Below are 114446 nucleotides of genomic sequence, written 5' to 3'. Positions count from 1 at the left end.
TGGAGCGTCGGCGGCAGAGCCTCACCGCCGGGCTGGCCACCCTCGGCGACGCCGTGGCCAAGGCCGGCAGTGGGGACCCTCGCGCGCTGTGCGCCGTGGCCACCTCGGCGGTGCCGGGCAGCACCGAGGACGACGTGGCCGTGCTGGCGGTCGAGCACGCACTCAAGCCGAGCCGCTCGGCGAGCATGGAGGTGCCCGCCGAACCCACCGCACCCAGCCGGGTTCGGCACTGGATGACCGGGCAGCTCACCGAATGGCAGGTGGCCGAGTCGGTGATCGGGGCGGCGGTGCTGTGCACCAGCGAGTTGACCACCAACGCGTTGCTGCATGCCGGCACCGCCGCCCGGGTGGAGATCGATCTCAGCCCCGAACGACTCCTCGTCTCGGTCGCCGATTCCGGCACCCGGGGCACCGTGACCCGGACCCGCACCGACACGTTGAGCAGTCGTGGGCGCGGCCTCGGCCTGATCGAGGAGCTCAGCGACGCCTGGGGCACCGACCCGTCGGTCCGCGGCTCCACGGTCTGGTTCGAGATTCTCACGCCACCGGCCGCGCATCCCTGAGACGCCCGAGGGGTAGGAGGACGCCCATGCGTACCGACGAGCCCGCCGGAGTCCTCTTCGACGTCGATGGCACCCTGGTCGACACCACCTACCTGCACACGGTGAGCTGGTGGGAGGCGCTGCGCCAGACCGACCAGCCGGTACCCATGGCGACGGTGCACCGGTCGATCGGGATGGGTTCGGACAAGCTCCTCGACCATCTGCTCGGCCCCGAGCGGGACCGGGACGCCGATCCGAAGCTGCGCGACGCGCACGACACCCTGTACGCCGAGTACTGGGAACGCCTCACGCCGCTGCCCCGGGCAGCCGACCTGCTGCGCGCCTGCGCCGAGCGGGGGTTGCGGGTGGTGCTCGCCACCTCCGCCTCCGGCCCGGAGGTGGACGCGCTGCGCCGGGCGCTGGCCGCCGACGACGTGATCGACACGGTCACCTCCTCGGAGGACGCCCAGCAGAGCAAGCCGGCACCGGACATCCTGCTCGCCGCGTTGGAGCAGTCCGGGTTGGCCGCCGAGCGGGTGGTCTTCGTCGGCGACTCGGTGTGGGACGTCGTGGCGGCCGGCAAGCTGGGCATCCCGTGCGTGGGCCTCACCTGTGGCGGCACCAGTCGCGGCGAGCTCGCCGGCGCGGGCGCCGTGGCGGTGTACGACGACCCGGCCGCACTGCTGGGCGAGTTGTCCGACTCACCGCTGACCCGACCCAGATGAGGTTCACTCCGGTTCACCGGCCCCCGCGCGCATAGCCGGGGCCTCGCCGGGGCATGGTCTGTCACCACCTGCCCCGCGCCCCGCGGGTGCGGCGGAAAGGTGGTGCCGTGGAGCCGGTAGACGTGGCGTTCGCGCTGGTGGGCCTGGGCGCTCTGCTCGCGGGCATCCTGCCCCGGGTGTTGGAGCAGCGCCCGCTGTCCATGCCGATCGCCTTCCTCGCCCTCGGCATGCTGGTGTTCCTGCTGCCGGTCGGGCTGCCGACACCCGACCCGCTGGCCCACCCGGAGCTGACCACCCACCTCACCGAGATCGGCGTCATCGTCGCGCTGATGGGCGCCGGGCTCAAGATCGACCGACCGCTGAGTTGGCGGCGGTGGTCGTCCACCTGGCGGCTGCTGGCGATCGCCATGCCGCTGTGCATCGCGGCGGTGGCCCTGCTCGGCTGGTGGTGGGCGGGGCTGGTGCCGGCCGCCGCACTCTTGTTGGGCGCCGCGCTGGCCCCGACCGATCCGGTGCTCGCCGCCGACGTGCAGGTCGGCGAGCCGACCGACGTGGAGGACTCCGAGGACGAGGTCCGCTTCGCGTTGACCTCGGAAGCCGGCCTCAACGACGGGCTGGCGTTCCCGTTCGTCTACGCCGCCATCGCCATCGCCTCGACAAGCCTCGCCCCGGGCGACTGGCTGGCCGAGTGGTTCACCGTGGACGTGCTCTGGAAGGTGGGCGTCGGGGTCGGCGGCGGGCTGCTGATCGGCTGGTTACTCGGCAAGCTGTTCTTCCGCGCGCCCAGTGAGCTGCGGCTGGCCCGGCACGCCGAGGGCTTCCTGGCACTGGCCGCCACGTTCCTGGCGTACGGGTTGGTGGAGGTGGTCGGCGGGTACGGCTTCCTGGCGGTGTTCGTGGCCGCGCGGGCCATCCGGGCCGCCGAGCGGACCCACGAGTTCCACTCGGTGCTGCACGACTTCGCCGAACAGGTCGAACGGTTACTCACCCTGGTGCTGTTGCTGCTGCTCGGCGGCGCGATCGTGGGTGGCCTGCTGGCCCCGCTGACCTGGCCAGCGGTCGCCGTCGGGATGGCCCTGGTGTTCCTGATCCGGCCGCTGTTCGGCTGGTTGTCGCTGCGGGGCGCACCCGGCCGTCCGGCCGAGCACTGGGTCATCTCGTTGTTCGGCATCCGCGGTGTCGGCTCGTTCTACTACCTCGCGTACGCCAGCACGAAGGCCGACTTCCCGCAGGCCGAGTTGCTCTGGGCGACCGTCGGGCTGGTGGTGCTCGTGTCCGTGGTGGTGCACGGCATCACGGCGACGCCGGTCATGCAACTGCTCGACCGGGAGGGCGAACGCACCTCCGACCCGGCCGAACGGGACACCGACGCCCGGCCGGTAGCCGCAGCCGGCCACGCCTGAACGCCCAGCTCGGCAGCCACCTGAACGCACGACCCCGCCGAGAGCGCACAGGCCAGCAAGGCCGCCCGACCCACGGGCACGGCAGACAGCCCGAACACCAGGCCCGGCAGGCCGCCCAACCGCACCGCCCCGGCAGGCCGGCCGACCACACCACGCCGCACCGCGCCGCGCCGGACAGGCCGGCCAACCGCACCGGCTCGGCCCTGCCCTGCGCGCGGTCAGACCACGCGGGCGGCGATGGCACGGCCCAGGTCCCGACCGGAACGCCAGGCGCTCTGCACCCGGGGTTTGCCGAACGCGTCGCCGGCCAGGCCGATCCCGTCGGCATCCAGGTGGTGGGTGTCACCGGTGGGGCCGCCGGTCGGCTTCGCGTACGTCCAGCGGTGCACGCGCACGTCGACGGCCGGCTCCGGCAACCCCAGCAGGTCCCGGACGGCCTGCTCGACCGCCGGGCCAGCACCACTGGGCTGGGCCAGGTGCCCGGCGGCGAATTCCGGCACGGTGTGCGCGACGAGCACCGGAGCGCCGTCACCGCGCCGGTCGCCGTCGTCGCAGACGAGACTGACGACCGGGTGGTCGTTGACGAAGGCGCCACGGAAGTCCGGCCACCGCCGCGTCGGGAAGCGCAGCACCACGGCCAGGGACGGTGACCAGCGTTGTGCCTGCACGGCCCGGGTGGCATCGGTCAGCGCCGGGTCGAGCAGCAGGGCGGCCTGCGGGCCGGGCATGGCCAGCGCGACCGCCGCACACGCTTCGCCGTCCACGGCCGGTCCGGGCTCCACGCCGAGCACCAGCCGGTCGACGGTCACCGGCACCGCACCGGCCAGGTGTTCGACAAGCGAGCGCAGCCCGCGCGGGGCGGCGAAGCGCATCGGGCCGGGCACCTCACGCCGCCCGTTCTCGTCGTACGCCTGGAAGGTGTCGGTCCATTCCCGGACCAGACCGGCGGCGCGCCACCGCTCGACGACGGCGACGAAGTCCGGGTCGGTGGCGGTGAAGTACGCGGCACCGATGTCCGCGGGCCGACCGTCGAAGCGTTTGCTGGCCATCCGGCCGCCGCAGACGTGCCCGCGCTCCCGGACCCGCACCGGCACCCCGGCACGCATCAACTCCACCGCACAGGCCACCCCGGCGATGCCGGCCCCGACCACCACCACCCTCGACCGGTCCACGTCCATCCGGTGATCGTAGGTGGCGGTGGGCGGACAGGTGTGAACGGTGGGGATCAGGGTACTGGCACACCTGTTCGAAGAAAGGATGACGGCGATGACTGACCGCGCCAACGAGCAGGCCGACCAGAGTGCCGCGATCAAGGACCCGGACGAGTGGGTCACCGGCGACGAACCGCCCACCGCGGCTCAGGAGTCCTATCTGGGCACCCTGGCCCGGGAGGCCAACGCGGAGCTGCCCAGCAACCTGACCAAGGCCGAGGCGTCCAAGCGCATCGACGAGCTGCAAGCCGAAACCGGCCGAGGCCAGTAACCCCCTCCCACCCCACCCCACCCCGCCCTCGCCCCGCGATCTTGCACTTTCTGCCGCGACATAAGCATGGATAAGCCGCACAACAAAGACAGAAAGTGCAAGATCGCGGGGGCCAGGCCGGGCCAGGCCGGAGCGCGCGGGCCGAGCCGCGGCGCGCGGGCAGGGCTAGGGGCGGGGTAGGCGGTGGAGCGTGACGTTGGTCAGGCGGCCCGTGTCGATCTCGGCGGTCAGGTAGGTGGCGTGCGGCTGGGAGCGGCGGTCGGTGGGTGAGCCCGGGTTGAGCAGGCGTAACCCACCGGGCGCCTCGGTGTCCCAGGGGATGTGCGAGTGCCCGAAGACGAGCAGGTCGACGTCGGGAAAACGGGCCGCGCACCGCTGCTCCCGACCGGTCCGTGGGCCGGTCTCGTGCACCATCGCGACCCGCAGGCCGTCGAGGTCCACCCGGGCCACCTCCGGCAGCCGGGCGCGCAGCGCCGGGCCGTCGTTGTTGCCGTACACGCCGACGAGCCGGCGCGAGCGCGCGGTCATCGCGTCGAGCAGCGACTCGTCGACCCAGTCGCCGGCGTGCACCACCACGTCCGACTCCTCGATGGCCGCCCAGAGCTGCCCGGGCAGGTCGCGGGCCCGTTTGGGCACGTGGGTGTCCGCCGTGAGCAGCAACCGCATCCCGCCATTCTCCCCGCCCGCGGCTGCCCCCCGCGGGCGGCCCGCCGCCGCTACCGGACCGGGGAGAAGTACGACGGCGGCATGCCCTGACCGCGCAGTGTCGGGTCCCGCTCCACGTCGGTGAGCACACCGGCGGCGTTGATCAGACCGATGTGGGAGAACGCCTGCGGAAAGTTGCCCAGCTGTTCCCCGGTCAGCGGGTCGATCTGCTCGGCGAACAGGCCGAGGTCGTTGACCCGCTCCGACAACCCCCGGAACAGCTCGTGCGCCCGGTCCCGCTCACCGGCCAGCGCCAGGCAACACACGAGCCAGAACGAGCAGATCAGGAACCCCGCCGGGTCGCCGTCCCAGCGCCGCAGCAGGCCGTCGTGCGACAGCCGCTTCTCCACGGCGCGGATCGTCGACCGCATCCGCGGGTCGTCGGCCGGGAGGAACCCCACGAGCGGCATCACCAGCACCGACGCGTCCAGGTCGTCGGATTCGAAACTCCCGGTGTACGACTGGAGCCGGTCGCTCCACCCCCGTTCGAGCACCTGCGCGCGCACCTTGTCGCGGACAGCCGCCCAGCGTGCCACGTCCTGCGGCTCGCCGAGCCGGTCGCCGAAGCGGACCGCCCGGTCCAGGGCGACCCAGCACTGCACCTTCGAGGACACGTGGTGGTGTTCGACGCCGCGTTCCTCCCACATCCCCGCGTCGGGCAGCTCCCAGTCGCGCGCGGCCTGGTCGGCGAGCAACCGGAGGACGTGGCGCACCTCCTGGTCCATCGGTTCCAGTTTGTCGCGCATCAACCAGGCGGCGTCCAGTGTCTCGCCGAAGATGTCGGTCTGCCGCTGCTGCCAGGCGTCGTTGCCGATCACCACCGGCGGGTTGTCGCGGTAACCGCCGAGCTGTTCCAGGCGGTGCTCGGTGAGATCCCGCTCCCCCAGCACCCCGTACATGATGGGCACCGGCTTGTTGTCGACCCGGCCCATCGCCCGTCCCAACCAGGCGAACTGCCGCTGTACCTCGTCGAAGCACGCCGTGCGCCACAGCGCCCGCAGGGTGAGACTGAAATCCCGCACCCAGACGTAGCGGTAGTCGTAGTTGCGGTCGCCGCCGAGTTTCTCCGGCAGGGACGTGGTCACCGAAGCCACCACCGCGCCGCTCGGTCGGTACGTCATGCCCTGCACCACCAGCCGGCTGCGCCGCACCTGCTCCGCGTAGAGCCCGTCGTATCCGTGCTCGTCCGACCAGGACCGCCAGCCGGCGACGGTGTCGGCGATGGTCTGGTCGGCGTCCGGCACCTCCGGCAGCGGGGCGTCGTAGGTCGGGGCGTACCCGAGGGTGAAGTTGTGTTTCGTGCCGGCGCGGGCGGTGAACGTCCCGGTGGCCTCGCCGTCGCCGGCGGTCAACCGCTCGCTGCTCCGCAGGGTGAGTCGGGCGGCCCCCGCGATGGCCTCCAGCATGTCCTCCCGCTCGATCAGGTACGCGATGGTGCGGCCGTACTCGAAGCGCGGCCGGTAGTGCACCCGCATCGGCACCGCACCGGACAGCCCCTCCACCGAGCGGACCAGCACCTGCGGCGAGTGCAGGCCGATGTCGTGACCACGGGAGCCGGGCTCGAAGGCGAGCGCGTCGGTCAGCGCGACCTCTCCCTGGGCGGTGCGGAAGACCGTCCGCAGCACCAGGGTGTCCTCGATGTAGCAGCGTTCGATGCGGTAGTCGCCCTCGGGCTGGATCGACCAGTGCCCGGCGCTGTCGTCGAGGAGCCGCCCGAAGACCGACGGGGCGTCGAACCGGCCCGGGCACCACCAGTTCACCGAGCCCGTGGCGTCCACCAGCGCCGCGCTGCGCCCGTCGGCGAGGAAACCGTAGTCGCTGATCTGTCCGCTCTCCACCTGCCTGCCTACCCGGGCAGTCCGCGCTCATTCCCTCCGTACCCCCGGCGGGCACCGCGTTACCGGTCGGCCTGGACGGGAACGCGGTGAGCTGACGAGGGAGGATGCTCATGACGTCAGCTTCGGGGCCGACCGCCGCGTGGCGGCCCGGCACACAGGATGGCGGCCTGCTTCCATCCGGGCCGGCCGGCCGCCTGTCGACGGCGGGTGGTGACGGCCACGGGCCGCAGACCGGCTCGCCGACCGTGACGATCGGTTCGTACCCGGACTATCCGGCCGCCCAGCGGGTCGTCGACTATCTGGCCGACAATCGCTTCCCCGTGGAGCACACCGCCATCGTCGGCACCAACCTCACACTTGTGGAGACGGTGCTCGGGCGGATGACCACGGGTCGTGCCGGGCTGCTCGGCGCCGGTACCGGCGCCTGGTTCGGGCTCTTCATCGGCCTGTTGTTCGGCATCTTCACCGTCGGCAACTGGCTGGCGGTGATCCTGGTCGGGCTGGTCATCGGTGCGATCTGGGGCGCCGTGTTCGGTGCGGTCGCGCACGCCATGACCGGCGGGCAGCGGGACTTCACCTCGGCCAGCTCACTACGCGCCGGCCAGTACGCGGTGACGGTGGACGCGCAGCTCGCCGACCAGGCGCGGCAACTGATGGGTCGGATGCAGATGTCCGGCCCCGCCACCAACGCCCGCTGAGCGACGATCGAACGACCGCCGTCCGTCCCGGCAACACGCCGGGGCGGGCGGCCGTTCAGTCGTGGTACGTCAGCTCGCCGGCGCGGATGTCGACCTCGACCCGGTTCTCCGGCGGCGCCAGGGGGCACGCCCAACGGTCGTCGTACGCGCAGCTCGCGTTGTAGAGGTAGTTGCCGTCCAGCCGGACCCGGTCGCCGGGCAGCAGCTCGACGCCCCGGCCGAAGGTGCCCTTCACCGTGTCGGTGAGGTACCGGCCTCCCCCGTACGTCTCCCGCCCACTGGTGCCGTCGCGGACCGGCACGAACAGCCCGCCGCCGTACGCCTCGATCCACCACAGGGTCAGCGGCCCCCACGGCGTCTCGGCCACCGCCACCCGCCGGTACGCGACGACCCCGTCCGGACCGCCGGTGTCGATGCGCAGCTCACCGCTGGCCGGCCGGAGTGGCGCCTCGACCACGGCATCGGGGTTGGCCGGGAAGTAGCGCACCCCGGTGAAGTCGGAGCGCTCCGCCGGGGGGATCGGGCTCTGCGGGTGGGTGGCGAAGAGTTCGTCGCGGCCGGCACGGAACCCGGTCAGGTCGACGTCGGACAGGTACAGCCGGGCGACCCGCTCCCGCCAGTCGGCCAGCTCAAGATCAGTCAGCATGCGGAGGACTCCTGGTCGAAGGACAGCTCTCCGGACCGGACGGGCCTGCCACACGCCTGGCAGCGCACCTCGGCGACGAAGACCTGGCCGCAGACGTCGTGGATGAAGGTGACCCTGGGCACGTCGTCCTCACTGTAGGTGTCACCCCAGCGCTTGAGCACGAGGATGACCTGCCCGAGGTCCTTGCCCTTCTGGGTGAGTTCGTACCCCGCGACCTTGCCGTTTTCGGCCGGACGGGCCTGGAGGATGCCGGATTCGCCGAGTTTTCGCAGTCGGGCGGCGAGGACGTCCCTGGGCGCACCGACGGCTCGGAGGATCTCGGTGTACCGCGATGCGCCGAATGCGAGCGCACGCACGATGTGCAGCGACCACCGGTCGTTGACTGCGTCGAGCGCCACAGCGAGAGAGTCCCGCTCTGGTTTGGTTTTCAAACCGTCGGTGCTACGGTTCGTCTGGTTGGACATTCAAACCACACTACCCGAGGACGCACCCATGACGTCGCCATCCGATCCACCCACCGACGGAGCGTCGCCCGTCGTCACCCAGCGCCGAGCCTGGACAACACTCGTGATCACCGGGCTGGTCATCGGTACCGCGTTCATCGCGCTCTATGTCGGACTGCAACGCAGTCCCCAGCCGAGCCAGCTGCCGATCGCCGTGGTCAGCCAGCAACTGGCGAACACCGCACAGGCCGGGTTCGGCAACACCGTGGCCGTCACCGAGGTCGCGAGCGTCGCGGACGGCGAGGCCCTGGTGCGACACGGCGACGCCGTCGCCGTGCTCGGCGCGACCTCCCCCACCACGCTGACACTCGATTACGCCGGCGCGAGCGGGTTCAGCGAGAGCGGCGCCGCGCGTCAGCTCGCGGCAGGTCTCGCCAACAGGGCTGGGGCGACCGTCCAGGAGAACGACATCGTGCCGTTGGCCACCTACGACAGTCGCGGGCTGTCCGCCTTCTACGTGGTGTTCGGCGTCACCCTCTCGTCGTTCGTCCTCGCGCAGGGGCTCACCGCAGCCACCGCGAAGGTGCGCCTCCGCCACCGCCTCTACGCGATGGGCGGATTCGCCGTCCTGATCGGGGTGATCGCGGCGACCGTCGCAGGTCCGGTCTACGGATCACTGACGGCCCCGTTCCCACTTCTCGCGCTCTCGCTCATCCTTCTCTCCGCCGCCAGCGCCTTCACCACGAAGGCTCTCGGCGCATGGCTCGGCCCGGCCGGTATCGCTCTCGCCGTCCTCGCCCTCACGACCGTCGGCAACGCGACGAGCGGGGCGACGATCGGTGTCGACCTGCTACCGGAATGGGCGCAGGCGGTCTCGGCGAAACTCCCGCCCGGCGCGGCAGTGCGGGCGGTCAACAACTTCGGCTACTTCGACGGCGCACACACCGTGACACCCCTCGTCATCCTCGCCACCTGGTTCCTGGCGGGCCTCGGCTTCGTCCTGCTTCGGCAGCGGACCGCGCAGCGCCGCCCACTCACCGCCGAGGTGGGACGGTGACCGCCCGGGTGAGCCCGTACCTCAGCTTCACCGGCAACGCCCGACAGGCGATGCGGTTCTACCAGTCGGTGTTCGGGGGCAATCTGGAGATCACCACCTTCGGCGACCTCCGGGTGTCGACGGATACGGCGCAGGACGAGCTGATCGCGCACGCGACGCTCCGGGGCACGACCGGGGTCGTGCTGATGGCCTCCGATCGGACGCCGGGCGACGACGGGGCCGGGGGCGGTTCGTCGATCACTCTCGGCGGCGACGAGGCGGAACTCGCCACGTACTGGAAGCGGTTGTCCTCGCAGGGGACGGTGACGGTGCCCTTCGCCAGATCGCCGTGGGGCGCGCTCTACGGCAGGTGCACCGACAGGTTCGGAACCGACTGGCTGGTGAACGTCACCGCGTCGGCGGCGCCCTGATCCGCGCGCCTCCCTGAGCGCCGGCCGGGTGGGCAGACGCGTGCTGCCCGCTCGGCCGTCAGCGCGACGGCCAGTTGCTGAGGACGGCGTCGAGGGCGTCCAGGGTGCGCGACCAGGAGTCGTCGGTGGGGCGCGGGGTGTGCCGGAAGCCGCCGGTCCGCTCCAGGCTCACGAACCCGTGGAAGGTGCTGTGCATCATCCGCACCGCGTCGGTCTGGTCGGGCTCGGAGAGCCGGTAGCCGCGCAGGATGGCCCGGGTCATCTCGGCGTGCCGGACGCCGGCGCTCGTGGCGGCGGTCTCCGGGTCCAGGTCGATCTGCATGGCGTCGTAGCGGCCCGGGTGTTCGCGCGCGTAGTCGCGGTACGCGTTGGCGAAGGCCACAAGCGCGTCCTTGCCGGCCCGGCCGGCGAGCGCGGCGGCGACCCGGTCGGCCAGCTCCGCCATGGCCAGCAGGGCGATCCGGACCCGCAGGTCCTGCGCGTTCCTGAGGTGGAAGTACAGGCTCGCGTCCTTCACCCCGAATTGGCGCGCGAGCGCGGCGACCGTGACCTTCTGCATGCCCACCTGGTCGGCCAGCTCGGCCGCGGCCAACGTCAGGCGTTCGACCGTCACTCCTGCACGTGCCATCCACCACACCCCAAAACTAGCCGCGCTAATCGTTTGCCTAGACGAGCTAGGCTACTCCCTATGTTAGTCCTGACCGAATCCGTCATCCGCGCCTCCTTCGTCAACTGCAGCCGGGGCGAGGCGAAGCGGCTGACCGTACCCAATGATCTTGCGATGCGTCCGTGGGACGACCTCGACTTCCTCGGCTGGCGGGACCCCTCCGCGCCGCAGCGGGCCTACCTGGTCGCCGAGACCGACGGCGGACCGGCCGGGGTGGTGCTGCGGGCCGCGACGCACCAGACGGGGCGCGTGCGGCACAGCATGTGCTCGTTCTGCCTGACCACGCACCTCGGCGGCGGCGTCTCGCTGATGACCGCCCCCAAGGCCGGTCCGAGCGGACGGCAGGGCGACTCCGTGGGCACGTACCTGTGCACCGACCTCGCCTGCTCGCTCTATCTGCGAGGAAAGAAGCACGCCGGGCCTCCCGCGCCCGAGCCGCTGCCCCTGCCGGAGCGGATCGAGCGCCTCAGCACCGCCCTCGCGACCTTCCTGCGCAAGGTCACCGAGTGACGGTTCGACGCGGCCGGGGCCGAAGTCCGTTCGAACCCCGGTCCGCCCCCGACTAACCGTCGGTCGACAGACGGGCGTGCAGGTGCTCGTCGTAGCGGCGGCCGTCGCCGTACCGGTACGACTCGCGCAGCGTCCCCTCGGCGCGGTAGCCGGCCCGGTCGGCGACCCGACAGGAGGCCGGGTTGGCCACCGCGTGGCACAGCTCCACCCGGTGCAGCCGCAGGTCGGTGAACGCCCAGTCGGTGAGCCGGACGACGGCCCGCACCGCCACCCGACGCCCCCGGGCCGCCGGCGCCGTCCAGTAACCGATGGACGCGTCGCCGTTGTGGATGTGGTGCAGCGACACCGAACCCAGCAGTTTCCCGTCGGCCGCCGAGGCCACCGCCATGGAGACGTGGTCACCGGCGGACCAGTCGGACCGGCGACGGACCCAGAGCAGCGCGGCCGCGTCGTCGATCGGGCCGCCACCCTGCGGGTTCCACTGGGCGATGGCCGGATCGAGCAGGGCGTCGCGCACCGCCGGGGCGTCCTCGTCCCGCCAGGGGCGCAGCAGCAGGTCGGCGGTGGTGAGTTCCAGGTGTTCCACGAGGCCGGAGTCTGGCACACCGCAGCGCCGTCGCACGCCTCCACTTCCTTCAAAATTGCAGAGCCGGTTGATCGATGACTGAGAACGTGACTCAGGCAACGCTCGATGATGGTAGTTAAATTTTGAAGTAGTGCTATCGTCGTGGTCATGACCGAGAGCCTGGACCGCACCCGAGAGGCCGCCTGGCGCGCCTACATCGAGGCCAGCCAGCTTCTCTACACACAGCTGGAAGAGGACCTGCGCGCCGACTGCGCGCTCAGCTTCGCCGACTACCACGTGCTGGTCCTGCTCTCCGAGGCACCGGGGCAGCGGTTGCGGATGGGCGAGTTGGCCAACCGGCTCATCTTCTCGCCCAGCCGACTGACGTACCAGATCTCCTCCATGCAGCGCCGCGGCCTGGTCAGCAAGGAGCCCTGCCCGGACGACCGGCGCGGCAGCGAGGCGGTGCTCACCGCCGCCGGGCTGCTCGCCCTGTCCGAAGCCGCACCGCACCACCTGGCGTCGGTACGTGCCCACCTCATGGACGACCTCGACGACGCCGAGGTCGCCTGCCTCACCCGGGTCTTCGACCGGCTCGGCCGCCGCCTGCGAGCGGCCCGGACCGCCTCGTCCACCCACGCCACCCGCTAGGAGCCCCAGATGCCCGCGATCACCGTCGACAACGTCGTTGTCCTGCCGCGCCTCCCGCACCTCGGCGAGAGCACCGCATTCCGCAAGATCCGCAAGGTGACCACCGCGCCCAGCGGCTTCGAGGGGGAGGGCTTCCCGGTCCGTCGCGCCTTCGCCGGGGTGTCGACCACCGACCTGGACCCGTTCATCCACCTCGACCAGATGGGCGAGGTCGACTACCCGCCGGGCGAGCCGAAGGGCACCCCGTGGCATCCGCACCGCGGCTTCGAAACCGTCACGTACATCATCGACGGCGTCTTCGACCACCAGGACTCCAACGGCGGTGGCGGCACCATCACCGACGGCGACACGCAGTGGATGACGGCGGGCAGCGGCCTGCTGCACATCGAGGCGCCGCCGGAGCACCTGGTGGTCAGCGGCGGTCTCTTCCACGGCACCCAGCTCTGGGTCAACCTCCCGCGCTCGGCCAAGATGAACCCACCCCGCTACCAGGACATCCGAGGTGGGGAGTCGGCCCTGCTCACCACGCCCGACGGCGGTGCGCTGATCCGGGTCATCGCCGGCGAGGTCGCTGGGCACCGCGGCCCGGGCTCGACCTTCACGCCGATCACCATCACCCACGTCACGGTGCAGCCGGGCGCGCAGGTCGACCTGCCCTGGCAGCCCGACTTCAACGCCCTGGTGTACGTGCTCGGCGGTCGTGGCACGGTCGGCACCGAGCGGCGGCCGGTCCGCACCGGCCAGCTCGCGGTGCACGGTCCGGGTGACGCGTTGCGCTTCGCCGCCGACACCGCGCAGGACAGCAACACCCCGGCGCTGGACCTCTACATCATGGGTGGCAAGCCGATCCGGGAGCCGGTGGCACAGTACGGCCCGTTCGTGATGAACACCCGCGACGAGCTGCTCCAGGCGTTCGACGACTTCAAGGCCGGTCGACTCGGCGTGATCCCCACCGAGCGGCTGCCGCACACCGGCGGCCAGGGTACCCGGCCCTGACCCCTCGTCGGCACTGAGATCGGCGCCGGCGCCCCCGGTTCACCACGGGCGCGCCGGCGCCACCTCAGGAGACCGCAAAAATCCCAGCGACACCAAGAATGACCATCACCAACACCGCTACCAGCGCACCCCGTTCGCTCTCCACCGCCGGCTCGCGGTACTCGGTCACGGGATTCGTTGTGTCGCGGGGCATGGTGTGGCCTCCTCGGGTGTTGTCGCGTCGCTTCGATGGCGTTGGCCAGGTCACCGGTCTGCCGGGCTGGCGTGCGGACCCCCGTCCGGGGTCCTACCGTGAGGACGTTGCCGACCTCCAGGGGGGCTGGACGTTGCCGTCGCAGGACTGGTTCCTCACCGCGCAGGAACGCGCCAACCCGGTGTCTGGGTTACCCGTCTGGACCACGGGAAACCTGGCCGAGCCGTTGATTCACGGTGCCGCGTACTTCGACCGGCTGGTCGACGAGGTGCAGGCGCTCAAGGCCGGTGACCACCTGTTCTTCACCGACTGGCGTGGCGACCCGGACCAGCGGCTGCGCCCCGACGGCCCCACCGTCGCCCAGCTCTTCGCCCAGGCCGCCCAGCGCGGCGTGGTGGTCAAGGGACTGATCTGGCGCTCACACCTCGACGTGCTCGCCTACAGCGAGGCGGAGAATCGCGACCTCAGCGAGACGATCTCCGCGGCCGGCGGCGAGGTGCTGCTCGACCAGCGGGTCCGGCGCGGCGGCTCGCACCACCAGAAGCTCGTGGTGCTGCGCCACCCGGGCGCACCCGACCGGGACGTCGCGTTCGCCGGCGGGATCGACCTGTGCCACAGCCGGCGCGACGACGCCGCTCACCACGGCGATCCGCAGCCGGTGCAGATGTCGCCCCGGTACGGGCCCAACCCGCCCTGGCACGACGTGCAACTCGCGGTGCGCGGTCCGGTGGTCGGCGCGTTGGACACCCTGTTCCGGGAACGCTGGACCGACCCGATGCCCCTGGACTCGGAAAACCCGGTGGCCTACCTGCGGGACCGGTTGCGCGGAGCGGACCTACGGCCCGACCCGCTGCCCGAGCAGCCCGCCGACCCGCCCGAGTGTGGTCCGCACCAGATCCAGGTGCTGCGCACCTACCCCGCCGTCCGCCCGCGTTACTCGTTCGCACCCGACGGCGAGCGGACCGTGGCCCGGGGCTACACCAAGGCGGTACGCCGTGCCCGCCGACTCATCTACCTGGAGGACCAGTACCTGTGGTCGGCCGAGGTGGCGGACCTCTTCGCGCACGCGCTGCGCGACAACCCGGAGCTGCACCTGATCGCCGTGGTGCCCCGGCACCCGGACGTGGACGGCAAACTGGCGTTGCCACCGAACATGGTCGGCCGCGAGCAGGCGCTGTCGCTGTGCGAGCGGGCCGCACCGGACCGGGTGCACGTGTTCGACGTGGAGAACCACACCGGCAACCCGGTCTACGTGCACGCGAAGGTGTGCGTGGTCGACGACGTCTGGGCCAGCGTGGGCAGCGACAACTTCAACCGCCGGTCCTGGACGCACGACAGCGAGTTGTCCTGCGCGGTGCTCGACGACACCCGCGACACGCGGGAGCCCACCGACCCGGCCGGCCAGGGCGACGGTGCGCGGACCTTCGCCCGGGACCTGCGGCTTCGCCTCTGGCGCGAGCACCTGGACCGCGATCCGGACGGCGCGGACGACGCCGACCTGCTGGACCCGGCGGACGCCGTCGCGGCCGTCACGGCCGCCGCCGACGCGCTCCAACAGTGGTACGACGACGGCCAGGTGGGCGAACGGCCGCCCGGCCGGCTGCGCCCGCACCGCCCCGAGCGGCTGCCGTGGTACACGCGTGCCTGGGCGTTGCCGGTGTACCGGCTGGTCTACGACCCGGATGGCAGGCCGCTGCGGGCGAGGCTGGCCGGCACCTGGTGAGCCGGCCGGGTCGACTCCGCCGTGGCGGCGACCGGGTGCACGCTCAGCCCTCCGGGGTACGCGAACGACGAGCGCGGTGAGTAGTAGCCGAAGCCGATGGTCAGCGGGTTGGCCGGGCGGAGCGCGTACAGCGGATGCCCGGGTTGGAGGAACTCCACCCACTCGATCTCGAACGGGGCGACCGGCTCGGCGACGAACGGGTAGACGGAGCTGAGCAGTTGCCCGTCGCGGCGGGTGAAGTAGCGGTGGTGCCCGCTGCTGATCGCGTGGCCGGTCTCCCCCACCCGGCACCGGGCCCGGATCAGTGTCGTCCCCTCGATCTCCGTCTCGGAGAGCAGCGCCTCGCCACTCACCTCGATGCGGGTCCGGCCGGTGCACACCGGGGCGCCGCGAGCGGCGGCGTAGTCGCGGACCCGCCCGCTCGACGACACGTAGGTGGTCCACCAGCCGCCCGGGTTGAGGCCGCCGGGCGCGTCGACGCCGTGCAGCGAGATGCCGAGGTAGGTGAGCGAGTACGCGCCGAAGCCGGAGGTCTGCGTCTCGTCCTCGACGACGTACTGGTTGAGGAACACCTGGTGGTCGGGGCGGGGGCACAGGCCGGGCGGGACCAGTGCGGCGACCGCGTCCGGGTCGGCCGGAACCCAGCTGAAGTAGAGCGTGCGGCTGTTCACGACAAGCTGAGGAGCGGCTGGATCGAGCACGGTGCCTCCGAACCGGGTGTGTACACGCGACGCTACGGCCGGTCCCACCAGCGGGACAACGACGGATAGTCGACACTCCTGGCCACATGTCGGATCTCATATTGACCAATTGGTAGACCCGGAGGGGCTGACCGGACAGCCGGTGGGCGGGCGGCGACGAATGTGGTCCAGAAGCGGGTAAGGGTGATCACAACCCGGCCAACCTGCGCCCGTATTGCACCTTTCATACCTCGACACACCTTAAGTACATCAACCTTTCGGCTAGATTTCTGGGAGACGATCAGGTTAAGGTGAGTCCCGAACGGCCCATTGAAAGCTAAACCAAAGTGCCACACCTTTTTGTCCGCGGACGAGGTGCAGGGAGGACCACCCATGACCGCGCCAACGATCACCGAGCAGCCGAGCACCACTGCCAAGGCCACCACCAAGCTCGACCCGCGCGCTCTCACCGACAGCGCCGCCGATCTGCTCAACGCCATGGCCGCGCTGCCCGCCAACCACCCGTCGCGGGCCGCCCTGCGTGACCGCGCGATCGAGGCCTGGCTGCCGCTGGCCAACCACCTGGCCCACCGCTACAGCGGGCGCGGCGAGCCGACCGACGACCTGGCCCAGACCGCGGCGGTCGGCCTGATCAAGGCCATCGACAAGTTCGACCCGTCCCGCGGTGTCGACTTCGCCGGGTACGCGATCCCCACCATCATCGGCGAGCTCAAGCGGCACTTCCGGGACCGCACCTGGGACATCCGGGTGCCCCGCCGGCTCCAGGAGCTGCGGCTGGCCATCTCCGACGCCAACAGCTCGCTCCTGCAGACCCTCGGCCGCTCGCCGACGGTCGCCGACATCGCCGCCCACCTCAAGCTCACCGAGGAAGAGGTGCTGGAGGGCCTGGAGGGCGCCCGCGCCTACAACGCGGTGTCGCTGTCCACCCCGACCGGTGACGGCGAGCGCGCCACCGAGCTGGGCGACATGCTCGGCGGTGAGGACAACGAGTTCGAGTTGGCGGAGTTGCGGGTCGCCCTCGGCCCGGCGCTGGCCACCCTCGACGAGCGCGAGCAGAAGATCCTGACGCTGCGCTTCTACGGCAACCTGACCCAGTCGCAGATCGCCGACCAGATCGGTGTCTCGCAGATGCACGTCTCGCGGCTGTTGACCCGGGCGCTGACCAAGCTGCGCGGGCAGCTCGACGGCACCTACTGAGCCAGTCACGACAGAGGGCCGGGTCGAAGGACCCGGCCCTCTGTCGTACCCCCGTTGTCACGCTCGCGTGACACGTGCGGAGGTCCCTTCCGCACGTCGGTGGTGGGGTCAGCGGTCGGCCGGCTGCCGCCACATCGGCCAGAACGGTGTGCCGTCGGGCACCCGGAACGGCTCGCCGGCCAGGTAGCCGTGCTTCGCGTACAGGTCCCGGCTGCGCGGGCTGCTCGCCTCGACGTACGCCGGCATCCCGTTGGCGTCCAGCCAGGCGTGGTGGTGCCGCATCAGCGCGCTGCCCAGCCCCTGCCCCTGCCGGCCCGGCTGGGTCGCGAGGAAGGCCAGGTGGTGGTGGTCCGGGTGCGGGTGGTTGGCCGCGAACAACTCGTCGAGATGCTGGAACCGGTCTGTCCACTCGCCGCAGGCGGCGGCCAGTCGGCTGTCGTAGTCCTCCGGCGGCGGAGCCGGCTCGCCGACCGACGGAAACCACACCGCGACCGAGGCACGGTCCGCGGTGGCGTGGACCATGCCGTGCCGCATCGCGTGCCCGACCAGGATCTCGAAGTTCCCGGCCAGCACGGCCTCCCGCTTGCTCGCGTCGGGCACCAGCCAGTACGTCACCCTGAGAGCGGTGAACGCCTCGGCGATCCGGTTGGCCACCAGGGTGGTCTCCTCCGGCCCGAGTCGCTCGATGGTCACGCTCATCGGGTCACCCCCACCGTGGCCGACGTCTCCGGCCGGACGGCGGCGCTCGCCGCGCCGAGGCCGATCCGGGCGTAGGTGTCCGGTCGATTGCCGCGCAACACCAGCGCCCAGCCGATGCCCAGAAGCGCCGCCACCGGGTAGACGGCGGGCAGTGCCCAGCGCAGGGTGGAGTCCGGTGCGACACCGAGCAGGTTGGCGAAGTTCGACACGGCCAACCAGATGATCACGAAGAGCGCGATGGTGGCCAGGCCGGGAGCGACGGCCCGCCGCCAGAGGTTCTCGCCGCCGCCGGAGCGGGCGAAGTAGACGATCACCGCCACCGACGTGGTGGCGATCAACAGCAGGACGCCGAACCCGCCGGTGGTGCCGCCCCAGAAGAACAGCTGGACCACCGGGTCCCAGCCGTTGAGCGCGTACAGCAGGATGACCGCGAGACCGAGAACGCTCTGCGCCAGCGAGGCGGCCCGTGGCGCCCCGCTGCGGGCCGAGGTCTGCCCGAACGCCGCCGGCAGCACCCGCTCCCGACCGAGCGCGAAGGCGTAGCGGGCAGTGGTGTTGTGGAACGAGATCATCGCGGCGAGCACGGAGGTCAGGAAGAGCACCTGCCCGATGGTGACGGCGGTGTCGCCGAGGTGCGCGGCGGCCAGGTTGAAGATCAGCCCGACGCTCTGCTCGCCGGCCTCGGCGACGATCTGGTCCGGCCCGACGGCGACCGTCATGGTCCACGACGACAGCGCGTAGAGCCCGGCGATGATCACCACCGAGAGGTACGTCGCGATCGGCACCGTCCGCTTCGGGTCCTTGCTCTCCTCGCTGAAGACCACCGCCGACTCGAAGCCGACGAAGCCGAGGATGGCCAGCACCAGCACCGCTCCGACGCCCGGCACGAAGAGGTTGTCCGGCGAGAACGTGGCGAAGCTGACCTGATCGCCGGCCGGGTTGCCGAGCTGTCCCAGGTCGAAGACGAGGATCACGACGATCTCGGCGACCAGCAGCGCGGCCAGGACCATCCCGTTGATGTCCACCCGGAGCAGGCCGAGCAGGCCGACCAGCGCCCACGCCACCAGGGCCACGACGGCCCAGTGCGGGTGCCCGCCGAAGATCCGGTCGAGCACCGGCTCGGCCGCCACACCGATGGTGCCGTACAGACCGACCTGCAACGCGTTGTACGCGACAAGCGCGACCCAGGCGGCGCCGACGCCGGCCGGTCGGCCCAGTCCGCGGGAGATGTAGGCGTAGAAGGCCCCGGCGTTCTCCACCCGCCGCGACATCGCCACGTAACCCACCGAGAACAGGGCGAGCACCGCGGCCACCAGCAGGAAGGCAAGGGGGATGCCGGTCACCCCGATGACGCCGTAGCCGGTGGTGACGACGCCGGCCACCACGGTCAGCGGCGCGGCGGCGGAGAGCACGAAGAAGATCACCGAGGGGATGCCGAGGCGGCCTCGGGCCAGCGCCTCGGAGACGTTGCTGGGTCGGTCGACTGTCGATGTCGATGTCGGGGGCATGCGACTACTCCGGTTGTCGAGGGGAGGGTAGGGGTTACCGGGGGTCAGGGAATGCCGCGCAGCACGGCGGCGCCGACTGCCGCTTCGGTGTGTCCGACGAGTTCCTTCAGGGGTGCCGGCAGCGCGGGGATGAGGACGTTCAGCCGGTGGTGCGCGCGAGGGCCGGCGCTCCACAGCACCTCGCGGGTCAGCCCGGCGGCCACGACCAGGCCGAGCAACAGCGCGTCCGGCACGCTCGGCGGGTCCGGCCGGTCCAGCAGGGCCCGCAGCCGGGTGGCCGGCCAGGCCACCGCGTTCAGGTCGATCGGCAGGTAGTTGACCGAGGTGCGCAGCAGCCGGCGGCTCTCCTGGCGGCGCAGCACCCCGGCGCGGGCCAGCCGCTCCCCCACCGAGGCCGTCGCGGTCTGCGCCAGGAAGCTCAGCCAGGTACGCAGTTCCTGGTGTTGGGACTCGCCGATGAGCTGGTCCAGCACGGTGTGCGCGAGGGCGTCGGCCGGCGGACGCCTGTCGATGACGGTGACCCGTCCGGCCGCGACGTGGATGTGTCCGTAGATGAGCAGCTCGCCGAGCAGCCCGCCGGCCAGTCCGAGGCCGGTCGCCGCCGGATGCAGTTTGGCTTTGCCCCGACTGTCGTTGTGTGCGATCAGAAAGAACTCGTCGGCGATGAGCAACGGCCCTCCCGCACAGGTGTGTCCACAGTGATCGCGACCGGGAAAGGATGCACCGACAGCTACTGCAACGCAACTCCCAGATTTGAAAGTTGCACTGAGTGCTGGTGCGACCTGCGGATCTTGTCGTGGCAGACTCGGACGGTGACCGCCACCCCCACCACCGGGCCCACCGCCAGCCCGACCGTGCGCCGTCGACGCATCGCCCGGGAGCTCCGCCAGCTACGGGAACGCGCGGGCATGACCCTCGATGTGGCAGCCCGCCAGCTCGACATGTCCAAGAGCAACCTCTCCCGGATCGAGACCGCGCAGATCGGCATCAAGCCACGTGACGTCCGGGCGGCGCTCGCGCTGTACCAGGTGACCGGATCGGACGCCGAGGCGCTTATCGAGATCGCCCGAGGGGCCCAACAGCGCGGCTGGTGGCAGAGCTACAGCGACGTGCTGCCCGAGTGGTTCGAGTTCTACGTCGGGCTGGAGGCCGAGGCCGCGGCGTTGCGCACGTACGAGGCCGAGTCGGTGCCCGGGCTGTTGCAGACCGAGGCGTACGCGCGGGAGATCTTCCGGCGCACCGCCGGCGAGGACGGTCTGGAGCGCAAGGTCGCCGCCCGACTGCGCCGCCAGGAGGTGCTGCGCCGCGACGACCCGGTCCACCTGTCGGTGGTGCTGAACGAGGCGGTGCTGCTGCGACCGGTCGGCGGCACCGCGGTGATGGCCGACCAGTTGGTCCACATGAGTCGCATCGCGCAGTTACCCAACGTAATAGTTCAGGTACTTCCCTTCGCGGCCGGAGGGCATCCGGCGATGAGCACCCCGTACGTGCTCCTCAACTTCGCCGACACCGCCGACGCGTCCGTGGTTTACCTGGATAACCTATCGATGGGACTGGCGCTGGAGGATGTCGAAGAGGTGCTCCGGTATAGCCTTCTCCACGAGGAGCTGTGCCGTCTGGCGCTCGATCCGGCGGCATCGTTGATCCGCCTGGAGGAGGCTTCTCGTTACTTTGCGTGACCGCTTCGGCGGCATGCCGACGCAGACGAGGGGTACCGCTGATGACGGCGCACGACCTGACCGGGCTGGAGTGGCGCACCAGCACGCGCAGCAGCGGCAACGGCAACTGCGTGGAGGTCGCGACGGCCGGCGGCCGGGTCGCCGTCCGGGACAGCAAGGACCGCTCCGGTCCCGCGCTCGCCTTCGGCCCGACGGCCTGGCGGGCCTTCGTGCGCGGTGTCGGCGAGGTCCGTCGCCCCTGAGGCGCCCGCGCCGGTGCGAGACTGGGCCGTGCTCTCCGACGTAACCCTGGACCTGCCGGTACGCCCGGTGCTGCCGGCGCTGGTCGCGGCACTCGACGCGGCCGGGGCCGGCGTCCTGGTCGCCCCACCGGGCATCGGCAAGACCACCCTCGCGCCGCTGGCCGTGGCCGACCGGGTGAGCGGTCGGGTGGTGATCGCGCAGCCCCGCCGGGTCGCCGCGCGCGCCGCCGCCCGCCGGATGGCCGAGTTGCTCGGCGAGCGCGTCGGCGACCGCGTCGGCTACGCGGTGCGCGGCGAGCGCCGGGTCGGCCCGGCCACGCGGGTGGAGGTGGTCACCACCGGCCTGCTGGTCCGCCGGCTGCACCACGACCCGGAGCTGCCCGGCACGGGCGCGGTGCTGCTGGACGAGTGCCACGAGCGCCAACTCGACGCCGACCTGGCGCTGGCCTTCACCGTGGAGGCGCGGGCCACCCTTCGCCCGGACCTGTGGCTGCTGGCGATGTCCGCGACCCCGGACACGGACCGCTTCGCCGCGCTGCTCGGCGGGTCCACCCCGGCGCCGGTGGTCCGGGCCGACTCGGCGCTGCACCCGGTCGAGCGGATCTGGGCGCCGCCGGCCCGCCCGATCGCCCCGTCCGGAGCCGGGCCGGTGGATCGGGCCCTGCTCGACCACGTGGCCGCCGTCGTCCGGCGGGCGCTGCGTGAACGTGCCGGTGACGTGCTGGTCTTCCTGCCCGGGGCCGGTGAGATCGCGGCGGTCAGCGGCCGGCTGGCCGACCTGCGGGACACCGTCGCGCTGCTGCCGCTGCACGGACGGCAACGCGGCACCGAGCAGGACGCGGCCCTGCGCCCCGCCGATCGCCGCCGGGTCGTGCTGGCCACCGCGCTGGCCGAGACCAGCCTGACCGTGCCGGGCGTACGGGTGGTGGTGGACGCCGGGCTGTCCCGGGTGCCCCGCATCGACCTCGCCCGGGGGCTGGGCGCGCTCGTCACCGTGCCGGTCTCCCGAGCCGCCGCCACCCAGCGGGCGGGTCGGGCCGGCCGGGAGGCCCCCGGGTACGCCTACCGCTGCTGGTCGGCCGCGACCCACGAGCGGCTGCCCGCCCGAGCGGAGCCGGAGATCGCCACCGCCGACCTGACCGGCTTCGCACTGGAGCTGGCCGCCTGGGGCTCGCCGGACGGCGTCGGGCTCGCGCTGCCCGACGCGCCACCGGCTGCCGCGCTGACGGTGGCCCGGGACACCCTACGAACCCTGGGCGCCGTCGACGTCGACGGTCGGATCACCACGCGCGGGCGGGCGATCGCCGCCGCCGGCGCGCACCCACGGCTGGCCCGGGCACTGCTCGACGGCGCCGGCCGAGTCGGCGCCGACCGGGCGGCCGAGGTGGTCGCCCTGCTCGCCGAGGAGAGCGCGGCCGGCCCCGGTGACGACCTGGTCGCCGGCTGGCGTCGGCTGCGCGCCGGCGTCGACGCGGGCGCGACGGCCCGCTGGCGCACCGAGGTCCGCCGGCTGCGCGCCGCGTTGCCCTCCCCAACCGCCACCCCCGGCACGGGTGGCCTGAGTGACGATCTGGCCGCCGGGTTGCTCGTCGGTCTGGCGTACCCGGAGCGGCTGGCCCGGGTGCGGCGGCCGGGCGGCTCGGCGTACCTGATGACCGGCGGGACCGCCGCGGAGCTGGCGGCCGGGTCGGGGCTGGCCGGGTCCGACTGGCTGGCGGTGGCCGTCGCGGACCGCACCCCCGGCGCGCCGTCGGCCCGGATCCGCCGGGCCTCGCCGGTGGACGAGGCGACGGCCCGGGAGGCGGCCGGCCCGCTGCTGCGCACGAGCCGTGAGGTCGGCTGGTCCGACGGCGACGTGGTGGCCCGGGAGGTGACCCGACTGGGCGCGATCGAGCTGCTCCAGCGGCGGCTGGACCGGCCGGAGCGGGCGGAGGTGGCGGCGGCGGTGCTGACCGGTCTGCGCCAGGAGGGGTTGGGGCTGCTGACCTGGACGCCGGCGGCGCGGGCACTGCGCGAGCGTCTCGGGTTCCTCCGGCACCACCTGGGCGCGCCGTGGCCGGAGGTCACCGACGAGGCGTTGCTCGACGCCGCGCCGACCTGGCTGGGCCCGGAGCTGACCGGGGCCCGGCGGCGGGCCGACCTGGCCCGGGTGGACGTGACCTCGGCGCTGCGCCGGCTGTTGCCCTGGGCGCAGGCCGCCCGCCTGGACGAGCTCGCCCCGGAGCGGATCGAGGTGCCGAGCGGTTCCCGGGTGCGGGTGGACTACACCGACCCGGCCGCACCGGTGCTCGCGGTGAAGCTACAGGAGACCTTCGGGTGGTCGACGGCCCCCCGTGTCGGTGGCGGGCGGACGCCGGTGCTGCTGCACCTGCTCTCCCCCGCGGGCCGGCCGGTGGCGGTCACCGCCGACCTGGAGTCGTTCTGGCGCACCGGCTACCCGCAGGTGCGCGGCGAGTTGCGCGGGCGCTATCCCCGGCACCCGTGGCCGGAGGACCCGCGAACGGCGACGCCCACCCGACGTGTCACGCCCCGCCGACGGTGAGCGCGGGCCCTACTCCTCCAGGACGTCGGCCACCACGACACTCACGTTGTCCGGTGCGCCGGCGTGCAGTGCCAGATCGATGAGCTTGGCCGTGCAGGCCGTCCGGTCGGGATAGTCCCGGAGCACCTCGGCGAGGGTGTCCGGGCGGACGACGTTGGAGAGCCCGTCGCTGCACAGCAGCCACCGGTCGCCGACGCGGGGCACCATGGTCGAGTAGGACGGGGTGACCTCGTCACCCTGGAGTGCCTGGGTGACGACGGCCCGGCGCGGATGGCTGCTGGCCTGGTCCGCGGTGATCACGCCCTGGTCCACAAGCATCTGGACGAACGTGTCGTCCCGGGTGACCTGCTTGAGCACGCCCTCGCGGAACAGGTAGGCCCGGGAGTCGCCGACGTGCGCGAGGGCCAGGCAACTGCCGGTGCGGGCGAAGAGCAGGGCGGTCAGTGTGGTGCCCATGCCCTGGCGCTCGGGATCCTCGGCGACCGCCTGCCGGATCCGCGAAGTGGCCAGCGCGATGCCACCTTCGAGTGCGGCCACCAGGGCGTCCTCGGGGGTCTCCACGTCCAGCGGGGCCACCGCGTCGATGGTGAGGGCGCTGGCCAGGTCGCCGGCGGCCATCCCACCCATGCCGTCGGCGACGGCGACGAGCCAGTCGCCGGCGTGCAGGGCGTCCTGGTTTCCGCTGCGGATCAGCCCACGGTCGCTCGTTCCCACGGAACGCAGCTTCAGGGTCATGGGAGGCAGCCTGCCAGGCGAAGGGCGCAGTTGTCTCTAGGAGATCAGGACGACGGCGCGTGGCGCGGTGAATCTCACGTCCGCACGCCGGTGTCCCGGGGTGCGGCGGCCACGGCGGTCGCCCTCGTCACGCGCCAGAAACCATCCAGTCAGATCAATTGACACGACGTGCCGCCGCTGGAAACATCGAGCCGATACCTGGGAGCGCTCCCAGGAATCGGCCACCACCACCGTCCCCCACCCGTCCGGAAGGACTCCCCGTGACGAGATCCCGACGCCGCCTCCTGTTGGCCGCGGCGACCACCCTGGCCCTCACTGGCGCGGGCGCCGGCGCGGCCCACGCCGAGCCACCACCGGATGCCCCCGAGCAGATCGACAACGGCGACTTCAGCGAGGGAGTGAGCCCCTGGTTCTCCTTCGGCACCGGGGCGCTCGCGGTCACCGACGGCCAGCTCTGCACGACCGTGGCGGGCGGGCTGGCCAACCCCTGGGACGCCGGCATCGGCCAGGACGGGGTGCCGCTGATCGCGGGCGCCGAATACACCCTCGGCTTCGACGTCTCCGCCTCCCCCGGCGCCGCCCTCAAGGCCGTGTTGCAGCTCGGCAGCGCCCCGTACACCACGTACGCGGCGGTGGACGCCACCGCGACCGGCACCCTCCAGCGCGTCGAGCAGACCTTCACCGTCCCGGAGAACAACCCCGGCGCCCAGCTGATCTTCCAGGTCGGCGGCTCCGCCCAGACGCAGACCATCTGCCTCGACGACGTCTCGCTGCGCGGCGGCGAGCCGCCCGAGCCGTACGTGCCGGACACCGGGCCGCGGGTCCGCGTCAACCAGGTCGGTTACCTGCCCGGCGGCCCGAAGAACGCCACGGTCGTGACCGAGTCCACCGATCCGCTGCCCTGGCAGCTGCGCAGCGGTGCCGGTGCCGTCGTGGCCAGTGGCACCACCACCGCGCGTGGTGTCGACGCCGCCTCCGGGCAGAACGTGCAGACCGTCGACTTCTCCAGCTACCGCACCCCCGGCACCGGCCTGACGCTCACCGTCGACGGCGAGACCAGCCACCCGTTCGACATCTCCGGCACCCTCTACGACCAACTGCGCTCCGACTCGTTGCAGTTCTTCTACGCCCAGCGCAGCGGCATCGCCATCGACGGGGACCTGATCGGCGACGAGTACGCCCGCCCCGCCGGTCACCTCGACGTGGCCCCCAACAAGGGCGACACCAACGTGCCCTGCCAGCCGGGTGTCTGCGACTACTCCCTCGACGTGCGCGGCGGGTGGTACGACGCCGGCGACCACGGCAAGTACGTCGTCAACGGCGGCATCGCCACCTACCAACTGCTGAACACCTTCGAGCGCACCAAGACCGCCGCGACCGCCGACGGCGGCGCCGCACTCGCCGACAGCACGCTGCGGGTGCCCGAGCGGAACAACGGCGTGCCGGACATCCTCGACGAGGCCCGCTGGGAGCTGGAGTTCCTGCTGCGCATGCAGGTGCCGGCCGGCAAGCCGCTCGCCGGCATGGTCCACCACAAGATCCACGACCAGAACTGGACCGGGCTGCCGCTCGCCCCGCAGGACGACCCGCAGCCGCGTGAGCTGCACCCGCCGTCGACCGCGGCCACCCTCAACCTGGCCGCCACCGCCGCCCAGTGCGCGCGGCTCTTCGCCCCCTACGACGCGGCGTTCGCGACCCGCTGCGGCACCGCCGCGAAGACGGCCTACGCCGCCGCCAAGGCCCACCCCGCGGTGTACGCCAGCCCGACCGACGGCACCGGTGGCGGCGCGTACGACGACAGCAACGTCACCGACGAGTTCTACTGGGCGGCGGCCGAGCTGTACCTGAGCACCGGTGCGCAGACCTACCTGGCCGACCTGACCGCGTCGCCGCACCACACCGGTGACGTGTTCGACCCGCGCGGCTTCGGCTGGCAGAGCACGGCGGCGCTGGGCCGCCTCGACCTGGCCACCGTGCCGAGCGGGCTGCCCACCGCCGACCTCACCCGGGTCCGCGCCTCGGTCACCACCGCCGCCGACGCGTACCTCACCGAGCTGCGCCGGCAGGCGTACGGGCTGCCGATGCCCGGAGACCCCAACAGCTACTTCTGGGGCGGCAACAGCAGCATCATCAACAACGCGATCGTGCTGGGCACCGCCTTCGACCTGACCCGCAACCCGGTCTACCGCGACGGCGCGACGCAGGCGATGGACTACGTGCTCGGCCGCAACGCCCTGAACATCTCCTACGTCACCGGGTGGGGCGAGCACGCGGCACAGAACCAGCACAGCCGCATCTTCGGCCACCAGCTCGACCCGAACCTGCCCCGCCCGCCCGCCGGCTCCCTCGCCGGTGGCGCGAACGCCGCCCTCCAGGACCCGTTCGTGGCCAAGCTGCTCGCCGGCTGCGCACCGCAGTTCTGCTACGTCGACGACATCAACTCGTACTCGACGAACGAGGTGGCGATCAACTGGAACTCGGCGCTGACCTGGATCGCCTCGTTCCTGGCCGACCAGGGTGACGCCGGCGCGGTGCCGGCCACCACCTGCTCGGTGGCCTACAGCAACTACGGCACCTGGCAGGGCGGCACCGGGTTCACCGCACAGCTGACCATCCGCAACACCGGTGCCACGGCCGTCAACGGCTGGAACGTGAGCTTCGCGTTCACCGGCGACCAGCGCGTACGCGAGGCGTGGTTGGCGAAGGTCACTCAGTCGGGTGCGATGGTGACCGCGAAGAACGAGTCACACAACGCCAAGATCAATCCTGGCGGCACTGTGACGTTCGGCTTCAACGCCACGACCTCCGGCGGTGCCAACCCGAACCCGGGCCTGGTCACCGTCAACGGCAGCCCCTGCTCGCTCTCCTGAGCACGCCCGGCTGGTGGCCGCCCTCCCCCCTCGGGCGGCCACCAGCTCGGCTGGATCCGCATACCTACCATCGCGAGCATGGATGGACGAGCGTGGATCCTGGTCGGGGCGGTTGTCCTGCTGCTCACCGCACTGCTGGTCTTCGCAGGGCGGCGTCGTGCCCCGGCCGGAGCCGACGAGACGATGCGCCGGGCGCGCCAGGCTATCCGGCAGAGCGGGCACCGTCAGCGCCGCCAACGCCGGGGCACCATGCGCGGCAAGGGGTACGGCGGAGACGACAACCAGGCCTACAACAGTGGCATCTCCAGCGACTCCGGAGGAGGGCCCTGACCCCGATCCCGCGCGCTGATCCGGGGCCCGTCACCGCTTGTCGCCCTCACCGACGCGTGCAGGCGGGTGCGCGGCGGCCGCTGGTCGACGACCGACTCCGCACGGAGAGCGGCGTCGCCGGCCGTGCTCGCCCTCCGATTCGCGACAGCCTCGGGAGCCCAACGTCGCCTAACCTTCTGCGGCCGCTCCCTTATGAGGCCGGGCGGCGGATCGGACCCGGGTGGAACGCTCCGGCGCGACCAGACGACAGAAGACTGTCGTACGGCTGTTCTAATCTATCGGTGTGATTGAAGCGTTGGAGCAGGCCGAGGCTGCCGTGGCGGCCTGCTTCGACACGGCGGCCTGGGCCGCCTCCGAGCGTGATCTCGTGGCGGCGCTGGATGCCACGCACCGCATCGAGCAGCGCCTGGCCGCGGTCAAGTTGACCCTCGTGCGTGAGCTGGACGGTCGGGGCACCGCGACCGCGCAGGGCGCGTCCTCGACGGCGGTGTGGCTCCGTGACCGCTTGCGGCTCGGGGTCGGCGCGGCCCGCCGCCTGGTCGAACTGGCCGCGACGCTCGACACCGCCCCGGCCGGCGTGCGGGACGCATTGGCCGGTGGGGCGGTCGACGTGGAGCAGGTGCGGGTCATCGCCGGCACGGTCGAGACCGTCCACACCAGCGCCGGCGCGGAGGCGGCCGACAAGGCCGTCGGCGTCCTCGTCGAGTGGGCGGCGCAGTTCGATGCCGCCCTGCTGCGCAAGCTCGGCACCCGCATTCTCGACCACGTCGCCCCGGACGTCGCCGACGCCGCCGCCGAGGCCGCGCTGCGGGCGCAGGAGTCCCGGGCCAGCCGGGACCGGCACGTCACCATCAGCGAGCAGCCCGACGGTCGGCTACGCCTCACCGGCATCCTCGACACCGAAACCGCCGCCGCCCTGCGCGCCGCCATCGACCCGCTGACCGCGCCCAGCGGCCCCGACGACACCCGCACCCCGGGGCAACGCCGTCACGACGCCCTCACCGACGTGTGCCGGCTGGCCCTGCGCACCGGCGAGCTGCCCGACAACGGCGGAGACGTCGCCCAGGTCGTCGTCACCACCAGCTACGACGGGTTGACCCAGCAGTTGGGCAGCGGCGCTCTCGACATCGGCGCACACCTCACCCCCGAGGCCGTGCGCCGGCTCGCCTGCGACGCGAGCATCCTGCCCGCCGTGCTCGGCGGCGGCGGCCAGATCCTCGACGTCGGTCGGCAGCGCCGCCTCATCACCGGCCCGCTACGCCGCGCCCTGGTGCTACGGGACCGGGGCTGCGCCTTCCCCGGCTGCGACCGCCCGCCGCGCTGGTGCGACGGCCACCACATCCGACACTGGGCCGACGGCGGCGACACCAGCCTCGACAACGCCGTCCTGCTCTGCGGCCACCACCACCGCCACCTTCACCACGGCGACTGGGTCGTGCGGCTCGGCGGCGACGGCCACCCCGAATTCATCCCACCCGCCTGGCTCGACCCCGACCAGATCCCCCGCCGCAACCACTACCACCGAAGAACGTGACCTCCGCCCACCGACCCGAATCCGACGAACGCACGGGGGTCGACCCTCCGCCGAGGTTGGCTGACACGCTCGTGCCGATGGACACGCCGAGCCCAATGGCCGGCTGGGAGCGATGGGCACGTCGGAGGCGCTGGGGCAACGAACGCGCCGTAGGCGGGCTGTGACGGGTGCCGCAGCGCTCGGGGCATCGGTGACGCGTACGTCGGTCCTAGGGTCGGTGTGTGGGCACCCGGGCGCGGATTCACGGCCGCTGGCGGTCTCTGTCGCCGCTGCCGCCGGGTCGGCTGCGTACCCTGTCGCTGGCCACGCTCGCCAACACCGTCGGGACCGGGCTGTGGGTGACCGGTTCGGTGCTCTATCTGACGCGCGTCGTCGGGTTGAGTCCGACGCGGGTCGGGCTGGGGCTCACGCTCGCCGGCCTGGTCGGGCTCACCGCCAGCGTGCCGCTCGGTGGGCTCGCCGACCGGCGTGATCCGCGGAACCTCCGGGCGGTCCTGCAGTTGGCGCAGGCCGCCGTCGCCGTCGCGTACCTGTTTGTCGGTTCGTTTCCGGTCTTCCTGCTGGTGGCCACACTGGACGCGCTGCTGATCTCGGGCAACCTGGCGGTCCGCGCTGCGCTCGTCGCCGCGGTCGGCGGGCCGGAGGGCCGGGTGCACGCCTTCGCCACCCTACGGGCGGTGGCCAACCTGGGTGTGGCGCTCGGCGCGGGACTGGCCGGGTTCGCGCTGGCGGCGGACACCGGGTGGGCGTACCGACTGCTCGTGGTCGGCAACGCCGCGACCTATCTGGTCTCGGCGGCGCTGATCCTGCGACTGCCGGGGTATCCGCCGCTCCGGCGGCTCCGCCGGAGCGGCCCCGGCCGGGCGTTGCGCGACGGACGGTTCCTCACGGTCGCCGGGGCATCGGCGGTGCTCTCCCTGCACTCGGTGGCGCTGACCGTGCTGCTGCCCCTGTGGGTGATGACCCGCACCGACGCCCCGCCGGTGCTGGTCGCCGCCATGCTGCTGGTCAACACGCTGCTCACCGTGCTGCTCGCGGTACGCCTGAGCGGTGGCGCCCGGCACGCGCTGGCGGCGGCGACGACGATGCGCCGGGCCGGACTGGTGCTCGCGGCCGGGATGCTGCTCTGGGCCGCGACCGGCTTCGTCTCCGGCACGCCGGCGATCGGCCTGCTGCTGGGCGCGACAGTGGTCTACACCCTCGGCGACCTGTGGCACGCCGGGGCCGGGGCGGCACTGGCCTACGACCTCGCCGCCCCGGACGCCATCGGCGCCTACCAGGGGGTCGACACACTGCTCGCCGGGCTGGCCCGCGCGGCCGGGCCGGCGTTGCTGATCTGGCTGGTCCTCGGCGGTGGCCCGATCGGCTGGCTGGCCCTGGCCGGGCTTCTCGCCGGCACCGGCCTGGCCGGGCCACCGCTGACCCGGCGGGCCCTGGCGAACCGCGCCGAGCCGTTGCCGGCCAGCGATCAGCCGATCTCCTCGTCGACGTAGCACCAGCGCCAGGTCTCGCCCGGCTGCACCGACCGAATCACCGGGTGGCTGGTGGACTCGAAGTGCTTCGTCGCGTGCTGGTACGGCGACGAGTCGCAGCAACCGACATGCCCGCAGCTCAGGCAGCCCCGCAGGTGCACCCAGTCGGCGTTGCCGATGGCGACGCAGTCGGGGCACTCCTCGGTGGTGCGCGGCTCGACCGCACCCGCCTCGGCCAGATGCTGACAGCTCACTTCTCGACCTCCCGCAGCAACGACTCTTCCAGGTCCAGGTCACGATAGGCCCGCACCAACACCTCCTCAGGAATCCGACCGGAGTCCCGGGCAGCCCGGAACACGTCCCGCTCGGCGTCGATCATCTCCTGTCGTAGCCGACCGTACGCCTGCGACGGCGTTTCCCGCTCGGTGCCGCCGAGTCGTTCCCAGGCCAGGTTGTTGCGATCTTCCAGCGCACGACGCAGCCGGTCCACCACCGCCTCCGGGGCGCTGTCGGCCAGCTTGTCGAGGCGGTCCCGGGCGGCACTGCTGGCCTGCTGCTGCACACCGGCCGCGGACAACGCGTCCTGGACCGGGTCGTCCTGGGGCAGCTTCAGCCGGCGGGCGACCACCGGCAGCGTGGCCCCCTGACCGACCAGGGTGACCACGATCACCGCGAAGGCGAGCCAGATGAACAGGGCCCGGGGGTACGGCTCGTCGCCGGCCAGGGTCAGGGGCAGGGCCAGCGCGGCGGCCAGTGTCACCACTCCCCGCATCCCGGCCCAGCCGATGATGATCGGGAACCTGGGTGACGGGGCCGGGTCCCGGCGACGGATCCGGGGCACCAGCCGGGCCAGGTAGGTGGCCGGGAAGAGCCAGATGAAGCGGGTCAGGAAGACGGTGGCGAGCACCGCGACGGTGATGAGCACGAGCGAGCCGGTCGGCTCGTCGAGGTCGCGCAGCACCTCCCGCAGTTGCAGCCCGACCAGTAGGAAGACCAACCCCTCCAGCAGGAACCGGGCCAGCCGCCAGAACGCGCCGATCTGCAACCGGGAGGCCGCCGAGAGCAGCTGGGACAGCTTGTGGCCGAGCGCCAGCCCGGTGACCACCACCGCGACCACGCCGGAGGAGTGCACCGCCTCGGCGGCGAACACCACGGCGAACGGGATGATCAACGACAGGGCGTTGTCCAGCAGCGGGTCGGTGATCCGCCGGTGCAGGAAGCCGAAGACCACCGCGCCGATCGCGCCGATCAGGATGCCGCCGCCGGTGGCCCGCAGCACCTCGATGGCGATCTTGTCGGCGCCGACCGCCGAGCCGGCGGTGGCCATGGTCGCGACGCGCAGCAGCACCAGCGCGGTGGCGTCGTTGACCAAGCTCTCCCCCTCCAGGATGGTGACCACCCGGCGGGGCAGCCCGACCCGGCGCGCGACAGCGGTGGCGGCCACCGCGTCCGGCGGCGCGACCACCGCGCCGAGGGCCAGGCAGATCGCGAACGGCACCTGCGGCAGCAGCAGGTGCAGCACGAAGCCGACAACGAACGCGGTGAACAGCACCAGGCCGACCGCGAGCAGCAGGATCGGCCGGATGTTGTTCTTGAACGCCGGCACCGACGTCTCCAGCGCGGCGACGTAGAGCAGCGGCGGCAGAATGCCGACAAGCACCAACTCGGGGTCGAGCTCGACGTGCGGCACGCCTGGCACGAAGGAGAGCGCCAGGCCGAGCACGACGAGCACGATCGGCGCGAGCAGGCCGAGCCGGCGGGCCAACGCGGCACCGAGGGTGGCGATCGCCAGGAACACGACGACCGGAAATAGGCTTTCCATGGGGTACGAGCCTAGGGGTGCGGCGGACCAGACCCTGATCAGCCGGTCGGCCGTAGCTTCGGCAGCACCTCGGCGCCGAACGCGTCGATGAAGTCGCGCTGCTCCTGCCCGACGTGGTGCAGGGCGATCTGGTCGAAGCCCAACTCCACGTACTCCTCCAGCCAGCCGACGTGCCGGCCCAGGTCGGCCGAGATGTTCACCACGTCGGCGACCCGCTGGGCGGGCAGGTCGGCGGAGACCACGTCGAAGTGCTCGACCGTCTCCAGGTCCCAGCAGACCGGCGGGGCGAAGACGTTGCTGCGCCACTGGTCGTACGCGAGGGCCTCGGCCTGCGCCTGCTCCTTCGCCCAGGAGACGTGCACCTGCAGGTGCAGCGGGCCGCGCCCGCCGGCGTCCCGGTACGCGTCGATCATCTCGCGCAGGTGGGCCACCGGGGCGTTCACGGTGATCAGGCCGTCCGCCCACTCGGCGCACCAGCGGGCGGTGGCCACGCTGACGGCGGCGCCGACGAGCGCGGGCGGCTGCTCGGGACGGGTCCACAGCCGGGCCCGGTCCACCCGGACCAGGCCGTCGTGGCTGACCTCCTCGCCGGCCAGCAGCGCCCGGATCACGTCCACGCACTCCCGCAGGCGGGCGGCGCGGACGTCCTTGCGCGGCCACGGGTCGCCGGTGATGTGCTCGTTGCTGGCCTCACCGGTGCCCAGCGCCGCCCAGAACCGGCCCGGGTACATCGCGCCCAGGGTGCCGATGGCCTGCGCGATGATCGCCGGGTGGTACCGCTGACCGGGCGCGTTGACCACGCCGAACGGCATGCCGGTGGCCTGCAACGCCGCGCCGAGCCAGGACCAGGCGAAACCGGACTCGCCCTGCCGGGCACTCCACGGGGAGAAGTGGTCCGAGCACATGGCGGCGTCGAAGCCGGCCCGCTCGGCGTGCGTCACCGCCTCCAACAGGGCGCGCGGACCGATCTGCTCATGCGAGGCGTGGAACCCGAACGACGTCATGGGCGCACTTCCTACCCACGACGGCCCCGGCTGATGCGTGCCGTGCCGGGAACTACTCGGCGTGCGCGCCGTGCCGGAAACTACTCGGCGTGCGCGCCGGCACCGGCCGAGGCGGCACCCTCGCCCACCCAGACCGTCTTGGTGTTGCAGAACTCCCGCATGCCCAGCGCCGACAGCTCCCGACCGTAACCGGAGTTCTTCACACCGCCGAACGGCAACTCCGGGTAGGAGGTGGTCATCCCGTTGATGAAGACGTTGCCCGCGTCCAGGTCGGTGGCGAAGCGCTCCTGCTCGGCCGGGTCCCGGGTCCAGGCGTTCGAGCCGAGCCCGAAGCTGGTGCCGTTGGCGACCTCGATCGCCTCAGCGTACGACGACACCCGGAACAGGCCGGCGACCGGGCCGAAGACCTCCTCGGACCACATCCGCATCGTCGGGGTGAGGTCGGTGACCACTGTCGGCGGGTAGAACCAGCCGTCGCCGGCTGGCTGCTCGCCGCCGCAGAGCACCGTCGCGCCGTTGTCCACCGCGTCGCGGACCTGAGCGTGCACCTCGTCGCGGCCGCGCTCGCTGGCCAGCGGCCCCACGTCGGTGTTCGGGTCCATCGGGTCGCCGACCCGCAGCGCGGCCATGTTCGCGGCGAACGTCTCGGCGAAGGCGTCGAACACGTCGGTGTGCACGATGAACCGCTTCGCGGCGATGCAGGACTGGCCGTTGTTCTGGCAGCGGGCGGTGGTGGCCACCTCGGCGGCCCGGTCCACGTCGGCTGAGGGCATCACCACGAACGGGTCGCTGCCGCCGAGTTCGAGGACTGTCTTCTTCAGCTCCCGGCCGGCGATCTGGGCGATGGACCGGCCGGCGGGCTCACTGCCGGTGAGTGTGGCGGCGCGGACCCGCGGGTCGGCGAGGATCGTCTCGACCGCGTTCGAGCCGACCAGCACCGTGGTGAAGGCGCCTTCGGGGAAGCCGGCCCGGCGGAACACGTCCTCCAGCAACAACGCGGTCTGCGGCACGTTCGAGGCGTGCTTGAGCAGACCGGTGTTGCCGGCCATCAGCGCCGGTGCGGCGAAGCGCATCACCTGCCAGAGCGGGAAGTTCCACGGCATCACCGCGAGCACCACGCCGATCGGCTGGTAGCGGATGTACGCCCGGGTCGCCTTCACGGCGGGCGCGTCGGCCGGCTCGTCGGCGAGGAACCCGGGGGCCCGGTCGGCGTAGAAGCGGGCGGCCGTGGCGCACTTGGTCACCTCGGCCTGCGCCGAGGCGTACGTCTTGCCCATCTCGGTGGTCATGATCCGGGCGATCTCGTCCCGTTCGGCGTCCAGCAGGTCGGCTGCGGCGTTCATCCACCGGGCGCGCTTGTCGACGGTGGTCTCCCGCAGTTGCCGGTACGCGAGGTCGGTGCGCTCGATGGCGGCGTCGAGTTGCTCGCTGGACATCGCCTCATAGGTCTTGAGCACCTGTCCGGTGGCGGGGTTGGTGGTGGCGATGTGGGGCATCTCGTCCTCCTGTCACTCGAACAACGAGTGTCGTACGCCCGGCTCCTCGCGGTGGCGAGCGGCGCGGCGGCGCTGGATCACGACCAGGTCGACCACGGCGACCACGGCGAAGATCGCGCAGACCACGCCGAGCCAGGCGATGCCGGCCCCGAACGCCAGCACCGCGAAGAGCACCATGATCACCAGCCCGAAGCCGGCGAGGGTGAGCCGGAGATTGAGGGCGCTGTTCGCGTGGCCGACCGTGCCACGGGCGCGCCGGGGCTGCGATCTCGTCATACCCCCGACCTACCCCCGATCGGACGGGTTAACCGGCGCCGGGCGCCCGCACCACCGGGGCGGGCCGGTGTGCTCCGGCACATCCGATCGCGCCGCGGGCCCGCGACCCGCACGATGGGCGCATGTCATTGACCCTCGCCGTGCCGGTGACCGTCGCCATCGCCCGCCGTGTCGATCCGTCCCGGGCCAGCGAGATGGTGGCCTGGATGCGGGCCGGCACGGCGTTGGCCGAGGCGTTCCCGGGTTTCCTCGGCGCCGGTTGGGTGCAGAGCGGCCCCGGTTCGCCGGACTGGCACATGCTCTATCGCTTCGCCGACGCCGAGACGCTGCACCGGTGGGAGGAGTCGCCGCAGCGGCGCTGGTGGCTCAGCTCGGCCCAGGGCATCGTCGAGCACACCCGCGTCGAGCGGCGGACCGGCATCGAGGGCTGGTTCGACCCGCCGCTGGAGCACTCGGTGGACCCGGTCGAGCCGGTCGCGCCGGTGTCGCCGCCGAGGTGGAAGCAGGCGGTGACCATCTGGTTGGCGTTCTTTCCGCTGAGCCTCAGCGCCACCCTGCTGACCAGTCACTTCCTTGCCGCCGTGCCGTTGGCGGCCCGGGTGCTGCTGATGACGCTCTGCCTGACCCCGCTGATGACCTATCTGGTGCTGCCCCGGATCACCCGGGCCCTGCACCGGTGGCTGCACGCCCAGCCGGCACGGCGGCGGGATTAAAGCACCTCCGAACGCTGTCGCCGAGGCTCTGCCGCATACCCGACAGCAACTTCCCGGCACGCCACGTCTGGCGCATAGAGTTACCGCGCTGTCGCTCTGTGCTGCGGAACGGGGGATGTCATGCCTCGACGGTGGGTCGCCGCGCTGGCCTGTCTCGCAGCGCTTGTCGCGTTGGCCTGCGAGGGCGGCACCTCCGCGTCACCCCGCCCCACCAGGAGCGGCCCGTCGAGCGGACCGGGCGGCATCGCCGCGCTCGGCGACTCGATCACCACCGGCTTCGCCTCCTGCCTGGTGCTCACCTCCTGCGAGCGCAACTCCTGGTCCACCGGCGACGGGCTGCGGGTGCAGAGCCACTACCGGCGGCTGCTCGACCAGAATTCGGCGATCCGCGACCGGACGTACAACCACGCCCGCGCCGGGGCCCGCGCCGACGCCCTGGAAGGTCAGGCCCAGGCAGCGGTACGCGACCGCCCCGACTACGTCACAGTGCTCATCGGCGCCAACGACGCCTGCCGGGGCGGGGTGGACGCGATGACGCCGGTGGCGCAGTTCCGGGCCGACGTGGACCGGGGGCTACGGGTGCTGCGGACCGGCCGCCCGAAGGCCCGGGTGCTGGTGGTGAGCATCCCCGACCTGTACCGGCTCTGGGAGGTCGGGCACGACGACCCACGGGCGGTCCGCGCGTGGCGGCGGGGGGTCTGCCCGGCCCTGCTGGCCGAGGCGACCTCGACGGCGCCCGCCGACCGGGAGCGCCGGGCCGCCGTGCGGGACCGGATCGACGCGTACAACGCCGAGCTGGTCGCGGCCTGCCGGGCGTACGGCTCTCGCTGTCGCCACGACGGCGGCGCGGCGCACCGGGTCCGCTTCACCCTGGATCTGCTCAACCCGCTGGACTGGTTCCACCCCAACGCCACCGGGCAGAGCCGGCTCGCCGAGGTGACCTGGCGACCCTCCGGTATGGCCGGTTGACCGTCCCGGAGGGGGACCGTCAGGGGTGGCGGGGCCCCGGGAGTGCGGTGCCCCGAGGGCGGTAGAGGGCCCGGGAACGCTGTGCGAGGTCCTTCGTGGCCGACGAGTTGGCCCAGGTGCCGAGCACGATGGCCGCACCTGGGACGATCTTGGCGACGATCCGCTTGGCAGCCCGGACTCCGGCCATCTGCGCCAGCCGGACACCGAGTTGCAGCATCACCCGACCGAGCGGGCGCTGGCCGCCCAGACCGAAGAGCGCGTCGGCGCGTTCCCGGCCGGCGGCCACGCCGAGCGCCAGCCGGGCGCTCTCGGCGACCTTGTGCACGCGTTGCAGCACCAGCAGATCGGTGGCCCGGTCGCTGTGCATGGGGTCGACGTCGTACGCGGCGGCGATGTGCAACACCATGCGTGCCTGGGTCCAGGCCAGAACGCCCACGTCGATCACGGCACCGGGCAGCCCGGCCGCACCGGAGACCGCACCGGACAGCCGGGCCAGGTTGACGAACTTGCGGGCCGCCTGGTCGGCCAGGGCGTCGGCCGAGACCCCGGGCTGTTCGGCCCGGGCCCGGTCGGCCCACTGCTCGGCTTCCGGCCCGAGTCGGCGCACCGCCTCCAGGGCAAGGTGCTCCGGAGCGTACTGGGGGTCGTCGCGCATCCGGTCCCACAGACGGGCCGGCGGACCCTCGGGGGCGTCCGCCGACCCGGCCGGCGGATCGACGGACGGTTGGGGAGTGGGGGCGGCGGGCTGGCCGCCGACGGGCGGGGTGTCGGTCACCGGGTCTCCCGTGGGATGGGAATGGCGGACAGGGCGGCCGATGGAGCGGTCAGCGGCGGCGGTTGGACAGCTTGGCCGCCAGGCCCTTGAGCTTCTGCTGGTTGGCGGGCTTGGCCATCTCTCGACGACCTCGCTCGACCATCTGCTGCCCCTTGGGCGATCTCAGGAACGTGGTGATCCGCTGCATCAGTGACATGGCGTCCTCCTGTCGATGGTCCCTCAGTCATGTGTACCCCGAACCTGCAACACATGTACCCGGGATCCGACAGCCTCAACCCCTGACCGTCCATAGTGGGCGGTAGACTACCGCCCCGCCGGCACGATGGCGTCGACGACCCGGGTGGCCCGCCACTCGTGCTGCTGGTAGTACTCGGGGTACGCGGAGACCTGCACGGCCTGGGCGGCGTCGGTGAGCCGCATCCGCTCCCAGCCGGGCACCTGCTCCAGCGCGGCGAGGAACTGCCGCGTCGCGAACTCCGGGTCCATCAGCCGACCCACCGGGCCCCAGCCACTGCTGGAACGCTGCTGGAACAACCCGACCGAGTCGTGGTCCCAGCCGACGCCCTGGTGCGGGTAGTCCTGCGACTCGGGCAGCACACCGCTGGCCACGTTGTAGAGGTTGCTCTCCTGCATGGCGGTGGCGACCGCGATCACCAGCCCTCGGCGGGGCACCCCCATCTTGCGGCCGGCGCGCACGATCGCCTCGGCGTTCTCCATCTGGTCCTGGTCCAGCCCGGCGACGGGCGCCGGCCTGGTCGGGCGGGCCGGGGCGGCCTTGCGAGCCGGCGCGGTGGTGTCCGGGTCGGCGGGAGTCGCCGTGGCGGACGCGGCGGGAGTCGTCGGGGCGGCGGTGCGGTCGAGGCCACGGGAGGCGCGCTGCTGCTCGGCACGCTGCGCCAGTTCCGCGCCGGAGATCGCGTCGCGGCGGGTGGCGGCATCCGCGGTCTCGTCCCGAACCTGCGCGACGGCGGCCAGGCCGAGGCAGCAGACCACGCCGGTCGCCAGCGCCACCTGCGCCCGGCGTCGACCGGCCAGGTCCCGGGTGTACGCCCGGAGGCGACTCGCGGCGGTTGTCCGTTCGGTTGAGGTGCCATCCTCCGTATCGGCAGTAGGACTGCTCGGGGCGTACGGGTCGTCGAGGGTGCCGTCGTCACGCATCAGCCGAGGCTAGGCAGAGAGAGACCCCGATTACGCACGGTGATCACGTGGCGATCACCACAGATCGGGGCCGTACTGGTGGACGACCCGGGCGGGTCGGCCCGGCCGGGGAACGTTCCTCGCGTACCGGATGAAGCCGGCGCCACACGCAGGCCGGCACGGGCGGTGTGAGGGCCGGACATCCGGCCCACGGGCCTGACATGATCGACAAACTCGGCCTTTCGGCCGAACCGCGCCTCGGCCGATCGGCCCCCCGCACCCCCACCCGGCGGCATAATCGGGTGATTAGTCCGGTCACGCCCGACCACCGGGCGACGGATCGCCCGGCGCAGGAATGCACCAGGATGGCGGGTACGTTGCCCGAACGGGTGCCCTCCGTCGCGTGGGCACCCCGCAGGCACATTTCAGGGAGGTCCGCACCGGTGCTCGACCCACATGAGCTCTACCAGCTCACCGACGATCTGCCCGACCTCGGGCAACCGGTCCTGATCCAGGCCCTCACCGGGTTCGTGGACGCCGGCAACGCCAGCCGGCTGGCGCGCGAGCAGCTGCTCACCTCGCTGGAAGGCCGGCCCATCGCCACGTTCGACGTCGACCAGCTCTTCGACTACCGGTCGCGACGACCGGTGATGACCTTCGTCGAGGACCACTGGGAGAGCGTCGACGCGCCCAAGCTGGAGCTGCACCTGCTGCACGACGACGACGAAACCCCGTTCCTGCTGCTCACCGGCCCCGAGCCGGACCTGCAGTGGGAGCGGTTCGTCGCCGCCGTGGCCGGGCTGGCCGCCCGCCTGGACGTCCGGCTCACCGTGGGGCTCAACTCGATCCCGATGGCCGTGCCGCACACCCGACCGACCGGGGTGACCGCGCACGCCACCCGCCCCGAGCTGATCGCCGGGTACGAGCCCTGGCTGCAACGCGTCCAGGTGCCCGGCAGCGTCGGGCACCTGCTGGAGTTCCGCCTCGGCGAGCAGGGCCGCGACGCGCTGGGCTTCGCCGCCCACGTGCCGCACTACGTGGCGCAGACCGAGTACCCGGCCGCCGCCGAGGTGCTGCTCACCTCCGTGTCGCGCAGCACCGGGCTGCTGCTGCCCGGCGACGGGCTGCGCTCGGCCGCCGAGGTGGTCCGGGTGGAGATCGACCGCCAGGTCGCGCAGACCGAGGACGCCGCCGCCCTGGTCCAGGCCCTGGAGGAGCAGTACGACGCGTTCGCCCGGGGCCGGGGCGAGAAGAACCTCCTCGCCCCGGACGCCGGGCCGCTGCCCACGGCCGACGAACTCGGCGCGGAACTGGAACGGTTCCTGGCCGAACAGACCCGTCCCGGCGACACCCCGGGCAGCTGAGCCGGCGCGCCGGGGGCGGATGCGGCAGGCTGGGGGCATGCGCCTGGCGACCTGGAACGTCAACTCGGTGAAGGCCCGCCTCCCCCGGCTGCTGCAGTGGCTGGCCGACACCGGGCCGGACGTCGTCTGCCTACAGGAGACCAAGTGCCCGGACGGCGCCTTCCCGGTGACCGAGGTGGGCGCGCTTGGCTACACCGTGGCCAGCCACAGCGACGGCCGGTGGAACGGGGTCGCCATCCTGTCCCGGGTCGGGCTGGACGACGTCCGGGTCGGGTTCGCCGGTGAGCCCGGCTTTCCCGCCCCGGAGGCCCGCGCCATCTCCGCCACCTGCGACGGGGTCCGGGTCTGGTCGGTGTACGTGCCGAACGGCCGGACGCCCGACGACCCGCACTACGCGTACAAGCTGGCCTGGTTCGCGGCGCTGCGCGACGCGGTGGAGGCCGAGCTGTCCGGTGGGCTCCCGCTTGCCGTCTGCGGCGACTTCAACGTCGCCCCGACCGACGCCGACGTCTGGGACCCGGCGGTGTTCACCCATTCCACCCACGTCACCCCGGCGGAGCGGGCGGCGCTCGCGGCCCTGCGCGACCTGGGCCTCGTCGACGTGGTGCCGACCCCGATGAAGGGGCCGCACCCCTTCACCTACTGGGACTACCGGGCCGGGATGTTCCACCAGAACAAGGGCATGAGAATCGACCTGGTGTACGCGTCCGCGCCGTTCGCCCGCGCGGTCGCTGCGGCCTACGTGGATCGGGAGGCCCGCAAGGGCAAGGGCCCCTCCGACCACGCCCCGATCGTGGTCGACGCGGAGCTGGTGCCCGCGGTCGAGGCGTTCTGAGCGGGGCCTCCGTTCCGCGCGCAGCACGGTGGCGCACTCCCGCGCGCAGCGCGGTGGCGCACTCACACGCGCAGCGCGGTGGCTAGGGTGGGCAGATGGCAGTCGTGAAGATCAACGCAATCGAGGTTCCGCCCGGCGGTGGCGCGGAGTTGGAGAAGCGGTTCGCCGCCCGAGCCGGCGCGGTGGAGAACTCCCCCGGCTTCCTCGGCTTCGAGCTGCTCCGGCCGGTGACCGGGGAGACCCGCTACTTCGTCTACACGAGGTGGGAGACCGAGGAGGCGTACCAGGCCTGGGCCGCCGGCCCGTCGCGGGCCGCGCACGCCGCCACCCCCGGTGAGAAGCCGCGCCCCCCGGTCGCCACGGGCGCCAGCCTGCTGGAGTTCGAGGTGGCCCTGCACGTCTCCCAGCCCTGACCGCCCGCCCGGCCCAACCCTGCTGGAGTTCGAGGTGGCCCTGCACATCCCCCAGCCCTGACCGCCCGCCCGGCCCAGCCCAGCCTGCCCGCCCAGCCCAGCCCAGCCTGCCCGCCCAGCCTGACCGGCCGCTTAGGGGTGATCCACTCCGGCTTGCGGAAACCGGGGTGTCCCCGGCGGTGGGATGCCGCGGTTTCCGGAAGCCCGAGTGGATCAGACTCCGCGGATCCTCCGCCCGCGTGAACCCGGGGCAAAGGGGCGGTTTGCGCTGTTAGCGTCGTAGTGCGTCGACCGGGTAGCTCCGGCCGCCCGGGCAGCCCGACAGCGTCGACCGTCAGTCGCGCTGCCCGCGGCAAGCCGTCGGCACCGGCAAATCCAGACAGTCACGGGGGATCGCGGCCATGTTCGACGGGTTCGAAGAGTTCGACGTCGCCACGTCCGGAGCGACGATCCACGGCCTCCGGGGTGGGAGCGGGCCGCCGGTCCTGCTCCTGCACGGCATTCCCGAGACGCACCTCATGTGGCACCGGGTCGCGCCGCGGCTCGCCGAGACGTACACCGTCGTCGCCACCGACCTGCGGGGCTGGGGCGACAGCGGCAAACCGCCGAGCACCGCGGATCACGAGCCGTACGGCATGCGCGCCATCGCCCGCGACCAGGTCGAGGTGATGCGGAGCCTGGGGTACGAGCGGTTCCGGCTCGTCGGCCACGATCGCGGAGCCCGGTGCGCGTACCGTCTCGCGCTGGACGAACCGGACGCCGTCACCCGGCTCGCCGTCCTGGACGTCGTGCCCATCGGCGACGTCTACAACCGCGCCGACCGGACGTTCAGCCTCTCCTACTGGGTCTGGTCCTTCCTGGCCGCGCCGTTCCCGGTGCCGGAACGCCTCATCGACGCGGCGCCGGCCGTGCTCGTCGACTTCATGCTCGACACCTGGCCCGAGGTGAAGGACGCCTTCCCACCCGAGGTACGCGCGGCGTACGTCAGGCAGTTCAGCGATCCCGCCACGGTCCACGCCATCTGCGAGGAGTTCCGCGCGGCCGCGACGCTGGACTACCAGCAGGACGAGGCGGACCGCGGCACCCGCAAGATCGCCTGCCCGGTCCTGTTCCTGTGGAGCCAACGTGGTCAGGTCGCGAAGCTCTACGACGACCCGCTCGCGATCTGGCGGGAGTGGGCCGACGACGTACGCGGCGAGCCGGTCGGAGTCGGGCACTTCATCCCGGAAGAGGCCCCGGACGAGACGACCCGCCAACTCCTCGCCTTCCTGAGCTGACGCCGGGCCGACCTGCCCGCGCCGTCCCGGTTGATCCACTCGGGTTCATGAAAAGCGGGCTGTCCGGGTCTGGCTGACACCCCGACTTTCATGAACCCGAGTCGATCAAGCCGTAGCGGGCGGCCAGGCGCGCGGGTCAGGGCTTGCGGGACGACTGGAGGGTGGCGAAGGCGATCACGTTGTCGGCGTAACCGGTGCGGCCTCCGATGAACTGGCCGCCGCAGGTGATCAACCGCAGCCCGGCGGGGCCGTCGTCGCCGTAGATGCGCTCGGCGGGCAGCCGATCCTTCGGGAAGTGCTCCACGGTGTCGACCTTGAAGATCACCGTCGACCGATCCGCCCGGGCCACCTCGATGAGGTCGCCCGGCTTCAGCTTGCCCAGATCGTAGAAGACCGACGGTCCGCTCTTGGTGTCCACGTGCCCGACGATCACCGCCGGGCCGGGCTCGCCGGGCGTGGGCCCACGGTCGTACCAGCCGGTCTCGTTGTGCCGCTCCAGCGGCGGTACGGCGATCGAGCCGTCCCGGGCCTGCCCGACGGGCGCCACCGGCGCGGCCACCTTGATGGCGGGCACGGTGAGGCGCACCGGGCGGCTGGCCGACAACCCGACCGACTCGCTGCGCGCGGGTCGGTCCCCGCCGGCCGGAGCCCAGTCGAGCGGGCCGACCGAACGGCCCAGCCCCGCCCCGGTGGCGAAGACCCCCGCCAGCACCAGCACCACGGCCAACGGCACCGACCAGGGGCTGCGGCCGGTCGGCCGGCTCCGCCGAGGCGCCACGGCGGTCGGCGGGCGAGCGGCGACCACCGGTCGGTCGGAGCCCACCGCTCGATCATCCATCGGCCGACGGGCGACGACCTCCCGCCGGTCCGAGGCCAGCCCACGATCATCCACCGTCGGGCCAGCGGCCATCTGCCGGCGCTCGGAGGCCAGCCCACGATCGTCCACCGGCGGGCGGGCGACCATCTCCCGCCGATCCGAGGCCAGCCCACGATCGCCCGTCGGGGGACGGGCACCGGCCGGAGGCGACGAGCCAGAAGCGCCCGGTTGGCGGGAACCGGGCGGCGGCGGGGGGTGGAAGATCTCCATGACGGGCTCAGCGACGCGCAGCGGCACGGAGGGCATGTGGCCGGCGTAGCGCCACGATGGCGAGGATCAACCCGGTGATGGTCAGCGCCGCGCCGCCGGGTAGCAGCAGCTTGCCGGTCATTCCGTCGGCACCGCCACCGAAGCCGGTGGCCGGACCGCGACTGGGATGCGCTGGGACCTTCTTGACCACCTGGAGCATGGTCGAGGCGGTCTCCCCGTCGCGGCACTCCAGCTTGACCCGGTAGTTGCCGGGACGCGTCCGCTCGCGCACCATCGGCGCGGCGGTGAGCACCCCACCCTGCGGCTGTACGCCGACCGCGCCGAAGGCGTCGGAGACGACTGTGGCGCCCACCGAGTTGTCCTGACAACTGGCCCGGATCCCGACCAGGTAGCCGGGCTGCACGGTGCTGGGGCTCACCTCGACGAAGATGTCTATCGGCGTCGGCTGGGGCGCGCCACCCGGTGGGCCTTCGGGCTGCGGCGCGGGAGCAGCCAACACCGAGGCGACAGGCACGGGAGCCGCGAGCACCGAGACGACCGGCACGCGAGCAGCCAACACCGAGGCGACAGGCACGCGAGCAGCCAGCACCGAGGCCACCGGCACGGGAGCCGCGAACGCGGGAGGGGAGGCGAGCAGGGGGCTGGCGAGCACGGTCAGCACCGACAGGAGCACGCCGCCACGGGTCACTGTCACGATGCCCCCTCTCGACGCCGCGCGGCCGAGTCGGGCAGCGGAACCCCCGACCTGCCGTACCAGTTGGATCCTCTCATTTCCGGTCGCACATCACATCCGATTCGTCGGCGGCGTCGCGTACTCTCGGATCGCTGTGACCGCCACCGAGCACGACCCCGCCGCCCCGCCCGTGAGCCGGACAATCCGCACGTTCCACCCCCGTCGAGGTCGGATGAGCGACCGGCAGACGGACGCGCTGGGCCGCCTCTGGCCCGCGTACGGCCTGGATGTGCCGGACGGACCGGTCGTGCCCGTCGACCTGGCCGACCTGTTCGGTCGCCGGGCGCCGGTGGTGTTGGAGATCGGCTCGGGCATGGGCGACAGCACCGCCGCGATGGCTGCCGCCGACCCGGATCGAGATTATCTGGCGGTCGAGGTGCACACGCCGGGAATCGCCAACCTGCTCGACCTGGCGGACCGGCACGGTCTGCGGAACGTGCGGGTGGCCCAGGGCGATGCGTTGTCCCTGGTCAGCGGCCTTCCCGAGGGCGTGCTGGATGCCGTGCACGTCTTCTTTCCGGACCCGTGGCCGAAGGCCCGTCACCACAAGCGGCGGATCATCCAGCCGACGCACGTGGCGCTGCTGCGGTCCCGACTGCGGCCCGGCGGCACGCTGCACTGCGCGACCGACTGGGCCGAGTACGCCGAGGCGATGCGGACGACCCTGGAGGCGGACCCGGAGTTGGTGGACGCGTACGGCGGCTTCGCGCCGCGGCCGGCGCACCGCCCGGTGACGAAGTTCGAACGGCGCGCGATCACCGCCGGCCGGCCCGTCGCGGACCTGCTGTACCGCCGCCGGTGACCGCCGGAACGCCCGCACGGAGCCCCGGAGCGGCGTCGGGGACGCCCACAGGGCCGCCCGGGGCGCCCGGACGGGGGTCCGGCGGGGGCCGGGTTGGCGCGCGGGGGCATGATCCAGGCACCATGGACGGGATATGACGCTCACCGCCGCGCTGCCGACAAGCGCCGACCCCGACACCCTCTTCGACGCGTTCGCCGGTTGGGCGAAGGAGCGCGGCCTCGACCTCTACCCCCATCAGGAGGAGGCGGTCATCGAGATCGTCTCCGGCGCCAACCTGATCATGAACACGCCCACCGGCTCGGGCAAGAGCCTGGTGGCCATCGCCGCGCACTTCGCCGCCCTCGCCGACAGCCGGACGACCTTCTACACCGCGCCGATCAAGGCGTTGGTGTCGGAGAAGTTCTTCGCCCTGTGCGAGGTCTTCGGCGCCGAGAACGTCGGCATGCTCACCGGCGACGCCAGCGTCAACGCCGATGCCCCGATCATCTGCTGCACCGCGGAGATCCTGGCCAACCTGGCGCTGCGCGAGGGCACGAAGGCCGACGTCGGCCAGGTGATCATGGACGAGTTCCACTTCTACGCCGAGCCGGACCGGGGCTGGGCGTGGCAGGTGCCGATCATCGAGCTGCCGCAGGCCCAGTTCATCCTGATGTCCGCCACCCTGGGGGACACCACCCGGTTCGTCGACGACCTGACCCGCCGTACCGGACGGGCGACCGCCGTCGTGCGCTCGGCGGAGCGGCCGGTCCCGCTGATCTTCTCGTACGCCATGACGCCGCTGCACGAGACCCTGGAAGAGCTGCTGGAGACCAAGCAGGCCCCGGTGTACGTCGTGCACTTCACCCAGGCCGCCGCGCTGGAACGCGCCCAGGCGCTGATGAGCGTCAACGTCTGCTCCCGCGCCGAGAAGGACATGATCGCGAGCGCGATCGGCGGTTTCCGGTTCACCTCCGGCTTCGGCAAGACGCTGTCCCGGCTGGTCCGGCACGGCATCGGCGTGCACCACGCCGGCATGCTGCCCAAGTACCGCCGCCTCGTGGAGACCCTCGCCCAGGCCGGCCTGCTCAAGGTCATCTGCGGCACCGACACCCTCGGCGTCGGCATCAACGTGCCGATCCGCACCGTGCTGTTCACCGGCCTGTCCAAGTACGACGGGGTGCGGACCCGGCTGCTCAAGAACCGGGAGTTCCACCAGATCGCCGGGCGGGCCGGCCGGGCCGGCTACGACACCATCGGGCGGGTCGTGGTGCAGGCCCCCGAGCACGTCATCGACAACGAGAAGGCCCTCGCCAAGGCCGGCGACGACCCGAAGAAGCGCCGCAAGGTCGTCCGCAAGAAGCCGCCGGAGGGCTCGATCGGCTGGGGCCAGCCCACCTTCGACCGACTTGTCGACGCCGAACCGGAGCCGCTGACCTCCAGCTTCCAGGTCAGCCACTCGATGCTGCTCAACGTCATCGGCCGGCCCGGGGACGCGTTCACGGCGATGCGGCACCTGCTCACCGACAACCACGAGGAGCCCGCCGCGCAGCGCCGGCACATCCGCCGGGCCATCGCCATCTACCGGGCGCTGCGCGCCGGCGGGGTGGTCGAAGAGCTGCCCGAGCCGGACGAGACCGGTCGCCGTATCCGGCTCACCGTCGACCTCCAGCTCGACTTCGCGCTCAACCAGCCGCTCTCACCCCTGGCCCTGGCCACCATCGAGCTGCTCGACGCCGAGTCCCCGTCGTACGCCCTCGACGTGCTGAGCGTGATCGAGTCGATCCTCGACGACCCCCGGCAGATCCTGTCCGCGCAGCAGTTCAAGGCGCGCGGCGAGGCGGTCGCCGCGATGAAGGCCGAGGGCATCGAGTACGAGGCGCGCCTCGAACTGCTCGACGAGGTGACCCACCCGAAGCCCCTCGCGGAGCTGCTGGAGGCCGCGTACGAGATGTACCGGCAGGGCCACCCCTGGGTCGCCGACCACCAGCTCTCCCCCAAGGCCGTCGTCCGCGACATGTTCGAGCGGGCGATGACCTTCACCGAGTACGTGCAGTTCTACGGGCTGACCCGCTCGGAGGGCCTCGTCCTGCGCTACCTGGCCGACGCGTACAAGACGCTGCGCCAGACCGTGCCCGAGGACGCCAAGACCGAGGAGCTGATCGACCTTATCGAGTGGCTGGGCGAGCTGGTCCGCCAGGTCGACTCCAGCCTCATCGACGAGTGGGAGCGGCTGCGCAACCCGTCCGACGTGGCCGAGGTCGCCCAGGCGCACGCCGCCCTGACCGATCGGCCGCCGGCGGTGACCCGCAACGCGCGGGCGTTCCGGGTGCTGGTGCGCAACGCGCTGTTCCGCCGGGTGGAACTGGCCGCGCTACGCCGCTGGGATCTGCTCGCCGAGTTGGACGCCGGCGACGGCTGGGACTACGACGCGTGGGCCGACGCGCTCGCGCCCTACTTCGAGGAGTACGACTCGATCGGCGTCGGTCCGGACGCCCGCGGGCCGGCTCTGCTGATGATCGAGCAGGGCCGGGAGCGGTGGACCGTCCGGCAGAGCTTCGACGACCCCAACGGCGACCACGACTGGGGCATCAGCGCCGAGATCGACCTGATCGCCTCGGACGAGGTCGGCGCGGCGGTCGTCCGGATCACCGACGTCGGCCAACTCTGAGGTGTCCGCCCCCGACGGACCGTCGGGGGCGGACCGGCCCGGGACGTAGCACCGGGCGACGACCGGTCTACGTCCGGGGAGGCGCCGTCGAGGCACGGACGACGACCTCGGTCGGCAGGATCAGGGCCTGACGGGTGGATGCCGGCCGCAGGAGCATCCGGACCGCCTCCGCGCCCTTGCGGGCGTGCGGTTGCCGCACGGTGGTCAGGGCCGGGTCGGCCGAAGACGCCGCCGGCACGTCGTCGAAGCCGACGACGGAGAGGTCGCCGGGAACGTCGATGCCGCGACGGGCGGCTTCGGCGATGACGCCGAGCGCCAGCCGGTCACTCATCGCCAGGATGGCCGTGGGTGGCTCGGCGTGGTCGAGCAGGGGCACCGCGGCGGCGGCACCGTCCGCCTCCTCGACCCCGCGCGCCGCTACGACGACGATTCGGCCGCCGTCGTCGAGGGCGGGTCCGAGCGCGTCCCGGTAGCCGTCCAGTCGGGCCCGGTTGGCGACGTACCCGGTGGGCGCGTCGAGCCCGGCGGGCACCACAGTGGTCTCCGAGTCGCGGGCCAGCGCGAAGCTGATCACGCCGATCCGGCGGTGGCCGAGGGCGATCAGGTGGGCCGCCGCCGCGCGGGCCGCGGCCCGGTCGTCGATGCCGACGTACGGCTCCCCCGGCGTCACGGGGGCGTCGAGCCCGACGACCGGCAGCCTTCGGGCGCGCAGCAGCTCCCGTCGCTCGGGCTCCAGCGGGTCGCAGAAGGCGACGAACCCGTCCACGAGCGCGGTGGGGACGACGTCCGGCAGGCCCGGCTCGGCGCGGGGCACCAGCACCAGTGACGAGCCGTGCTCGCCGCAGACCCGGGCGACGCCGGCCATGGTCAGGCGGGCGGCGGGGTCCTCGAAGAGGTACTGGAGGGGCTCGTGGATGATCAGCCCGATCGCGCCGGTCCGACCTCGACGGAACGTGTTGGCGATCGGGTCGGGGCCGGGGTAGCCGAGGTCCCGTGCCGCGATCAGGATCCGGTCGCGCAGCTCGCGGCTGAGCTGGTCAGGCCGGTTGAAGGCGTTGCTCACCGTAGCCTGACTGACACCGAGCGCTCGCGCGACGTCTCGCATCCGTGGGGGTGGGTCGCTGGGCACTGGAGAACCTCCCTGCGTTGTGCCGGCCCTCTGATACGTATAAGTTAGCCATGTGAGCGTCGATGTCGCGGACGGCCTCGACGGCCGCACCAGCAGCGACTGGCGCGTGCCGGCGGTCGCTTTCGCGGTCAACGGCGCACTTTACGGCAGCCTGCTCACCCGCTTTCCCGAGATCGCGGACCGGGTGTCCGCCAGCGAGACCCAGTTCGGTGTGGTGCTCTTCGCGGCGGCGATCGGTGGGCTGCTCGGTTCGCTGGTCGCCCCCCTGCTCGCCCGCGCCGTCGGCGAACGGTCGGCCACGCTGCTCGCCGGGGCGGGTTACGCGCTGCTGGCCGTCGGTGTGGCGTGGGCGCCGCAGTTGATCCTGTTGGGCGGGACGCTGCTACTGCTGGGCATCCTCGACGGCGCGCACGACGTGGTGATGAACGCCTTCGCGGTCCGGGTGCAGCAGCACCGCGCCACGACCCTGATGGGCCGCATGCACGCCACCTGGTCGCTCTCCCTGGCCGGTGCGGGCGTGCTCGGCACGGTCGCCGCCGGGCTCCGGGTGCCGGTGGCCCTGCACGTCGGCATCGCCGCCACGGTGGCGCTGGTCGCCCAGCTCGCGATCGCCTTCGGCCGCAAGGGGATGGTGGCCGAGGGCCCGCCCGGGCCGACCCCGCCGGTCGACGGCCCGTCCGAGCCGGCCCCGACGGGCGACAGCCCGTCCACGCCAGCCTCGACGGGCGACAGCCCGTCCACGCCAGCCTCGACGGGCGACGGCCCGGCGCGACCGACGCGTTCCCTTGCTCGGCTGCGGTACGTGCTGCCGGTGTTGGGGCTCGCGGCGGTGGCCGCCAGCTATGTGGAGAGCCCGGGGCAGGAGTGGACCGGGCTCCTGTTGAGCCGCGGGTTCGATGCGACACCGCAGGTGGCGGCCGCGGCGCCGGTGCTCTTCGGCGCCGGCCTGCTGGCCTCCCGCCTGCTGTTGGACGCGGCGGTGTCCCGGGTCGGCCAGGCGAGGGTCGCGGCGACCAGCGGCGCCACCATGATGACGGCCGTGGGCATCGGTCTGGTGTGCACACTCGTCGGCGCGCCGGTGTGGTGGGCGCTGGCGGCGGTCGCCATGGCGGGCTTCGGGGCCGGGCCGGCCTTCCCCCTGCTCTTCGGCTCGGCCGACCAGCTCAGCGTGCGGCACGGTATTCCCCCGGCCCGAACGGCGTCCATGGTCTCGGCGCTGTCCCGGGTCGGCGCCATCTCGGCGCCGATCGTGGTGGGGCCACTGACCGACGCGTTCGGAATGGTGATGGTCTTCGCGATCATGGCGGTGGGCGCCGCGCTGGTGCTGGGCGCGCTGCCACGGGCGGTCCGGTGACCCGGCCGCCCGCACGACGCGGTCCCCGGGCACGGTGACAGGAGGTTCGGCGATGCGGTACGCGCGGCTCGGCTCGACGGGGCTCACCATCTCCCAGCTCTGCCTTGGTGGGATGAGCTTCGGCGAACCACACCGTGGGGCCGACTCGTGGACGCTGCCCGAGTCGGAGAGCCGGCAGGTGATCCGCCACGCGCTCGACAGCGGCATCACCTTCTTCGACACCGCCAACGTCTACTCCGACGGCTCCAGCGAGGAGATCCTCGGCCGCGCCCTCGGCGAGTACGCGCGACGCGACGACGTGGTCATCGCCACGAAGGTCTTCGGCCCGATGGGGCCGGGGCCCAACCAGCGGGGGCTGTCGCGCAAAGCGATACTCGCCGAGCTGGACAACAGCCTGCGCCGGCTCCGCACCGACTATGTGGACCTGTACCAGATCCACCGCTGGGATCCGGCCACTCCGATCGAGGAGACGTTGGAGACCCTGCACGACGTCGTACGGGCCGGCAAGGTCCGCTATCTCGGCGCGTCCTCGATGTACGCGTGGCAGTTCGCCACCGCGTTGCAGGTCGCCGAGCAGCACGGCTGGTCCCGGTTCGTCAGCATGCAGAACTACCACAACCTGATCTACCGCGAGGAGGAGCGGGAGATGCTCCCCCTCTGCCGGGCCCGGGGGATCGGCACTCTGCCGTGGAGTCCGTTGGCCCGCGGCAAGCTGGCCCGCGACTGGACCACGAGCACCCGACGTACGGCTGATGACGCCTTCGGGCACAGCCTGTACGCCCGGACCGAGGATTCGGACCGGGCGGTCGCGGCCCGACTCGGTGATGTCGCCCGGGGCCGAGGGACACCTCGGGCGCAGATCGCGCTGGCCTGGCTGCTGCGGCAGCCCGTGGTGAGCGCCCCGGTCATCGGCGTGACGGACGTGCGGCAGCTCGACGAGGCATTGGGCGCCCTCGACGTCGAGTTGTCGGCGGACGAGGTCGACCAGCTCGAGGGGTGCTACGAGCCGCACGCCGTGGTGGCGCTGGACTGATCACCAGGGCCGCCGCTGAGCATGTCGGTGGCTTGTGCGAACAGGACGCCGGTCCGGCCGCGGCAAAGCGGGCCGACACCATTCTTGGCGCTTGCCGAACATCATCGGCATAGCCGCGTGAAGTGATCTCGATAGCATTGCCCGTGTTTCCAGAAAATGACGTCGCTGTATCCCTTGAAGGACATCCCAGGGATTCGTGGGAATTGCGCGAACGCCAGTGTGACGCGGATCACTGTTTAAAGAGAAAATAGCCGATCGGGGGATGTTTCTGTGACCGAGCGCTTGACGCCTATGCCGCTCTGTGGAAATCTCGTGACAGGACGACACTCAATAATATCTATGCCCGGGGGTGTCATTAAGTTTCGCACCACGAGGCGCTGATTCGCCTCCGCCTAACGTCTGGGCAGGCGCCACGACCGCCTGACAAATCGCACAGAAGAGATGCGACCAACAGGGCTGCGCGCCATTCGCGCAGCCAATTCGGCACGCATTCTGGCGACACTTTTCTAGCAACAGAAAAGCGCGTTGAATGCTGCCCGCAATCCGAACATCGGGGAGGTCCGCTGACCTTTCCTCACTTCGTTTCGAAGGGCGGAATCTGTTGACTGCCAGCATGACGTATCTCGACGCGCTACCACCGGACCGGCACCCGAACCTCGTGGACGATGAATTCGAACTGCCGTATCGACTCTCCCGACTCGCGCAGTTGTCCAACGACGTACGGGCACATCTGCTCAAGATGATCCACCTCGCCGGCTCCGGCCACGTGGGATCGTCACTCTCCTGCGCGGACCTGGTCAGCGTGCTGAAGTTCGACCAGATGGACACCGCCGGCAACGACGTCTTCATCCTCTCCAAGGGCCACGCCGCACCGACCTGGTACGCGGCTCTGATGGTCGCCGGTGACCTCGACACCGCCGAAATCGGCACGCTGCGCCGGATCGACAGCCGACTCCAGGGACACCCCGACCGCACCCGGCTGGATCTCGTTGCCGTGAGCACCGGCGCGCTCGGCCAGGGCCTGTCGGTCGGCATCGGACGCGCCCAGGCGCGACGCCTGCGGGGCGACAGCTCCTTTGTGTACTGCCTCGTCGGTGACGGCGAATTGCAGGAGGGGCAGATGTGGGAGGCCATCATGTACGCCGGGGCCCGGGGCCTGGGCAACGTGGTGCTGATCGTCGACCACAACCGGAGCCAGAACGACGGGACGCTCGAAGAGATCATGCCGCTGCACCCCCTCCCGGAGAAGCTGCGGTCGTTCCATTGGCACGTCCAGGAGGTCAACGGCCACTCCCACCTGGCGATCCGGGACGCCGTCGCCAACGCGCGGGACAACTGGATGCAGCCGTCCGTGATCATCGCGCACACCCGCAAGGGCTACCTCGGCCCCGGACAGATCCTGCTCAACGGCTCACACAGCGGCACCATGACCCCGGAGGTGTACGAGGACGCCATCGGCTACCTGGGGCGGGTGAGCGTGTGAAGGCGACGCGCGACTGGTTCGGGGACGCGTTGGTGGACGTCGCCGCGGACCACGAGAACGTCCTGGTCGTCAACTGCGACCTCGCCTCGGCGACCAAGACCACCCAGTTCAAGAAGACCTTCCCCGACCGGTTCTTCGAGATCGGCATCGCCGAGGCCAACGGCATCGGCGTCGCGGCCGGCCTGGCCCAGGAGGGGTACCGACCCTTCGTCGCCAGCTTCGGTCACTTCCTGACCGGCAAGTTCCTGGAGATCTTCCAGTCGGTGGGTCTGAACAACGCCGGTGTCGTCCTGGTGGGCACGCACGCGGGGCTCGCCATCGGCAAGGACGGCCCCACCCAGATGGGGCTGCGCGACCTGGCCCTGATGCGCAGCCTCCCGAACGTGGAGGTGCTGCAACCGGCCGACGGCGTGGAGACGCGCGCCATGGTGGCCTACGCGGTGACCCATGACCGGCCCATCTACCTGCGGCTGTGCCGGCAGCCCCAACGCGAGGTGCACGACCAGGACTACCGGTTCCGCTCCGGCCACCCGGACGTCGTCCGCCAGGGTACGGACGTCGCCGTCGTGACGATGGGCGGCATGGTGCCGGTGGTGCTCGACGCCGTCGAACTGCTCGCCCCGACCGGCCCGAGGCCCACCGTGGTGAACGCCTCGTCCCTCCCCCTGGACGTGTCCGCCACCACCGACCTGCTGAAACAGCACCGGCACGTCCTCGTCTTCGAGGACCACTTCATCCGCGGCGGCCTCATCGACGAGGTCGGACGGATCGTGCTGGGCCTCGACCGGCACGTCCGGTTCGACGCCTGGGGAGTCGACGACTACGGGCAGGCCGGTTCCCCGGAGGAACTCTACGAACGCTACGAACTCGACGCCCCCGGTGTGGCCAGCCGGATCCGAGCCGCGACCACCAACTCCCCCGAGATCGGAGACAGCCAGCGATGACGCGATTCGGCCCGCCGAAGAATCTCGCCCACGACCTCCCCCAAGCCCCCTACCTGTTCGTCGAACACGAGCTGGTCCTCGGTGCCAGCTCCCCGTACCGGTGCCACCCCGAGGACCACCGCAGCTTCATCGTGATCGGCGGCCGGGTCCGCGTCGAGTCACGGCACGCCGACGGCAGCGGTCACCGCGAGTACGGCTACCTACGGGGCTGGCACGCGGAGCCGGGCACCACCTACCGCTTCGCCCAGGTCGGCGTGGAGCCGGCCGTGGTGGTGGAGGCCGGCGCCACCACCGGCCCCGTGCACGAGTCCTGGGACGTCCCGGTCTCCCCGAACACGGCGGCCCACTGCCGCGACGTCGACTCCTACCGCGTCGACAAGCCGTGGGGGCACGAGGTCTGGTACACCAACAACCTCGGCGACATCCCGTACGCCCTGAAGCAGATCCACATGACCGCCGGGCACCAGTCGTCGTTGCAGTCGCACCAGCAGAAGGTGGAGACCAACTACGTCGTCGACGGGCAGGCGACCGTCCTCAACGGCACGCTGGCGCCCGGGGACACCGACGCCGTCATCGACACCGACGCCCTGCCACGCGCGGTGCACGCCCGCAGGTCGGGCTGGTCGTCGGCGGCGAACGTGCTGCACCGGGTGATCGCCGAGTCGGACTACACGTCCGTCGAGGTCTCCACCCCGGAACTGGACGACGTGATCCGTTGGGCGGACGACACCAACCGCGGCAACGGTCGCATCGAGGTCGAGCACATGGGGGCGCGGGTATGAGCACCGTCGACGACATCCAGCTCTACCTGGCGGAGAAGCGCGCCATCATCGACCAGTTCCCGGTCGACGCCGTGGTGGCCGCCGCGGAGATGCTGTTCCGCACCTACGACGAGGGCGGCACGGTGTACGCGATGGGCAACGGCGGCAACGCCGGCACCCTCGACCACGCCTACTGCGACTTCAAGCACCACCCGTTCGTCTCCGAGGACAAGAGCCGGCCGGTGTCGGCGTCGGTGCGACGGCTCACCTTCGTCAACCTGTGCGGGTCCTCGGCGGAGCTCAGTGGACTGGTCAACGACCTCGGCCCGGACAACATGTTCTCCGCCTCGCTCGAACCGTTCGCCACCGAGCGCGACCTGGTCATGGCGTACAGCGGAAGTGGCAACTCCCCCAACGTGGTGCGGGCCCTGCAGGCCGCGACGAAGGCCGGCGCGCGCACCTTCGCGATGACCAAGGGCGACGGCGGTCGCTGCCGGGAACTGGCCGACGTGTGCCTCGTCGTGCCCGGCACCTCCCGGTTCCCCGGCCAGACCGGGCGCAACGACAACAACTTCCACTTCGAGGACCTGATGCTCTCGGTCAACCACATGCTGGTCGGCCTGCTCAAGCAACGCGTCGGGCAGGCGGCCCAAGCGGCCCAGCCGACCGCGTAGCCGAAAGGAGGTGGCCCGATGTTGACGATCAACCCAGTCCGGTCGAGGCCGGTGCTCGCCTCACTCGAACGACTCATCGGCGCGCAGCGGGCCGACCGGCTCCGGCGAGCCGCCGCGGAGATCCAGGACCGGCTCAACGGCGGCACGCTCTGGCACGTCAACTCCACCCCGACCGGCGGTGGGGTGGCCGAGATGCTGCGGACGTTACTGCCCCTCTACGACGAGCTGGGCGTGCGGTCCCAGTGGGCGGTGGTCAGCGGAGACGACGCGTTCTTCCGGATCACCAAACGGCTCGGTGTGGCCCTCTACGGCAGCGACGGCGACGGGGGTCCGCTCGGTCCGGCCGAGTGTGAGGCGTACCTGCGTGCCCTCAAGCCCGCCGCCGACCGCCTCGTTCAGAAGGTCGACAGTCGCGACGTGGTGATCCTGCACGACCACCAGACCGCCGGCCTGGTCCCGTCACTGGCGGGCCGGGTCGCGTCGGTGCACTGGCGCTGCCACGTCGGCGTGGACGAGCCCACCGACGCCTCCGAGCGCGGGTGGGATTTCCTGACCGGGCTGCTGGACGAGGTCGACTCGCTGATCTTCTCGGTCGCCGAGCACGTCCCGGCCCGGCTGCGCGACCGGACCGTACTGATCCAACCGCCGTTCATCTCCCCGTTCGACGCCAAAAACGTCGACCTGGCGGCCGACACCGTCCGCGCCTGCCTGGCGCAGTGCGGTCTCGACCCGGCCGGCGCACCGCCGAGGTCGCCGCTGCTGCTGGAGACCGCGGCGGGAGACGTCCGACTCCAGTCCACGCCGAGCGTGATCTCCGACGGCGGCCACCAGCTCGGCGAACCGCTGATCACCCAGGTGTCCCGATGGGACCGGCTGAAGGACATGGCCGGCGTCCTCACCGCGGTCACCGACCACGTACCGGTCGGGCATCTCGCCCTGGTCGGCCCGGATCCCGCGGCGATCGCCGACGACGTCGAGCAGGGTTTCTGGTACGCGGACTGCCTCGACCACTGGCGGAAACTGTCACCGGCACAGCGGCGACGGGTGAGTCTGATCTGCCTCCCCATGGCCGACCCGACGGAGAACGCGCTGCTTGTCAATGCGGTTCAGCGGGCGTCCGACGTGGTCGTACAGAAGAGCCTCGCCGAGGGCTTCGGCCTGACCGTGGCGGAGGCCATGTGGAAGTCGCGGGTGGTGGTGGGCAGCGCCGTGGGCGGCATCCGAGCGCAGATCACCGACGGGGTCGACGGTTTCCTGCTGACCGATCCGGCGGACCTGCGGGGCCTGGGCAAGATCGTCGCCGCCGCCCTGAGTGACGCGACGGATCGCCAGGAGATCGGGGAACGGGCGCACCGACGGGTGCGCGACGACTTCCTCCCAGACCGGGAGGTGACGACGACGGCGTCGATGCTGGCGTCAGAGAGGATGGCAACGCGATGAGCACCAGCAAGCGAGGGCTCGACCCGGAACAGGTGGCGGCGTACCGCACCGACGGATACGTCATCGGCGACGGACTGCTCAAGCCGGACACCTTTCTCGGCCTGAAGAACCACTTCGAGCGCAAGCTCGCCGCCCTGCCCGAGGGAGAGCGGCCCGAGGACATGGACGTTCCACACTTCACCGACCCGGAACTGTTCCGGTGGTTGCTCGACCCGGACGTGCTCGACGTGGTCGAGAGTGTGGTGGGGCCGGACATCGCCCTGTTCACGTCGCACTTCTTCTGCAAGCCGGCGGGCGACGGCAAGAGCGTCCCGTGGCACACCGACGGCTACTTCTGGCGAGAGATGATCGAACCAGCCGGCCAGGCCATGACGATCTGGTTGGCGATCGACCCGTCCACGCTGGAGAACGGCTGCATGAAGGTCATCCCCGGCAGCCACGTCGACGGCACGGACAGCTACCGGCGTGTGACGGACGAGACCAGCGTCTTCGACGAGGAGCTGGACCAGAGTCGCGTCGACGCCAGCCGGGCCGTCCCGGTGCAGCTACGGCCCAACCAGTTCAGCATCCACTCCGGGGCCCTCGTCCACAGCAGCGAGGTCAACCGCAGCGCACTGCGGCGGTGCGGGTTCACCATGCGCTACATCAGCACGAGCGTCCGGTTCAACCACGAGGGGGTGGGGCACAAGCACCAGATCTTCCTGGCCCGGGGCAAGGACCGCGCCGGCAACACGTACGGCGACCCGAGCCGGGCGTACCCCGAACTGGTGCAGACCCGGGGAATGGGTCAGCGGTTCGTCGGCGCCGAGCGCTGACCGCCGGATCGGTACGACGATGCAGCTCACGATCACCACGGCCGGCCGGACGGTGACCATCGCCTGCGGCGCCCTGTTGCTGGACATGGACGGCACCCTTGTCGACTCCCAGGTCTGCGTGGAGCGCAAGTGGCGCGGCTGGTGCCGGCGGCACGGCCTGGATGTCGACGAGCTGCTGCGCGTATCCCACGGTCTCCAGTTGGCCGACACCGTCCGGTTGATGGCTCCCCACCTCGACCTGGCGGCGGAGGTGGCGGACCTGGTCCGGCGCGAGGAACAGGACACCGACGGCCTCCGGCCGGTCGCCGGGGCAGCGCGGCTGTTGGCGGCGCTGCCCCCGCGCCGGTGGGCGGTGGTGACCTCGGCGTGGCACCGACTGGCCGAGATCCGGCTCCGCCACCTGGGACTGCCGGTCCCCCGGGTGCTGGTCACCGCCGACGACACCGCCCACGGTAAGCCGGCCCCGGACGGCTACCTGATGGCGGCGGCGCGCCTGGGCTGCCCGCCGGCGGACTGCGTCGTGATCGAGGACAGCCCGGCGGGCATCGAGTCGGGTCGCGCGGCGGGCATGCGGGTCATCGCGGTGGCCACCACCTTCGCCAGGGAGGCGTTGGAAGCGCTGGACGCCGACTGGGCCGTCGACGACCTGACCGGCGTCACGGTGCGGGATCCGGTCGCCGCCGGCTGACCCTGCGAGGGACCTCCAAGAGACAACTGTCGCGTCCGGCTCAAGGTTGCGGATGATCAAGGCGCCGAACATGGGGCGTCCGCCGCCGTTCGCAGGGCGCGGCCCGCAGAAGCGCGGACCGTGCCTCACCCCCGGAATGTGCGGCGGTAGGCGTCCGGCGGTACGCCCACCGTGCGGTGGAAGTGGCGGCGCAGTGTCGTCGCCGTGCCCATGCCCGCGGCCGCGGCGATGGTGTCGACGCTGTCGTCCGTGGTCTCCAACAGCTCCTGCGCGCGGCGGATCCGCTGCGTCAGCAGCCACTGCAGCGGGGTGGTGCCGGCTACCGAGTGGAAGTGGCGGGCCAGGTGGCGCGAGCTCATGCTCGCCTGGCGGGCCAGGTCCTCGACGGTGAGCGGCTGGTCCAGCCGCCGCATCACCCAGGGGAGCAGTTCAGCCAGGGGATGGCCGTCCTGGGCGGGCACCGGTGTGGTGACGAACTGCGCCTGGCCACCGGCCCGGTGGGGCGGCACGACCAGGCGGCGGGCGACCACGTTGGCGATCACCGAGCCGTGGTCGCGGCGGACCAGATGCAGGCACAGGTCCATCGCTGCGGCCTTGCCCGCGGACGTGAGCACGCTGCCGTTGTCGACATAGAGCACGTCCGGGTCGACCTCTATCCGGGGATAGCGCGCGGCCAGTTCATCGGTGTGGGCCCAGTGCGTGGTCGCGCGCAGCCCGTCCAGCAGACCTGCGGCGGCGAGCACGAACACGCCCGTGCACAGGGAGACAACCCGCGCGCCCGACTCGTGGGCCGCGCGCACCGCCTCGACCAGGTCGGCCGGCGGGTCCTCGTTGACGTCCGCCAGGGCGGGGACGATCACGGTGCCGGCGTGCGCCATCCGGTCGAGCCCGCAGTCCGGCTCCAGCAGGAACCGGCCGACCCGGACGGCGTGCGTGCCGCACACCCTGACGTCGTACCAGGGGTCCGGCAGGGCGGCCGGGGCGGAACCGAAGACCTCGTAGGCCAGGGCCAGCTCGAAGTGCAGCATCCCGTCGGTAGCGGCGACCGCGACGGAGCGCGGGACAGATGTCATGTCGGGAATTGTACGGGTCGTGTCGTTCCGGACACTGGTGCCAATGGGCCAAAGGGGACAAGATCTCCGCAGTGGATCCGTTCGAGCACGGGGAGCAAACATGGGATCAGGTCGGAACGTGGCGGTGTTCGGCGCCTACGGGCACACCGGGCGGTTCGTGGTCGCGGAGTTGCGCGAGCGCGGATACGTCCCGCTGCTCCTCGGTCGCGACCAGGACAAACTGCTGGCGCTGGTACGGGCCCAACCGGGGCTCGAGGCGCGGCAGGCGTCGGTTGACGATCCAGCCTCGCTCGACCGCGCACTGAACGGCGCGGCCGCCGTGATCAACTGCGCCGGGCCCTTCGCCACCACCGCCGCCCCGCTGGTCGAGGCGGCACTGCGCGCCGGCATCCCGTATGTCGACGTGGCGGCCGAGATCGAGGCGAACCTCGACACGTTCGCGCACTTCGCGCAGCGCGCCCGCGCCGCGGGCACCGTGGTGGTCCCGGCGATGGCCTTCTACGGCGGCCTCGGCGACCTGTTGGTCACCACCGCGATGGGCGACTGGACGGCGGCGGACGAGGCGCACATCGCCTACGGCCTGAGCAGTTGGCACCCCACCGCCGGGACGCGTGTCGCGGGCGCGGTGTCGGGGCAGCGACGGGGTGGCCGCCGCGTCCGCTACACCGGCGGCCACTTGGAGTACCACGACGACGCTCTGCCGACCCTGGAGTGGCCCTTCCCGGCTCCGCTCGGCCCCCAGAGCGTCATCGGAGAGTTCACCATGGCCGACATCGTCACCATTCCCAGCCACCTGGCCGTCCCCGAGGTGCGCACCTATATGACCGCCAAGGCGGCTGCGGACCTGTCCGCACCTGACGCCTCGGCACCGACCGCCGTTGACGAGCGCGGCCGCTCCGCGCAAACCTTCGTCGTCGACGTCCTTGTTCGCTCCGGCGGCACGGAACGCCGTGTGGCCGCCGCCGGTCAGGACATCTACGCCATCAGCGCGCCGCTCGCGGTGGAGGCCGTCGACCGCATCCTCACCGGCCGGACCAGGACCACCGGCGTCGCCTCCGCGGGCGCGGTCTTCGACGCCCCGGATTTCCTCCGCGCCCTGTCCTCGCACCTCTCGCTGCACGTTCCGCTCGACACACGCGGCTGACCGGCGACCCGTGCGGGATCCAGACCGTGATCAGTACGGCCGATGAGCAGGCCGATCACCCGTGCCGGCGAGCTGGTCGTGGTCGATCCCCTCGGGGTGAACGCCTCAGCGGGCCGGTGAAGACGCACGGGCTTGGGTCGCCGGGGCAGAACGTCGTCGGCCGGGGCGGCGAGCGCGTCCTGCTCGACCTCGGCGAGCGCCATCTCAACCAAGAACCATCCACCACGCGTCCGCCAGCCCGATCCGCTGCTCGGCGCCGCCCTCGTCCCGGTAGCCGACCTCGAACCGGCTCCCGCCGCAGCTCCGGACACTCGCAGGATTCGCGCAGAAGCGACAAACTTCCGGCGCCCAGATTCGCTGGGCGATGTCAGGGGTGTCGATTAGAATGTATGTACTAATCGGGTTCCTGACCTGGGAGGACGCCCATGACCGCGCCCGCCTCCACCCCCCTCACCCCCTACGCCACCCTGCTCGGCTTCACCCGCTACGTCGACCGCACCGGCCCCACCAAGGCGACCTTCGTCGGAGGGCTGCGCAAGCAGCGCGCGAGCCGGTCCGGCTTCAACCCGCACGGCCAGTTCGTCAAGGCGCTCAAGGCCGACATCGCCTTCCACACCGGCGGCACGCACCTGACCGGGGTGGTCGATGTGGTCAAGCCACGGTGGCGCCCGCTCTACCAGGCGCTCGTTCCCGGCGCCACGACCTGGCTGCACTCCCTCGGCGAGCCGGCCGCCGTCGACCTCGCCCAGACCCGCGACGCCCTGGCCATGCTGGGTGACCTACCCGTCAAGATCAACCCCCACTTCGGGGTACGCCACTCCGACGGTCGCGCCGAAGCCATCCGCCTGCACTTCGACGAGACTCCACCGAGTGAGGAGTCGGTGCTCGCCACCCTGCACCTGATGGCCCGCCACATGGACGCGGTGCTCCCGCACGCCGAGCCGGTCCTGGTCGACGTCCGTCGCGGCCAAGCCCACCACATGCCCACCGACGCCAAGCCCGACCAGATCGAGCGATGGCTGTCCGGCGAAGCAGCCGCCTTCCGCGCCATCTGGTCCACCGCCGCCTAACCCCCCCACCCCCGCCGGCGGGGCCGGAGGGCGGCCCCGCAAGATCATGCTCGATCCAGGATGTAGTGGCCTCACCTTCTCGGGAGGCCACTACATCCATGTTCGAGCGCGATCATGGGGATAACGGTGTGCCCGGGCGCGGGAGGACCATCGGTGGTTATCCACAGGGGCAGCATGGCGCGAGGCTGATCGGCCAGCCTGGAGCCCATGCCGAAAGCTCCTCGACGCCCGCCCCAGCTGCGTGGTCGGGTCTTCCGCGGCTCGATCGCCGTCTCGCGCGGCCTGCTGAGCCGAAACGACCTGCGCAGCTCGGCGTGGCGGCCACTTTTCCGGGATGTCTATGCCGATGCCAGTCTCCAGGTCACGCACAGAGTCAGGTGCACCGCTGTCGGACGTTGGCTGATCCCACCGGGAGCGGCCATCGCGGGTCGCTCCGCGGCAGCGCTGTACGGCTGCCCGGTGCCCACCGCAAGCGAGCCAGTGGATGTGCTGGTTCCCCGAGCGGCCCGGATCGGGCCGAGCGCCGGCCTGCGGATCCACCATGGAAAGTTCGACCCCGGCGATGCGCTGGACAGGGCAGGGCTCAGGGTGACCAGTCCGGCGCGGACCTGCTGGGATCTCGCCCAGTGGCTCGACGTGGTCGAGACGGTGGTCGTCCTGGACAGCATGCTGGCCAGGCGGCTCACCGACGTGCCAACCCTCCGCGAGTACGCGCTGAGCAGGGCCGGTCGACGCGGCTGGCGATCGTTGCTACGCGCGGTTGACCTGGCCGACGCTGGCGCGGAGTCCCCTCAGGAGTCACGCACACGGGTACGGCTGGTGCTCGCCGGCCTACCCAGGCCGGAGACGCAGTGGGTCGTGGCCGATAAGGGCCGGTTCGTGGCCCGACTGGACCTGGCCTGGCCGCAGTTCAAGGTCGCGGTGGAGTACGACGGGCTCTGGCACGACGACCCCGAGCAGTTCCATCGGGACCGCCAACGCCTCAACCGCCTGCTCGGCTGCGGCTGGATCGTGCTCCATGTCACCGCCAAGCGCCTCCGGGACGACTTCGACGGGTTCGTCGCCGAGGTCCGCGCCGCCCTGCGGGCCCGCTCGTGCTCCCCCCGTTGACAATGATCGCGCTCGAACATGGAAGTAGTGGCCTCCCGTAGAAGGAGGCCACTACTTCCTGGATCAAGCACGATCATGCACGGGGCACGGGGCGCGGGGGCGCGGGGTCAGGCGGCGGGGAGGTACTTGGCCAGGTCGTCGAGGATCTTGTTGGCGGCGCCGACGCCGATGCCGGTCATCCAGACCTCGTCGGAGACGGGGTACGCCTTGCCGGCCTTGACGGCGTTGAGGCCCTTCCAGAGGGTCCCGCCGGTGACCTTGCTCTGCTCGGCTGCGGCCTTGTCGCCGTAGGCGGTCACGAAGATGACGTCGCCGTCGACCTCGTTGACCCGCTCGGGGCTGACCAGGTCGAAGCGCTTGTCCTCCTTGTTGGCGAGCAGTTGCCGCTCGGGGCGGCCCAGGCCGGTGTCACCGAGGACGATGCCGGAGAACGAGTCCGGGCCGTACACCCGGATGTTGCCGGGTAGGAACCGCACGATCGACACCTTGCGGGCGGCGGCGTCACCGAGGGTCGCGCCGAAGTCCTTGGCCCGCTTCTCGTAGGTGGCGAGCAGGTCCTTGGCCTGCTGCTCGCGGCCGAGCGCCTTGCCGTCGAGGAGGAAGTTGTCCTTCCAGGTGATGCCCACCTTGTCGGTGAAGACGGTCGGCGCGATGGCGGCCAGCTCGTCGTAGAACTTTTCCTGGCGGAACTTGCTGCCGAGGATGAGGTCGGGCTTCAGCGCGTTGATCGCCTCCAGGTCGGGCTCGGCGAGCACGCCGACCGTCTTGATGCTGGCCAGCTTGTCCGCGCCGAAGTACGTGGGCCAGCTCTTGGCCTCACCGGCGGTGGCGGCGCCGACCGGGGTGACGCCCAACGAGAGCGCCGTGTCGATCTTGTCGGTGTCGAGCACGACGACGCGCTTGGGCTCGGCCGGGACCTTGGTGGTGCCCATGGCGTGGGTGATCTCCCGGGTCTCCCCGGCGGTGGAGCCGGCGACCGGGTCGCTCTCACCGCAGGCGGTGAGTCCGACGCCGAGGGCGGCGGCCGCGGCGAGAGCGGCGACGAGACGACGCATCAGAGTCCTTTCGAGGGGTACGTGCCGACGGGCGGGGTGGCCGCGCCGCCGGTGGTGGCGGGTCAGGCGTCCGGTACGGACGCCGTCGACGAATCGGGGTCGTCCGCGTCGACAGGCATGGTGCGCGGCCCGGAACGGGACGCCCGGCGTGGCCCGACGACGGGGTTGTCCGCGCCGCGGGACGTTCCCGCCGGAGCGGACGTGTCGGTGGACGGCTGGGCCGGGGTGGAGGTGCCCCCCGAGTACGCGGGCACCACCAGCGGCGCGCCGGTCACCGGGCAGGGCACGACGACGCAGGCCAGCCCGAAGACGTCGCGGACCAGGTCGGCGGTGAGGATCTCCCGGGGCGGTCCGGCCGCCACCACGGCACCGGCGCGCATCGCGACCAGGTGGTCGGCGTAGCGGGCGGCCTGGTTGAGGTCGTGCAGCACGGCGACGACGGTGCGGCCCCGCTCGACGCGCAACCGGTGCAGGAGGTCCAGCACCTCCACCTGGTGGGCCAGGTCGAGGAAGGTGGTCGGCTCGTCCAGCAGCAGGGCGTCGGTGTCCTGGGCGAGCGTCATCGCGATCCACACCCGCTGCCGCTGGCCACCGGAAAGGCTGTCCACCGGCCGGTCCGCCAGGTCGGTCACGTCGGCCAGGGTCATCGCCTCGTCGACCGCCGCGCCGTCCTCCGCCGACCACTGCCGCCACCAACGCTGGTAGGGCTGCCGGCCACGGCCGACCAGGTCCGCCACTGTGACGCCCTCGGGCACCAGTGGGCTCTGCGGCAGGACGCCGAGGCGGCGGGCCACCTCCCGGGTCGGCAGGTCGCGGATCGCGGTGCCGTCCAGCAGCACCGTGCCCCGGCGCGGGTTCAGCAGCCGGGCCATCGTGCGCAGCAGGGTGGACTTGCCGCAGGCGTTCGGGCCGACGATCACGGTGAACGCGTCGGTCGGCAGGTCCAGGTCGAGGCCGTCGAGCACGGTCCGCTCGTCGTAACCGACGACCAGGTCGCGGGTGGAGAGCATCACACGACTCCTTGAGGGGGTCACGACGACCGCCGCCGGCCGCGCAGCAGCAGGAAGATCAGGTACGGGCCGCCGATCGCCGCGGTCAACACACCGGCGGGCAACTGCGTGGGTGCGAACAGTCGCCGGCCGGCCAGGTCGGCCAACACCAGCAGCAACGCGCCGAGCAGCGCCGCGCAGACCAGCGGTGGCCGTTCGGCACGGACCAGCCGCCGGGCCACCTGGGGGGCGACAAGCGCGACGAAGTCGACGGCGCCGACCTGGGCGGTGACCATCGCGGCGACGAGCACCCCGGTGCCGGCCAGGCCGATCCGGCGAGCCACCGGGCGCAGCCCGACGCCCCGCGCGGTGTCGTCGTCCAGGGCGGTGCTGTTCAGCGCCCAGCCGGCCCAGGCCAGCACCGGCAGCAGCACCAGCAGGGCGCCGGCGATCCAGGCGGCCTCGGTCCAGCCCTTGCCGGCGAGGGTGCCGATCAGCCAGATCTGGGCGCGCAGCCCGTCGATCGGGTCGGCGGTGAGCATGACCACCTCGGTCAGGGCCCGGAAGGCGAACGCCACCGCCACACCGGCGAGCACGAACCGCTGCGCGGCCAACCCGTGCCGGGCACCCAGGGCGAACAACAGCACCGCCGCGAGCAGCCCGCCGACAAGCGCGGTGGGCGCCACCAGCACCGCCGCCATCCCACTGGTCAGGGCAACTGTCGCGGCGAGGCCGGCGCCCTGGGTGATGCCGATGACGTCCGGGCTGGCCAGCGGGTTGCGGGCCACGCTCTGGATCAGCGTGCCGGCCACGCCGAACGCCGCGCCGGCCACCGCCGCCAGCACCACCCGCGGCAGTCGAAGATCCAGAACAACCAGGTCGTACGGGGTGCCGGCCCCGGAGAGCGCGCGCAGCACGTCGGCCGGGGCGACGTACGGGGTGCCCAGCGACAGGCTCAGCACGACGGCCGCCAGCAGCAGCACGGTCAGCACGGCGGCCACCAGCACCGCGCGGCGGCGGATCAACAGGCTGACCGGGCCGAGCCGCAGCAGCGACCGCCCGGCCACCCGGGCACCACCAACACCGGGTGCGGCGACGCCCGACGCACCAGCCGGGCCGCCCGGGCCAGCCAGGCGGGGCAGGCCAGCAGCACCAGCCGGGCCGGACGTGCCAGCCGCGCCGGAAGGGCTGGACGTGCCAGCCGAGGCGGAAGGGCTGGACGTGCCAGCCGAGGCGGAAGGGCTGGACGGGTTGGAGGGGCGCGCGGTGGTCATGCGGTCACCACCCGGGCGCGGCGGACCAGGACGGCCAGCAGCGGTGCGCCGATCAGGGCGGTGATGATCCCGGCCGGTATCTCGCCGGGTGGGGCGACGAGCCGGCCGACGACGTCGGCGCCGAGCAGCAGCGCCGGGCCGAGCAGGGCGGAGACGGCGAGGGTCCAGCGGTGGTCCGCGCCGACCAGGGCGCGGGCCAGGTGCGGCACGGCCAGCCCGACGAAGGCGACAGGTCCGGCCGCGGCCACCGCCGCGCCGGTCAGCAGCACCGCGGCGAGGCCACCGCCGAGTCGGACCAGGCCGATGCGGTGGCCGAGGCCGCGGGCCACGTCGTCGCCGAGGGCCAGCGCGTCCAGGCCGCGGGCCACCAGGACGGCCAGCAGCAGACCGACGAGGACGAAGGGCAACACCTGCGCGGTGACCGACAGGTCGCGGCCGGCGAGCCCGCCGACCACCCAGAACCGGTACTCCTCGAAGGTGCGGGCGTCGATGCTGAGCAGCGCGTACACCCCGGAGGCCAGGCTGGCGTCGAGCGCCGCGCCGACAAGCGCGAGGGTGACCGGGCTGGCGCCCTCGCGGGCCCGGGTGGCGATGGCGAAGACCAGGAGGCCGGCGATCAGCGCGCCGCCGATGCCGAACCAGACGTACCCGGCGAGTGTGCCGACGCCGAAGACGGAGATGGCGAGCACCACGCCGAACGACGCGCCCGCGCTGATGCCGAGGATGCGCGGCTCGGCGAGCGGGTTGCGGGTGAGCGCCTGGAACAACACCCCGGCCACGGCGAGCGCGAGACCGACGGCGAGGCCGAGCGCGGTACGGGGCATGCGCAGCTCGCGCACGATGGTGCTGGCCTCGCCGTCGTCCGGTGCGACGAGGGCGTGCCAGACCTGGTCGACGCCGAGGTGCCGGCTGCCGAGCGCGAGACTGGCCAGCACGGCCAGCAGCAACACCAGGGCGGCCCCGACGGTGACGGCCACCCGCCGGCGGGCGCGGGTGCCGGGCCGGCTGCGGACCTGGGTTGGCCGGCTGGCGAGCGCGGTCACGAATCTCCCTGCACGATCGGGCTTAGGTTCGCCTAACCTTAGCCGACCTGCGGAAAGTGACCTAACCGGCGTCGGTCGATGCCGCCGAGGGCACCTCCGGCCCGCCCAGCGGCGAGACTGACCCGCCCAACGAACCACCGTCCCCGGTCGCCGCACCCCCGTGCGGCAGCACGTGCAGCGGTCGCATCATCTCGTTGTCCTCGTGCTCCAACAGGTGACAGTGCCAGGCGTATCGACCGGGCAGGTCGAAGCGCGCCCTGATCCGGGTCACCTCCCACGGGTACGCGAGCACCGTGTCCATCCGGCCGCGTTCCCCCGGGTCGGGCCGCAGCCGGCCCGAGTGCCCGCGCCCGAGCAGCTCGAACTGGACCTGGTGCAGGTGGACCGGGTGCACGTGCCGGGTGAAGTTGCGCACCTCCCACTCCTCGGTGTCGCCGAGGATCGGTTGCTCGGTCACCGGGTCGCTCCAGCGCAGCGGCAGACCCCGGCCCCGCTCGTCGAGGAGGCCGAGCAGCATGATCATCGAGCCGCCGGACATCCGCTCGTTGAGCGACAGCCGGCGTACCCGCTGGGCCGTTCCGAGCCGCGGCGGCGACGGCAGCCGCAGCTGCTCCGGTGGCACGCTCGGGTCGGCCTCGGTCGCGTCGGTGACCACGAAGCGCAGCACCTGCCCGGTGGTGTGCGGGTCGGCCGGCGCGAAGTCCACGCCCGGTCGGCCACCGCCGTACATCCCGTCGGGGCCCTCGTTGACGAGGTACAGCTCGGTGCCGGCCGGTACGTCGGTGAAGTCGACTATCGCGTCGACCCGCTGGGCGGGGCCGAGCAGCACGCGCTCGTGCGGCACCGGCTCGGGCAGGAAGCCGCCGTCGCTGCCGATCTGCCAGACCGGGAGCACCGGGCGGGCCGGCCGCGCGGTGGCGTTGGCGACCACGCTGAGCAGCAGGAACCGGCTGTTGCAACCGTTGAGCAACCGGAACCGGTAGCGCCGGCGCCGCACGGTGAGAGTGGGCCAGGTACGACCGTTGACGACCATGGTGGAGGCGGAGTACCCGGGTATCCAGGCCGGCGGCCCGTCGCCGCCACCGGAGTACCGCCGCGGGTAGCGCAGCTCGCCGTCGGCGGTGAAACTGCGATCCTGGATCATCAGCGGAATGTCGTGGTATGCGGCGTGGGGCGGATCGTCGCGGGTCGGCGTCGGGCCGGGCAGCACCCCGTCCGGCAGGTCGTCGCCGCCGAGCAGGTAGAACCCGGCCGGCCCGGCGTAGACGTTCTCCCGGGTCAGCCCCAGCGTGTGGTCGTGGTACCAGAGGGTGCAGGGCCGCTGGTCGTTGGCGTACTCGAAGGTGGCCGAACCCGGCGCCCAGCGCAGGCCGCAGCGTTCGGCGAAGCGGGAGCGGAACTCGCGGTACCCGCTGCCGGCCACGGCGAAGTCGGGCGGCAGGTCGCGAGCCGCCGGCAGGTACCACGCCTCGGAGTGCCCATCGCTGTCCTGGGTGCTGTGCGCGCCGTGCAGATGCACCACCTGGGGCACGGGCCCGCGATACCCCTGTGAGCTGCCGTCCCACTGCCCGTGGCGGTCGCGGCCCTCGACGCCGCCGGCCGGATTGGCCCAGTGCAGGGTGGGGTCCACCGGCAACAGGTGCGGCAGGTAGTCGCCCCGGTCGTCGACGAGCTGGTTCAACCAGGTGACCCGAACCGGTCGCCCCACCCGCGCCACGATGGTGGGCGCGGGGTAACCGAAGCTGCCGGGGTGGGCGGTGGAGCCGTAACCCCACACGGTGGTGCGCGGCCACCCCGGCGGCAGGATCTGCTGGCGGAACTGTCGCACCGCGATCTCGTACGTGTCGCGTTCCGGGTCGGTCGCCACCGTCGGCATGGCCGGTGGGATCCGCAGCGGTGTGACGTACTTCGGGATGTCCCCGGCGTCCAGCGGCGCCACCGCGGCGGCCGCCCGGCCGGGCACCGCCCAGCCCGCCGAACCCAGTACCGCTGCGCTGCCGGCGGCACCAGCCGCGAGCAGCCGTCGTCTGGTGACCATGCCGCACCTCCCGTTGCTCCCGATCCCCGATGAAAGAAGAATGAGTTTCGCGGAGCGCCACAAGAGGGACAGTAGGCGGATCAGACCCGTAAGAGGGACATACCGAACCAGCCGCACCCTAGGGTGGTGGCATGCGATTCGACCAGCACACGGTCGTCCTGCTGGTCCGGTCGGCGGACCCGCCGGAGCTGCCACAGGACGCGATCGACAGGTTGCAGGACGCACACCTGGCCCACCAGGCGGGGCTCGTCGAGCAGGGGCTGGTGCTCGCCGCCGGGCCGTTCCTGCACCCCGACAACGACCTGCTGCGGGGCTTCGTCGTGCTCTCCATCGCCCCGGACGAGGCACGTGCGCTCTACGCCGACGACCCCGCGGTGCGGGCCGGCCGCCTTGTCGCACAGGTGGCGAGCTGGCTGGTGCCGGAGGGCAACGTGCGGTACGAGGGCGTGCCGATTCCCCGGTCGATGCTGGCGGCGGCGGCCGGCGACTGACTCAGCCGGGCAGCGCACCGATCTCGACCACCCGCAGGGCGTCCACCTCGCCGACGATCACCCGCAGCGCCGGGAAGTAGTCGGCCAACACCTTCCGGCAGTCGGCGCACGGCTCGCTGATGTCGCGGCCCCGGTCGGCGACCGTGACGATCGTCTCCACCTCGGTGACGCCCTGCGTGGCGGCCGTGCCGACCACCACCAGCTCGGCGCAGGTGCCGCCGGTGGCGTGCGTGATGTTCACGCCCGTGAAGACCCGCCCGTCGGCGGTCCGGGCCGCCGACGCGACTGTGTGGCGCGGGCTGCGGCAGCGCAGCTTGGCAACCGCGGTGGCCGCCTGCACCAGCGCCCGGTCGGTGTCCCGCATCGTCATTCCGGCCCCCGCACTCGACGTCGGCCGCCCACTCTAGGTCCCGGGCCCGGCCCCCGACGGACCGGCCGCGCGATATCTCGGGGGCGGTACGCCGTCGGGCTGCCTATCCTTGGGCACGACATGCAGAATCCAACCGCCTCCGTCGCGACCGACCCGGTTCGCGAGCTGCACCGCCGCCTGACCCCTCTGATGTTCCGCGACCAGCGCCGGCTCCAGCGGCGGCTGGACGGTGCCCGCAAGCTGCGCGACCCGCAGCGGCGGGAGGCGGCGCTGACCGAGATCACCGCCGACCTGGTCCGGGCCGAGCAGCGGCTCGCCGCCCGGCAGGCGGCGGTCCCCGTGATCACGTACCCGGTGGGTCTGCCGGTCAGTGAGCGCAAGGACGACATCGCCGCCGCCATCCGTGATCACCAGGTGGTGATCGTGGCGGGCGAGACCGGCTCCGGCAAGACCACCCAGATCCCCAAGATCTGCCTGGAGCTGGGGCGCGGCGTGCACGGCCTGATCGGGCACACCCAGCCCCGGCGGTTGGCCGCCCGCACGGTGGCCGACCGGATCGCCGACGAGCTGGGCACCGAGTTGGGCGACGTGGTCGGCTACAAGGTGCGCTTCACCGACCAGGTCAGCGAGCGCAGCCTGGTGAAGTTGATGACCGACGGCATCCTGCTGGCCGAGTTGCAGACCGACCGGATGCTGCGCCAGTACGACACGCTGATCATCGACGAGGCGCACGAGCGCAGCCTCAACATCGACTTCATCCTCGGGTACCTGCGGGAGCTGCTGCCCCGCCGACCCGACCTCAAGGTGATCATCACGTCGGCGACCATCGAGACCGACCGGTTCGCCCGGCACTTCGCCGGGCCACCCACGGCCGACGAGCCGGAGGGGGTGCCCGCGCCGGTGGTCGAGGTCTCCGGCCGCACCTACCCGGTGGAGGTGCGCTACCGGCCGCTACTCGAACTCGCCGAGGGCGAGGAGGACGGCGACGGCGACGAGGAGACCGTCCGCGACCAGATCCAGGCGATCGGCGACGCCGTCGAGGAGTTGGCCGCCGAGGGCCCCGGCGACATCCTGGTCTTCCTCAGTGGCGAGCGGGAGATCCGGGACACCGCCGACGCGCTCGCCAAACTGGTGCAGACGAAGCGCTCCCTGCTCGGCACCGAGATCCTGCCGCTGTACGCGCGGCTGTCCAGCGCCGAGCAGCACCGCGTCTTCGCCGCGCACAGCTCACGCCGGGTGGTGCTCGCCACCAACGTCGCGGAGACCTCGCTGACCGTGCCCGGCATCAAGTACGTGGTGGACCCGGGCACCGCCCGCATCTCCCGCTACTCCAGCCGACTCAAGGTGCAGCGGCTGCCGATCGAGCCGATCTCCCAGGCGTCGGCCAACCAGCGCAAGGGCCGCTGCGGCCGTACCTCGGACGGCATCTGCATCCGCCTCTACGACGAGCAGGACTTCCTGTCCCGCCCCGAGTTCACCGACCCGGAGATCCTGCGCACCAACCTGGCGTCGGTCATCCTCCAGATGACCGCGATCGGGCTCGGCGACCTCGCCGCGTTCCCGTTCATCGACCCGCCGGACAAGCGCAACATCACCGACGGCGTCAACCTGCTGCACGAGCTTGGCGCGTTGGACCCGACCGAGGCGGACCCGGCGAAGCGGCTCACGACGCTGGGCCGGCGACTGGCCCAGTTGCCTGTCGACCCCCGGCTGGCCCGGATGGTGGTCGAGGGCGAACGCAACGGCTGCGCCACCGAGGTGTTGGTGATCGCCGCCGCGCTCTCCATCCAGGACCCGCGCGAGCGGCCGGCGGAGAAGCAGGCCCAGGCCGACCAGGCGCACGCCCGGTTCGCCGACAAGGAGTCGGACTTCGTCGCCTACCTCAACCTGTGGCGCTACCTGCGCGAGCAGCAACGGGAGCTGTCCTCCAGCGCGTTCCGCCGGATGTGCAAGGCGGAGTACCTCAACTACCTGCGCATCCGCGAGTGGCAGGACATCGTCAGTCAACTCCGCCAGGTGCTGCGTACCCCGGCCGACGGTGACCGGCGTGGTGGGCGGCCGGCGCGCGACGCCGCCGACGACGCGGACGCCGGCCGGGGTGCGAGCCGCCGGGGCGGCGCGGACCTGCCGGAGGAGATCGACACCCCGAAGGTGCACCAGTCGCTGCTGCCCGGCCTGCTCTCGCACATCGGGCTCAAGGACACCCAGAAACACGAGTACCTGGGGGCGCGGGGCGCGAAGTTCGGGATCTTCCCCGGGTCGGCGTTGTTCAAGAAGCCGCCGCGCTGGGTGATGGCCGCCGAGTTGGTGGAGACCTCCCGGCTGTGGGGCCGCATCGCCGGACGGGTCGAGCCGGAGTGGGTCGAGCCGCTGGCGCAGCACCTGGTCAAGCGCAGCTACAGCGAGCCGCACTGGGAGAAGAAGCAGGCCGCGGTGATGGCCTACGAGAAGGTCACCCTGTACGGCGTCCCGCTGGTCACCTCTCGCAAGGTCAACTTCGGTCGGATCGACCCGGCGCTGAGCCGGGAGCTGTTCATCCGGCACGCCCTCGTCGAGGGCGACTGGCAGACCCACCACCAGTTCTGGGCGGACAACAAGCGCCTGCTGGCCGAGATCGAGGAGTTGGAGAGCCGCGCCCGACGCCGGGACATCCTCGTCGACGACGAGACCATCTTCGGTTTCTACGACCAGCGGATCCCCGCCGACGTGTCCTCCGGGCGCCACTTCGACAGCTGGTGGAAGAAGACCCGCCGTGAGCAGCCCGACCTGCTCACCTTCACCCGCGAGGTGTTGGTCAACGACGGCCGGCCGGGGGTGGACGAGGACGACTACCCGGACGAGTGGCAGGCCGACGGGGTGCGCCTGCCGCTGACCTACCGCTTCGAGCCGGGCACGCCGGACGACGGCGTCACCGTGGACATCCCGCTGCCGCTGCTCAACCAGGTGCCGGCGGAGAGCTTCGACTGGCAGGTGCCGGGGCTGCGCGAGGAGACGGTGATCGCGCTGATCCGCGCGCTGCCGAAGGCGATCCGCCGCAACTTCGTCCCGGTGCCGGACTACGCCCGGGCCGTCCTGGCGGCGATCACCCCCGGCGAGACGTCGCTGTTGGACGCGCTCACCCGTGAGCTGCGCCGGATGACCGGGGTGACAGTGCCCCGCGACGCCTGGGAGCCGGGCAAGTTGCCCGCCCACCTGCGGGTCACCTTCCGGATCCTCGGCGACGACGACAAGCCTGTCGCCGAGGGCAAGGACCTGCCGGCCCTGCAACGTCAACTCCGTCAGGAGGTACGCCAGGTGGTGGCGGCCGCCGCGCCGGAGGTGGCCCGCACCGGGCTGCGCGAGTGGAGCATCGGCATCCTGCCGCGGACAATCCAGCAGGTGCGCGCCGGCTACGCGGTGACCGCGTACCCGGCGCTCGTCGACGAGGGCGCGACGGTCGGGGTGAAGGTGTTCGACTCCCCCGCCGAGGCGGAGGCGGCGCACTGGGCCGGCACCCGCCGGCTGCTGCGGCTCACCGTGCCGTCTCCGGCCCGGTTCCTCCAGGGCCGGCTCAGCAACGAGGCGAAGCTGGCGCTGAGTCGCAACCCGCACGGCGGTGTGCAGGAGCTGATCGAGGACGCGGCCGGCGCGGCCATCGACCGGCTGATCGGCGACGCCGGTGGGCCGGCCTGGGACGCCGAGGGGTTCGCGGCGCTGCGGGAGAAGGTCCGCGCCGACCTGGTCGACACCGTCGTCGAGGTGATGGACCGGGTCCGCCGGGTGCTCGCCGCCGCGTACGCCGTGGAGCAGCGGCTCGGCGCCACCCGCAACCTCGCCGTGGTGGCCGCGCTCGCCGACATCCGCAAGCAGCTCGCCGGGTTGGTGCACGCCGGGTTCATCACCGAGACCGGGTACGCCAGGCTGCCCGACCTGCTGCGCTATCTCACCGCCATCGAGCGCCGACTGGAACGCCTCGGCGGCAATCCGCAGCGGGACCGCCAGCAGCAGGACCGGATCGCGGTGGTGCAGAAGGAGTACGACGATCTGCTCGCCGCGCTGCCGCCGGCCCGCCGACAGGAGGCCGCCGTACGGCAGATCCGTTGGATGATCGAGGAGTTGCGGGTGAACGTGTTCGCCCAGGCGCTTGGCACCCCGTACCCCGTCTCCGAACAGCGGATCTACCGCGCGATGGACGACGCCGAGGGCCGCTGACCGACTCCGGTCGGGTCGGCGGCGGCCGTCCGTCCACCTCTGCCCCGCACCCGCAGACCGGACGGCCAGCGACCGGTTGTTGTCCGTCCACCTCTGCCCCGCACCCGCAGCCAGGTCGGCCAGCGACCGGTCGTCCGTCCACCTACCTCTGCCCCGCACCCGCAGACCGGACGGCCAGCGACCGGTCGTCCGTCCACCTTTGCTCTGCACCCGCGGAGGCGACACTCACCGTCCGTAGCTGGTGCCTCCGCGGGTGCAGAGCAAAGGAACGCACGACCACCCCCGCACGCGGCGGTCAGCGCGCGTGCAGGGAGAGCCCTCGGGGGCCTGCCACGGTCCGGACGGCGCTGGTCAGCGCCGGGCCGCGGGGCTCCCCGACTGCGGGTGACCACCAGGCCCGGTTCTCCCGGTACCAGCGGAAGACCTCGTCCAGCCCGTCGCCGAACCGGATCTGCGGCGCGAAGCCGAGTTCTTCGGTGATCTTGCGGTAGTCCAGTGAGTAACGCTGGTCCTGCACCTTGCGGTCCGGCACGTGCCGGACCCGTTCCCAGCCGGCGCCGGCCAGCCGCAGGATCCGCTCGGCCAGTGCGCGGTTGGTGAGTTCGAGGTCGCCGCCGATGTTGTAGACCTCGCCGGCCCGACCCTTGGCCAGCACCAGCGCGATGGCCCGGCAGTGGTCGTCCACGTGCAGCCACTCGCGCACCGCGCTGCCGTCGCCGTGCAGGGTGATGTCCTGACCGGTGAGCAGGCTGGTGACGAAGCGCGGAATGACCTTCTCCACGTGCTGGTACGGCCCGTAGTTGTTGGCGCACCGGGTGATCGACACGTCCACGTCGTACGTGCGCCAGTAGGACCGGACCACGCAGTCGCTGGCGGCCTTGGACGCCGCGTACGGGGAGTTGGGCTCCAACGCGCAGCTCTCGTTCCAGGAACCCGCGCTGATCGAGCCGTACACCTCGTCGGTGGAGACGTGCACGACCCGGCCGACGCCGGCGCGGGCGCACGCGGCCAGCAGGTGATGCGAACCCATCACGTTCGTCTCGAAGAACGGCGCCGGGTCGTCGATGGATCTGTCGACGTGGGACTCGGCGGCGAAGTGCACCACGGCGTCGTGCCCCGGCACCACGTCGGCGAGCAACTGTCGGTCGCAGATGTCTCCGCGGACGAACGTCAGGCGGGGATGTGCGAGCGGCAGGTTGGCCCGGTCACTGGCGTAGGTCAGCTTGTCGATCACGGTCACGTCGCAGTGCTCGAACCCGATGTATCGCCCGTCGAGCAGACTGCGCGCGAAATGCGACCCGATGAAGCCAGCACCGCCGGTAACCAGAATCCTCATGGATGGCCTCCCTGCCGGCGAGGAACGCCGTCGGTGAGTCGTACGGAGACGAATGGGGCTTTTGCCCGCAAGGAACCACCTTAGGTGCCAGCCATCAGCACCGGCTGTGATATTTACGCTTTAAGCATGATTTAACTCAGTGGGTCGATTACCGGCTCCGGTCAGAGCGGATCCACGCCCGGTGGGAGGTCGTCGCCGTCGATCGCCGAGTGGATGTAGTCGAGCAGGATCCGCCGGAGTTCCCGGCCGGCGTGCGTCGGTACGACGTCGCGGCGCCGCGCCACCGCGATGGTCCGCCGCACCCCGGGTGGGGCCAGCGGGGTGGCCCGCACGGCTGGCCGACGAGCCAACACGATGCCCGGCACCAACGCGATGCCGAGCCCTGCCTCGACGAAGCTGAGCACCGCGTCCATCTCGCCTCCGTCCACCGCGAAGGTCGGCTCGAAGCCAGCGTCGCGGCACGCCTGGATGGTGGCGTCGCGCAGGTCGTACCCCTCCCGGAACATCACCATCGGCTGGTCGCGCAGGTCGGTGATGTGCAGTTCCCCGGTCGCCGAGGCGGTCGGCACCTCCGCCACCGAGGCCACCACCAGGCTCTCGCGCAGGATCGGGTCGACGCGCAGGCCCGGGTCGGCGCCCTGGGCCGGCATGATGATCAACGCCAGGTCGAGGTCGCCACGGAGCAGGTCACGGACGAGATCCTGAGATCCGCTCTCCTCGACCCGCAGGTCGATGGTGGGGTGGGCGTCGCGGAACCGGCGCAGCACCGGCGGGGCGAGCGAGGTGGCCAGGCTCGGGGTCGCCCCGAGCCGGACCCGACCCCGGCGCAGCCCGACCAGTTCCTGCACCTCTCGGGTGGCGGTCTCCACGTCGGCGAGGATCCGGGTGGCCAACGGCAGCAGCACCTCACCCGCCGCGGTGAGGGCGATGTTGCCCCTTACCCGCTCGAACAGCGGTGCCCCGAGGTCGGCCTCCAGAGCGTGAATTTGCTTACTCAGTGAGGGCTGAGTTATGCCGACGATGTCGGCGGCCTGGGTGAAATGTCGTACTTCGGCCACCGCAACGAAGTACCGCAGCTGATGGAGTTGCATCTACATAGCTTACGGCTATCAACACTACGAGTTTGATGCATTGGACGACTAGTTGAAGTGCTCCTAGCGTCGGTTCCGTGGTCATCACGAAAACTCGGTCGCCCATCCGCTCGAACGTCGGCCTCAAGGCCGTCATGGCGGTGACGGGCATCCTGCTGGCGCTGTTCCTGATCGCGCACATGTTCGGCAACCTGAAGGTGTTCACGGGGGAAACCTCGTTCGACCACTACGCGCACTGGCTGCGCGACATCGGCAAGCCGCTGCTGCCCGGCGTCTGGTTCCTGTGGATCCTGCGTACCGTGCTCGTGGTGGCGGTCGTCGCCCACATCGTGGCGGCCACCGTGCTGGCCCGGCGCGCCCGCGCGGCCCGCCCGGTCAAGTACGCCCACCGCAAGAAGGTCAACGGCAGCTACGCCGCCCGCACGATGCGCTGGGGTGGCGTGATCATCCTGCTCTTCGTGATCTACCACCTGCTGGACCTCACCACCGGCACGCTCAACCCGGTCGGCGACGAGAGCAAGCCGTACGGCAACGTCGTCGCCGACTTCGCGCCGGAGCGCTGGTACGTCACGCTCTTCTACACGCTCGCCATCGTCGCGGTGGGCTTCCACCTGCGCCACGGCGCGTTCAGCGCGTTCCGCAGTCTCGGCCAGCAGACGCCCCGCGGCGAGCGCCGGGCGCGCACCGCCGCGCTGGTCTTCGCCGTGCTGCTGTGCGCCGGATACCTGGTGGTCCCGTTCGCCGTACTCACCGGATTGGTGTCCTGACATGGAACTCTTCACCGAGGGCGACCCGATCGCCGACACCAGGGCTCCCGCCGGCCCGGTCGAGAAGCGTTGGGAGACCCGACGCTTCGAGGCCAAGCTGGTCAACCCCGCCAACCGTCGCAAGATGACAGTAATCGTGGTCGGCACCGGCCTCGCCGGCGGCTCGGCCGCGGCGACCCTGGCCGAGCAGGGCTACCACGTCAAGTCCTACTGCTACCAGGACAGCCCACGCCGGGCACACTCCATCGCGGCACAGGGCGGCATCAACGCGGCGAAGAACTACCGCAACGACGGCGACTCCGTACACCGGCTGTTCTACGACACCGTCAAGGGCGGCGACTTCCGCTCCCGGGAGTCGAACGTGCACCGGCTCGCCGAGGTGTCGGTCAACATCATCGACCAGTGCGTCGCCCAGGGTGTGCCGTTCGCCCGCGAGTACGGCGGCCTGCTGGACACCCGCTCCTTCGGTGGCGCCCAAGTGCAGCGCACCTTCTACGCCCGGGGCCAGACGGGCCAGCAACTGCTGCTCGGCGCGTACCAGGCCCTGGAGCGGCAGATCGGCCTCGGCAACGTCGAGATGAACGCCCGGCACGAGATGCTGGAACTGGTCCTCGTCGACGGCAAGGCCCGGGGCATCGTCGTCCGCGACCTGGTCACCGGCGAGATCAGCACCGAGATGGCCGACGCCGTGGTGCTCGCCTCCGGCGGCTACGGCAACGTCTTCTACCTGTCCACCAACGCCAAGGGCTGCAACGTCACCGCCACCTGGCGGGCACACCGCAAGGGCGCGTACTTCGCCAACCCCTGCTACACGCAGATCCACCCGACCTGCATCCCGGTCTCCGGCGACCACCAGTCGAAGCTGACCCTGATGAGCGAGTCGCTGCGCAACGACGGCCGGGTCTGGGTGCCGAAGACCACGGGCGACGACCGCAGCCCCCAGGACATCCCCGAGGACGAGCGGGACTACTACCTGGAGCGGATCTACCCCTCCTTCGGCAACCTGGTCCCCCGCGACATCGCCTCCCGCGCCGCGAAGAACGTCTGCGACGAGGGCCGGGGCGTCGGCCCGACCAAGCTCGGTGTCTACCTCGACTTCGCCGACGCGATCGGCCGGCTCGGCCGCAAGGCCATCGAGGCCAAGTACGGCAACCTCTTCGAGATGTACGAGCGCATCACCGGCGAGGACCCGTACGAGGTGCCGATGCGCATCTACCCCGCCGTGCACTACACGATGGGCGGCCTGTGGGTCGACTACGACCTCCAGTCGAGCATCCCCGGCCTGTTCGTGATCGGTGAGGCGAACTTCTCCGACCACGGCGCGAACCGCCTCGGCGCCTCGGCGCTGATGCAGGGCCTCGCCGACGGCTACTTCGTCCTGCCCACCACGATCGCCAACTACCTGGCCTCCGGTCCGCTGGAGAAGGTCGACGCCAGCCACCCGGCGGCCGTCGAGGCCCGTACCGACGTCGAGGACCGGATCCAGCGACTGCTCGCGGTCGACGGCGACCGGACCGTGGACTCGTTCCACCGGGAACTGGGCCAGATCATGTGGGAACACTGCGGCATGGAACGCAGCGAGGCCGGGCTGCGCAAGGCGATCGACGAGATCCGCGACCTGCGCGAGCAGTTCTGGCAGCGGGTCAAGGTGTCCGGCACCGGCGAGGAACTCAACCAGTCGCTGGAGAAGGCCGGCCGCGTCGCCGACTTCTTCGAGCTGGCGGAGCTGATGTGCATCGACGCCCTGCACCGCGAGGAGTCCTGCGGCGGCCACTTCCGGGCCGAGCACCAGACCCCCGACGGTGAGGCGCAGCGCGACGACGAGAAGTTCGCGTACGTGGCGGCGTGGGAGTTCACCGCCACCGGTGAACCCTCGGTGCTGCACAAGGAAGACCTGAAGTTCGAATACGTCCACCCCACGCAGCGGAGCTACAAGTGAACCTGACCCTGCGCATCTGGCGCCAGAAGGGCCCTGAGGACAAGGGTCGGATGGTGACCTACCCGGTCGACGACGTGTCCCCCGACATGTCGTTCCTGGAGATGCTCGACGTACTCAACGAGCGGCTGATCCTCGCGGGCGAGGACCCGGTCGCCTTCGACCACGACTGCCGCGAGGGCATCTGCGGCATGTGCGGCCTGATGATCAACGGCGACGCGCACGGGCCGCAGCGCGGCACCACCGCCTGCCAGCTGCACATGCGGCAGTTCACCGACGGCGAGACGATCGACATCGAGCCGTGGCGGGCCAGCGCCTTCCCGGTCATCAAGGACCTGGTCGTCAACCGGGGCGCCTTCGACAAGATCATCGCTGCCGGCGGTTACATCACCGCCCCGACCGGCAGCGCGCCCGAGGCGCACTCCACCCCGGTCGCCAAGGCCAACGCGGACGCCGCCTTCGAGTCGGCGGCCTGCATTGGCTGCGGCGCCTGCGTGGCGGCCTGCCCGAACGGCTCCGGCATGCTCTTCACCGCCGCCAAGCTCACCCAACTCTCGCTGCTGCCGCAGGGCCAGCCGGAGCGCTACACCCGGGTCATCGGCATGGTCGACGCGCACGACGAGGCCGGCTTCGGCGGCTGCACCAACGCCGGCGAGTGCACCCCGGCCTGCCCGAAGGGCATCCCACTGAACACCATCGGCCGCCTCAACCGCGACTACCTCGCGGCCACCGCCAAGGGCGCCGGCAACACCCCCGGCTCCTGAGGCGCCGCGCCACCCGGACCGCCGTACCCCACCTTCGGGGGGTACGGCGGTTTGGCGTTTGCGCTCTCGGCTCAGGGCTTGCGGTCTCGGCTCTGGTTGCTGCGGTCTCGGCTCTGGTTGCTGCGGTCTCGGCTTTGGTTGCGGGGGGGCTGGGGCGACCGTCCCCGGCTCCGGGCGGTCAGGCTTGATCCCTCCGCCGGGGACGGTCGCCCCAGCCCTGACCTTGGTCACGGTGCGTCCGCCGGTTGCGCTCTTCCGGTGGTACGCCGGTGTCCGTCAACCGTCGACGCGCCTCCCGGCCGAGGCGGACCCACGCCGCACACTCCAGCTCGCGCCGCATCGCGCTCCGTCCCGCATCGCGCTCCGTCCCGCATCGCGCTCCGCACCGCATCGCGCTCCGCACCGTCCCGCCCTCGTCGCCTTGCCCCCGTCCTCGTCCTTGCCCACCCCGCCACTCCCCGTGACGCCACGCCCCACCGCATTGCCTCACTTCGCACCCGCTATCCCATGACGCCGCCCGCCCCGCCGCATTGCGCCATCGCACCCGCTACCCCCGCGACGCCCGACCCACCGCCCTGCCTCACTTCGCACCCGCAACCCCGTGACGCCCCCGCCCCGCCGCCTTGCGCCATCGCACCCGCCACCCCCGCGACGCCCGGCCCCATCGCCCCGCCACGCCCTTACCGCACCTTGCCTCGTCGCCACGCCCCGCCGCCCAGCCTCAGACTCCCCGCCCCATCGCCTCGGCCCGCCACGTCTCCCCGCCACGCCCTGGCGTATTCGGATCGCATGGTCCACTCGGGTTTCAGGAAGTCGGGCTGTCGCCGGGCCCTGGATACCGCGACTTCAAGGAACACGAGTTGATCAGCTCGATCTTGCCCTGAAGAACGCGCCAGCTGATCCGACGAAAGGGACAAGGAGGACGGATCGCACAGCATCTGGGTGCAGGTCGGTGCAGGAAGTGCAAGGCGGCCGGTACCGAGTGACCAGCGCAGCGAGAACACGAACGCCAACAGCAGGCAGAGCCGGAAGCAACGAGCCGATCGAGCACCGGGCCAGGCCAGGCCAGGCCAGGAAACACAAGCGCGGACCCACGCGAGCGCAAAGAGCAAACAAGCGCGAAGAACGCACAAGCCCGAAGAACACACGAGCGAACCCCACCCACGCAAGCGCGAAGAGCAGACGAGCAAACCCCACCCACGCAAGCGCGAAGAACACACAGGCGAACCCCACCCACGCAAGCACGAAGAGCAGACGAGGGGCTCCACCCACCCGAGCGCGAAGAACACACAGGCAGACGTCGCCCACGTGGGGGCTGGGGGCGACCGTCCCCGGCGGAGGGATCAAGCCTGACCGCCCGGAGCCGGGGACGGTCGCCCCCAGCCCCGACCGCAACCACCGACAGCCCGCACCACCGACCAAGCCCGCACCACCGACCAAGCCCGCACCATCGAGCAAGCCCGCACCACCGACAGGCCGCACCACCGACCAAGCCCGACCGGCACAACCGACACCAAAGCCAACGGGGCGCGAACCGTAGCCCTCGGGCGCGGCCGGTTCAACTCCTCTCTCCCGGGTAGCAGTCAGGCAGCGACCAAGGGAGGCGACCAGTCATGAAGGCGTTGACGTGGCAGGGCAAGCGGGACGTACGGGTCGAGGAGGTGCCGGACCCGCGGATCGAGGAGCCGACCGATGCGATCGTGAAGATCACGTCGACCGCCATCTGCGGTTCGGATCTGCACCTGTACGAGGTGCTCGGGCCGTACCTCAAGCCCGGTGATGTCCTGGGCCACGAACCGATGGGCATCGTCGAGGAGGTCGGGTCGGAGGTGACCGGGCTCAGGCCGGGTGACCGGGTGGTGGTGCCGTTCAACATCTCCTGCGGCAGTTGTTGGATGTGTAGCCGGCAGCTCTACGCCCAGTGCGAGACCACCCAGGTCACCAGCGAGGGCAAGGGCGCGTCGTTGTTCGGGTACACCTCGCTCTATGGTTCGGTGCCCGGCGGGCAGGCCGAGTACCTGCGGGTCCCGCAGGCCCACTTCGGCCCGATCAAGATTCCGGAGACGGGTGTCGACGAGCGTTACCTCTACCTGTCCGACATCCTGCCCACCGCGTGGCAGGCCGTGAAGTACGCGGACACCCCGCCGGGCGGCACCCTGGCCGTGTTCGGGTTGGGCCCGGTCGGGCAGTTCTGCGCCCGGATCGGCCGTCATCTCGGTGCCGGCCGGGTGATCGGGTTGGACCTGGTGCCCGAGCGGCTGGAGTTGGCCCGCCGGCACGGGATCGAGGTGCTCGACGTGCGCGAGTTGTCCGATGTGCCGGGTGCGCTGATCGACCTGGTCGACGGGCGTGGCCCGGATGCGGTGATCGACGCGGTCGGCATGGAGGCGCACGGCTCACCGGGCGGCAAGCTGGCCCACGCGGCCGTCGGGCTTCTGCCGGACAAGCTGGCCCAGGTGATGACCGACAAGGGCGCCCTGGACCGGCTGTCGGTGCTGCATGCCGCGGTGAAGGCGGTCCGGCGCGGCGGCACCGTGTCGATCTCCGGCGTCTACGGCGGTGAGGTGGACCCGATGCCGCTGATGGAGATGTTCGATCGGGGCATCCAACTGCGGATGGGGCAGTGCCACGTGCGCCGGTGGACCGACGAGATCCTGCCGCTGCTCTCGGGTGACGACGATCCGCTGGGCGTGGAGGACCTGCGTACCCACCGGTTGCCGCTGGCGCGCGCTCCGCAGGCGTACGAGATGTTCCAGAAGAAGGAGGACGGCTGCATCAAGGTCGTGCTCGAACCGTGAGCCGGGTGGTGGTGGTCGTCGGCGCGAGCAGCGGGATCGGCCGGGCGACAGCCCGGGCGTTCGCCGGGCGCGGCGACCGCCTCGTCCTCGCCGCCCGCGCCACCACGACCCTTGCCGAGGTACGCGCGGAGTGCGCCGACGTCGACGTGCTGACCGTACCGACCGACGTCACCGAGCCGGGCGCGTTGCAGGCGCTCGCGGACGCGGCGATCGGTCGGTTCGGCCGCGTCGACGTCTGGGTGCACACGGCGGCGGTGATGGCCTACGGGCGCTTCGACGAGTTGCCCGAGCGGGTCTTCGACCAGGTGGTACGCACCGACCTGCTCGGCGCGGCCGCCTCGGTGCGGGTGGCGCTGCGGCACTTCCGGGCCGTCGGCGCCGGCACCGTCGTTCTCACCGGCTCGGTGCTCGGGCACGTCACCGCGCCGTACATGAGCGCGTACGTGGCCAGCAAGTGGGGGTTGCGGGGTCTGGTCCGGACGGTGCAGCAGGAGCTACGTGACCGCCCGGAGATCCGGCTGTGCCTGGTCAACCCGGGCAGCGTGGACACGCCCGTCTACCAGCAGGCGGCCAACTATCTGGGCCGGATCGGGCGGCCCCCACCGCCGGTCGCCAGCCCGCAGCGGGTGGCCCGGGCCGTCGTGGACTGTGTGGACCGGCCCCGTCGGGAGGTCTCCGTGGGTCGACTCAACGTGGTGCTGCGCGCCGGCTTCACCGTACTGCCGGGGGTCTACGACGTGTTGGTCGGGCCGCTGATGCGGGCGTTGGGCCTCGGTGGACGGCCGGTCGCCGCGCACGACGGCTCGGTCTTCGCCCCGAACCCGGTCGGCGAGGCGGTACGCGGCGGTCACCTCCCCGACCTGCGGTCTCTCCTGTTCGGGCCGGTCGGTGCGGTTGGCACCGCAGTGCGCCGGCGGCTCGGCTGATCTGTTCGGGACTGTTTGCAACAGTTTGGAGTCGTCGTGCGTCGATCAACTCGCCTAGGGTGGTGGGCCAGCAAGCGCTCTGGCGCTCCACAATGGGGGAGACGATTGACCATGCGACTGAACCGTAGGACCGCACTCGGGTTGGGCACGATGGCCACCGCGGGCACGGTGCTGGGTGCCGCCGCTCCGGCGAGCGCCGCCGCGAGCACCGAGGCCGCCCCGACCACCCCCGCCCGGGCTGCCACCCGGGTTGCCTCGATCTTCAGCAGGCACAGCACCGAGGCCGGCGGCAACTGGCAGGCGTACGTCAGCGTGGCCGACCCGGCCGGCACGGCGGTGGTCGCGGTGGCGGCCGACGCGGACCGGCGGATCGAGGCGTACAGCGTCAACAAGATCGCGGTCGCCACGGCGGTGCTCGACAAGGTCGACCGCGGGCTGCTCACCCTGGACCAGCAGGTCGAGGTGACCGCCGCGATCGTCGTGCCGGGCGGTGACGGCATCTTCAGCCTGGACGGCGCGTACCCCAGCAAGGTGACGATCGGGCACGTGCTGGCCAACCTGCTGACCGTGTCGGACGACACCGCGGTACGGCTGTGTGGCCTGGTCGCCCCGGCCGCCGAGATCAACTCCATCCTGGTCGCCAAGGGCTTCCCGAACACCCAGGTCGAGCCGGTGGCCAACCCCAACCGGTTCTTCCTCGGCACCAGCACCCCGCGTGAGACGCACGACCTGCTGCGTGCCCTGGTCGGTGGCACGCTGCTCTCGCCCGCCTCGACCACGTACCTGCTGGGCATCCTGCGCTCCCCGGTGGCGTTCACCGACGGCATCCGGCGCACGATGTCCTCCGACGAGCGGGCGCGGATCGCCACCAAGGCCGGCTGGTACGCCGACGCCCGGCACGAGGCCGGTGTGATCTTCGACCGTTCCGGCGCGGCGGTGCTCACCTACGCGCTGTTCGCCGACGGTCAGGCGGACCCGGACAACTTCGGCGCCACCCACCCGGCGGTGCAGGCCCGCGCCGCCATGGGCCCCAGGTTCCTGGCCGCGGTGGACCGCATCGCGGGCGCGGGCAAGACGTTCCGGATCACGGCCCGCCGCCCCAGCAACGGCGGCTAGCAGGTTAAGGATCAAGCGGGCCCCTCCTCGAAGCCCCTGGCCGCCGCAGGCCGGCCAGGGGCTTCGGCGCACCCGCCCTGGCCCCCGACCGACCCGGCGTGGCGACCGCCGGGGCACCGTTCGGCGCGGGTGACTACCGTGTAGGGCGGACACGTCGGAGGGACGGCAATGGCACGAGCGCGGAACACGGACGTCGAACGGTCGCTCGGGCGGCGGATGCGGGGCGCGGCGGGTCTGGCCGCGCTCGCCGGCCTGGCCTGGGTCGCCCGGGATGTGCCGGCGGCCCTCGGTGGCCGACTCAGCGGGGCCCGGGCCGAACGCGCGGCCCGCTCACCCCAGTTCCGCGAGGGCACCTTCCACAACCGGGCCGGCACCCGCACCATGATCGCCGAACCGGGGCGCAACCTGCTCCGCGAGCTGATCTTCGGCAAGCAGAAGCGGCGGCCCACCGCCCCCGTGCCGCTGCTGCGCCCCAGCGTCGGCGCGCCGCAGTCGTCCGACACCGCCGACGAGCTCAACATCGTCTGGTACGGGCACGCCTCGACGCTGATCGAGATCGAGGGCCGGCGGGTGCTGCTCGACCCGGTGTGGAGCGACCGCTGCTCGCCGTCCGGGCTGGTCGGCCCGCGTCGGCTGCACGAACCACCGGTCGGCATCGACGAGCTGCCCCCGCTGGACGCCATCCTCATCTCGCACGACCACTACGACCACCTCGACATGGCCACCGTGCGAGCGCTGCTGGCCGGGCAGTCCGCGCCGTTCCTGGTGCCGCTCGGTGTGGGCGCGCACCTGGACCGTTGGGGCGTACCGGCCGAGCGGATCATCGAGCTGGACTGGTCCGAGTCGCACCGGGTCGCCGGGCTGGAGATCACCGCCACCGCCGCGCAGCACTTCTCCGGTCGCGGGTTGCGCCGCGACGGCACCCTGTGGAGCTCCTGGGTGGTGGCCGGGGCGCGCCGCAGGGTCTTCTACACCGGCGACTCCGGCTACTTCGACGGGTACGCGGAGATCGGTGCCGAGCACGGCCCGTTCGACGTGACGCTGATGCAGATCGGCGCGTACGACCGGGCCTGGCCGACGATCCACATGTTCCCCGAGGAGGCCGTCAGCGCCCACCTCGACCTGCGCGGTGGGCTGTTCGTCCCGGTGCACTGGGCGACGTTCAACCTGGCCCTGCACGACTGGTCCGAGCCGGTCGACCGGCTGTGGGCCGAGGCGAAGGCCCGCGACGTGCGGCTCGCCGTGCCCCGCCCGGGGGAACGGGTGGTGGTCGACGAGCCGCCCGCTGTCGACGGCTGGTGGCAGGCCATCGCCTGAACCAGGCCACGGCAGGCATCGCCTGAACCAGGCCACGGCGGGCATCGCCTGCGGGGGCAGGCCGCTCAGAGCACGAACGCGTCGGTCCAGAGGGCACCGGACCGGCCGGACAGCGCGTCCAGCATGGCTACCGCCTGACCGTCGGTGAGTTGCGCGACGAAATCCACGATGGCCCGGCCCCGGGCCCGCCCGATCCGGTCCGGGGTACGCGGGTGCAGCTCCGCCTCGGCCAACTCGACCAGGTCGTGCAGCCGGCGGGGCAACCGGGACTCCTCCTCCGGGTCGAGCAGCCACTCCCAGAGCGCCTCGACAAGCGTGCCCAGCAGTCGGGCCTGGCCGCGCTGGTGCAGGGCGAGATCCGGGCGGGCCAGCACGAACCGGTGGTGGACGAACTTGAGCACCTGCACCTCGTGCCACTGCGCACCGCCGAGGAGCACGTGCCCGGAGCGCACCGAGGGCGCGTCGGTCACCGTGATCGCCTCGACGAAACGCGTGGACCAGCGGGCGGAGAACCGCGCCACGTACTGCTCGGCCTCGATCGAGCCGTCGAACGGCATCGCCAGCAGCCCGTCGACCAACTCCTCACGGACGTGCTCGACGGCGGCGGCGAAGGCGTCGTCGTCGGCGATCCAGGCGTCCTTGCGGTGCAACTGCCGGCGGAGCCGCTCGATCGCCGCACCGGGCCGTCGCGCCGCGGTGGCCAGCGCCGCGTCGGTGATCGCCCGCAGTTGCCCGCTCTCGCGCTGCCAGGCCATCAGCTCGGCGGAGACCGACCCCTGTTGGAGCACACCGACCCGGTAGAAGTCCTCCACGTCGTGGATGGCGTACGCGATGTCGTCGGCGGTGTCCATCACCGACGCCTCCACGGTCTGCTGCCAGTCCGGGATGCGGCCGGTGAACGGCTCCCGCGCCTGCCGCAGGTCGTCCAGCTCGGTGCGGTACGCGCCGAACTTCGACGAGCCGCTCTCCGGGTCGTCCGGCGGCGGGGTGGCTCCGCGCGGCGGCGGGTCCATGGTGCGGGGGTGCGGGTCGGGGTGGTCCAGCCGGGTCCACGGGTATTTCAGCATCGCCGCGCGGACCGCCGCGGTCAGGTCCAAGCCGGTGGTGGCCGCGCCCCGGATCTCGGTGCTGGTGACGATCCGGTACGACTGGGCGTTGCCCTCGAACCCGTCCGCGAGGCCGAGGCGTTGGCGGGCCAGTCGGTCCAGCACCCGCTCGCCCAGGTGACCGAACGGCGGGTGACCGAGGTCGTGGGCGAGCGCGGCGGCCTCCACCACGTCGGGGTCGCAGCCGCCAAGCTTGTCCAGCAGGTCACGCCACCGCTCGTCGGCGTTCAGCCGCTCGGCTACCGCCCGGGCGACCTGGGCGACCTTCAGGCTGTGGGTGAGTCGGTTGTGCACCAGCAGCCCGGAGCCGACCGGGCTGATCACCTGGGTGACACCGCCGAGGCGGGCGAAGAACGGCGAGCCGACGATCCGGTCCCGGTCGGCGCGGAACGGGTTGGCCGTCAGGTCGCCGAGGGCCCGGGCGCTGCCGCCGAAGAGCCGCCGGGCGCGCGGCTCCGCAGGTGTTTCCATGATCGCCACGCTAGCGCAGGCCCGCCCGGGCCGTCTCGGGGTCACCCCGCCGGACGCGGCGGTTCAGCCCGGCCGGACGGGACGGATCAACCCCGTCGGGCGGGACGGATCAACTCGGCCGGGCGCGGCGACAGCGCACCGGGCCGCCCGGCACAATGCAGGCGGTACCCACTCCCGAAGGCGGATCGAGATCGTGACCCAGTCTGTTCATCAGCGGATCGCCGACGAGCTCGGCGTGGCCGAGCGTCAGGTGCGGGCGGCCGTGGAGCTGCTCGACGGCGGCGCGACCGTGCCGTTCATCGCCCGTTACCGCAAGGAGGCCACCGGCCTGCTCGACGACACCCAGTTGCGCACGCTGGAGGAGCGGCTGCGCTATCTGCGCGAGCTGGACGAGCGACGGGCGGCGGTGCTGGAGTCCATCCGCGGCCAGGGCAAGCTGGACGAGGCCCTGGAAGCGCAGATCATGGCCGCCGACTCGAAGTCCCGGCTGGAGGACATCTACCTGCCGTACAAGCCGAAGCGGCGCACCCGGGCGCAGATCGCCCGGGAGGCCGGGCTCGCGCCGTTGGCCGAGACGCTGCTGGCCGACCCCGGCCAGGACCCGCGGGCCACGGCCGCCGGGTTCGTCGATGCGGAGAGGGGCGTCGCGGACGCCGCCGCCGCACTGGAGGGCGCCCGCGCCATCCTGATCGAGACCTTCGCGGAGGACGCCGACCTGATCGGCACGCTGCGCGAGCAGATGTGGTCGCGGGGCCGGCTGGTTTCCCGGGTACGCGACGGTCAGGAGACCGCCGGCGCCAAGTTCGCCGACTACTTCGACTTCTCCGAGCCGTACCCGAAGCTGCCCTCGCACCGGATCCTGGCCATGTTCCGGGGCGAGAAGGAGGGCGTGCTCGACCTGACGATGGAGTCGGAGGAGGCCGGTGAGGCGGACGCGGTGCCGACCGGCCCGACCCGCTACGAGGCGGCCATCGCCGGCCGGTTCGGGGTGTCCGACGCGGGCCGCCCGGCCGACCGTTGGCTGGCCGACACGGTCCGCTGGGCGTGGCGTACCCGGATCCTCATCCACCTCGGCGCGGACCTGCGGATGCGGCTGTGGCAGGCGGCCGAGGAGGAGGCGGTACGCGTCTTCGCCACCAACCTGCGCGACCTGCTGCTGGCCGCGCCGGCCGGCACCCGCCCGACGATGGGCCTGGACCCGGGCCTACGGACCGGCGTGAAGGTGGCAGTGGTGGACGCCACCGGCAAGGTGCTCGCCACCGACACCATCTACCCGCACGAGCCGCGCCGGCAGTGGGACGCATCCGTCGAGACCCTCGCCCGGCTGGCCGGGGCGCACGGGGTGGAGCTGGTCGCCATCGGCAACGGCACCGCCTCGCGGGAGACCGACAAGCTGGCCGCTGACCTGATCAAGCGGCACCCGCAGCTCAACCTGACCAAGGTGATGGTCTCCGAGGCTGGCGCGTCGGTCTACTCGGCCTCCGCGTACGCCTCGCAGGAGCTGCCGGGGATGGACGTGTCGCTGCGCGGGGCGGTGTCCATCGCCCGCCGCCTCCAGGACCCGCTCGCCGAGCTGGTCAAGATCGACCCGCGGTCGATCGGGGTCGGGCAGTACCAGCACGACCTGTCCGAGGTGAAGCTGTCCCGGTCGCTGGACGCGGTGGTGGAGGACTGCGTCAACGCGGTCGGGGTGGACGTCAACACGGCCTCCGCGCCGCTGCTGACCCGGGTCTCCGGGATCGGCGCCGGGCTGGCCGAGAACATCGTGTTGCACCGGGACGCCAACGGGCCGTTCCGGTCGCGTACCGAGTTGAAGAAGGTGGCGCGGCTCGGGCCGAAGGCGTTCGAGCAGTGCGCCGGCTTCCTGCGCATCCCCGACGGCGACGACCCGCTGGACTCCTCCAGCGTGCACCCCGAGGCGTACCCGGTGGTGCGCCGGATCCTCGCCAGCACCGGGCAGGACCTGCGCTCGGTGATCGGGAGGAGCGCGATCCTGCGCGGGTTGCGGGCCACCGACTTCGTCGACGACCGGTTCGGCCTGCCCACCGTCACCGACATCCTCGCCGAGCTGGAGAAGCCGGGCCGCGATCCCCGGCCGGAGTTCCGCACCGCCACCTTCGTCGAGGGGGTGGAGAAGATCGGCGACCTGACCCCGGGCATGGTGCTGGAGGGTGTGGTCACCAACGTGGCCGCGTTCGGCGCCTTCGTGGACGTCGGGGTGCACCAGGACGGCCTGGTGCACGTGTCGGCGATGTCCCGGACCTTCGTCAAGGACCCCCGCGAGGTGGTCAAGTCCGGTGACGTGGTGCGGGTGCGGGTGCTCGACGTGGACGTACCCCGCAAGCGGATCTCGCTGACCCTGCGCCTGGAAGACGAGCCGGCCCCCGCCGGTGGCGGTGGTCGGACGAGCCAGGAGGGACGCGGCGGCCCGGCCCAGCGCGGACCGCAGGGTGGACGCGGCGGGCAGGACGGTCGCGGCGGTTCCGGTGGCGGCCAGGGCGGCTCCGGCGGGCGCGGTGGCCAGGGCGGGTCCGGCGGCCAGGGCGGGCGCGGCGGGTCCGGCGGGCGCGGCGGGCAGGGCGCACGGGGTGGGCAGCAGCGGCAGGGCGCGCCGGCGCCGGCCAACGACGCGATGGCGGAGGCTCTGCGCCGCGCTGGATTGGCCTGATTCCTCAGTCGACGCGAGCAGGCGCCCGGGATGCCGCGCAGAGCGGTCGTCCTCGGCGCCACCCGGGCTCCGGACGCGCGGTGGCCGACTCCTCGGGCCGGCGGTCGCTGTAGAGCTGCCCCAGACCTGGGGCAGCTCTACAGGGCGCGTTCGAGGTTGGAGGTACCGGGCGCGGCCTTCGTGACCGTGCCAGCCAGCGGCGCGCGGGCGGGGGTAATCGGCTCGCGCGGCGGTGGGGTCTGCGTGATGATCTCGCGGTGCGGATGCATGTCGACCAGGTGGATGTGAGCACGGAGGTGGTCGCCGCGCTGGTGGCCGAGCAGTTTCCCCAGTGGCGGGGACTGCCGGTGCACGCTCTCCCCTCGGCCGGCACGGTGAACGCCCTGTTCCGGCTCGGTACGGAGTTCGTGCTGCGGTTTCCGCTGCGGCCCTCCGCCGATCCTGAGCTGGGCGCCGCCCTGCGGCGGGAGCAGGAGCACGCCGTGCTGCTCGCCGCGCACCTGCCGGTCGCGGTGCCCGAGCCACTCGGCCTCGGTGCGCCGGGCGACGGGTACCCGGGGCCGTGGACGGCGTACCGGTTCATCCCCGGGGAGACGGCGCAGCCGGACCGGATCGGCGACGCCGACGTCTTCGCCCGCGACCTGGCCGCCGTCGTGGTCGCCCTGCACGGCATCGACAGCGGCGGACGGTCGTGGTCCGGGTCCGGTCGGGGTGGGCCGCTGGCCGACAAGGATGCCGACGTACGGGCTGCCCTCGCCGTCAGTGGCGAACTCACCGACACCGCCGCGCTCGCCCGGGTGTGGGACCGGTGCCGGCAGGCGGGTCGGGTCGACCCGGCCGACGTGTGGATCCACGCCGATCTGATGCCGGGCAATCTGCTGGTCCGCGATGGCCGCCTGGTCGCGGTCATCGACCTGGAGTCGGTCAAGGTCGGCGACCCGGCGGTGGACCTGATGCCGGCGTGGAACATGTTCGACGCCGGGGCGCGGGAGACGTACCGGCGGGCGTTGGGCGTGGACGACGCCACCTGGGAGCGGGGGCGCGGTTGGGCGCTGGAACAGGCGATCAACGCACTGCCGTACTACGTGGAGACGAACCCGGTGATGGCCGGCATCGCCCGGCGCACCCTGCTGGCCGTACTCGACTGAGTCGGGTCGCGTACCGTCGGCTCGTGGGTGAGGGCGACGGCCGTGAGTGGCGGGAGCGGCAGCGGCAGGCGGTGCGGGCGCACGCCGACGCGGACGCGCGGCGGCGGGCCGCCGAGCAGTCGCAGGCGGCGGAGTTGGTGGCCTGGTTCGTGGCCGAGGCGACCCGTCGTGGGTTGCCCACCACCCGGCTGGTGGCCCGCGGCTACGACGGGCGCGGGCGCTACCGGACGAGGCTGACCGGCTGGTACGTCGACCGGGCCGCGACCCGGGCGGTGGACGTGGACGGCCGGTTCCACCTGTTGACGGTGCCCGGCGGCGTGCGGGCCCGGCTGTTCGGGGTCGACCCGCAGCCCAGCCCGGCGCCGTTGGTGATCGGGGCGGGAGGCCGCGACGGCGAGTCGATCCCGTTGCGGACGCTGCTCACCCGGCTGCTGGACGACGGGCCCCACACCCGGTAGGCGACGGCCACCGACAGCCTGCCGGCCACGGCCGGCGGGATACGCCCACACGCGGCAGCGCCACGCCGTGCGGTGTCGGCCGGGCAATCACCACCGGGTGTCGCGCTCGTTCTCCCTGGTGTGGCCAGCCGACAGTGGCCTCCGATCTAGCGGAGTCGCCACTTTGTCGGCCAAAGCACGCACAAGCCCCGATACCGGCTGATACAACCATTGTGGTCTTCCCTATCGTCCGATCGGAGGCGCCATCCGTGGATCTGATCCACCACCGTCCGCCAGTGGCGCGCAGCGGCGGACCAGGCGTCGTCGACCCGGTCTTCCTCTCCCCGCCCGACGTCGGCGAGTTGGAGGAGTCCTACCTGCTGCGCGCCATCCGGGCCGGGCGCTTCGACCCGGACGGGCCGGAGCTGGGCGCGTTCGAGCAGGAGCTCGCCGCACGGGTCGGCGTGGGTCACGCGCTCGGGCTCTCCTCCGGCACCGCCGCCCTGCACCTGGCACTGCTCGCCGTCGGCGCGGGCCCGGAGACCGTGGTGGTGGTGCCCACGCTCACGTTCGCCGCCACCGCCAACGCGGTCACCTACACCGGCGCCGAACCGGTCTTCGTGGACTGTGAGGCGTCCACTGGCAACCTCGACGTCGACCTGCTCTCCGACCTGCTCGGTCGTCTCGTCGACGCGGGCCGACGGGTCGCCGCCGTGCTGAGCGTGGACATCAACGGCCGGTGCGCCGACTACGACAGGTTGCTGCCGCTCTGCGCGGCCATGGGCGTCCCGGTGGTGGAGGACGCGGCGCAGGCCCTCGGCTCGACCTACCGGGGGCGGTGTGCGGGCACGTTCGGCCGGGTGGGGATCTACTCGTTCAGCCACAACAAGGTGATGACCACCACGGGCGGCGGGATGCTGGTCTCCGACGACCCCGCGCTTGTCGCCCGAGCCCGCCACCTCGCCACCCAGGCCCGCGAGCCGGTGTCGCACTACGAGCACCGCGACGTGGGCTACAACTACCGGCTCAGCACGTTGCTCGCCGCGCTCGGCCGCGCCCAGCTCACCCGACTGGACAGCATGATCGCCCGGCGGCGGGCCCTGCGCAACAGGTACGCGCGGCTCTTCGGCGGCGTGACCGGCACCCGGATCCTCGGCGCCGGTGACCCCGGCTCGAACTGTTGGCTGACCTCCGTGGTCGTCGAACCGGAGCGGACCGGCTGGCAGCCCGCCCAACTCGCCGAGCACCTGGCCAGCCACGGGGTGGAGTGCCGCCCGATGTGGAAACCGATGCACCGCCAACCGGTGTACGCCGACCGGCAGGTCGCCCGCACCGGTGTCGCCGACGGCCTCTTCGCCACCAGCCTGTCCCTGCCCAGCGGCTCCGCCCTCACCGACGACCAGGTGGAGCGCGTGTTCGCCGCGATCACCGAGTTTCTGGACGGACACCGATGAACCGGCCCTACGACATCGTGAAACGCGTGCTGGACGTGGTCCTGGCCGCCACCGGCCTGCTGCTGGCGTCACCGGTGCTCGCCGCGGTGGCGCTGGCCGTCCTGGTCACCATGGGTCGGCCCGTGCTGTTCCGGCAGGCCCGCCCGGGTCGGTACGGCGAGCTGTTCCACCTGGTGAAGTTCCGTTCGATGACCCTCGGCGGCGAGGACGAGGCGCCGGCCAACGACGCGGCCCGGCTCACCACCTTCGGTCGGTGGCTGCGCACGACGAGCCTCGACGAGCTGCCGCAGTTGTGGAACGTGCTGCGCGGCGAGATGAGCCTGGTCGGGCCGCGTCCCCTGCTGCCGGCGTACCTGAGCCGCTACAGCCCGGAGCAGCTTCGCCGGCACGACGTCCGCCCCGGCATCACCGGCCTCCAACAGGTGTACGGGCGTAACGCGCTGAGTTGGGACGATCGCTTCGCCCTCGACGTGCGCTACGTGCGGCAGCGCTCGCTCGCCCTGGACCTGCGGATCCTGCTGCGCACGGTACGCACCGTCGTGCGCCGGGAGGGGATCACCGCGGCCGGTGCGGCCACCGCCCACGAGTTCCTCGGCCCGGCGGAGCTGGTCCGCGCCGGTGGTCACGGGCCGGCGGAGGGTCGCCGGTGAGCCTGGACATCGTCGTCGTCGGCTGCGGCGGGCACGGCCGGGAGGTGCTCGGCATCGTCCGGGCCGTCAACGCCGCCGCCCAAAGCGGTCCGGTGTGGCGGGTACGCGGCTTCGTCGACGACAGTCCCAGCGAGGTCAACCTGAAACGGGTGCAGCGGCTGGAGGTGCCCTACCTCGGCGGCACCGCCCGCCTGGGCGAGCAGCCCGCCGGCACCCACCTGGCGATGGGCATCGGGGATCCGACCGCGCGACGGTCGGTGGACCAGCGGCTGGCCGCGTACCGGCTGCCGGCGGCGGTGTTGGTGCACCCGGACGCCACGGTCGGCCCGGACACCGTCTACGGCGAGGGTCTGATCGTGTTTCCGGGTGCCCGGGTCACCACGAACGTCACCCTCGGTCGGCACGTGCACCTCAACCAGAACAGCGCGGTGGCGCACGACTGCGAGGTGGGCGACCACGTGTCGGTCAACCCGTTGGCGGCGGTCTCCGGCGACTGCCACCTGGGCGACGGTGTGCTGATCGGGGCCGGTGCCGTGGTGTTGCAGAGGCTGCGGGTCGGCACCGGCGCCACCGTCGGTGCCGGGGCCTGCGTGGTCCGCGACGTCCCCGCCGGCACTGTGGTCAAGGGAGTCCCGGCCCGGTGAGCGTCGGCCCCCGCGCGAACCGTCCGCTCGGTGTCCGCCAGCTACGGATCGCGGTGGTGGTCAAGACCAACACCGGCGGGCTGTGGCTGCTGCCGCAGGTCGAGGAGTTGCGGCACCGGGGGCACGAGGTGACGGTCGTACTGCCGCAGGGCACCGGGCGGCTCACCGACGAGTTGGAGCACCGCGGCGTCGAGGTACTCAGCTCCCCGTACGACTTCACCATGGGCCGGTACGCGCCCGTCGGGCTGCTGCTGTTGCGCGCGCTGTTGCGCCGGCTGCGCCCGGACGTGGTGCAGTACCACCTGATCGCGTCGGCGTACGCGGTGCGGTTGGCCACCCTGGGCCTGCCGGTGCGCCGGGTGCACATGGTGGCCAACCCGGCGTACCTGGAATCCCGGTTGGTCCGGTCGGTGGAGCGGTTGCTGTGGCGGCTCGACGACGTGGTGATCTGCGGCTGCCGGTACGCCTCGGCCCGGTACGGCGAGTTGGGGTGTCCGCCGCACCGTCGCCCGGTCGCGGTGTACGGGGTGGACACCGACGCGTTCAGCCCGGACGCCACGGGCCCGGATCAGCGGGCCAAGCTGCGCGCCGAGTTGGGCATCGACCAGGGCGTGTTCCTGGCGGTGATGGTCGCACACGTCTACCCGCCCACCTGGTTGATCCACTCGGGTCGGGGGGTGAAGGGGCACGAGGTGTTGCTGGCCGCGTGGCGGACGTTCCGCCGCCGACACCCGGGCGCGCACCTGCTGCTGGTCGGTGGCGGCTGGACGGCCGCCGGTGAGAACTACCGGCGGCAGCTCGGCGAACGCTTCGGCATCGCCGGCGACCCGGGAATCACCTGGGTGGAGTCGGTCGCGGACGTGCGGCCCTGTTACGCCGCCGCGGATGTCAGCGTCTCCCCGTCGCTTGGTGACGGCCCCGGTGCGGCGGTTCAGGCTGGCGCGATGGGTGTGCCGAGCATCGTCAGCGCCGCCGGTGGCCTGCCCGAGGCGGTGACCGATCGCTGCGGCTGGGTCGTTCCGCCTGGTGATCCGGCGGCGTTGGTGGAGGCGCTCGACTCGGCGTACCGGGGTTGGGTCGCCGGCACGCTCAGTTTGTCCGGCCGGTTGGCCCGCCGCCACGTCCTGACGTCCTTCGACGACCTGCGGGCGGCGGCCGAGGTGGCGGACATCGTGGAGGACGTGGCGGCCGGGCGGCGGTGAACACGACGGTGGGCGGCCGGTGGTCGGTCCCGCCGGACCACCGACCGCCCACCGCGGTGCCTCAGTGCCGGATGCCGGCCCAGTCGTGGTGTCGACGCACGGTGGAGAGGATGAAGTCGACAACCCGCCGGGAGGTGTCCGGCACCTGGTAGTCGACCGGGCAGGGCACGCCCTGCGCGGCGACCTGCGCCACCGTCACCTCGACCGCCTCGACCACGCCCTGCGGGTCGAGACCGGTCATGATGATCCCGCCCGCGTCGAGCGCCTCCGGGCGTTCGATGGACTCGCGCAGGGTGACCGCGGGAAAGCCGAGGATGGCGGCCTCCTCACTGATCGTGCCGCTGTCGGAGAGGGTGCAGAACGCCTTGGTCTGTAGGTGCACGTAGTCGAGCAGTCCGAACGGATCGTGGAAGGCGATGCCGTCCAGCGCGCTGGCGTCCGGGGCGAGGGCCTCCAACCGTTTGCGGGTACGCGGGTGGGTGGAGACCAGCACCGGGTAGCCCCAGCGGTCGCGGACCGCGACCAGGCAGTCCAGCAGCCGCCGCAGCCGGTCGGGCCGGTCCACGTTCTCCTCCCGGTGCGCGCTGACCAGGAAGTACCGGCCGTGGTCCAGCTCCAGTTGCCGCAGGATCGTCGAGCTGGCGATCGGTGCCCGGTAGTGCTCCAGCACCTCCCGCATCGGCGAGCCGGTGTGCAGGATCCGGCGCGGGTGCAGGCCCTCGGCGAGCAGGTTGCGCCGGGCGTGTTCGGTGTAGACGAGGTTGAAGTCGGCCACGTGGTCGACGAGTCGCCGGTTCGTCTCCTCCGGCACGTTGAGGTCGAAGCAGCGGTTGCCGGCCTCCATGTGGTAGACCGGCACCCGCATCCGGCGGGCCATCAGGGCCGCGATGCAGCTGTTGGTGTCGCCGAGCACGAGCAGCGCGTCGGGCCGCAGTTCGGCGATCGCCGTCTCCATGCCGACCAGCACTCCGCCGAGCACCCGGCCCAACGACGCGGTGTCGACGCGCAGGAACCGGTCCGGTTCGCGCAGCCGCAGCTCCTTGAAGAACACGTCGGAGAGGGTGCTGTCCCAGTTCTGCCCGGTGTGCACCAGCACGTGGTCGACGGTCTCGTCCAACCGGCTGAGCACCCGGGACAGTCGGATGATCTCGGGACGGGTGCCGACGACTGTCATCACGCGGGTCATGTGGTCTCCCTCCGCAGGTCAGTCACCGGACGCCCGCCGGCACCCGGTGCTCGTCACCGACCGGCTCCGGCCACGTGTCGGGCCGTTCCGGGTCGAACAGCTCGTTGGTCCAGAAGAGGGTGAGCAGCTCGTCCGGGCCGGTGTTGGTGATGTTGTGCGCCCACATGGTCGGCATGTCGACGACCACGGGTTGCTCGCCGCTCACCGGAAACCGGAGTACGTCGGTGTCGCCGACACGGCGCAGGCTGATCTCGGCGGTGCCGCGCAGCACCACGAACCGCTCCACCTTCGCCAGGTGGAAGTGCTCGCCCCGGGTGATCCCGGGCCGGGTGGTGGAGCAGAAGGTCTGCCCCGCTCCCCCGTGCGCCTTGACCGTCTCGACGAGTGCGCCCCGCGCGTCGGCCCGGGTGGGCAGGGCCAGTGGGTAGTGCGCCGGAAAGCAGTGCGACCGGTAGGTGTTGAACAGCCGTACGTCGTGCCTGTCGCGCAGCGGCGGGATCTCGCCGGTGCGGTAGGTGTCGGCGTACGAGGTGAGCTGGGCTGCGACGTCCCGGACCCCGATCCGCAGCGCCGGCATGGCCGGGTCCCAGGAGCCGCCCGCGGTGACGCCGGCCAGCCGGGCGGCGGCGTCGGTGACGTGCACCAGGTCCAACTGCCGGTCGGCGTGCACCTCCGGCTGATGGCCGTCGGCGAGGACCCGGCAGAACGTGGCGACGGCCGAGTTGTACCAGGGTCGGCCGTGCTCGCCGTACAGGTTGGGCAGCAGCACGTCGTCCAGGGGCACACCGGTCTCGGCGAGGATGCCGGCGGCGGTGGCCTTGGCGTCGCCGTAGGGGGTGCCGTTGCCGGCCTGCGTGGAGTTGGCGAAGACCACCTGTGCGGGCGGGTCCGGGCAGACCCGCAGGCCGTTGGCGAGCTGGGCGGCGAGCTGGACGTTGCCGGCGGCCACGTCGGCGGGCTCACCCCGGTTGACGCCGGCCAGGTGCAGCACCCGGTCCGTCCCCGCGATCTTGCGGGCGACCACCGCCGGGTCGACCAGATCGGCGCGGGTCAACACGGTCGGCTGGGGCCAGCCGAGCGCACGCAGCAGGACCCGCAGGTGCCAGCCGAGGAAACCGCCGGCGCCGGTGACGGCGAGGCTCAGCACGCCAGCACCGGGTCCCGCAGCGCCAGCTCCGCCCGGACCTCCGGCAGCGACCTGAGCAGCCGCACCACATCGGGTACGCCGAGTCGGGTGGCGTTCGCCGAGTTGAAGTCGTCCCCGGGCCGTTCGCCCACCTCGCCCTCGGAGACGTAGAGCGCGTAGTTGAGGTCCCGTGCGTCCAACGGCACCCGGTAGAAGTCGCCGAAGTCGTCGGCCTGCGCCAACTCCTCGCGGCTCGCCAGGGTCTCGTGCGACTTCTCGCTGTGCCGTACGCCGATGATGTCCAGCTTGAACGGCACGTCGAAGAGCTGACAGACCGCCTCGGCGAGATCGCTGATCGTGCAGGCGGCCGCCTTGCGGATGAACACGTCGCCGGGGCGGGCGTGGTGGAAGGCGTGCTCGACCAGGTCGACCGAGTCGGCGAGCGACATCAGGAAGCGCGTCATGGCCGGGTCGGTGACGGTGGGCGCGCGGCCCGCCTTGATCTGCTCGATGAAGAGCGGGATCACCGAGCCACGCGAGTACATCACGTTGCCGTACCGGACACAGGACACGGTGGTGGCGCTGTTCGGGTTGTTGCGGGCGTACGCCTGGGCGACCTTCTCCATCAGCGCCTTGCTCATGCCCATCGCGTTCACCGGGTAGACGGCCTTGTCGGTGCTGAGCACGACGACCGAGCTGACGCCGTTCTGCGCGGCGGCCTCGACCACGTTGCCGCTGCCGATGATGTTGGTGCGTACCGCCTCCAGGGGGAAGAACTCGCAGGACGGCACCTGCTTGAGCGCCGCCGCGTGGAAGACGAAGTCGACGTTCCGCGTGGCCCGCAGCACCGTGTCGATGTCACGGACGTCGCCGATGTGGTAGCGCACCCGCCCGTCACCGATGGATCGCCGCATGGCGTCCTGCTTGGCCTCGTCCCGGCTGAGGATCCGCACCTCGGCGACGTCCCGGTCGAGCAGTCGTCGGGCCATGGTCTGTCCAAAGGATCCGGTCCCGCCGGTGATCAGCACCCGGCGGCCCGCGGTCATCACGCTCATTGGTTCTCCCGTTCGTCACCCGACGGGCGGTTCTCACCCGTCGACCCGGCGCGGCACGGCGCTGCTCACCGTGGCGGGGGCACCGGTCTCCGACGGTCAGGCGGAAGCCCCGCCGGATGCGGCACACGGGTCAACGAGGGGCCCCAGCAGCAGATACGTGTTTGAGCCGCAAACGGGCCAAACGAGCCATAGGGCACTCAGAAAACATGTCGGTCTATGCACGGATTTGACCACTTCGTACCGCCGTACCTGGTAGAAACGGTTCGGTCCCCGGGCCGGGCAACGGCCGGTGTCGGCGGACCACTCTCGGGCCAGTCAGGACACGAGCGATCACCGGACCGACCCCCCGAAGGGACTCCCAATGCCGCGCGGTCACTCGTCCGGCCCGGCGCGTCGCGGGTCGGCCGTGGTCGCCGCGCCACGCCGGAGTGCCCGGACGCCGCGACGCGGTCCGGGCCGGGTCGACGCGGGGCGCCCGCGGTGACCGACGCGCCACCGCGACACGGTCCGACCCACGCCCTGCGGCACCACCACACCGGCGGCGCCCGGTTGGCGCCCGCCCCGCTGACCCGTGTCGAACGGCGACCCGCTTCGCACACCGGCCCCGCGCCGGTCGCGCCCGCCGGCAGCCTGCCCGCCGTGCTGGTCCTCGGTGTGGCCGCCTACCTGGTGGCCCGGCCACCGTGGTGGTCGTTCAACTACGTCGCGATCCTCGCCGTGGTGGCCATCGTGCTGACCGGCCGGCTGCCCCGGCTGCGGGCGGTCGACACCGTCGCGCTGCTCACCGCCGGTTGGGCCGCCGCCAGCCTGCTCTGGACGAGCCACCCCGACCTCACCGGGCCCGCCGCCTACCGGTACATCTCGGTCTGCGTGCTCTTCGTGGCCTGCCGGCACGTCGTACGGGGACGACGGGACCTGCTGCTGGTCGGCTGGACCTTCCTCCTCGGCTGCGTGGCGGTCGCCGTCGAGATGGTCACCGGCGCCCGCTCCCAGGGGCAGGTGCTGCTCTTCGCCGAGCGCTACGGCATCGACGGCAGGGAGGTGAACGGCACGGCGTACACCCTGGCCGCCGGGGTGGTGCTGGCCCTGGTGCTCGCCGCCGCCGGCGCGCACCGGCCGGTGCTGCGCCTCGCGCCGCTGGCCCTGGCCGTGCCGCTCGGGTACGGCGTGCTGCTCACCGGCTCGCGCGGTGCGGCGATCGGCATCGTGCTCGGTCTGGTCAGCGCGCTGGCCACCCGCGTGGTGCCCCGGCTGACCGGGATCACCGTCGCCGGGCTCGCCACCGCTCTTGTCGTGCTGGTGCCGTTCGGGCTGGCACCGAAGGCCGAGCTGCTCTGGCTCGACGGCCTGTACGGGCGACCCACCGGCGACATCTCCGGACGCCTCTCGATCTGGCCCTACGCGCTGTCCACCTGGTCGGAGTCACCACTGAACGGATCCGGCGCGGGGGTGTTCATCGGCACCAACCCGTTCGACATCGGGCCGCACAATCTGCTGCTCACCGTCGGCAACGACCTGGGGCTGGTCGGTGTGCTGCTCTACTTCGGCGCGCTGGCCGCGGCGCTCGTCACCGCCGCCCGTACCGGTCCGGCCGGGCTGCTGCTGGTCTGCGCGTTCACCGGTGCCATGCTGCCGATCTGGCTGACCGGCCAGTGGGAGACGTCGCTCGCCTTCTGGTTGGTCCTGGCGCTTGTCACCGTGCTGCCGGGGATCTGGGGGCCGCCGCGGCCCCCCGCGGCACCCCGGCACTCGGCCGCCCGCCGCCCGCCTCCCGCAGCACCTCGGCGAAGCGGGCCGCCACCTGATCCGTGCGGTGGTGCCGCACCGCGTACGCCAGGCCGCGCCGGCCGAGTCGAGCCCGAAGGCCGGCGTCGACGCAGAGCGGGGTGAGCGCGTCGACGAGGGCCACCGGGTCGTCGCTGCCGACCACCGCGCCGGCGTCGGCCGCCGCCAGGTGCGCCATCGAGGCCAGTTCGGCCGGGCCGAACCCGAAGACGGGACGGCCGGACGCCAGGTACTGCGGGATCTTGGTGGACAGCGAGTAGCGGGTGTAGCGGCGGTGCTCGGCGGCGAACGACTCGACGTGCACCAACATGTCGGACCGGCGCAGCACACCGGCGACCTCGTCGCTGGCCAACGGGCGGCCCAGGTGCACCGTCGGCAGCCCGGTGAACGCGCCCGCGTACCGCGCGAGGTCGGTCGCCGGGGCGTGCACGGTCAACCGGGCCGGCGTGCCCCGGGCCACCAGCCGAGCGACGGCCTCGCCGACCCGGCGCAGCGACCGCCACCGGTCCAGGTGCAGCCCACCCACGTAGACCAACTCGACCGGGGCCCCGTCCGGGCGGTCCGGCGCACACGTGTCGGGGTCGGCGAAGTCCGCGGCGTCCACGCAGTTGCCGAAGGCGGCGAAGGGCAACCGGTAACGGCGCTCGAACTCCCGGGCCATCGCCACGCTGATCCCCATTCCGTACGAGGAGTGCCGCAGGACGTCGCGGAAGCCGGCCCGGACGGCGAGCCGGGGCAGCCCCAGCACCTGGCCTTCGGTGTAGAGGGTGGTGGGCCAGTCGTCCATGAAGTGCGGCACCAGGGGCACCCGGCACTCCTGCGCGGCGGCGACGGCGAGGCGCATCATCCGGATACTGCCCAGCGTCGTGTAGACCACGTCCGGCCGCTGCTCGCGCAGCCACCGGCGGACGTCGTCGGGAACCCGGACCGGGCTGAGGTCGACGAAGGCGCGCAGTTGGGTGCGCAGCCGGGCACGCACCGGGCCGGGCCCGGGATCGCGCGCCGGTCGGGCAGCGCTGCCCGGGCCGGCCACACCCGGCGACCCGGCCGTACCCCTCACCAGGGCCCGGACCGGCCGGCGGACGCGTTCCCACTGCCGGAACAGGTGGTACTCCACCGGCGCGTTGCGCGGCGCGAACCGGGCGAACGTGCCGACGGCGTCCGGGCCCGGGGCGCGGTCCTCGGCGTAGAGCTGGGCGAGGCGGTCCCCCGGCCAGCCGGTGAACAGGTTCGACAGGGTGATGCCGGTGCCGGTGGAGCGGTCGAACACGGCCGCGCTCACCACCAGCACGCGGGGATACTCGTCAGCGCGCACAGTCCTGCACCACTCTCCGCTCGATGACCGGGCCGCGGTGCGGCCGCAGTGCCCGGCGATACCCGTACAGCGCCGCCGGCACGACGGTCAGCGCGTACCCGACCGCGCCGACCCAGGGCACGGCGGCGACGGCGATCCGGTCGGCGGCGTACCACTTGCCGAGCACCGACACCACCAGGAACGCCCCCCAGCCGACCAACTGCGGGACGAGGACACCGCCGGCGTTCTGCACCATGAAGCGGGGCGAGAGCGCCGACTGAAGCAGCCACCAGACGCCCAACCCGGCCAGCAACCACCGGTCGCCGCCCATCGGCACCGGCAACCAGGCCGCGAAGAGCCACTCACCGAAGGCGACAAGGACGGCGGCCGGCACGCCGGCGGCGAGCACGGACACCACTGTCATCCGCCGGGTGGTACGGCGTACCCAGTCCACCTGCCCCTGGGCCAACGCCTCGCCGTTGGCCGGCCACAGTGGCACGTTGACCAGGACGACGAGCTGGCCGAGTTGGGACAGCAGCTTGGCGGGCACCACGTAGCCGGCGACGGCGGACAGACCGAGCGCGTGCGCGATGATCAGGGTGTCGGCGTTGGTGGCGAACGAGATGACCACGGTCAGCAGGAAGAACAGCCCGCTGAGCCGGGTCAGTTCCACGGCGGCGTGCGCCTGCACGGCCCTCGGCGTCGGCCGGATCCGCGGCTCCTGCCGACCGAAGAACCAGAGCGTGTTGAGCAGGTTGACGAGCAGCGGCGCGGCGACCGACAGGGCGACCACCAGCAGCGGCGACAGGTCGGCCCAGACCACGCCGAGCACCGCGCCGAGCGCGGCCAGACTGCCCGCGGTCTGCCAGACGTTGCTCCGGCCGACCTGCTGGTAGGCGTACTGCACGCGGGCGATCAGGCTGAGCGGCACGTTGAGGGCGAACGCGGTGAGACAGATCAACGCGATCATCCGGGTCTGCTCCGGGCTGACCTGACCTGACACGTTGAACAGCGCCGACCAGGGCACGGCGCCGGCGAAGATCCAGAGCAGGCCGGTGAGGGTGAGCGCGAGCCCCGACAGGGTCAGGTACGCGCTGGAGATGTAGCGCCGGGCCTGGACGGTGTCGCCGTGTGCGTAGCAGGGGGCGAGCTTCGTCATCAGGCCGCTGCCCAGCCCCAGGTCCGCGAAGGCCGCCATGCCGGCCAGCGCCGCCACCGCCATCCACAGGCCGTACAGGTCGTTGCCGAAGTAGGGCAACGTGACAGGCACCAGCACGATCGGCACGACGAGCCCCGCCAGCCGACTGAGCAGCGCGGTCGCGACCCCGGAGACGAGCCGGCGACCACGGTCGGGACGGCGACGGTGCACGCCCGGTGGGCGGGCGCGCCGGGTCCGCTCGACGACCCCGGACGACATCGACGCCCCTACTGACTCGCGAGCACGTGATCGGCCATCCAGGACACCGTGCGTTCCAGGCCGGTGCGCAGCGGCACCGGCCGCAGATCGGGGAACAACTCCCGCAGGCGGGTGCAGTCGGCCTGCGAGTCCCGCACGTCGCCCGCGCGCGGCGCCTCGTGCACCACGGGCAGCGGCCGGCCCAGCACGTCCTCCAACTCGGCGACCAGGTCGAGCAGGGAGATCCGCGCACCGAAGGCCAGGTTCACCACGTCGGGGGTGGACACCCGACGGACGATGGCGTCGACGATCACCGAGGTGACGCTGCCGACGAAGGTGAAGTCGCGGGTCTGCCGACCGTCGCCGTGCACGCGCAGCGGCTCCCCGGCGAGCGCGGCGGTGACGAAACGGGGCAGCACCGCCGCGTACGGGTGGTGTGCCGCCTGCCGTGGGCCGTAGACGTTGAAGAAGCGGAACGGCAGCACGCCCAGGTCGTAGCAGGCGGCGTAGGCCACCGCGTACGCCTCGGCGGCCAGCTTGGACACCGCGTACGGGGAGACCGGGATGGGGCGCAGCCCCTCCTGGCGGGGCAGCACCGGGTTCGCGCCGTAGACCGACGACGAGGACGAGAGGATCACCTGCTGGACGTGGTGCCGCCGCGCGGCCTCCAGCACCATCAGCGTCCCGGTGGCGTTGGCGTGGTGGCTGGGCAGCGGCCGGTCGATGGAGCGCGGCACGGAGCCGAGCGCGCCCAGGTGCACCACGCTTGCCGCGCCGGCGAACGTCTCGTCCAGCAGGTCCGGGTCGAGCACGGTGCCCCGGTGCAGCCGGACGGGCTGACCGTGCAGGTTGTCCAGGCGGCCGGTGGAGAGGTCGTCGACGACCACGACGTCGGTCACCTGGGGTGCCTCGTCGAGTGCCCGTACCAGGTTGGCGCCGATGAACCCGGCGCCACCGGTCACGACTACCTTCAACGCGTCCCCCGTTCGGCTCGGCCTGCGGGCGGCCGGCGCAGCGGTGTCCGCCCGGTGGGCGCGCGGCAGCGGTCGCCGGCGGCCACTGGTGTGACAACGAGCGCTCTTCTCGCAAGTCACGCGAAACGGGCGCCGCCCCGCGTGTCCTCCGTTCCCTTCCGTCAGTTGTCTGCCCTGGTGGGCGAGTTGACGTCGACGGGAGTGCCGGGCACATGCGAATCGGACTGATCAGTCAGTGGTACCCGCCGGAGAGCGCCTTCGTGCCGGGTCAACTGGCCACGGAGTTGGCCCGCCGCGGTCACGAGGTGCGGGTGCTGACCACGTTTCCGAGCCTGCCGCTCGGGCGCACCTACCCGGGTTGGCAGCAGCGCTGGAGCCACCGGGCCACCGATCGCGGGGTGGCCGTCCGCCGGGTGCCCGCGTACCCGAGTCACGACCGTTCCGGCCTGCGCCGGGCGGCGAGCTACCTCTCCTTCGCCACCACCAGCACCCTGGCCGCCCCGCGTCACCTACGCGGCGTCGACGCGCTCTACGTCTACCACCCGCCGCCCACCGCGTACGCCGCCGCCGGTCTGCTGCGGATGCTGCGCGGCGTCCCGGCGGTGCTGCACGTGCAGGACCTGTGGCCGGAGTCGGTGACGGCCTCCGGGATGGCCCCACCGGGGCTGGCGGGGCGGGCGATGGACCGGGTCCTGACCGCCACGATGCGCCGGATCTACCGCGCCTGCGCCGGCATCGCGGTGATCGCGCCGGCCATGGCCGAACAGGTGGTCGAGCGGGGTGTCGACCCGGGCGCGGTGCGTACCGTGTTCAACTGGACCGACGAGGCGCTGTTCCGGCCGGTGCCCGGCACCGAGTCGGCCCGGGCGACGATCGGGCACCGGGGGCGGACCACCGTGATGTTCGCCGGCAACCTGGGTCTGTTGCAGGGCGTCGACGTCGCCATCCGAGCGGCGGCGGCGGCACCGGACGCGGTGGACCTGGTCTTCGTCGGCACCGGGCTGGGCGCGGAACAGGCCCGGCGTCTCGCCGACGAGTTGGGCGCGGCGAACGTGCGGTTCGTCGGTCGCCGTCCGGCCGCCGAGATGGCCGAGTTGTACGCCGCCGCCGACTACCAGTTGGTCATGCTGCGCGACCTGCCGTGGTTGCGCGGGACGGTGCCGTCGAAGTTGCAGGCCGCGTTGGCCTGCGGCAGTCCGGTGGTGATGTCGGCCGACGGCGACGCCGCCCGGCTGGTCAGCGCGGGCGGGGCCGGGCTGGTCTGCCCACCGGACGACTGGCGGGCGCTTGCCGACCAGTTCGCCGCCGCCGCCCGGGTGCCGGCCGAGCAGCGGATCGCGATGGGCCGTCGGGGCCGTCAGCTCTATCAGGACCGGATGTCGTTGCGGGTCGGCGTCGACCAGATCGAGGACCTGCTCAGCAAGGCCGCCGCGCGCGGCCGGGGCTGAACGCCACGCTGGTCGGTCAGCCCGGCCAGGCCGGCGAGGAAGTCGCGCACGCGGCGACCCTGCGCGGCCGGGTTACGCGTCTCCCGCACGAAGCGGGCCCCACCCACCCCCCGCGCCCGGGCCTCGTCCGCCGGCAGAGCCAACACCCGGCCGAGGGCTGCCCGCAGCCCGTCGGCGGTGTCCGGCTCGGCGAAGGACAGCCACGGCGCGTACTCCGCCGGGATGCCGGGCAGTCGGGTGCTCACCACCGGCACCCCCGCGGCGAGATACTCGATGATCTTCGACGGGAAGGACCAGCGGACGAAGTCCTGGTCCACCGGGCGCGGGTTCACCAGCACGGTCGCCCGGGCCAGCCGGGGCAGCAGCTCCGAGCGGGGCAGCAGCGCGGGCGGCACGATGCGCCGGTCCACGGCGGCCTGGTCGCGCAGCCAACCCGCCAGTTCGCCCCGGCCGTACACGCACAGCCGCAGGTCGTCCCCGGCGAGACCGCGGAACGCCTCGACCAGCCGGTCCACGCCGTAGGCGCGGCTCAGGCCCCCCGCGTACACGATGTCCCTGGTCGGGCCGGGCGGCACGGGCGGGCCCGCCGGGTCGGCGGAACAGATTCCCTCCAGCACCAGCCGGGGCCGGCCGGGCGCGAAGTCCTCGGCGAGCGCGGGGGTCAGCGCGATCACCCCCGAGCAGCGGGCCAGGGCCGCCCGGACCAGCGCGACGTCGAGCCCGCGCAGCAGCCGGACCAGCCGACCGTCGGTGGGCAGCGCGACACCCGGCGGGTCGGTGAGCACCGGCACCACCCGGACGCCCCGGCGACGGGCCCGCAGCACACCGAACCAGAGGAACGGCGAGTGCACGCCGTGCACCAGCAGCACCTCGGCGTCCCGCTCGCGCAGGGCCCGAGTGCCGGTACGCCAGGCGGCCACGAACCGGGTGAGGTGCTTGAGGCCGAGCAGGTTCACGAACGCCAGCAGTTGACCGTCCACGTCGTCCTGCCGGAACCGCCCGGCACGGAAGCGGACCTGCCCGTTGCCGGGCCAGGTGGACACCGGCGCCGCGGAGAGCAGGTGCACCGGGCAGTCGGCGGCCCGCAGGCCGCGCACCAGGCTCCAGGCGAAGGTGTGCGTCTGGGTGGGCATGATGGTGTCCCGGGCGATGATCTCGGCGAGCAGGTCGTCCGGGACCGTGAAGCCCAGCAGGGTGACGCGTGGGCTGCGGGGCCGCGCCACCGTCACTCCCCGAGGATCTGCTGGTAGACCCGGTCGAGGCGACCGAGCATGACGTCGAGGCTGTAGTCCTCGGCCACCACCTTGCGACCCAACTCCCCCACGTGACGCCGCTCGGCGGGGTCGTCGAGCAGCGGCGTCAACGCCGCCGCCAGGGCGTCCGGGTCGCCGGCCGGCACCAGCCGACCGCCGCCGGAGCGCAGCACCTCGACGTTGCCGCCCACCGCCGACGCGACCACCGGCAGCCCGTAGGCCATCGCCTCCAGCAGCGCGTTGGAGAGGTTCTCGTGCAGGGTCGGGAAGACGAAGAGGTCCGCCGCGGCGAGCAGGTCCGGTACGTCGAGACGGTTGCCGAGCAGGCGCACCTCGATCTGGCCGGCCTCGGCCAGCGCGGCGGCGATCCCGTCCCGGTCGAGCCCGTCGCCGGCGACGAGCAACACCCGGCGGGTGGCCGACGGCGGCAGTCGGCGCACCGCGTCGGCGAGGACGGCGTAGCCCTTCTCCCAGGTCAACCGGGACACCGCGATCATGGTCACGTCGTCGGGGTGCAGGCCCAGCTCGGCGCGGACCCGGTCCCGCTCGGCGTGTGGACGGGCCGGCAGCGGCACCCCGTTGGGGATCACCCCGACGAACTTCCCGCCCAGGTCGGACAGGAAGTCCCGGCCGGCGGCGTACGCGCAGACGGTGCCGACGTGGGTGGCCAGTCGCAGCGTCGCGGGCTCGGCGGCGTGCACGAGCAGTCGGCGCCGCCAGGCGCGACCCGGTTGACGCAGGTCACGTACGGTGCCGTGCACGGTGACCAGGATGCGCGGGCAGCCGGCGAGGCGGGCGGCGAGGACCCCGTGCAGACCCTCGTTCTGTAGGCCCCGCACGTGCACCAGATCCGGGCGGACTCGGCGCAGCAGCCGCACCCACTCCCGCAGCAGCGGCACGTTCAGGCTGCCGTTGCCGGCGTGTTGGTGCATCCGGACGAACTCGTACCGGTCGGCCAGGGGTGAGGCGAGCACGCGCCGCACGGCGGTCAGCGGACCGTTGGCACCGGGGGTGCCCGCCGAGTGCTGCACCACCACCGGTCGGCTCACCACGAGACTCCTGCGGACCGCACGATGACGCCAACCGCGCCACGCCTCGCGTAGTAACGGCAGGACACGGGCCCCTCGATCCTGTCGCCCGGGAGGACGACTGTCTAGACTAAACGGTCATAACCGGCTAATTACCCGAGCTCGGAGGGGTAGACCATGGGCGAGCCCACCACCGGCACGGACCTGGTCCCCGCCCCGCGGCCCACCGCGAGACCAACGGTGCTGGCACTTGCCGCGTACCGGTTCCCGCATGGTGACGCGATGTCCAACCGGCTGCTGCAACTGGCCCGGTCGGCCACCCCGCCGGGGGGAGTGACCCTGGTGGTCAACGACTGGCCCGACGACGGGTCGCGCCCACCCGGCGCGGTGGACCTACCCCCCGACGTCCGTCTGATCACGCTGCCCCGACGCCGCCGGGGCGGCGGAATGCTGGGCCGTTGGTCGCACCGGCGCGTCCGCCCGCTGCGGGTGCTGGCCGCACTGCGCCGCGCGGGTGTCCGCCCGGGCGAGCTGGCCGGCGTGCACCTGCCGCTCGGGTTGTGGGACCTGGCGACCTGGGCGGTGCTGCGGCTGACGGTGCGGTGCCCGGTGACGGTGGACGTGCCGGAGCAGCACGACCGGGCCCAGTTTCCCCGGGGCTGGCTGACGCCGTACTTCCTCCGGCACCGCTGGGCGTCCTTCTGGGCCGGACGACTCGCCGACCAGGTCATCGTCATCTCCGAGCTGCTGGAGCGGCACTTCGTGCGCCAGGGCCGGCGGACCCTCGTGGTGCCACCCCAGGTCGACCGCGCCGACTACGCCGATCCCGCGCCAGCCTCGCTCGGCGACGGCCTCCGACTGCTCTACGCCGGGTCGGCAGGCGCGAAGGACCAGTTGGCCGTGGTGCTGGAGGGCATCCGCCTGCTCCCGCCCACCGATCGGGCCAGGGTGCACCTGGTGATCGCCGGGTTCAGCCGGGAGCAGTCCAGCAAGCTCTCCGACCTCGGGGAGGCCGGGCCGATCGACCTCGACGACCAGGTGAGCTTCCTCGGCCGGGTGCCCCGCGACCAGGTGCTCGCCGAGTTGCGCCGGGCGCACTTCTCGGTGCTGGTCCGCCCGCCGCTCGGGTACGCGCAGGCGGGCTTCCCCTCCAAGGTGCCGGAGAGTCTGGCCGCCGGCTGCCCGGTGCTGCTCAACCTCACCAGCGACCTGCGGCGCTACCTCGTGGACGGTCGGGAGGGCATCCTGCTCGACGGCTCGGCGGCCGAGGATGTCCGGCGCGGCATCGAGCGGGCGCTGCGTCTCGACGACGCGGCCTGGCGGGCGATGAGCCGCGCGGCCCGGGAGCGGGCCCGCTGTTTCGACTATCGCGACTGGACGCCGGTGGTCAGCGACTTCGTCACGGGAGTCGGGCGCGGCTCGGGTGCCGGCAGCTCGGCGAGGCCGGCCAGCTCGGCGGCGGTCAGCCGACGGTCGGCCGGGTAGAGCTGCCGCTCGTGGGCCCGGATGGTCTCCACCGGCCACCGCAGGCGGATCACCCGCGCCGGATTGCCGGCGGTCACCGCGTACGGCGGCACCGACCGGGTGACCACCGCGCCGGCGCCGATCACCGCGCCCCGGCCGATCGTCACCCCGTGCAGGATCACCGCCCGGGTGCCCACCCACACGTCGTCGCCGATGGTCACGCCCCGGTCGTGGGTGTCGTCGCCGGCCTCCTTGTCGACCGCGATCATCGGTACACCGACCTGCTCGATGCGGTGGTTGCCACCCCGGATCGTCACCTCGGGGCCGAACATCACGTTGTCACCGATGCGGATCCGACTCCGGGCCGCCATCAGGATCGGCCGGTACCCGAGATCGACGTTGTGGCCGACCTCGATCGACTCGCAGGTGTAGACGCCGTCCGGGTCGAACGTGAAGTTGTCTCCCCGGGCGGCGAACCGATCGGCGAGGGCAAGGCCCCGGATCGCCCGACGCGCCCGCGCCGCCGCACACAGGAGACGGCCGAGTGACCCGAGCACCGGGCCGAGCAGCGTTCCGGGTTGGTCGGGCCGGACGCGCATCAGACTCCCGTCCGGACGCCGGCCCGCTCGGGCACCGCACGCATGTCGCCCCCGCATCTCCGCCGTTCGGCCAGGTCGCCCCAGGGGCCGATGATAACCTCGGCAACCTCCACAATAGGTGTATAGCGCTCAAAGTCTCCGCACGCACCAAGCTTCCGCGCTGACCACCATCGTGACGTCGAGCGCACCTGCGGCGACCTGAGCAGCGGGCACGACCCCCGAGCGAAGGGGGCCGCCCCTTTCCCACGCCCGACCGGCCAGTTTCCCCTCGTCCGACCGGCCGTCGCGACGCTCGCGACTCGTGCCGTGGGCCACGGCCCACAGAAGGCCGCCGAGCCGGCCGTGTCCGAATGCGGGTTTTGGGGTTGATCGGGGGAATGCGGGTTGTGTGTCGCCAATCAGGGTCGTCATCCGGTTTTCGCCCCGATGGGACGCTCGCCCGGCGTTGTCCCCGACGCCGTTGGAGGTGGAATCGTGCCGATGCCCGGTGCTCTCGTGACCGGTGGTGCCCCATGAGCGGCACCGTGTACCTGTCGCCACCCGACATCGGGCCACTGGAGGAGTCGTACCTGATCGCCGCCCTGCGCTCGGGCTGGGTCGCACCGGTCGGCCCGGACCTGGACGCGTTCGAGCAGGACGTCGCCGCGCGGGTCGGCACCGACGGGGCGGTGGCGGTCAACTCCGGGACGGCGGCCCTGCACCTGTCGCTACTCGGTGTCGGGGTCGGGCCCGGCGACGTGGTCATCGTGCCCACGCTCACCTTCGTCGCCACCGCGAACGCGGCCCGCTACATCGGGGCGCGGCCGGTCTTCGTCGACTGCGACCCCCGGACCGGCAACGTGGACGTCGCCCTCGTCGACGAGGTGCTGCGACGGCTGCGCGCACGCGGTGAGCGGGTCGGCGCGGTCGTCCCGGTGGACATGTTCGGCAGTTGCGCCGACTACGACGCCCTGCTCCCGGTCTGCGCCGACGCCGACGTCCCTCTGGTGGAGGACGCCGCGGAGGCCCTCGGCGCCGGCCACGGGGGACGACCCGCGGGTTCCTTCGGGCGCGTCGGCGTGCTCTCCTTCAACGGCAACAAGATCATGACCACGTCCGGCGGCGGGATGCTGGTGTCCGACGACACCGTGCTCCTCGCCCGGGCCCGTCACCTCGCGACGCAGGCGCGCGAACCGGCGCGGCACTACGAGCACCGCGAGACGGGTTACAACTACCGGCTCAGCAACCTCCTCGCGGCGCTCGGCCGAGCCCAGTTGCTCCGGCTGGACGCGATGATCGCCCGACGCCGCCACCTGCGCGACCACTACGCCAAGCTCTTCGCCCCGGTGCCGGGTGTCCGGCTGCTCGGCGCGGAGGACAGCGAGTCCAACTGTTGGCTCACCGTCATCACCGTCGAGCCGCGGCGGTGCGGCTGGCGGGTGGACGACCTGGCGGCCCACCTGGCCGAGCGGGACATCGAGACCCGGCCGGTGTGGAAGCCGATGCACCTCCAGCCCATGCACGCCGGTGCGGAGACCCTGCTCACCGGCGCGGCGCAGCGACTCTTCGACAACGGGCTCACGCTGCCCAGCGGAAGTGCACTCACCGAGGCACAGATCGCCCGGGTGTCCGTCGCGATCGAGGAGTTCCTGAGCCGTCGAACGGGAGCCGACACGGTGTGACGACCGGGCGCGGGGAGAAGGCCGGTCAGGTGGCGCCACAGCGCGTAACGGTGCGCTGATCTTCATCGGGTCGGGCACATCACTGGTGCCATCTACCGAAAAACACCCGTAAATAGTGAAACTGCCTGTAACAAGGACAAAGGGCTTTAAGTCCCTTCTGTCGTACGCGACGGAAGCGGTCGGAGACGGTCAGGGAGCCAGCACATGCCGCAGGAGACTGAGCAGACGGAGCACACGGAGCGATCGGCTCGGCGGGCCCGGGCCCGCCGCCGCACCGCGGGCTTCCTCGCCACCGACACCACCGCCTGGGTCAGCGGCTTCGCCGCGGCCGTGTGGACCCGGTTCGAGTTCGATCTCCCGGCGGGCCAACTGGTTCGGGCCGCGGCGATCGGTGTGCTCGCGGCGATCGTGCACGTGGCGGTGGCGGCGGTCCGCCGGCTCTACTCCGGACGACACCCGCTGGGCAGTCTCCAGGAGGTCCAGGGCGTCGCGGGCACCGCCACCCTGACGGCGGCCATCGTGCTGCTCGGCCTGCTGTCCTCCGGCGACCGACCGGTGCCGGCGAGCACCCCGCTGGTCGGCGGCGCCCTCGCCCTGTTGCTGATGCTCGGCGCCCGGTTCGCGTACCGGCACCGCCGGGACCTCTCCATGCGTCCCGACGTCCGGTCCTCCACACCGGTCCTGCTGTTCGGGATGGGCGACGCCGGGCAGGAGCTGCTGCGGGCGATGCTCGGCGACCCGCGCGGCCGATACCTGCCGGTGGGCGCCCTCGACGACGATCCGGACAAGCGCGACCTGCGCATCCGGGAGGTGCGGGTGCTCGGCGGGCGGCAGGACATCGAGACCGCGGTGCGGCGTACCGGCGCGAAGGCGGTCATCTTCTCGGTGGCCAACGCCGACGCGGCGCTGATCCGTCAGATCCGCGAGGCCACGCTCGCCACCGGCACGGTGTTCAAGGTGCTGCCGCCCGTGCGGGACCTGGTGGACCACCGGATCACCGTCACCGACGTCCGGGACGTGCAGATCGGCGATCTGCTCGGCCGCCGCCAGGTGGTCGGTGACCTGCCGCTGAGCACGAACAGCCTGACCGGACGGCGGGTCCTCGTCACCGGTGCCGGCGGGTCGATCGGCTCGGAACTCTGCCGTCAGGTGATGAAGGCCGACCCGGGTGAGCTGATGATGCTGGACCGGGACGAGTCGGCCCTGCACGGCCTCCAGATGTCGCTCGCCGGGCGGGCCCTGCTGGACGGCCCCGAGCTGATCCTCGCCGACCTGCGCGACGACGAGGGCCTTCGGCGGATCATCCGGGAGCGCCGCCCGGAGATCATCCTGCACGCGGCGGCACTCAAGCACCTGACCCTGTTGCAACGCCACCCCGGCGAGGCGGTCAAGACGAACGTCTGGGGCACGCTGTCGGTGCTGGACGCCTGCCGGGACGTGGCCAGGTTCGTCAATATCTCCACCGACAAGGCGGCCAACCCGATAAGCGTGCTCGGGTATTCCAAGCGGATCACCGAGCGGTTGACCGCGCACGCCGCGTCCCGGTTCCCGGGGACCTTCCTCAGCGTCCGGTTCGGCAACGTGCTCAGCAGCCGGGGCTCGGTGGTGACGGCGTTCCAGCGGCAGATCGAGGACAGCAGGCCGCTGACCGTCACCCACCCGGACGTCACCCGCTACCTGATGACCATCCAGGAGGCCGTCCACCTGGTGCTCCAGGCCGCCGAGATCGGCCGGGACGGGGAGGCGTTGGTGCTGGACATGGGCGAGCCGGTCCGCATCGCCGACCTGGCCCGGCAGATGGCCGAGCAGGCGTCCAGCACGATGCCGATCGTCTACACCGGCCTTCGTCCCGGAGAGAAACTGCACGAGGACCTGTTCGGCACCGGTGAGGTGGACACCCGGCCGTTCCACCCGTTGGTGTCCCACGTGGCGGTGCCGGCGCTCGACCCGATGGAGGTGAGCGGGCTCGACCCGTACGACGACGCGGCGAAGCTCATCGAGCACCTGGCGTTGCTCTGCGCCCAGCCGATCGACCCGACGGTGGACGGCCCGGTGGGCGTACCC

100 protein-coding genes and 2 pseudogenes (2 of these 102 running past the window's edge) are annotated in these 114446 nt (G+C 72.1%); 60 read left to right on the top strand and 42 right to left on the bottom strand.

Annotation, left to right across the window (positions count from 1 at the left end; translation table 11 throughout):
- The 3 genes from ACGFIW_RS05985 to ACGFIW_RS05975 all read left to right on the top strand — a co-directional run.
- Positions 1–563 carry the final stretch of a SpoIIE family protein phosphatase gene (locus ACGFIW_RS05985; RefSeq protein WP_393311154.1) on the top strand. The gene continues 1576 nt to the left of window position 1, outside the view, so 563 of the gene's 2139 nt are visible here — the last part of the coding sequence; its start codon lies beyond the left edge, outside the window; it ends in the stop codon at positions 561–563.
- A 26-nt stretch (positions 564–589) separates the two neighbouring features.
- Positions 590–1267 (top strand): HAD family hydrolase, encoded by a 678-nt coding sequence (locus tag ACGFIW_RS05980; RefSeq protein ID WP_393311153.1) that lies wholly within the window; start codon positions 590–592, stop codon positions 1265–1267.
- A gap of 107 nt (positions 1268–1374) precedes the next feature.
- Positions 1375–2670, top strand: a complete 1296-nt coding sequence (locus tag ACGFIW_RS05975) for a cation:proton antiporter (RefSeq protein ID WP_393311152.1) — start codon at positions 1375–1377, stop codon at positions 2668–2670.
- Positions 2671–2888: 218 nt separating this feature from the next.
- On the opposite strand, the gene ACGFIW_RS05970 is transcribed toward ACGFIW_RS05975, so the two are convergent.
- Positions 2889–3827 (bottom strand): NAD(P)/FAD-dependent oxidoreductase, encoded by a 939-nt coding sequence (locus ACGFIW_RS05970; protein ID WP_393311280.1) that lies wholly within the window; start codon positions 3825–3827, stop codon positions 2889–2891.
- Between the two features lie 109 nt (positions 3828–3936).
- Here ACGFIW_RS05970 and ACGFIW_RS05965 point away from each other — a divergent pair, with 109 nt between their 5' ends.
- Positions 3937–4152: a DUF3072 domain-containing protein gene (locus tag ACGFIW_RS05965; protein WP_393245905.1), complete on the top strand. Its 216-nt coding sequence runs from the start codon at positions 3937–3939 to the stop codon at positions 4150–4152.
- A 165-nt stretch (positions 4153–4317) separates the two neighbouring features.
- Here the strand turns inward: ACGFIW_RS05965 and ACGFIW_RS05960 are convergent, their stop codons facing one another.
- Both ACGFIW_RS05960 and ACGFIW_RS05955 read right to left on the bottom strand, forming a co-directional pair.
- The gene (locus ACGFIW_RS05960; RefSeq protein ID WP_393311151.1) at positions 4318–4818 is read right to left on the bottom strand and encodes a metallophosphoesterase family protein; all 501 of its coding nucleotides are present in this window, start codon (positions 4816–4818) and stop codon (positions 4318–4320) included.
- Positions 4819–4868: 50 nt separating this feature from the next.
- A complete protein-coding gene (locus ACGFIW_RS05955) occupies positions 4869–6695 on the bottom strand; it encodes a glycoside hydrolase family 15 protein (RefSeq protein ID WP_393311150.1) in 1827 nt (608 codons plus the stop codon).
- Between the two features lie 110 nt (positions 6696–6805).
- On the opposite strand from ACGFIW_RS05955, the gene ACGFIW_RS05950 reads away from it, so the two are divergent.
- Positions 6806–7393, top strand: a complete 588-nt coding sequence (locus ACGFIW_RS05950) for a general stress protein (RefSeq protein WP_393311149.1) — start codon at positions 6806–6808, stop codon at positions 7391–7393.
- Positions 7394–7448: 55 nt separating this feature from the next.
- Here ACGFIW_RS05950 and ACGFIW_RS05945 read toward each other — a convergent pair whose 3' ends face one another.
- Together ACGFIW_RS05945 and ACGFIW_RS05940 are read right to left on the bottom strand one after the other, a co-directional pair.
- Entirely contained in the window at positions 7449–8036 is a 588-nt protein-coding gene (locus ACGFIW_RS05945) for a DUF1684 domain-containing protein (protein ID WP_393311278.1), read from the bottom strand.
- Positions 8033–8437: a winged helix-turn-helix transcriptional regulator gene (locus ACGFIW_RS05940; protein ID WP_393311148.1), complete on the bottom strand. Its 405-nt coding sequence runs from the start codon at positions 8435–8437 to the stop codon at positions 8033–8035. Before ACGFIW_RS05940 ends, ACGFIW_RS05945 begins: the two co-directional genes overlap by 4 nt.
- A 94-nt stretch (positions 8438–8531) precedes the next feature.
- On the opposite strand from ACGFIW_RS05940, the gene ACGFIW_RS05935 reads away from it, so the two are divergent.
- Together ACGFIW_RS05935 and ACGFIW_RS05930 are read left to right on the top strand one after the other, a co-directional pair.
- Positions 8532–9539 (top strand): hypothetical protein, encoded by a 1008-nt coding sequence (locus tag ACGFIW_RS05935; protein ID WP_393311147.1) that lies wholly within the window; start codon positions 8532–8534, stop codon positions 9537–9539.
- Positions 9536–9949 (top strand): VOC family protein, encoded by a 414-nt coding sequence (locus ACGFIW_RS05930; protein ID WP_393311146.1) that lies wholly within the window; start codon positions 9536–9538, stop codon positions 9947–9949. The genes ACGFIW_RS05935 and ACGFIW_RS05930 overlap by 4 nt, the downstream gene beginning before the upstream one ends.
- 58 nt (positions 9950–10007) lie before the next feature.
- Here the strand turns inward: ACGFIW_RS05930 and ACGFIW_RS05925 are convergent, their stop codons facing one another.
- Positions 10008–10577 (bottom strand): TetR/AcrR family transcriptional regulator, encoded by a 570-nt coding sequence (locus ACGFIW_RS05925; RefSeq protein ID WP_393311145.1) that lies wholly within the window; start codon positions 10575–10577, stop codon positions 10008–10010.
- A 60-nt stretch (positions 10578–10637) separates the two neighbouring features.
- Here ACGFIW_RS05925 and ACGFIW_RS05920 point away from each other — a divergent pair, with 60 nt between their 5' ends.
- Positions 10638–11126 carry an FBP domain-containing protein gene (locus ACGFIW_RS05920; protein WP_393311144.1) on the top strand — a complete coding sequence of 163 codons (489 nt, stop codon included), beginning with the start codon at positions 10638–10640 and terminating at the stop codon, positions 11124–11126.
- A 52-nt stretch (positions 11127–11178) separates the two neighbouring features.
- Here ACGFIW_RS05920 and ACGFIW_RS05915 read toward each other — a convergent pair whose 3' ends face one another.
- Positions 11179–11712 carry a GNAT family N-acetyltransferase gene (locus ACGFIW_RS05915; RefSeq protein ID WP_393311143.1) on the bottom strand — a complete coding sequence of 178 codons (534 nt, stop codon included), beginning with the start codon at positions 11710–11712 and terminating at the stop codon, positions 11179–11181.
- A 147-nt stretch (positions 11713–11859) separates the two neighbouring features.
- On the opposite strand from ACGFIW_RS05915, the gene ACGFIW_RS05910 reads away from it, so the two are divergent.
- The 3 genes from ACGFIW_RS05910 (at position 11860) to ACGFIW_RS05900 (ending at position 15254) form a co-directional block, all read left to right on the top strand.
- Positions 11860–12342 carry a MarR family winged helix-turn-helix transcriptional regulator gene (locus ACGFIW_RS05910; protein ID WP_393311142.1) on the top strand — a complete coding sequence of 161 codons (483 nt, stop codon included), beginning with the start codon at positions 11860–11862 and terminating at the stop codon, positions 12340–12342.
- A 9-nt stretch (positions 12343–12351) separates the two neighbouring features.
- A complete protein-coding gene (locus tag ACGFIW_RS05905) occupies positions 12352–13338 on the top strand; it encodes a pirin family protein (RefSeq protein ID WP_393311141.1) in 987 nt (328 codons plus the stop codon).
- A 326-nt stretch (positions 13339–13664) separates the two neighbouring features.
- A complete protein-coding gene (locus ACGFIW_RS05900) occupies positions 13665–15254 on the top strand; it encodes a phospholipase D family protein (protein ID WP_393311140.1) in 1590 nt (529 codons plus the stop codon).
- Here the strand turns inward: ACGFIW_RS05900 and ACGFIW_RS05895 are convergent.
- On the bottom strand, positions 15203–15955 hold the full coding sequence (locus tag ACGFIW_RS05895) for a hypothetical protein (RefSeq protein ID WP_393311139.1): 753 nt from the start codon (positions 15953–15955) through the stop codon (positions 15203–15205). The two genes, ACGFIW_RS05900 and ACGFIW_RS05895, sit on opposite strands and share 52 nt — an antisense overlap.
- A 372-nt stretch (positions 15956–16327) precedes the next feature.
- On the opposite strand from ACGFIW_RS05895, the gene ACGFIW_RS05890 reads away from it, so the two are divergent.
- Entirely contained in the window at positions 16328–17152 is an 825-nt protein-coding gene (locus ACGFIW_RS05890; RefSeq protein WP_357069003.1) for a SigB/SigF/SigG family RNA polymerase sigma factor, read from the top strand.
- Positions 17153–17260: 108 nt separating this feature from the next.
- On the opposite strand, the gene ACGFIW_RS05885 is transcribed toward ACGFIW_RS05890, so the two are convergent.
- The 3 genes from ACGFIW_RS05885 to ACGFIW_RS05875 are packed head-to-tail and all read right to left on the bottom strand — an operon-like array spanning position 17261 to position 20030.
- Positions 17261–17851 (bottom strand): GNAT family N-acetyltransferase, encoded by a 591-nt coding sequence (locus ACGFIW_RS05885; protein WP_393311138.1) that lies wholly within the window; start codon positions 17849–17851, stop codon positions 17261–17263.
- Positions 17848–19359 (bottom strand): APC family permease, encoded by a 1512-nt coding sequence (locus tag ACGFIW_RS05880; RefSeq protein WP_393311137.1) that lies wholly within the window; start codon positions 19357–19359, stop codon positions 17848–17850. The genes ACGFIW_RS05885 and ACGFIW_RS05880 overlap by 4 nt, the downstream gene beginning before the upstream one ends.
- 44 nt (positions 19360–19403) lie before the next feature.
- Positions 19404–20030: a GPP34 family phosphoprotein gene (locus tag ACGFIW_RS05875; protein ID WP_393311136.1), complete on the bottom strand. Its 627-nt coding sequence runs from the start codon at positions 20028–20030 to the stop codon at positions 19404–19406.
- 183 nt (positions 20031–20213) lie between these two features.
- On the opposite strand from ACGFIW_RS05875, the gene ACGFIW_RS05870 reads away from it, so the two are divergent.
- From ACGFIW_RS05870 to hrpB, 3 genes are read left to right on the top strand one after another with little or no spacing between them, the layout of a single operon-like run.
- A complete protein-coding gene (locus ACGFIW_RS05870; protein ID WP_393311276.1) occupies positions 20214–21038 on the top strand; it encodes a helix-turn-helix domain-containing protein in 825 nt (274 codons plus the stop codon).
- Between the two features lie 41 nt (positions 21039–21079).
- The gene (locus ACGFIW_RS05865) at positions 21080–21280 is read left to right on the top strand and encodes a DUF397 domain-containing protein (protein WP_393311135.1); all 201 of its coding nucleotides are present in this window, start codon (positions 21080–21082) and stop codon (positions 21278–21280) included.
- Between the two features lie 28 nt (positions 21281–21308).
- Positions 21309–23822 carry an ATP-dependent helicase HrpB gene (gene hrpB, locus ACGFIW_RS05860; RefSeq protein WP_393311134.1) on the top strand — a complete coding sequence of 838 codons (2514 nt, stop codon included), beginning with the start codon at positions 21309–21311 and terminating at the stop codon, positions 23820–23822.
- 9 nt (positions 23823–23831) lie between these two features.
- On the opposite strand, the gene ACGFIW_RS05855 is transcribed toward hrpB, so the two are convergent.
- On the bottom strand, positions 23832–24557 hold the full coding sequence (locus tag ACGFIW_RS05855) for a PP2C family protein-serine/threonine phosphatase (protein ID WP_393311133.1): 726 nt from the start codon (positions 24555–24557) through the stop codon (positions 23832–23834).
- Between the two features lie 260 nt (positions 24558–24817).
- Between ACGFIW_RS05855 and ACGFIW_RS05850 the strand changes: the two genes are divergently transcribed.
- The 4 genes from ACGFIW_RS05850 (at position 24818) to ACGFIW_RS05835 (ending at position 30784) form a co-directional block, all read left to right on the top strand.
- Positions 24818–27427, top strand: a complete 2610-nt coding sequence (locus ACGFIW_RS05850; RefSeq protein WP_393311132.1) for a glycoside hydrolase family 9 protein — start codon at positions 24818–24820, stop codon at positions 27425–27427.
- Between the two features lie 78 nt (positions 27428–27505).
- On the top strand, positions 27506–27757 hold the full coding sequence (locus ACGFIW_RS05845) for a hypothetical protein (RefSeq protein ID WP_393311131.1): 252 nt from the start codon (positions 27506–27508) through the stop codon (positions 27755–27757).
- Positions 27758–28040: 283 nt separating this feature from the next.
- Positions 28041–29291 (top strand): DUF222 domain-containing protein, encoded by a 1251-nt coding sequence (locus tag ACGFIW_RS05840; RefSeq protein WP_393311130.1) that lies wholly within the window; start codon positions 28041–28043, stop codon positions 29289–29291.
- 221 nt (positions 29292–29512) lie between these two features.
- Positions 29513–30784, top strand: coding sequence for an MFS transporter (locus ACGFIW_RS05835; protein WP_393311129.1), 1272 nt, complete (start codon positions 29513–29515; stop codon positions 30782–30784).
- Here the strand turns inward: ACGFIW_RS05835 and ACGFIW_RS05830 are convergent.
- The 5 genes from ACGFIW_RS05830 to ACGFIW_RS05810 form a co-directional block, all read right to left on the bottom strand.
- Positions 30760–31017 (bottom strand): UBP-type zinc finger domain-containing protein, encoded by a 258-nt coding sequence (locus tag ACGFIW_RS05830; RefSeq protein WP_393311128.1) that lies wholly within the window; start codon positions 31015–31017, stop codon positions 30760–30762. The two genes, ACGFIW_RS05835 and ACGFIW_RS05830, sit on opposite strands and share 25 nt — an antisense overlap.
- The gene (locus tag ACGFIW_RS05825; protein WP_393311127.1) at positions 31014–32585 is read right to left on the bottom strand and encodes a Na+/H+ antiporter; all 1572 of its coding nucleotides are present in this window, start codon (positions 32583–32585) and stop codon (positions 31014–31016) included. Before ACGFIW_RS05825 ends, ACGFIW_RS05830 begins: the two co-directional genes overlap by 4 nt.
- 38 nt (positions 32586–32623) lie before the next feature.
- The gene (locus ACGFIW_RS05820) at positions 32624–33589 is read right to left on the bottom strand and encodes a TIGR03885 family FMN-dependent LLM class oxidoreductase (RefSeq protein ID WP_393311126.1); all 966 of its coding nucleotides are present in this window, start codon (positions 33587–33589) and stop codon (positions 32624–32626) included.
- A gap of 80 nt (positions 33590–33669) precedes the next feature.
- Positions 33670–35085 carry an NADP-dependent succinic semialdehyde dehydrogenase gene (locus tag ACGFIW_RS05815; RefSeq protein WP_393311125.1) on the bottom strand — a complete coding sequence of 472 codons (1416 nt, stop codon included), beginning with the start codon at positions 35083–35085 and terminating at the stop codon, positions 33670–33672.
- Between the two features lie 12 nt (positions 35086–35097).
- Positions 35098–35361, bottom strand: a complete 264-nt coding sequence (locus ACGFIW_RS05810) for a DUF6343 family protein (RefSeq protein ID WP_393311124.1) — start codon at positions 35359–35361, stop codon at positions 35098–35100.
- Positions 35362–35483: 122 nt separating this feature from the next.
- Between ACGFIW_RS05810 and ACGFIW_RS05805 the strand changes: the two genes are divergently transcribed.
- Both ACGFIW_RS05805 and ACGFIW_RS05800 read left to right on the top strand, forming a co-directional pair.
- Complete coding sequence (locus ACGFIW_RS05805; protein WP_393311123.1) at positions 35484–36074, top strand: antibiotic biosynthesis monooxygenase; 591 nt, start codon at positions 35484–35486, stop codon at positions 36072–36074.
- Between the two features lie 120 nt (positions 36075–36194).
- On the top strand, positions 36195–37043 hold the full coding sequence (locus ACGFIW_RS05800; protein ID WP_393311122.1) for a GDSL-type esterase/lipase family protein: 849 nt from the start codon (positions 36195–36197) through the stop codon (positions 37041–37043).
- 19 nt (positions 37044–37062) lie between these two features.
- Here the strand turns inward: ACGFIW_RS05800 and ACGFIW_RS05795 are convergent, their stop codons facing one another.
- The 3 genes from ACGFIW_RS05795 to ACGFIW_RS05785 all read right to left on the bottom strand — a co-directional run bounded on the left by ACGFIW_RS05795 (position 37063) and on the right by ACGFIW_RS05785 (position 38976).
- On the bottom strand, positions 37063–37818 hold the full coding sequence (locus tag ACGFIW_RS05795; protein WP_393311121.1) for an EcsC family protein: 756 nt from the start codon (positions 37816–37818) through the stop codon (positions 37063–37065).
- 49 nt (positions 37819–37867) lie between these two features.
- The gene (locus ACGFIW_RS05790; RefSeq protein ID WP_357077681.1) at positions 37868–38014 is read right to left on the bottom strand and encodes a hypothetical protein; all 147 of its coding nucleotides are present in this window, start codon (positions 38012–38014) and stop codon (positions 37868–37870) included.
- 107 nt (positions 38015–38121) lie between these two features.
- Positions 38122–38976, bottom strand: coding sequence for a peptidase M23 (locus ACGFIW_RS05785; protein WP_393311120.1), 855 nt, complete (start codon positions 38974–38976; stop codon positions 38122–38124).
- A 422-nt stretch (positions 38977–39398) separates the two neighbouring features.
- On the opposite strand from ACGFIW_RS05785, the gene ACGFIW_RS05780 reads away from it, so the two are divergent.
- The 4 genes from ACGFIW_RS05780 to ACGFIW_RS05765 all read left to right on the top strand — a co-directional run bounded on the left by ACGFIW_RS05780 (position 39399) and on the right by ACGFIW_RS05765 (position 42844).
- Complete coding sequence (locus tag ACGFIW_RS05780; RefSeq protein WP_357077675.1) at positions 39399–40319, top strand: PAC2 family protein; 921 nt, start codon at positions 39399–39401, stop codon at positions 40317–40319.
- Positions 40320–40356: 37 nt separating this feature from the next.
- On the top strand, positions 40357–41154 hold the full coding sequence (locus tag ACGFIW_RS05775; RefSeq protein ID WP_393311119.1) for an exodeoxyribonuclease III: 798 nt from the start codon (positions 40357–40359) through the stop codon (positions 41152–41154).
- Between the two features lie 95 nt (positions 41155–41249).
- Positions 41250–41567 (top strand): antibiotic biosynthesis monooxygenase family protein, encoded by a 318-nt coding sequence (locus ACGFIW_RS05770; protein ID WP_393311118.1) that lies wholly within the window; start codon positions 41250–41252, stop codon positions 41565–41567.
- 401 nt (positions 41568–41968) lie between these two features.
- Positions 41969–42844: an alpha/beta fold hydrolase gene (locus tag ACGFIW_RS05765; protein WP_393311117.1), complete on the top strand. Its 876-nt coding sequence runs from the start codon at positions 41969–41971 to the stop codon at positions 42842–42844.
- Positions 42845–42980: 136 nt separating this feature from the next.
- Here the strand turns inward: ACGFIW_RS05765 and ACGFIW_RS05760 are convergent, their stop codons facing one another.
- Together ACGFIW_RS05760 and ACGFIW_RS05755 are read right to left on the bottom strand one after the other, a co-directional pair.
- A complete protein-coding gene (locus tag ACGFIW_RS05760) occupies positions 42981–43682 on the bottom strand; it encodes a class F sortase (RefSeq protein ID WP_393311274.1) in 702 nt (233 codons plus the stop codon).
- A gap of 256 nt (positions 43683–43938) precedes the next feature.
- The gene (locus ACGFIW_RS05755) at positions 43939–44628 is read right to left on the bottom strand and encodes a hypothetical protein (RefSeq protein WP_393311272.1); all 690 of its coding nucleotides are present in this window, start codon (positions 44626–44628) and stop codon (positions 43939–43941) included.
- Positions 44629–44836: 208 nt separating this feature from the next.
- Between ACGFIW_RS05755 and trmB the strand changes: the two genes are divergently transcribed.
- Positions 44837–45466, top strand: a complete 630-nt coding sequence (trmB, locus tag ACGFIW_RS05750; RefSeq protein ID WP_393311116.1) for a tRNA (guanosine(46)-N7)-methyltransferase TrmB — start codon at positions 44837–44839, stop codon at positions 45464–45466.
- Positions 45467–45599: 133 nt separating this feature from the next.
- On the top strand, positions 45600–48113 hold the full coding sequence (locus ACGFIW_RS05745; RefSeq protein WP_393311115.1) for a DEAD/DEAH box helicase: 2514 nt from the start codon (positions 45600–45602) through the stop codon (positions 48111–48113).
- Positions 48114–48180: 67 nt separating this feature from the next.
- On the opposite strand, the gene ACGFIW_RS05740 is transcribed toward ACGFIW_RS05745, so the two are convergent.
- Entirely contained in the window at positions 48181–49218 is a 1038-nt protein-coding gene (locus ACGFIW_RS05740; RefSeq protein ID WP_393311114.1) for a LacI family DNA-binding transcriptional regulator, read from the bottom strand.
- Between the two features lie 76 nt (positions 49219–49294).
- On the opposite strand from ACGFIW_RS05740, the gene ACGFIW_RS05735 reads away from it, so the two are divergent.
- The 9 genes from ACGFIW_RS05735 (at position 49295) to ACGFIW_RS05695 (ending at position 58434) form a co-directional block, all read left to right on the top strand.
- Positions 49295–50596, top strand: coding sequence for an MFS transporter (locus ACGFIW_RS05735; protein WP_393311113.1), 1302 nt, complete (start codon positions 49295–49297; stop codon positions 50594–50596).
- A gap of 52 nt (positions 50597–50648) precedes the next feature.
- Complete coding sequence (locus tag ACGFIW_RS05730; protein ID WP_393311112.1) at positions 50649–51629, top strand: aldo/keto reductase; 981 nt, start codon at positions 50649–50651, stop codon at positions 51627–51629.
- A gap of 613 nt (positions 51630–52242) precedes the next feature.
- Positions 52243–53112, top strand: a complete 870-nt coding sequence (locus tag ACGFIW_RS05725) for a transketolase (protein ID WP_393311111.1) — start codon at positions 52243–52245, stop codon at positions 53110–53112.
- Positions 53109–54056, top strand: coding sequence for a transketolase family protein (locus tag ACGFIW_RS05720; RefSeq protein ID WP_393311110.1), 948 nt, complete (start codon positions 53109–53111; stop codon positions 54054–54056). The genes ACGFIW_RS05725 and ACGFIW_RS05720 overlap by 4 nt, the downstream gene beginning before the upstream one ends.
- On the top strand, positions 54053–54838 hold the full coding sequence (locus ACGFIW_RS05715) for a hypothetical protein (protein WP_393311109.1): 786 nt from the start codon (positions 54053–54055) through the stop codon (positions 54836–54838). Before ACGFIW_RS05720 ends, ACGFIW_RS05715 begins: the two co-directional genes overlap by 4 nt.
- Complete coding sequence (locus ACGFIW_RS05710) at positions 54835–55491, top strand: SIS domain-containing protein (RefSeq protein WP_393311108.1); 657 nt, start codon at positions 54835–54837, stop codon at positions 55489–55491. Before ACGFIW_RS05715 ends, ACGFIW_RS05710 begins: the two co-directional genes overlap by 4 nt.
- An 18-nt stretch (positions 55492–55509) precedes the next feature.
- Positions 55510–56931 carry a glycosyltransferase gene (locus ACGFIW_RS05705; RefSeq protein WP_393311107.1) on the top strand — a complete coding sequence of 474 codons (1422 nt, stop codon included), beginning with the start codon at positions 55510–55512 and terminating at the stop codon, positions 56929–56931.
- Positions 56928–57746, top strand: coding sequence for a phytanoyl-CoA dioxygenase family protein (locus ACGFIW_RS05700; protein WP_393311106.1), 819 nt, complete (start codon positions 56928–56930; stop codon positions 57744–57746). The genes ACGFIW_RS05705 and ACGFIW_RS05700 overlap by 4 nt, the downstream gene beginning before the upstream one ends.
- A 19-nt stretch (positions 57747–57765) precedes the next feature.
- Entirely contained in the window at positions 57766–58434 is a 669-nt protein-coding gene (locus ACGFIW_RS05695) for an HAD-IA family hydrolase (RefSeq protein WP_393311105.1), read from the top strand.
- A gap of 125 nt (positions 58435–58559) precedes the next feature.
- Here the strand turns inward: ACGFIW_RS05695 and ACGFIW_RS05690 are convergent, their stop codons facing one another.
- Positions 58560–59507, bottom strand: a complete 948-nt coding sequence (locus tag ACGFIW_RS05690) for a helix-turn-helix domain-containing protein (RefSeq protein WP_393311104.1) — start codon at positions 59505–59507, stop codon at positions 58560–58562.
- A gap of 100 nt (positions 59508–59607) precedes the next feature.
- Between ACGFIW_RS05690 and ACGFIW_RS05685 the strand changes: the two genes are divergently transcribed.
- The 3 genes from ACGFIW_RS05685 to ACGFIW_RS05675 all read left to right on the top strand — a co-directional run bounded on the left by ACGFIW_RS05685 (position 59608) and on the right by ACGFIW_RS05675 (position 62831).
- On the top strand, positions 59608–60651 hold the full coding sequence (locus ACGFIW_RS05685; protein WP_393311103.1) for a saccharopine dehydrogenase family protein: 1044 nt from the start codon (positions 59608–59610) through the stop codon (positions 60649–60651).
- A gap of 425 nt (positions 60652–61076) precedes the next feature.
- A complete protein-coding gene (locus ACGFIW_RS05680; RefSeq protein WP_393311102.1) occupies positions 61077–61721 on the top strand; it encodes a hypothetical protein in 645 nt (214 codons plus the stop codon).
- 459 nt (positions 61722–62180) lie between these two features.
- Complete coding sequence (locus ACGFIW_RS05675; RefSeq protein WP_393311101.1) at positions 62181–62831, top strand: endonuclease domain-containing protein; 651 nt, start codon at positions 62181–62183, stop codon at positions 62829–62831.
- A gap of 107 nt (positions 62832–62938) precedes the next feature.
- On the opposite strand, the gene ACGFIW_RS05670 is transcribed toward ACGFIW_RS05675, so the two are convergent.
- From ACGFIW_RS05670 to ACGFIW_RS05650, 5 genes are all read right to left on the bottom strand, one after another.
- On the bottom strand, positions 62939–63886 hold the full coding sequence (locus tag ACGFIW_RS05670; protein ID WP_393311100.1) for an ABC transporter substrate-binding protein: 948 nt from the start codon (positions 63884–63886) through the stop codon (positions 62939–62941).
- Between the two features lie 62 nt (positions 63887–63948).
- A complete protein-coding gene (locus ACGFIW_RS05665; RefSeq protein ID WP_393311099.1) occupies positions 63949–64896 on the bottom strand; it encodes an ABC transporter ATP-binding protein in 948 nt (315 codons plus the stop codon).
- A 20-nt stretch (positions 64897–64916) separates the two neighbouring features.
- Complete coding sequence (locus tag ACGFIW_RS05660) at positions 64917–66149, bottom strand: FecCD family ABC transporter permease (RefSeq protein WP_393311098.1); 1233 nt, start codon at positions 66147–66149, stop codon at positions 64917–64919.
- Complete coding sequence (locus ACGFIW_RS05655; RefSeq protein WP_393311097.1) at positions 66146–67192, bottom strand: FecCD family ABC transporter permease; 1047 nt, start codon at positions 67190–67192, stop codon at positions 66146–66148. The genes ACGFIW_RS05660 and ACGFIW_RS05655 overlap by 4 nt, the downstream gene beginning before the upstream one ends.
- A gap of 61 nt (positions 67193–67253) precedes the next feature.
- The gene (locus ACGFIW_RS05650; RefSeq protein WP_393311096.1) at positions 67254–69230 is read right to left on the bottom strand and encodes a multicopper oxidase family protein; all 1977 of its coding nucleotides are present in this window, start codon (positions 69228–69230) and stop codon (positions 67254–67256) included.
- Between the two features lie 131 nt (positions 69231–69361).
- Between ACGFIW_RS05650 and ACGFIW_RS05645 the strand changes: the two genes are divergently transcribed.
- Positions 69362–69721, top strand: coding sequence for a YciI family protein (locus tag ACGFIW_RS05645; protein ID WP_393311095.1), 360 nt, complete (start codon positions 69362–69364; stop codon positions 69719–69721).
- Position 69722: 1 nt separating this feature from the next.
- Here the strand turns inward: ACGFIW_RS05645 and ACGFIW_RS05640 are convergent, their stop codons facing one another.
- Complete coding sequence (locus tag ACGFIW_RS05640; protein ID WP_393311094.1) at positions 69723–70091, bottom strand: cytidine deaminase; 369 nt, start codon at positions 70089–70091, stop codon at positions 69723–69725.
- A 120-nt stretch (positions 70092–70211) separates the two neighbouring features.
- On the opposite strand from ACGFIW_RS05640, the gene hrpA reads away from it, so the two are divergent.
- The gene (hrpA, locus tag ACGFIW_RS05635; RefSeq protein ID WP_393311093.1) at positions 70212–74282 is read left to right on the top strand and encodes an ATP-dependent RNA helicase HrpA; all 4071 of its coding nucleotides are present in this window, start codon (positions 70212–70214) and stop codon (positions 74280–74282) included.
- Between the two features lie 295 nt (positions 74283–74577).
- On the opposite strand, the gene rfbB is transcribed toward hrpA, so the two are convergent.
- Both rfbB and ACGFIW_RS05625 read right to left on the bottom strand, forming a co-directional pair.
- A complete protein-coding gene (gene rfbB, locus ACGFIW_RS05630; protein WP_393311092.1) occupies positions 74578–75618 on the bottom strand; it encodes a dTDP-glucose 4,6-dehydratase in 1041 nt (346 codons plus the stop codon).
- A gap of 161 nt (positions 75619–75779) precedes the next feature.
- Positions 75780–76709 (bottom strand): LysR family transcriptional regulator, encoded by a 930-nt coding sequence (locus tag ACGFIW_RS05625; RefSeq protein ID WP_393311091.1) that lies wholly within the window; start codon positions 76707–76709, stop codon positions 75780–75782.
- Between the two features lie 83 nt (positions 76710–76792).
- Here ACGFIW_RS05625 and ACGFIW_RS05620 point away from each other — a divergent pair, with 83 nt between their 5' ends.
- The 7 genes from ACGFIW_RS05620 to ACGFIW_RS05590 all read left to right on the top strand — a co-directional run bounded on the left by ACGFIW_RS05620 (position 76793) and on the right by ACGFIW_RS05590 (position 86333).
- Positions 76793–77476 (top strand): succinate dehydrogenase cytochrome b subunit, encoded by a 684-nt coding sequence (locus ACGFIW_RS05620; RefSeq protein WP_393311270.1) that lies wholly within the window; start codon positions 76793–76795, stop codon positions 77474–77476.
- Position 77477: 1 nt separating this feature from the next.
- A complete protein-coding gene (locus ACGFIW_RS05615) occupies positions 77478–79415 on the top strand; it encodes a fumarate reductase/succinate dehydrogenase flavoprotein subunit (protein WP_393311090.1) in 1938 nt (645 codons plus the stop codon).
- A complete protein-coding gene (locus ACGFIW_RS05610; protein ID WP_357245649.1) occupies positions 79412–80176 on the top strand; it encodes a succinate dehydrogenase/fumarate reductase iron-sulfur subunit in 765 nt (254 codons plus the stop codon). The genes ACGFIW_RS05615 and ACGFIW_RS05610 overlap by 4 nt, the downstream gene beginning before the upstream one ends.
- Positions 80177–81789: 1613 nt before the next feature.
- Positions 81790–82974, top strand: coding sequence for a zinc-dependent alcohol dehydrogenase (locus ACGFIW_RS05605; protein ID WP_393311089.1), 1185 nt, complete (start codon positions 81790–81792; stop codon positions 82972–82974).
- Complete coding sequence (locus tag ACGFIW_RS05600) at positions 82971–83900, top strand: SDR family NAD(P)-dependent oxidoreductase (RefSeq protein ID WP_393311088.1); 930 nt, start codon at positions 82971–82973, stop codon at positions 83898–83900. Before ACGFIW_RS05605 ends, ACGFIW_RS05600 begins: the two co-directional genes overlap by 4 nt.
- A 111-nt stretch (positions 83901–84011) precedes the next feature.
- Positions 84012–85016: a serine hydrolase gene (locus ACGFIW_RS05595; RefSeq protein ID WP_393311087.1), complete on the top strand. Its 1005-nt coding sequence runs from the start codon at positions 84012–84014 to the stop codon at positions 85014–85016.
- Positions 85017–85184: 168 nt separating this feature from the next.
- Positions 85185–86333: an MBL fold metallo-hydrolase gene (locus ACGFIW_RS05590; protein WP_393311086.1), complete on the top strand. Its 1149-nt coding sequence runs from the start codon at positions 85185–85187 to the stop codon at positions 86331–86333.
- A 65-nt stretch (positions 86334–86398) separates the two neighbouring features.
- Here the strand turns inward: ACGFIW_RS05590 and ACGFIW_RS05585 are convergent, their stop codons facing one another.
- Positions 86399–87910, bottom strand: coding sequence for a deoxyguanosinetriphosphate triphosphohydrolase family protein (locus ACGFIW_RS05585; protein WP_393311085.1), 1512 nt, complete (start codon positions 87908–87910; stop codon positions 86399–86401).
- A 193-nt stretch (positions 87911–88103) separates the two neighbouring features.
- On the opposite strand from ACGFIW_RS05585, the gene ACGFIW_RS05580 reads away from it, so the two are divergent.
- The 7 genes from ACGFIW_RS05580 to ACGFIW_RS05550 all read left to right on the top strand — a co-directional run bounded on the left by ACGFIW_RS05580 (position 88104) and on the right by ACGFIW_RS05550 (position 96113).
- Positions 88104–90578, top strand: a complete 2475-nt coding sequence (locus ACGFIW_RS05580; protein WP_393311084.1) for a Tex family protein — start codon at positions 88104–88106, stop codon at positions 90576–90578.
- 263 nt (positions 90579–90841) lie between these two features.
- The gene (locus ACGFIW_RS05575) at positions 90842–91726 is read left to right on the top strand and encodes an aminoglycoside phosphotransferase family protein (RefSeq protein ID WP_393311268.1); all 885 of its coding nucleotides are present in this window, start codon (positions 90842–90844) and stop codon (positions 91724–91726) included.
- A 23-nt stretch (positions 91727–91749) separates the two neighbouring features.
- Entirely contained in the window at positions 91750–92184 is a 435-nt protein-coding gene (locus ACGFIW_RS05570) for a hypothetical protein (protein WP_393311083.1), read from the top strand.
- Between the two features lie 275 nt (positions 92185–92459).
- Positions 92460–93617, top strand: coding sequence for a DegT/DnrJ/EryC1/StrS family aminotransferase (locus tag ACGFIW_RS05565; RefSeq protein WP_393311082.1), 1158 nt, complete (start codon positions 92460–92462; stop codon positions 93615–93617).
- The gene (locus ACGFIW_RS05560) at positions 93614–94267 is read left to right on the top strand and encodes a sugar transferase (protein WP_393311081.1); all 654 of its coding nucleotides are present in this window, start codon (positions 93614–93616) and stop codon (positions 94265–94267) included. The genes ACGFIW_RS05565 and ACGFIW_RS05560 overlap by 4 nt, the downstream gene beginning before the upstream one ends.
- On the top strand, positions 94264–94911 hold the full coding sequence (locus ACGFIW_RS05555; protein ID WP_393311080.1) for an acetyltransferase: 648 nt from the start codon (positions 94264–94266) through the stop codon (positions 94909–94911). The genes ACGFIW_RS05560 and ACGFIW_RS05555 overlap by 4 nt, the downstream gene beginning before the upstream one ends.
- Complete coding sequence (locus ACGFIW_RS05550; protein WP_393311079.1) at positions 94908–96113, top strand: glycosyltransferase family 4 protein; 1206 nt, start codon at positions 94908–94910, stop codon at positions 96111–96113. Before ACGFIW_RS05555 ends, ACGFIW_RS05550 begins: the two co-directional genes overlap by 4 nt.
- A 61-nt stretch (positions 96114–96174) precedes the next feature.
- Here the strand turns inward: ACGFIW_RS05550 and wecB are convergent, their stop codons facing one another.
- From wecB to ACGFIW_RS05535, 3 genes are read right to left on the bottom strand one after another with little or no spacing between them, the layout of a single operon-like run.
- On the bottom strand, positions 96175–97299 hold the full coding sequence (wecB, locus tag ACGFIW_RS05545) for a non-hydrolyzing UDP-N-acetylglucosamine 2-epimerase (protein WP_393311078.1): 1125 nt from the start codon (positions 97297–97299) through the stop codon (positions 96175–96177).
- A gap of 22 nt (positions 97300–97321) precedes the next feature.
- Positions 97322–98446, bottom strand: a complete 1125-nt coding sequence (locus tag ACGFIW_RS05540; RefSeq protein WP_393311077.1) for an NAD-dependent epimerase/dehydratase family protein — start codon at positions 98444–98446, stop codon at positions 97322–97324.
- Positions 98440–99480, bottom strand: coding sequence for a polysaccharide biosynthesis protein (locus ACGFIW_RS05535; RefSeq protein WP_393311076.1), 1041 nt, complete (start codon positions 99478–99480; stop codon positions 98440–98442). Before ACGFIW_RS05535 ends, ACGFIW_RS05540 begins: the two co-directional genes overlap by 7 nt.
- A gap of 216 nt (positions 99481–99696) precedes the next feature.
- Here ACGFIW_RS05535 and ACGFIW_RS05530 point away from each other — a divergent pair.
- Positions 99697–101013 (top strand): annotated as a pseudogene (locus tag ACGFIW_RS05530) (O-antigen ligase family protein); the annotation flags it as partial.
- Positions 101014–101173: 160 nt separating this feature from the next.
- Here ACGFIW_RS05530 and ACGFIW_RS05525 read toward each other — a convergent pair.
- From ACGFIW_RS05525 to ACGFIW_RS05515, 3 genes are read right to left on the bottom strand one after another with little or no spacing between them, the layout of a single operon-like run.
- On the bottom strand, positions 101174–102580 hold the full coding sequence (locus ACGFIW_RS05525; protein WP_393311075.1) for a glycosyl transferase family 1: 1407 nt from the start codon (positions 102578–102580) through the stop codon (positions 101174–101176).
- Positions 102570–103976 carry a lipopolysaccharide biosynthesis protein gene (locus tag ACGFIW_RS05520; RefSeq protein WP_393311074.1) on the bottom strand — a complete coding sequence of 469 codons (1407 nt, stop codon included), beginning with the start codon at positions 103974–103976 and terminating at the stop codon, positions 102570–102572. Before ACGFIW_RS05520 ends, ACGFIW_RS05525 begins: the two co-directional genes overlap by 11 nt.
- An 8-nt stretch (positions 103977–103984) precedes the next feature.
- Complete coding sequence (locus tag ACGFIW_RS05515; protein WP_393311073.1) at positions 103985–104929, bottom strand: NAD-dependent epimerase/dehydratase family protein; 945 nt, start codon at positions 104927–104929, stop codon at positions 103985–103987.
- Positions 104930–105141: 212 nt separating this feature from the next.
- Here ACGFIW_RS05515 and ACGFIW_RS05510 point away from each other — a divergent pair, with 212 nt between their 5' ends.
- Positions 105142–106377 carry a glycosyltransferase family 4 protein gene (locus ACGFIW_RS05510; protein WP_393311072.1) on the top strand — a complete coding sequence of 412 codons (1236 nt, stop codon included), beginning with the start codon at positions 105142–105144 and terminating at the stop codon, positions 106375–106377.
- Here ACGFIW_RS05510 and ACGFIW_RS05505 read toward each other — a convergent pair.
- Together ACGFIW_RS05505 and ACGFIW_RS05500 are read right to left on the bottom strand one after the other, a co-directional pair.
- The gene (locus ACGFIW_RS05505; RefSeq protein WP_393311071.1) at positions 106296–107600 is read right to left on the bottom strand and encodes a glycosyltransferase; all 1305 of its coding nucleotides are present in this window, start codon (positions 107598–107600) and stop codon (positions 106296–106298) included. The two genes, ACGFIW_RS05510 and ACGFIW_RS05505, sit on opposite strands and share 82 nt — an antisense overlap.
- Before the next feature lie 2 nt (positions 107601–107602).
- A complete protein-coding gene (locus tag ACGFIW_RS05500) occupies positions 107603–108679 on the bottom strand; it encodes a glycosyltransferase (RefSeq protein ID WP_393311070.1) in 1077 nt (358 codons plus the stop codon).
- A gap of 156 nt (positions 108680–108835) precedes the next feature.
- Between ACGFIW_RS05500 and ACGFIW_RS05495 the strand changes: the two are divergent.
- Positions 108836–110002: pseudogene (locus ACGFIW_RS05495) on the top strand (glycosyltransferase); the annotation flags it as partial.
- Between the two features lie 20 nt (positions 110003–110022).
- Here the strand turns inward: ACGFIW_RS05495 and ACGFIW_RS05490 are convergent.
- The gene (locus tag ACGFIW_RS05490; RefSeq protein WP_393311069.1) at positions 110023–110721 is read right to left on the bottom strand and encodes an acyltransferase; all 699 of its coding nucleotides are present in this window, start codon (positions 110719–110721) and stop codon (positions 110023–110025) included.
- Between the two features lie 512 nt (positions 110722–111233).
- Between ACGFIW_RS05490 and ACGFIW_RS05485 the strand changes: the two genes are divergently transcribed.
- A complete protein-coding gene (locus ACGFIW_RS05485; protein ID WP_393311068.1) occupies positions 111234–112382 on the top strand; it encodes a DegT/DnrJ/EryC1/StrS family aminotransferase in 1149 nt (382 codons plus the stop codon).
- 204 nt (positions 112383–112586) lie between these two features.
- Positions 112587–114446 carry the 5' portion of a polysaccharide biosynthesis protein gene (locus ACGFIW_RS05480; protein WP_393311067.1) on the top strand. The gene runs 15 nt beyond the window's last position, so the window shows 1860 of its 1875 coding nt (coding positions 1–1860); its start codon is at positions 112587–112589; its stop codon lies beyond the right edge, outside the window.

Source organism: Micromonospora sp. NPDC048935, assembly GCF_043197875.1.
Classification (GTDB): Bacteria; Actinomycetota; Actinomycetes; order Mycobacteriales; family Micromonosporaceae; genus Micromonospora.
This window is presented reverse-complemented; position numbering and strand designations above follow the sequence as displayed.

What these genes read in the sequence shown, in the direction of transcription:
- ACGFIW_RS05980 (WP_393311153.1), top strand. Translation starts at nt 590, where the DNA reads ATGCGTACCGACGAGCCCGCCGGAGTCCTCTTCGACGTCGATGGCACC.
- ACGFIW_RS05965 (WP_393245905.1), top strand. Translation starts at nt 3,937, where the DNA reads ATGACTGACCGCGCCAACGAGCAGGCCGACCAGAGTGCCGCGATCAAG.
- ACGFIW_RS05960 (WP_393311151.1), bottom strand. Translation starts at nt 4,818, where the DNA reads ATGCGGTTGCTGCTCACGGCGGACACCCACGTGCCCAAACGGGCCCGC.
- ACGFIW_RS05950 (WP_393311149.1), top strand. Translation starts at nt 6,806, where the DNA reads ATGACGTCAGCTTCGGGGCCGACCGCCGCGTGGCGGCCCGGCACACAG.
- ACGFIW_RS05935 (WP_393311147.1), top strand. Translation starts at nt 8,532, where the DNA reads ATGACGTCGCCATCCGATCCACCCACCGACGGAGCGTCGCCCGTCGTC.
- ACGFIW_RS05925 (WP_393311145.1), bottom strand. Translation starts at nt 10,577, where the DNA reads ATGGCACGTGCAGGAGTGACGGTCGAACGCCTGACGTTGGCCGCGGCC.
- ACGFIW_RS05920 (WP_393311144.1), top strand. Translation starts at nt 10,638, where the DNA reads ATGTTAGTCCTGACCGAATCCGTCATCCGCGCCTCCTTCGTCAACTGC.
- ACGFIW_RS05910 (WP_393311142.1), top strand. Translation starts at nt 11,860, where the DNA reads ATGACCGAGAGCCTGGACCGCACCCGAGAGGCCGCCTGGCGCGCCTAC.
- ACGFIW_RS05905 (WP_393311141.1), top strand. Translation starts at nt 12,352, where the DNA reads ATGCCCGCGATCACCGTCGACAACGTCGTTGTCCTGCCGCGCCTCCCG.
- ACGFIW_RS05890 (WP_357069003.1), top strand. Translation starts at nt 16,328, where the DNA reads ATGACCGCGCCAACGATCACCGAGCAGCCGAGCACCACTGCCAAGGCC.
- ACGFIW_RS05885 (WP_393311138.1), bottom strand. Translation starts at nt 17,851, where the DNA reads ATGAGCGTGACCATCGAGCGACTCGGGCCGGAGGAGACCACCCTGGTG.
- ACGFIW_RS05880 (WP_393311137.1), bottom strand. Translation starts at nt 19,359, where the DNA reads ATGCCCCCGACATCGACATCGACAGTCGACCGACCCAGCAACGTCTCC.
- ACGFIW_RS05865 (WP_393311135.1), top strand. Translation starts at nt 21,080, where the DNA reads ATGACGGCGCACGACCTGACCGGGCTGGAGTGGCGCACCAGCACGCGC.
- ACGFIW_RS05855 (WP_393311133.1), bottom strand. Translation starts at nt 24,557, where the DNA reads ATGACCCTGAAGCTGCGTTCCGTGGGAACGAGCGACCGTGGGCTGATC.
- ACGFIW_RS05845 (WP_393311131.1), top strand. Translation starts at nt 27,506, where the DNA reads ATGGATGGACGAGCGTGGATCCTGGTCGGGGCGGTTGTCCTGCTGCTC.
- ACGFIW_RS05825 (WP_393311127.1), bottom strand. Translation starts at nt 32,585, where the DNA reads ATGGAAAGCCTATTTCCGGTCGTCGTGTTCCTGGCGATCGCCACCCTC.
- ACGFIW_RS05820 (WP_393311126.1), bottom strand. Translation starts at nt 33,589, where the DNA reads ATGACGTCGTTCGGGTTCCACGCCTCGCATGAGCAGATCGGTCCGCGC.
- ACGFIW_RS05815 (WP_393311125.1), bottom strand. Translation starts at nt 35,085, where the DNA reads ATGCCCCACATCGCCACCACCAACCCCGCCACCGGACAGGTGCTCAAG.
- ACGFIW_RS05810 (WP_393311124.1), bottom strand. Translation starts at nt 35,361, where the DNA reads ATGACGAGATCGCAGCCCCGGCGCGCCCGTGGCACGGTCGGCCACGCG.
- ACGFIW_RS05805 (WP_393311123.1), top strand. Translation starts at nt 35,484, where the DNA reads ATGTCATTGACCCTCGCCGTGCCGGTGACCGTCGCCATCGCCCGCCGT.
- ACGFIW_RS05800 (WP_393311122.1), top strand. Translation starts at nt 36,195, where the DNA reads ATGCCTCGACGGTGGGTCGCCGCGCTGGCCTGTCTCGCAGCGCTTGTC.
- ACGFIW_RS05790 (WP_357077681.1), bottom strand. Translation starts at nt 38,014, where the DNA reads ATGTCACTGATGCAGCGGATCACCACGTTCCTGAGATCGCCCAAGGGG.
- ACGFIW_RS05785 (WP_393311120.1), bottom strand. Translation starts at nt 38,976, where the DNA reads ATGCGTGACGACGGCACCCTCGACGACCCGTACGCCCCGAGCAGTCCT.
- ACGFIW_RS05775 (WP_393311119.1), top strand. Translation starts at nt 40,357, where the DNA reads ATGCGCCTGGCGACCTGGAACGTCAACTCGGTGAAGGCCCGCCTCCCC.
- ACGFIW_RS05770 (WP_393311118.1), top strand. Translation starts at nt 41,250, where the DNA reads ATGGCAGTCGTGAAGATCAACGCAATCGAGGTTCCGCCCGGCGGTGGC.
- ACGFIW_RS05765 (WP_393311117.1), top strand. Translation starts at nt 41,969, where the DNA reads ATGTTCGACGGGTTCGAAGAGTTCGACGTCGCCACGTCCGGAGCGACG.
- ACGFIW_RS05760 (WP_393311274.1), bottom strand. Translation starts at nt 43,682, where the DNA reads ATGGATGATCGAGCGGTGGGCTCCGACCGACCGGTGGTCGCCGCTCGC.
- trmB (WP_393311116.1), top strand. Translation starts at nt 44,837, where the DNA reads ATGAGCGACCGGCAGACGGACGCGCTGGGCCGCCTCTGGCCCGCGTAC.
- ACGFIW_RS05745 (WP_393311115.1), top strand. Translation starts at nt 45,600, where the DNA reads ATGACGCTCACCGCCGCGCTGCCGACAAGCGCCGACCCCGACACCCTC.
- ACGFIW_RS05740 (WP_393311114.1), bottom strand. Translation starts at nt 49,218, where the DNA reads ATGCGAGACGTCGCGCGAGCGCTCGGTGTCAGTCAGGCTACGGTGAGC.
- ACGFIW_RS05730 (WP_393311112.1), top strand. Translation starts at nt 50,649, where the DNA reads ATGCGGTACGCGCGGCTCGGCTCGACGGGGCTCACCATCTCCCAGCTC.
- ACGFIW_RS05725 (WP_393311111.1), top strand. Translation starts at nt 52,243, where the DNA reads ATGACGTATCTCGACGCGCTACCACCGGACCGGCACCCGAACCTCGTG.
- ACGFIW_RS05715 (WP_393311109.1), top strand. Translation starts at nt 54,053, where the DNA reads ATGACGCGATTCGGCCCGCCGAAGAATCTCGCCCACGACCTCCCCCAA.
- ACGFIW_RS05710 (WP_393311108.1), top strand. Translation starts at nt 54,835, where the DNA reads ATGAGCACCGTCGACGACATCCAGCTCTACCTGGCGGAGAAGCGCGCC.
- ACGFIW_RS05705 (WP_393311107.1), top strand. Translation starts at nt 55,510, where the DNA reads ATGTTGACGATCAACCCAGTCCGGTCGAGGCCGGTGCTCGCCTCACTC.
- ACGFIW_RS05700 (WP_393311106.1), top strand. Translation starts at nt 56,928, where the DNA reads ATGAGCACCAGCAAGCGAGGGCTCGACCCGGAACAGGTGGCGGCGTAC.
- ACGFIW_RS05695 (WP_393311105.1), top strand. Translation starts at nt 57,766, where the DNA reads ATGCAGCTCACGATCACCACGGCCGGCCGGACGGTGACCATCGCCTGC.
- ACGFIW_RS05690 (WP_393311104.1), bottom strand. Translation starts at nt 59,507, where the DNA reads ATGACATCTGTCCCGCGCTCCGTCGCGGTCGCCGCTACCGACGGGATG.
- ACGFIW_RS05685 (WP_393311103.1), top strand. Translation starts at nt 59,608, where the DNA reads ATGGGATCAGGTCGGAACGTGGCGGTGTTCGGCGCCTACGGGCACACC.
- ACGFIW_RS05680 (WP_393311102.1), top strand. Translation starts at nt 61,077, where the DNA reads ATGACCGCGCCCGCCTCCACCCCCCTCACCCCCTACGCCACCCTGCTC.
- ACGFIW_RS05670 (WP_393311100.1), bottom strand. Translation starts at nt 63,886, where the DNA reads ATGCGTCGTCTCGTCGCCGCTCTCGCCGCGGCCGCCGCCCTCGGCGTC.
- ACGFIW_RS05665 (WP_393311099.1), bottom strand. Translation starts at nt 64,896, where the DNA reads ATGCTCTCCACCCGCGACCTGGTCGTCGGTTACGACGAGCGGACCGTG.
- ACGFIW_RS05660 (WP_393311098.1), bottom strand. Translation starts at nt 66,149, where the DNA reads ATGACCACCGCGCGCCCCTCCAACCCGTCCAGCCCTTCCGCCTCGGCT.
- ACGFIW_RS05650 (WP_393311096.1), bottom strand. Translation starts at nt 69,230, where the DNA reads ATGGTCACCAGACGACGGCTGCTCGCGGCTGGTGCCGCCGGCAGCGCA.
- ACGFIW_RS05645 (WP_393311095.1), top strand. Translation starts at nt 69,362, where the DNA reads ATGCGATTCGACCAGCACACGGTCGTCCTGCTGGTCCGGTCGGCGGAC.
- ACGFIW_RS05640 (WP_393311094.1), bottom strand. Translation starts at nt 70,091, where the DNA reads ATGACGATGCGGGACACCGACCGGGCGCTGGTGCAGGCGGCCACCGCG.
- hrpA (WP_393311093.1), top strand. Translation starts at nt 70,212, where the DNA reads ATGCAGAATCCAACCGCCTCCGTCGCGACCGACCCGGTTCGCGAGCTG.
- rfbB (WP_393311092.1), bottom strand. Translation starts at nt 75,618, where the DNA reads ATGAGGATTCTGGTTACCGGCGGTGCTGGCTTCATCGGGTCGCATTTC.
- ACGFIW_RS05625 (WP_393311091.1), bottom strand. Translation starts at nt 76,709, where the DNA reads ATGCAACTCCATCAGCTGCGGTACTTCGTTGCGGTGGCCGAAGTACGA.
- ACGFIW_RS05615 (WP_393311090.1), top strand. Translation starts at nt 77,478, where the DNA reads ATGGAACTCTTCACCGAGGGCGACCCGATCGCCGACACCAGGGCTCCC.
- ACGFIW_RS05605 (WP_393311089.1), top strand. Translation starts at nt 81,790, where the DNA reads ATGAAGGCGTTGACGTGGCAGGGCAAGCGGGACGTACGGGTCGAGGAG.
- ACGFIW_RS05595 (WP_393311087.1), top strand. Translation starts at nt 84,012, where the DNA reads ATGCGACTGAACCGTAGGACCGCACTCGGGTTGGGCACGATGGCCACC.
- ACGFIW_RS05590 (WP_393311086.1), top strand. Translation starts at nt 85,185, where the DNA reads ATGGCACGAGCGCGGAACACGGACGTCGAACGGTCGCTCGGGCGGCGG.
- ACGFIW_RS05585 (WP_393311085.1), bottom strand. Translation starts at nt 87,910, where the DNA reads ATGGAAACACCTGCGGAGCCGCGCGCCCGGCGGCTCTTCGGCGGCAGC.
- ACGFIW_RS05575 (WP_393311268.1), top strand. Translation starts at nt 90,842, where the DNA reads ATGCATGTCGACCAGGTGGATGTGAGCACGGAGGTGGTCGCCGCGCTG.
- ACGFIW_RS05560 (WP_393311081.1), top strand. Translation starts at nt 93,614, where the DNA reads ATGAACCGGCCCTACGACATCGTGAAACGCGTGCTGGACGTGGTCCTG.
- wecB (WP_393311078.1), bottom strand. Translation starts at nt 97,299, where the DNA reads ATGACCCGCGTGATGACAGTCGTCGGCACCCGTCCCGAGATCATCCGA.
- ACGFIW_RS05535 (WP_393311076.1), bottom strand. Translation starts at nt 99,480, where the DNA reads ATGAGCGTGATGACCGCGGGCCGCCGGGTGCTGATCACCGGCGGGACC.
- ACGFIW_RS05520 (WP_393311074.1), bottom strand. Translation starts at nt 103,976, where the DNA reads ATGTCGTCCGGGGTCGTCGAGCGGACCCGGCGCGCCCGCCCACCGGGC.
- ACGFIW_RS05510 (WP_393311072.1), top strand. Translation starts at nt 105,142, where the DNA reads ATGCGAATCGGACTGATCAGTCAGTGGTACCCGCCGGAGAGCGCCTTC.
- ACGFIW_RS05490 (WP_393311069.1), bottom strand. Translation starts at nt 110,721, where the DNA reads ATGCGCGTCCGGCCCGACCAACCCGGAACGCTGCTCGGCCCGGTGCTC.
- ACGFIW_RS05485 (WP_393311068.1), top strand. Translation starts at nt 111,234, where the DNA reads ATGAGCGGCACCGTGTACCTGTCGCCACCCGACATCGGGCCACTGGAG.